The sequence below is a fragment of the Tranquillimonas alkanivorans genome, assembly GCF_900115595.1.
Classification (GTDB): Bacteria; Pseudomonadota; Alphaproteobacteria; order Rhodobacterales; family Rhodobacteraceae; genus Tranquillimonas; species Tranquillimonas alkanivorans.
In genome coordinates this window covers 1-112,783 of sequence record NZ_FOXA01000006.1, presented here as the reverse complement: position 1 = coordinate 112,783, position 112,783 = coordinate 1, and the positions used below count along the sequence as shown (strand labels likewise).

The following is a 112,783-nucleotide window of genomic DNA, read 5'->3' as shown; positions in this document are numbered from 1 at the left end:
CCCGCCTATACCTACGAGAAGGGCCTGCAGAGCTACGAGGACCTGCCGGAGTTTTCGGAGGAACTGGACCAGACGATCTATGGCATCGAGCCGGGCAACGAGGGCAACGCCTACCTCGTCGGCCTCATCGAAGAGGACGAGTACGGGCTCGGCGACTTCGAAGTGCGCGAAAGCTCTGAGCAGGGGATGCTGTCCGAGGTGCGCCGCGCCGTCGACCGCGACGAAGACATCGTCTTCCTCGGCTGGGCGCCGCACCCGATGAACGCCAACTTCGACATCGAGTACCTTCAGGGCGGCGAGGATTTCTTCGGCGGCGAAGGCTCGGTCTATACCGTAACGCGCGCAGGTTTTTCCGAAGAATGCCCGAACGCGGCGCAGCTTCTCGAGCAGATGGACTTCACGCTCGAGATGGAAAACCAGATCATGGGCATGATCCTGGACGACGGCATGGACCCGGCGGACGCGGTGCAGTCCTGGGTGCAGGACAACCCCGAGGTGCTCGACGGCTGGCTTGACGGCGTGACGACCGTCGAGGGTGAGCCGGGCCTCCCGGCCGTGCGCGAAGCGCTCGGCGTGTAAGCGCTGAAGGGCGGGAGCGGGCGCACGATCCGCCCGCCTCCGTCAGCCCGACAGCTCGCGCAGAAGCAGCATGGTGCCGGCCGCGATGATGGCGCTGGCCGGCACCGTCACCACCCAGGCCAGCAGGCCGATGACCGGGCCGGTTGTAATCCCGACGCTACTCGAACTCGGAAGCCATCGAATGCGTGGAACGCGGGACGCATCTGTGGAATGACTGCACGCGAGCTGCCAGAGAGGGAGGAACAACAGGATGACCGCGCCCACCAGAAGGTCCTTCGACATCGCGCATCTTGGCCATGTTGAGATGCTGACCGACCGATTTGAGGAGAGCCTCGACTTCTTCACTCGCGTGTACGGGCTGAAGCTGTCCGGGCAGGACGAGACCAGCGCCTACCTGCGGGCTTGGGACGACTACGAGTACCACTCGCTCAAGCTGACCCGCGCCGAAACCACCGGCGTCGCGCACATCGGCTACCGCGCCGCCAGCCCCGAGGCGCTGGAGCGTCGGGTCGCGGCCATCGAGGTATCCGGCTACACCACCCACGGCTGGGTCGAGGGCGACGCGGGCCACGGCCGGGCGTTCCGGTTCGAGGATCCGTTCGGCCACGTCTTCGAGATCTACTACGACACCCGGTGGTACGAGCCGCAGGACGACGCCGAACGTGCGGCGCTCAAGAACACGGCAAGCGCCTTTACCGGGTCAGCGCCCCGGCGGATCGACCATCTCAACCTCCTGGCAGAGGACGTGTCCGAGTTCCGCCGCTTCATGGAGACCTGCCTTGGCAGCCGCGTGACCGAGTACATCCAGCTCGACAACGGGCGGATCGGCGGCTGCTGGTTCACCGTGAACGACAAGACCTACGACCTCGCCTGTACCGAAGAGCATGGCGGCGGCATGGGCCGGCTGCACCACGTCACCTACGCCACCGACCAGCGTGAGGACATCCTGCGCGCCGCCGACATCTTCCTGCAGAACGGCGTGCACATCGAAACCGGGCCGCACAAGCACGCGATCCAAGGAACGTTCTTCCTGTACGTCTGGGAGCCCGCGGGCAACCGCGTGGAACTGGCGAATGCCGGCTCACGCCTGATCCTCGCCCCCGACTGGGAGCCGGTGCGCTGGACCGAGGCCGACCGGAAGAAGGGCCAGGCCTGGGGTCTCAAGACCATCGAAACCTTCCACACCCACGGCACCCCGCCAGTGGAGAAGACGTAGAGCGATCATGTAGTGCGCGGACTGTCGCGCGCGCCCACACAAGCCTTCTTGGGTCTTCGATCGGCCGGCCTCAGACGATCCCGCCGCCGCCGCCCGCGGCGGCCGGACGTTCTTCGGACACGCGCGCACGGTAACCCGAGGCGCGGAAAGCGCCGACGGGATCCACCGCCGCCCGCTTCTCGAGTCGCGCCATCGCCAAGATCGGCTCCACGTCGGTGCGGAAGGCGCGCTTGAGGGTGGTCGTGGCCATCAGTGCGTCGTTTTCCTTCTGGAAGCCCTCCAGGGCCGCCCGGTCCACCAGCAGCGCCTGCGCGTAGGCGCGCTGCACTTCCATGGCCGAGGACATCAGGCTCTCGATCGGGTCGGTGACGTTGTGGCTCTGGTCCAGCATGTGGGCGGGGTCGAAATCGGGCGCACCCTCGGCCTGCACGAGCTCGTTGAAGACGAGGAACAGGCGGTAGGGGTCGATGGAGCCAGTGTCGAGATCGTCGTCGCCGTACTTCGAGTCGTTGAAATGGAATCCGCCCAGCTTGCCGAACCGGATCAGGCGGGCGACGATCATCTCGATGTTCACATTCGGCGCGTGGTGGCCGAGATCGACGAGGCAGAAGGCGCGCGCGCCCAGCTCCTTTGCGATCAGGTAGTTGGTGCCCCAGTCCTGCACGACCGTCGAATAGAACGCCGGTTCGAACATCTTGTGCTCGGTGAAGAGCCGCCAGTCCTCGGGAAGCCCGGCATAGATGTCCTGCGCAGCGCCGAGGTAGCGGTCGAACTGCCTGGTCATGTTCGTCTGGCCGGGGAAGTTGGATCCGTCGCCGACCCAGACGGTGAGCGCCTTCGACCCAATCTTGCGGCCAAGCTCGATGCAGTAGAGGTTGTGTTCCACCGCCTGCTGGCGCACCGCAGGGTCGGTGTGGCTGAGCGAGCCGTACTTGTAGGAAAGCGGCTGCCCGCTGTCCTGAAAGGTATTGGAATTCATCGCGTCGAAGCGCAGGCCCGTCTCCTCGGCCTTCGCGTTCAGTTCGGCCGGGGCGGCGTCGTCCCACGGGATGTGGAGCGAAACGGACGGCGTGGCGCCGGTCAGCCGATGGATCACGCCACAATCGTCGAGCTTGTCGAAGACGTGGCGCGGCTCACCATTGCCGGGGAAGCGGGCGAAGCGGGTGCCGCCGGTGCCGACGCCCCAGGAGGGGATGGCGACGCCGTAGGCGGCGACCTTGTCCTTGATGGCGTCGATGTCGATGCCGCGGCGGTCGAGGTGCTCTCCGAGCGCCGCGTAATCCGCCCGCAGCGCGGCCTCGGCCACGGCGTTGGAGCGGTCGATGACGTCCTGATCGATCATGTTGTCCTCCCATTTTCCCTTCGCCCCACCGAGGGCGGCGGCCGCCCGTAGTGGGCGCGAACCGCCCGCTTTGCGGGGCGGGCGCTGCCCAAGCCGCTTCGCGCTTCGGGCCGGTTCCCGACGTTACCGCGTGAACGCCTGCACGTTGCCCGCGTCGACGTTGATGATGTTGCCGGTGGATTTCGCGCTGGTATCCGCGGCGAAGAAGTAACACGCCTCGGCGATGTCCTCGGGCAGGACCGACCGCTTGAGAAGCGATCGCTGGCGGTACATCTCTTCCAGGCCCTCCTTGTCGGTGCCGTAGGTGCTGGCGCGCTGGTCCAGCCAGTCGCCTTGCCAGATGCGCGAGCCGCGCAGCACCGCGTCGGGGTTCACCACATTCACGCGGATCCCCTCGGGCGCTCCTTCCAGCGCCAGACAGCGGGCGAGGTGGATCTCGGACGCCTTTGCCGTACAATAGGCCGAGGCGCCGGGCGAGGCGGCGAGCCCATTCTTCGAGGCCACGAAGACCATCGACCCGCCGATGCCCTGCGCCTTGAGCATCCTGAACGCCTCGCGCGCGACAAGGAAATACCCGGTCGACAGGATCGACATGTTCCTGTTCCACAGCTCGAGCGTCGTGTCCTCCACCGGCGCGGACGAGGCGATGCCGGCATTCGACACCACGATGTCCACGCCGCCGAACTCGACCGCCATGTCGGCGTAGGCGGCGGCGACGGCCTCTTCCGAGGTCACGTTCACCTCGACCGCGCGCACCACGTCCGGCCCGAACCGGCCGGCCAGATTCTCGCGTGTTGCCGAAAGCGCCTCGGCGTCGATGTCGGCCAGCACCACGCAGGCGCCTTCGCGCAGATACCGTTCGGCAGTGGCCGAGCCGATGCCGCCGGCGCCGCCCGTCACGATGGCCACCCGGCCGGCCAGGGACTTGGGTGCAGGCATGCGTTGCAGCTTGGCTTCCTCGAGGAGCCAGTATTCGATGTCGAAGGCCTCCTGCTCGGGCAGGCCGCGATACTCGCTGACGGCCGAGGCGCCGCGCATCACGTTGATGGCGTTGACGTAGAACTCGCCCGAGATGCGCGCCGTGGGCTTGTCCTTGGCGAAGGTGATCATGCCGACCCCGGGGACAAGGTAGACCACCGCGTTCGGGTCGCGCATGGCAGGGCTGTCGTCGTGCCGGCAGCGGTCGTAATAGGCAGCGTAGTCGACACGGTAGGACTCGACCATGCCCCTGAGGCGGTCGAGCGTGTCGGCGATGTCGGGGCTTGCCGGATCGAAATCGACGACGAGCGGCCGGATCTTGGTACGTAGAAAGTGGTCGGGGCAGGAGGTGCCGAGCGCGGCGAGCGCCTCCATCTGGTGCGAGCCGACGAATTCCAGAACCGCGTTCTGGTCGTCGAAATGGCCGACCTTGTGCTGGTCTTCCGAGATCATGCCGCGGATGGCAGGCATCAGCGCAGCGGCGATGCGGCGGCGCTCCTCGGGCGGCAGGGATGGGTGCTTTTCTCCGCCGAACGCGGCGGTGTCGGCTGTCTTCTCTTCGAACCATGCGATGGCGCGGTTGATGATGCGCAGCGTGGTCTCGTAACATACCTTGGCTTCGTCGGCCCAGGTGAACAGGCCGTGGCTTTCCAGCACGACGCCCTTCGCCTCGGGATTCTTGCGGCAGAACTTTTCGAGCCACAGGCCCAGTTCGTAGCCCGGGCGCTTCCACGGCAGCCAGCCGATCTCGTCGCCGAAGATCTCCTGCGTCAGTTCCTTCGAGTTGGCCGAGGCGGCGATGGCGATGATCGCGTCGGGGTGGACGTGGTCGACGTGGCGGCGGGGGACAAAGGCGTGCAGCGGCGTGTCGATCGAAGCGGCGCGTGTATTGAGGTTGAACGTGCAGTGGGGGAGGTAGCCCACCATCTCGTCCTCATGCTCCGGACCGCGGTAAAGGCCCTTCAGCGCCTCGAGCTTGTCCATGTAGAGCGTCGCGAAGCCGTCCATCCGGATGGTGCCGATGTCCCCGCCCGAGCCCTTGACCCACAGTACCTCGACCTCGTCGCCAGTCAGCGGATCGCGCTCGACCACCTTGGCCGAGGTGTTGCCGCCGCCGTAGTTCGTCACGCGCTTGTCCGAGCCCAGGAGGTTCGAGCGGTAGAGCAGCTTTTCGGGCTCGCTCATCCCGACCGCTTCGCTGTCGTCCCACAGGTTTTCAAGCCGCGAGACCGGTGATTTCTTCAGCATGATGTCCTCCCTAAAGGGCCCGTGGGCCCGCCGTGCGTCGCGGCAACCATTGCCGAAAGGATCGCACGGGTCAATCATTTCCGATCACAGTCGATCATGCTGCGCCTGCAAAGCGCTCAGGTTCGATCATTTTTGATTGACAGTGACGGTTGAGCCGGAGAATGCTGGCGGCGAGGGAGGACGAGGCATGCACGAGACCGAGCGCCACCGGATCATACTTTCAGCGGTTCAATCGAAGCCCGTGGTGACGGTGGCCGAGATGGTCGAGCTGACTGAGTCGTCCGAGGCGACGATCCGGCGCGACATCGCCACGCTTCACATGCAGAAAAAGCTTCGTCGCGTGCGGGGCGGGGCGGAATCGATCACGCCGCCGCAATTCGTGGGACTGGCCGGACGCCCGTTCTCGCTGAACCAGACGCTGCGCATCGCGCAGAAGCGCGCCATTGCCAAGGCGGCGGTGGACCTGTGCGAGGACGGGGATCCCATCATCATCAACGGCGGCACCACGACGTTCCAGATGGTGCACCCGCTGGCCAACCGGCGCTGCCAGGTGTTCACCAACTCGTTCCCGATCGCCGAGCACCTGCTGAAGAATTCGAAGAACACGGTGATGCTGTCGGGGGGCACGATCTACCGCGAGCAGAACATCGTGCTCAGCCCGTTCGACAACGACGTGACCCGCAACTTCTATGCCCGGCGCATGTTCATGGGCTGCCAGGCCATCGGGCGGCTCGGCGTGATGGAGCAGGACCCCCTGATCATCCAGGCCGAGGAGAAGCTGATCGGGCAGGCGGACGAGGTCGTGATCCTGGTGGACAGCTCGAAGTTCAAGAAGCGCTCGAGCCTTATCCTGTGTCCGCTGGACCGCATCACGACCGTCATTACGGACGAAGGGATCGAGGACGCCCATGCTGCGCTTCTGGAGGCGGCGGGTGTCTCGCTGATCGTGGCGCGATCGGGCGCCGCGGAAGAGGAGGAGCCGAAGGCCGGATAGGCCGGGCTGCTCAAGGTTCACTGGGAGGAGAACAGACATGAAGACATTGACGAAACTGGCCGCGGGACTGTCGCTGGGCGCGGCGCTTTTAGGGTCGACCGCAGCCATGGCTCAGGACGACGACGTGCGCATCGCGCTTGTGGTGAAGTCGCTGGGCAACGGCTTTTTCGAGGCCGCGAACCGCGGGGCCGAGGAAGCGGCCGAAGAGATCGGCAACGTCGAAATCATCTATACCGGCCCGACCGACACGACCGCCGAGGGCCAGATCGAGGTGATCAACTCGCTCATTGCGCAGCAGGTGGACGCCATTGCCGTGTCGGCCAACGACCCCGACGCACTGGTGCCGGCCCTGAAGAAGGCGATGCAGCGCGGCATCACCGTGATCTCGTGGGACAGCGGCGTCGCGCCCGAGGGCCGTGAGATGCACCTGTCGCCGTCCTCGCACGAGCTGATCGGCCAGACCATCATCAAGCTTGCCGCGGACGAGTTGCCTGAAGGCGGCGACGTGGCGGTGCTGTCCGCAACCTCGACCTCGACGAACCAGAACATCTGGATCGAGGAAATGAACAAGGTCATGGACCAGTATCCCGACATCAACGTCGTGGCGACGGTCTACGGCGACGATCTGGCCGACAAGTCCTACCGCGAGGCGCAAGGCCTCATGCAGACCTATCCCGATCTCGACGCCATCATCGCGCCCACCTCGGTCGGCATCGTCGCCGCCGCGCAGGCCGTGGCGGATGCCGGCAAGATCGGTGAGGTGAACGTCACAGGGCTGGGCCTGCCCTCGGAAATGGCCGGCGCCGTCGAGAGCGGGGCGTCCAAGTCGTTCGCCATCTGGAACCCGGTCGATCTGGGCTATGCGACGACGTATCTGGCCTACAACCTCGCCACCGACCAGGCCGAGGCCGAGCCAGGCGCCGAGGTCGGCATGGGCCGGATGGGCAGCGCCACGTTGGACGACAACAACGAGGCGGCGATGTCCGAGCCGTTCAAGTACGACGCCAGCAACATCGACGAGTTCAAGAGCGTCTTCTGATTCCCTGCGGCGGGGCTCCGGCTCCGCTGCACCCCATTCGGGACGACACCACATGGCACCGAAGGACTACAGCCCGCGCGCAGCGGCCGACACGGCGGCGCCGGTGCTCGAACTGCGCGGCATCTCGAAAAGCTTTCCCGGTGTGAAGGCGCTGTCGGACGTGGCGCTGGAGCTGCGGCCGGGCGAGGTGACGGCGCTGATCGGCGAGAACGGCGCGGGCAAGAGCACGCTGGTGAAGATCCTCACCGGCATCTATCAGCCCGACGAAGGCGAGATCCGGGTTGATGGCGAGCCGATGCGCTTTGCCACGGCCACCGCGGCGGCCGACGCTGGCGTAACCGCGATCCACCAGGAAACGGTGCTGTTCGACGAACTTTCGGTGGGCGAGAACATCTTCCTCGGCCACGCCCCGCACACGCGGCTGGGGCTGATGGACTGGGCGCGGATGAACCGCGAGGCGACGGCGATCCTCGACCGCGTCGGCGCACGGATCGACCCGACGATCCCGCTGCGCGAGCTGGGCATCGCCAACAAGCACCTCGTCGCCATCGCTCGCGCCCTGTCGGTCGAGGCGCGCGTGGTGGTGATGGACGAGCCGACGGCGGCGCTGTCGCAGAAAGAGATCGAGGAGCTTTACGAGCTGGTCGAGCGGCTGAAGGCCGAAGGAAAGGCGATCCTCTTCATCAGCCACAAGTTCGACGAGGTCTTCCGCATCGCCGATCGCTACACCGTCTTCCGCGACGGAGAGATGGTGGGCGCCGGGCGGCTGGACGAGACGAGCGAGGATCGGCTGGTGGAGCTGATGGTCGGCCGCTCGGTCGACCAGATCTTCCCCCAGCGCCACCCGGTTCTGGGCGGCGAGGTGCTCAAGGTCGTCGGCTACTCGCACCCGACCGAGTTCGCGGACATCAACTTCACGCTGCGCAAGGGCGAGATTCTGGGCTTCTACGGCCTCGTCGGCGCGGGCCGGTCCGAGTTCATGCAGGCGCTTTTCGGTGTGACGCGGCCTTCGAAAGGCGCGATCCGGATCGACGGCAAGGTGGCGGTGATCCGTTCCCCGACCGAGGCCATCGCGCAGGGCATCGTCTATGTGCCAGAGGATCGGGGCAAGCAGGGCGCGATCACCGCGCTGCCGATTTTTCAAAATGTGACGCTGCCGTCGCTCGACCGCACGTCGCGCAGCGGGTTTCTGCGGATGGCCGAGGAGTTTCGACTGGCGCGGGAGTACACGCAGCGGCTGGACCTGCGGGCGGCTTCGCTGGATCAGGACGTGGGCAACCTGTCGGGCGGCAACCAGCAGAAGGTGGTGATCGCCAAGTGGCTGGCCACCAAGCCCAAGGTCATCATCCTGGACGAGCCGACCAAGGGCATCGACGTCGGAAGCAAGGCGGCCGTGCACGAGTTCATGGCCGAGCTCGCCGCCGAGGGCCTGTCGGTCATCATGGTCAGCTCCGAAATTCCGGAAATCCTAGGCATGTCCGACCGCGTCATCGTGATGCGCGAGGGGCGCATGGCGGCGGAGTACGACCGGGCCGATCTGACGCCCGAGACGTTGGTGCGCGCCGCAGCGGGACTGGAGGAAGCCGCATGATCGCGAAGTTCCTGAAATCGCGCGAGGCGATCCTGCTCGCCGCCGTCATCGCGCTCATCCTGCTGGTGGAGACGCGGTTCGCAGGCTTCGCGGCCCCGTCGAATTTGGCGGGCGTGTTCAACGACACCTCCATCCTGATCATCCTGGCGCTGGGGCAGATGGCGGTGATCCTGACCAAGTGCATCGACCTCTCGCTCGCCTCGAACCTTGCGCTGACGGGCATGGTCGTGGCGATGATCAACGCCACCGCGCCCGGCGTGCCGGTGATCGCCCTGATCGCGCTGGCCATCGGCATGGGCGTGGTGATGGGGATGTTCAATGGCATCCTGGTCTGGAAGCTCGACATTCCGCCCATCGTGGTGACGCTGGGCACGCTGACGATTTATCGCGGGGTCATCTTCCTGATCTCGGATGGGGCCTGGATCAACGCGCACGAGATGAGCGGCGGCTTCAAGGCCTTCCCCCGCGCCGAATTCCTGGGCCTGCCCGTCCTGTCCTGGATCGCGCTTCTGATCGTCGGGCTGTTCGTGGTGCTGATCGGGCGGACGGGGCTAGGCCGCGCCTTCTATGCCGTGGGTGGCAACCCGCACGCGGCGGTCTATACCGGTATCTCGGTCGGCTTCACGCGCTTCATGGCTTTCACCATCGCAGGCGGGCTGGCCGGGCTGTGCGGGTATCTCTGGGTGTCCCGGTATGCCGTGGCCTATGTCGACGTGGCGGGTGGCTTCGAGCTCGACGTGGTCGCGGCCTGCGTGATCGGGGGCATCTCGATCGCGGGCGGCATCGGCACGGTGGGCGGAGCGGTCCTGGGGGCGCTGTTCCTGGGCGTTATCAAGAACGCGCTGCCCGTCGCCGGTATCTCGCCCTTCTGGCAACTCGCCATCTCGGGCGCGGCCATCATCATCGCGGTCGCCTTCAACGCGCGCGGCGAGCGCAGCAAGGGCCGCGTCATCCTCAAATCGGCGGAGCATGCGCAATGAGCCTGAGCGAAGGAACCCGCCCCCGCCACGTCCCCGACCGGCTGACCAGCCGCAGCCAGCGGGTGCTGCGCTCGTGGGAGGCGCTGCTGATCGGCGTGGCCGTCCTGATCTTCATCGCCAACACGCAGGCCAGCCCCTATTTTCTGAATCCCTGGAACCTGAGCGACGCGACCTTCAACTTCACCGAGAAGGCGATGATCGGCTTCGCGATGGCGCTCCTGATCATCTCGGGCGAGATCGACCTGAGCGTGGCGGGGATCATCGCGCTCGCCTCGACCGCGATGGGCTACGCGCTTCAGTTCGGCATCGGCACGCCGGGGCTAGTGGCAATCGGGCTGGGTGTCGGATTGCTCTGCGGCGCGTTCAACGGGGTGCTGGTGACGCGGCTGGGCCTGCCGTCGATCGTCGTCACCATCGGCACCATGAGCCTGTTCCGCGGGATCGCCTATATCGTCCTCGGCGACGAGGCTTATAACGGCTATCCCTCCAGCTTCGCGTATTTCGGGCAGGGCTATGTGTTCTGGGTGATCAGCTTCGAACTGGTCGTCTTCCTGATCCTTGCCTTGATCTACGGCATCCTGCTGCACGCGACCAACTTCGGACGGCGCATCTATGTCATCGGCAACAACCCGACGGCGGCCGTCTTCTCGGGCGTCCGGGTGCAGCGCATCAAGATGACGCTGTTCCTGCTGACCGGCCTGATGTCCGGGGTCGCTGCCATCTGCCTGACCTCGCGCCTGGGCTCCACCCGGCCCTCCATCGCCTATGCCTGGGAGCTGGAAATCGTGACGATGGTGGTGCTGGGCGGGGTGTCGATCCTTGGCGGGTCAGGCTCGATCCTGGGCGTCGTGATCGCGGCGCTGGTGATGGGGATGGTGACCTTCGGTCTGGGCCTGCTGAACGTGCCGGGCATCGTCATGTCGATCTTCATCGGTGCGCTTCTGATCGGAGTGATCGCCCTTCCCCGACTGATCGCGCTTCTGCGCGCGCGGAGGGCGTGATGGAGAAGTACGCGTTCAGGATGAAGCTCTTCCCGGGGCAGGAGGCCGAGTACAAGCGCCGCCACGACGAGATCTGGCCGGAGCTGTCGGAGCTTCTGCGCGAGGCCGGCGTGCGCGACTATTCCATCCATCTCGACCGCGAGACCTCGACCTTGTTCGCCGTGCTTTGGCGGCCCGAGGATCACGGGATGGACGCGCTGCCCGACCACCCGGTGATGCGGCGCTGGTGGGCGCACATGGCCGGCATCATGGAAACGCATCCGGACAACGAGCCGGTGGCGGTCCCGCTCGAGACCGTCTTCCATATGGAGTGACCATGTCCCGCGTTGCAGTCCTCGACATCGGCAAGACGAACGTGAAGGTCGCCGTCGTCGACACGGCCAGCGGCGCGGAGGTCGCGGTGCGCAAGATGCCCAACCGCGTTCGCCCGGGCCCGCCGTACCCACACTACGATACCGAGGCGCACTGGGCATTCCTGTTGCGCTCATTGCAGGAGCTGGGGGCGGAGCACGAACTTGGCGCCATTGCGGTCACGACCCACGGCGCCACCGGCGTGCTGATCGACGCGGACGGCGCACTTGCTTTGCCGGTGATCGATTACGAGCATGACGGCCCGGACCGGCTGGCCGCCGAGTATGACGCCCTGCGACCTTCGTTCGAGGAGACGGGCACGCCGCGCTTGCCGTGCGGCCTCAACCTCGGTGCGCAGCTCTTCTGGCAGATGCGGACGTTCCCCGAGGCCGAGAACGCGGCGACCTTCCTGACTTATCCGCAATACTGGTCGTGGCAGCTGACCGGCGTCGCGGCGGTCGAGGCGACATCGCTCGGTTGCCACACCGATCTGTGGGCACCGGATCGGGGGAGCTTCTCGTCGCTCGTGGACGGGATGAACTGGCGGCGTCTCATGCCCCCGGTGCGCAAGGCGACCGAGGTGCTGGGCCCGCTCCGCCCAGACCTGGTGCTGGAGCTGGGCCTGCCGGAGTTGCCGGTCCTCTGTGGCATCCACGACAGCAACGCCTCGCTCTACCCGCACCTGCTACGTCGCGAGCCTCCCTTCTCGGTCGTCTCGACCGGCACCTGGGTGGTCTGCATGGCCGTCGGCGGGCGGACGGTGCGGCTGGACCCGACGCGCGACACGCTGGTCAACGTCAATGCGCTGGGAGATCCAGTGCCGTCGGCGCGCTTCATGGGTGGGCGCGAGTATGAATTGGTCCGCCGCGGGCGCGAGCTGACCTGTTCCGAAGACGACGTTGCGCGCGTGCTCGAGGACGGCGTGATGCTGCTTCCGGCGGTCGAACCCGGCTCCGGCCCCTTCCGCGGGCGCCAGCGACGCTGGACGCGTGAGCCGGAGGACGAAGGGCAAGAGGCGGCGGCGCTCGGCTTTTACCTCGCGCTGATGACGGCCACCTGTCTGGTCACGATCGGCGCCGAGGGGCCGTGCGTCGTGGAGGGTCCCTTCGCGGCCAGCGGAGAATATCTGAAAATGCTGGCCGCTGCCACGGGGCGGCCAGTCATTCCTTCGTTCGGCATCACCGGCACCGCAGCGGGGGCCGCCCTCTTGTCCTCCAGTACCCCGAACCGAGTGGCGCAGGATGCGAACGAGGTTATGCCGTCAAAGGCTCTTGCGGCGTATGCCGACGCCTGGCTGACCGCGGTGGCACAAGGTTGTACGCTCTGACACAGCGGAACCGCTGCCGTCTGGCACGCTTCCCATTTTCTGAGCAGCCAGCTTCCTTCCGCGAGCGAGCCTGTGGTTCGGACGACATGCTAACGTGACGTGGAACGCATCCGAGCGTACCCGGAGAACGACTCGAGCTCGCAGCTTTGCCTAGGAGCAGGTCTGGGATCGGCCGGTCGCCGCGCGCTTTGCCATGGCAGACGCGGCCGCACGCGCCTGCCTCCAATCGCAGGAGCGTCGCGGACTTCAGCGTTCAGCCGTCGTAGTCCTCGTCCGAGACTTTCTCCATCCAGGTGACGGGGCTGCCGTCGATGCTTTCCTGAATGGCGATGTGGCTCATCGCCGTGTCGGGCGCCGCGCCGTGCCAGTGCTTTTCGCCGGCGGGGAACCAGACGACGTCGCCTTGCGAGATCTCCTCAACCGGGCCGCCCTCGCGCTGGACACGGCCCCGGCCGAAGGTGACGATCAGGGTCTGGCCGGCCGGGTGCGTGTGCCAGGCGGTGCGGGCGCCGGGCTCGAAGGTGACGTGGGCGCCCGAGGTGCGCCCCGGCTCTTCCGCCTGGAACAGCGGGTCGAGGCGAACGGTGCCGGTGAAGTACTCCTCGGGCCCGGGATTGGAGGGATTGGTGCCTGCGCGGGTGATCTTCATGATGGTCCTTTCCCTGCGCGATCAGCGCAGCTTGTCGAAACGATAGGTGAGGGCGGGTCCGCCGGGTTGGCCATAGGCCAGTTCCGCCGTGACCATGGCGAAGGGTTCGACGAAGCGGGCGGTGCGCAGCGGCCCGGCCTCCAGCGGGTCGAACCCGATGTCGCGGATGAGGCTTCCGGCTACGTCCTTCGCGCCGACGTCGTCGCCGCAGACCAGCAGGTGCGGGCGCGGCGTCTGGTCCTTGCGCGCGAAGACCGGGTCGAAGCTCTCCGACGGGCTGGTGTTGAAGCACGATACCCAACGGGCGTCCGGGCGCCTCGCGGCCAGTTGCTCGGCGCCCGAGATGGTCGTGCCGACGACGAGGTCGGTGTTGCTGTCGTCGAGCGGCACGCAGCAGTTCAGAACGACCTGGCCGGTCATGAGGCCTGCCTGCTGCAGCACGTCGTCCACCCGCGACCAGTGCACCGCGAGGAGGATCGCTTCCGCGTCCTCCACCGCCTCGGCCACGCTGCCATGCGTCGCGCCGCTGTCACGGGCGAGCCGCTCGAGCTTCCCGGTACTGCGGGAATAGGCGAAGGTCACGTCGTGACCGCAGGCGGCCCAGAGGCGGCCGAGCGTGCCGCCCATCAGGCCCGATCCGAGAATGGCGATCTTCATGGGCTCTCCTTGTGCGGGTCCGGCGGGGGAGGCCCCGCCGGGCCCGCCTTTACTCCGCGCGGCTCTGGAAGACCTCCTTGGCGACCGGCATCGCCGAGAAGACCTTGGGCCAGCCGGTGTAGAACGCCAGGTGCGAGAGCATCGCGCCCGCCTCGTCCTGCGTCAGGCCGTTGTCCATGGCGCGGTTGAGGTGGAAGGTCATCTGCTCGGCCTGGCCGGTGGCGATCAGCGAGGCGACGGTCACGAGGCTGCGGTCGCGCGGTTCGAGCGCCGGGCGCAGCCACAGGTCGCGGAAGAGAAGCGCCTCGGTGTTGTCCACGACGCCCTGGCTGACCTCGCCATAGGTGCTCTGCACCGTCTCCCGCCGCGCGGCTTCGGCCTCTTCGTCGAGCGGAAGAAGCTCGGGTTCGACCGCGGGCAATGCGTCGGCGGCGACGCCGCGCGCCTCGTAGATGGGGGCGACGGCCTCGGCGGCGGCGGTGGCGTTGCCCCAGCCCGAGTAGAAGGCGAGGTGGGTGATCGTCTCGGACAGCTCGGCCGGCTTGACGCCGGCGTCGAGCGCGAGCGCGGCGTGCTCGGACAGGTTGCCGGTCTCGTTGCGGGACATCAGCGCCGCGAAGGTGACGAGGGCGCGGTCGCGGGCGGAGAGCGTCTCGTCCTGCCAGACGTCGCCGAAGAGGGCATTCTCGGAGTAATTTTCCAGCGCGGGCGCAACTTGGCCCACGGCGTCGGGCAACGTGCTCGCGGCGTCCTGCGCGGTGGCGGCGGTGGCCACGAGGGCCATGGCCGAGGCGGCGAGATACGTCTTCATCGGAAACTCCTTTGGCGTGGGTAGCGGTTGCCCGACCAATGTGGAGCACGAGGCACGCGGCTTAATGCCCCGACGGGTCAAGCCACTCATGACGGCGCCTCATGAATGCTCAGCCCTTCTCGCGCAGCGCGTTCAGCACCACCTCGAAGGCCGAGGACGGGCGCTGCCGGCTGGGATAATAGAGGTGGAAGCCCGGAAAATAGGGCGAGTAGTCCTCAAGACAGGTGCGCAGCGCACCCGAGGCGAGAGGCTCGGCTGCCAGCCGTTCCGGAACCAGCGCCAGCCCGTGCCCGTCCGTCGCCGCCCGCAGCACCGGGTTGATGGTGTTAAAGCAAGTTTGGCCCTGCACCTTGACGCGGATCTCGTTGCCGTCCGGGTCCTCGAACTCCCACGCGTAAAGGGCGCCGTGGGTGGACAGGCGCAGGTTGACGCAGCGGTGATCCGTCAGGTCCTGCGGCGTCTCCGGGGTGCCGGCGTGGTCGAAGTATTCCGGCGCGCCGACACACACCATCCGCTCGTCCGGGCCGATCCGCATCGAGATCATCCCCTCGCTCACCTGCTCGCCATAGCGCACGCCGGCATCGCACTGGGAGTCGGCGAGGTCGGTGTAGCCGTAGTCCATGACGAACTCGACATTGACCGACGGATGCTCCTTGAGCACCGGCGAAAGCTTGGGCCAGAGCAGGCTCTCGATGGCGTATTCCACCGCGACGATGCGCACCGTGCCGCTGGGCTGGTCGCGCGCGTCGTTGAGCGCCTGGAGCCGCGCTTCGATCTTCTCGAAGCACGGGTTCAGCGTGGCCAGCAGGTCCTCACCTTCAAGCGTCGGCGCGACCGAGCGGGTCGTGCGCGTCAGGAGCCGCAGGCCCAGGCGCTGCTCGAGCGCCTTGATCGTGTGGCTCAGTGCCGACTGCGACACGTTCAGCCGAGCCGCCGCGCGCGTGAAGCTGCGCTCTTCGGCCACGGCGGCCAGCGCGATGAGGTCGTTGATGTTCTCGCGGAGCATGAGGGAGGCCCTGATCTGCCTGTCGAGGAGCATGGTTGTCCCTCAGCTTATATGCGCACGGCTCGTGCGATCCATGGATTATGCAGATCCGAGATACTAAGGCGCGATGCGCACGAACCTGTCGCGCGCGGCGCGAACACCGAAGAGCGGCGGTGTGCCCCGCCTGGCCCATCCACCGCTCATCACAAATCAATCCAGGTATTCCTCGTCGGTCACGTGCTGGCCCCAGAGGACGGCCTCGCCGTCGACGGCCTTCTGGATAGCGTAGTGCGTCACGGCCGTGGTGTCCGTCGCGCCGTGCCAGTGCTCGACGTCCGGTGGGCACCAGACGACGTCGCCGGCGCGCATGACCGTCTTCTCGCCGTCACGCTCCTGCGTCCAGCCGACGCCGTCGGTCACCACGAGCATCTGGCCGGCGGGGTGCGTGTGCCAGGCCGAGCGGGCGCCGGGCAGGAACGTCACTTCTCCCGCACTGACATCGGCCATCTCGGGCGGGAACACCGGGGCGATGTGGGCGGTGCCGGTGAAGGTCTCTGCGCTGCCAATCCGGCCGCCGAGCGCATCGGCGCGGGTGATGGTCTGGGACCGGGCGAAGGCCGCCGGGGCGACCAGCGCGAGGGCGAGGGTAAGTCCGAGGGTCCGTGTCATGTCGTCTCCTTGCATCCGAGAGGCGGCCGGACAGCCGACGGCGTCCGGTGCCGCTGTCATCGAGTTTAGCGCTGGCCCCCAGCCAGATAATGCCCATGAGCCGGGACGCATCCATGAGGAGCATTCATGGACGCGCGGGTCGCCAGATGCCGTTTTGACGGGATGCCGATTGATGAGCAGCACTCATGATTGGCAGAAACACGCGGGGGCTAATCCGCTGCGGGGCAGCGGTTAAATCACCGGCATGATCGCGACGACGAGACAAAGGATGCCGGGCTCGCCCGACGCACGTTCGGCTCTGGCCTTCGCGTTAACTCTCGCCGCAGCTCCGGCCGCGGCGGAACCACGGGAGACCGTCATGACGCAGATCCTGGTATCCGTCGGGGACGAGGTACTTTTCGCCACGCTCAACGACACGCCAGCGGGGCGGGATTTCGCCGCGCTGCTGCCGCTCGAGCTGACGCTGACCGACTACCACGGGATCGAGAAGGTCGCGGGCCTGCCGCGAGAACTCGATACGACGGGGGCGCCGGACAGCTACGCGCCGGCGGCGGGCGACATCACGCTCTACGCGCCGTGGGGCAACCTCGCGATCTTCTACAAGCCGTTCCAGACCTCTCGCGGGTTGGTCCGGCTCGGCGCATTCGACGGACCGATCGACGCGCTGGTCCGGGACGGCGACATTCCGGTTCGCATCGAAGCGGCCGACTGAAAATCAATCTTGACGCACAGGCGCGGGCGGTCACTCGGGCCGCACTGCCCTGCGCTCAACATCCAAGGAGAAAACCATGACCGATAACATCACCGGCAAAGTTATTGTCATCACCGGCGCCTCGAGCGGCATGGGCGAGGCGACCGCCCGTGACCTCGCCGCCAAGGGCGCGAAAGTCGCGCTTGGCGCCCGCCGCGTTGAGCGGCTGGAGGCCATCGTGTCCGACATCAAGGACGCAGGCGGTGAGGCCGTGGCCGTCGCGACCGACGTCACCAAGTGCGAGGATGTCCAGAAACTGGTCGATACCGCGAAAGAGGCGTTCGGCCGCGTCGACGTGATCTTCAACAACGCGGGCCTCATGCCGCTCTCGCCGATGGAGAGCCTGAAGATCGACGAGTGGGACCAGATGGTCGACGTCAACGTGAAGGGCACGCTCTATGGCATCGCCGCGGCCCTGCCGGTCTTCAAGGAGCAGAAATCCGGCCATGTCATCAACGTCTCGTCGGTCTACGGGCACAAGGCCGTCGCCACGGGCGCGGTCTATTGCGGCACGAAGTTCGCCGTCCGCGCCATCTCGGAGGGCCTGCGCCAGGAGGTGAAGGATTACAACGTGCGCGTCACGGTGATCTCGCCCGGCGCGGTGGACACCGAGCTGACGAGCCACATCTCCGAGCCCGAGCTGGGCGACCAGGTGCGCGGCTTCGTCAAGGACATCGCGGTGCCCGCCAGCACCATGGCCGACATGGTCGCCTTCGCCGTCTCGCAGCCCGAGAACGTGGACGTCAACGAGATTCTGTTCCGCCCAACCGTCCAGCCCGTCTGAGGAAGAATAGACCGAAGAGTCGTCCTGTAGATGCACCGCCTGCCGCAAGGACGCGGCAGGCGTTATTTTTCGAACTCGGGCTACGGCCGCGAGCACGGCGGCTTCGCCATGAAAGGGTTCGTCGACGCCAAGTCCATCTACCTGATGGACTGACGGATCTCCCGCTGGCGCCGCGGCGGCAGCCGCACTGCCGCGGCCGTGCGGGCGCGATCGGCTGAACGGCCGCGTCCCCGTCGGGCAAGTCGCCTGCGATCGAGAATGACGGCCTCGCGCTCTGCGGCCGTTCGATCTTCCAACGGGAATCGGCGGCTGCTCCCGGCGGACCCCACCGGCTTCATGCGATGCTCTATGAGGGTTCAAGGTATTCTCTTCCAACACTGATGATGCGACATGCAGCAGCGCCGGCGCGCCTTATATTGTCGCCGGGCCGTCAGAGCTGTGCCGCCGCGGGGACGTCCAGACCCATACTGTGCGCCTGATCCGCCAAGGCCCGGCGTACCTCGCTCAGAACCACCGAGCGGGACGACACCTGCCGCTGGACAAGCCCGATCCTTCGAATGATCGGTCCGTTCGCGAAAGGGCGCGTGATGATGGCATAGGATGCTTCTTCGGGTATCGCGCTCTTGGGCACGACCGAGGCACCGAGCCCCGCAAGCACGCACCCGATGACCGACGGCATCGTGTTCACGACTGCTACCTCCCGAGGCTCGATGCCGAGGCGTGCCAGTTCCACGTCGATCTGCCGAGCAAGTGGCACTTTCGTCTCGTAGCGTATGAACGGCAGCCGCGTGAGCAGCGTCTCCGGCGGTTCCGACTCCCATTCCTTCGGGGCTATGAGCAGAAGAGGCTCGGCCAGCAGAAGGTGCCACGAAAGCCCTGCCGGCAGTTCGACATGTTCTGCAACCACGGCCGCGTCCAGCCGCCCGGCTGCAACGTCCGAGAGGATCGCTTCGGACATGCCGACGGTCAGGTGAAACGACAGGTCGGGGTGTACGTGCCGGACCGCGGCAAAAGCGGCAGGCACCAAGCGCCTCGAAAGTGTGCGGATCGACCCGATCTTGAGCACTCCGCCGGTGCTGCCGCCTGAAACGGTCTGGCGCGCCTCCGTCATGATCTGAACGACCTGGCGGGCTGCCCGCACGACCTCTTCGCCCTTGGCATTCAGCAGCGGCGGCCGCCGCGTTCTGTCGAACAGCACCACGCCCAGTTCCGCTTCAAGGGCTTGAATTTGCTGACTAACCGCAGACGGCGTGAGGTTCACGATTTCTGCCGATGCCGCGAAGCTGCGAGTGTCTGCCACAGCGATCAACGTCTTGAGCTGACGGAGGTCCATGGGACATTTGTTAAGAATTCCTTAATCAAACCGCAAGGACTATTCGCTTTCTGCAGGGAAGCTTCGGTTCTAAGCCTGGATGCACAGAAAAAAGATCATCCAAAGGGAGCTACGCATGACCTTCGTCAAGACCATAGCCGCGGGCCTCGGACTCGCGGTCGCAACGGCAGCAGCGCAGCCTGTCCTGGCGCAGGACTATCCCGAACGTCCGGTGGAATTCATCGTGCCTTGGTCGCCGGGCGGAGGAAGCGACACGCTGATGCGGATCGTCTCGAACAACATCCCGGAGTACCTGGGGGTTGAGATGCCGATCATCAACATGCCGGGCGTCGGCGGCACGGTTGGATTGAAGGAAGCATCGCGGCGGGACGCAGACGGCTACACCGCCGCGCAGATCCACGAGGGCCTGCTGACGGCGTCCATCACCGGACTGACAGATCTGACATGGCAGGATTTCGAGCCGGTCGCGCTGATGACGGCGTCTCCCCAGTTCCTCGTGACGAATGCTGACCAACCCTATTCAACGATGGACGAGTTCGTGGAATACGCGCGGGAAAACCCGGGCGAGGTGACCATCGGCGTCACGCTGGGCGGGGTGCCGCATCTGCATGCTGCGATGATCGAGGATGCCTATGACCTTGAGCTGAAGTACGTGGGATACGAAGGCACGGGCGAACGCATCCGCGCTCTGGTGGGCGGCAACCTCGACGTGGCCATCGGGGACGTGTCCTCTGCAGGCCAGTTCGTCGAGAACGGCGATCTGACCTTCCTCGCCACCGGGGCGCCGGAGCGTCTCGCGCAAGCTCCCGACGTGCCAACCTTCAAGGAACTCGGGACCGACCTGGACCTGGCGGTCACGCGCGGAATCGTGATGCCCAAGGGGTCCCCCGACGAGGCGCAGGCCACCCTTGAAGAGGCACTGCGTCAGTTGTCCGAGGACGAAGCCTTCGTCGAGCAGGTCAACAACGCAGGCGCCGAAGTGCAATTCCGGGGGCAGGAGGAGTACACCGAGTACCTGCAGAACCTGTCCGAAACGGTCGACCGTCTGGCCGCGGTGCTCGCGCCGTGAGCCACGACGGACAGGCAGATCGGAAAACGGAGTCGGGCGAAATCGCCCGGCTTCTTTCCTACGCCGTACTTCTTGCCGTCTCGGTCGGGCTTTTCTGGGAGGCTTCCACCATCCCGACCTCGCGCTTCGAGGTGCTGGGCGCGGGGGCCTTCCCCATGCTCGTCCACGGCGTCCTCATCCTTCTTCTGCTGAGCGCCATCATCGGGTCGTTGCGACAGTTGCCGCGGCACGCCTATGCCCGTTTCGCGTCGGATTTCGGCGATTGGGCGAAGGCACGGCGTCTGGTGTTCGTGCTGTTCCTCTGCCTCGGCCTCTACCTCTCCGCACTTCCGATCGTCGGTTACCCGGCTGCCACCTTCGTCTTCCTCGCGGTGCTGCAGCTCTGGTTCGCTCCCAAGACGAAAACGGCGGCAATCATCGTGCTGTTTCTCGCGATCGTCTTCTCGCTCGGACTGAACTGGCTCTTCGCCGAGGTCTTCAACGTCTTCCTTCCCCGGGGTTCCTGACACATGGAGATGTTCCTTCAGGGAGCGGCCGAGGTGCTTTCGGCTCCCACGCTCCTTTACATGCTGATCGGGTCGATCGCCGGCATCATCGCGGCGGCGATCCCCGGCTTCACCGTCACCATGGCCATCGTGCTGACCCTGCCGCTGACGTTCGCCATGGAGCCGTTGCAGGGCATATCGGTGATGCTCTCGGTCTATGTCGGTGGCTACACCGGCGGCCTTATATCCGCCGCGCTGCTGGGCATCCCCGGCACGCCTTCGGCGGTGGCGACGACGTTCGATGCCTTTCCGATGTCCCGCAACGGCGAGCCCGGCCGCGCGCTTTCCATCGGCGTCTGGGCGTCCTTCTTCGGCACGATCATCTCCACCCTGGTCTTGATCGTGGCCGCGCCGCCGCTGGCGATCTTCGCCGTGCGCCTGGGCCCATGGGAGTATTTCTCGCTCATTGTCTTCGCGCTGAGCATCGTGGCGAGCCTCGTGGGCAATTCGCTTCAGCGTGGCCTGATTGCCGCACTCATCGGCCTGGCGATGTCCACTGTCGGCACCGATCCGATCCTGGGCCGCCCGCGATTCGATTTCGGGCTCGAAGTTCTAGCCGCAGGCCTGCCCTTCCTGGTGGTGCTCATCGGTATCTTCGCAATCTCGCAGCTCGCGTCCGAGGTTGAGGATGCGAGGGCAATCCAGAAGGGCGAAAAGCTCGTTCAGGGAGAGATCGATTTCAAGACGTGGCAGGTGATGCGCGAGGTCGTGATGCGGCCAGTGAACCTGATCCGCTCTTCCATCGTCGGCGTCCTCATCGGGGCGCTTCCCGGCGCCGGGGGTTCGATCGCCAACCTCGTGGCCTATGATCAGGCCAAGCGCGCGTCGAAGACGCCCGACGAGTTTGGCAAGGGCATCGCGGATGGCGTTGTGGCATCCGAGTCCGGCAACTCCGCGACGGCCGGCGGCGGCCTTATCCCTTTGATCGCGCTCGGCATCCCGGGCTCGGCGGTGGATGCCATCCTGATGGCATCGCTCATGGTGCATGGCATCTCGGTCGGCCCGCGCCTCATCATGGACAACGCCGACCTCGTGTACGGCATGTTCGTCGCGATGGCGGTGGCGAGTTGCATGATGCTCGTCGTTTGCATCGTGTCGATGCGTGCGTTCCTGCGCGTGGCGGAGGTGCCGAAGTGGGCCATGGTGCCGGTGGTGCTGGTGTGCTGCGTGGTCGGGGCCTTTGCTCTGAACAATCGCGTCACAGACCTCTACCTCCTCGGTGCGGTGGGCCTTCTGGGTTACGCGCTGCGGGCACTCGACTATCCTCTCGCGCCGCTGGTGCTGGGCGTGATCCTGGGCCCGATCGCCGAGACGAACTTGCGCCGCGCGCTGATGACCGACGCCGACTGGACGCTCTTCCTGACCCGTCCGGTCAGCCTCCTTTTCCTGATCGCAGGGCTGGCCTCCGTGGCCTGGGCGGTCCGCAGCCATCTGAAGGGGAGAACACAACGACAAGCACAGAAGGAGAAGACCCCATGACCTTTCGCCATGATGCGCTGTATGCTTCGCGGCGGTCGCCGGTTCTGGCGGACAATGTCGTCGCGACGTCGCAGCCGCTTGCGGCGCAGGCGGGGCTTTCGGTGTTGTCGCGTGGCGGCAACGCGGTAGACGCCGCGATTGCCGCGGCGGCGGTTCTGACGGTAGTGGAGCCGACTGGTAACGGGCTTGGATCCGACGCTTTCTGCATCCTGTGGGACGGTGAGCGCCTGCACGGGCTCAACGCCTCCGGCGCCTCGCCGGCGGCCTGGACGCCCGAGCGCTTCGCAGGCCGCGCGGCCATGCCGGCCGCCGGATGGGACAGTGTCACCGTGCCCGGGGCCGTCAGTGCCTGGCGCGCCCTGTCCGAACGCTTCGGGACGCTCGATCTGTCAGCCCTGCTCGCCCCAGCGGCTCGATATGCCGAAGAAGGGTTCGTCGTGTCGCCCGTCATCGCCGCGCTGTGGCAACGCGGCGCCGAGAAGCTCGGCGACCAGCCCGGCTTCGCCGAGGCTTTCCTGCCCGGCGGCCGCGCCCCGCGCGCCGGCGAAAGGTTTAGCAATCCTGCACAGGGCCGCAGTCTGCGGGCAATTGCCGAAACCGGTGGAAGGTCGTTCTACGAAGGCGAACTGGCCGAGAAGATGATTGCGCACGCGGCGTCGCACGGGGCCGCTCTGACGCTCGACGATCTGGCCGCCCATGAGCCCGAGTGGTGCGGCACGATCTCGAGCGGCTTCGACGGGAACGACCTGCACGAGATCCCGCCGAACGGGCAGGGGATCGCCGCGCTCATGGCGCTCGGCATGCTAGAGCATACGCCCATACGCGACCACGGGCCGGATGACGCGCTGGCGTTGCATCTGCAGATCGAGGCGATCAAGCTCGCCTTCGCGGACCTGCACGCTTACGTTGCGGATCAGCGCCATATGACCCAGGCCTCCGTCGAGGATCTGCTGAACCCGGATTACCTCAAGCGACGCGCCTCTCAAATCTCTTCGCATCACGCGCAGGAGCCGGGACCTGGCGCGCCGAAGGCCGGGGGTACGGTCTATCTCACCGTCGCCGACGCCTCGGGAATGATGGTCTCCTTCATCCAGTCGAATTACGCGGGCTTCGGCTCGGGTGTCGTCGTCCCCGGCACCGGCATCAGCTTGCAGAACCGGGGAGCCGGTTTCGCACTGCAGCCCGGTCATCCGAATGAGGTCGGACCGCGCAAACGCCCATTCCACACCATCATTCCGGGGTTTCTGATGAAGCACGGACAGCCGGAGATGAGCTTCGGCGTGATGGGCGGCCCCATGCAGGCGCAGGGACACGTGCAAATGGTCCTTCGCACGCAGCTCTGGGATCAGGATGTCCAGACGGCAGCGGACGCGCCACGCTGGCGCTTCGTCGAAGGGCGCAAAGTCGCCTGCGAAGAGGCGCTGCCGCACGCCACCCGTGAAGCGCTCTGCGATCTCGGCCATCGCATAACGGTGGAAGCTCCCGACAGCGCCTTCGGCTTCGGCGGCGCGCAGCTTGTGCGCCGCCTCCCCGGCGGCGGCTACATGGCGGGCTCCGATCCCAGAAAGGACGGGCTCGCGGTGGGCTTCTGACCGCTGCGGCTGGTTCAGGATCACGCGCCTGCCGCTGCGGAGCTGAGGCTTCGCGTCCGCCGGCAAGCCATAGGGCTGCCGGCGAGACAGGTGTGTAAGGATCAGAGCGTCGCCTCGAGAGTAACGAAGCAGGCGCGGCCGGGCTCGTTCGACGGGCAGAAGCCTGCGCCGACCGCAACGCCGGCTGCGCCGCCGCTTCCGGAGCCCCGCCAATCGAGGACAAGTCGACGCAGTCGCGCCACGCGCTTGCGCTAACACCCGGCGGCACGTCCTGTGGTTACACAAGCGGTGCGCGCGTCGGGCGCAGCCGAATGCGTTTCCTTTCAATGCCCTTCGGCAAAGTTGTCGCGGAAATTTACAGCGCCGGCGCAGACTTCGAAAATGCTTTTACAGAAAAGGGCAGCTGGGTAGGGGGGTTACGTATCTTTTTGCCCGTATTTTACGTATCACTTTCTCGCAGGGAAGCGCGGTCCGCCGGGTCGTGCTGCCGGTGTCGGACAGCTTCGGAGGAGAGCCGCCGCACCCCGGATCCTGGAGGAGGAGGTTCACCATGAACAGCGAAGCGAAGTTCGAAAACGCCGTCTCTCCACCGCCGCAGAACGTCGGGGGCGCAACCACCCCGATGCCGAGACTCCGGCGCGGAATTATCGCGACGGCGTTGCTGGCCTCGTGGGATTTCGCAGCCGGCAGATCATGCGCCGAAACCTGCCCGGGATCTCCAAGTACGACAAACGGAGCCACGGCGACGCCTCGCGGCCTGCGGACATGGCAGTGGGCGGCGTGCCGATCGACAACCTAATGAATGGGGAGTGACGCCGATGGACGGCAGAGGTTACGCACAGCAGGCCCCGGCCTTCATTCTTCTCGGACCGCCGGGGGCCGGCAAGGGCACCCAGGCGCGCAAGCTGCAGGAGAGCTTCGGACTGGTCCAGCTGTCCACCGGCGACCTGTTACGCGCCGCCGTGGCCGAGGGGACCAAGGCCGGGCGCACGGCAAAGGCTGTGATGGAGGCGGGAGAGCTGGTCTCGGACGAGATCGTCATCGCCATCCTCGACGACCGGCTCGACAAGCCGGACGTGGCGGCGGGAGTCATTCTCGACGGCTTCCCCCGCACCACGGCGCAGGCCGCCGCGCTCGACGAGTTGCTGGCGCGCCGGGGCCAGTCCGTTTCGGCCGTCGTCAGCCTCGAAGTCGACGACGCCGCGATGGTGGAGCGGATCTCGGGCCGCTACACCTGCGTCTCTTGCGGCGAAGGGTGGCACGACATCTTCAAGCGTCCGGCGGTCGATGGCACCTGCGACGCCTGCGGCGGAACCGAGTTCAGGCGCCGCGCCGACGACAGGGCCGAAACCGTGGCCTCGCGGCTTGCGGCCTATCACGCCGAGACCGCGCCGCTGATCGAGTATTACCGCGCCCGGGGCACGCTGATGAGCGTGCCGGCGATGGGCGCGATCAAAGATATCGCTCAGGCCCTGTCGGACATCGTCCGCCAGCACGAGAAAGCCTGAGCGAGACCCGGGCCGGCGGCCGGAGGACAAACGAGGGCCGCCGCGAACCACTAACCGATGGGAGGAGTCCGCGATGTCGGATCATACCACAGAACCGTCCCAGGCCGTGTCGAAGGAGGACACGGTCTACTGGTCCGCGAACGTGCGGATCATCACCATCTGTCTTGTCATCTGGGCTCTCGTGTCCTTCGGCTTCGGCATCTTCCTGCGGCCGCTGCTGTCGTGGATCGAGGTCGGCGGCACCGATCTGGGCTTCTGGTTCGCCCAGCAGGGGTCGATCCTGGTCTTCCTCGCGCTGATCTTTTTCTACGCCTGGCGGATGAACAAGCTCGACCGTCAATACGGCGTCGACGAGGAGTAAGCGCCATGGATCAGTTCACCCTCAACCTGATCTTCGTGGGCGCGTCTTTCGCGCTCTATATCGGGATCGCCGTCTGGGCCCGCGCGGGCTCGACCTCGGAATTCTATGCCGCGGGCCGGGGCATCCACCCGGTCACCAACGGCATGGCCACCGCGGCCGACTGGATGTCGGCGGCCTCGTTCATCTCGATGGCCGGCCTGATCGCCTTCACCGGCTACGACAACTCGACCTACCTGATGGGCTGGACCGGCGGCTACGTGCTGCTCGCGCTTCTGCTCGCGCCGTACCTGCGCAAGTTCGGCAAGTTCACCGTCCCCGAGTTCATCGGTGACCGTTTCTATTCGCCGACCGCGCGGCTCGTGGCCGTCGTCAGCCTGCTTGTCGCCTCGATCACCTACGTCATTGGCCAGATGACCGGCGTCGGCGTGGCCTTCGGTCGCTTCCTCGAGGTCGACAACACCACCGGTCTGCTGATCGGCGCGGTCGTTGTCTTCGCCTACGCCGTCTTCGGCGGCATGAAGGGAGTTACCTACACGCAGGTCGCGCAGTACTGCGTGCTGATCTCGGCCTACACGATCCCGGCCATCTTCATCTCGTTGCAACTGACCGGCAACCCGGTCCCGGCGCTGGGTTTGTTCAGTGATACCGCCTCCGGCGTGCCGCTGCTGGAGAAGCTCAACCAGATCGTCACCGACCTCGGCTTCAACGCCTATACCGAGCATCACGGCGACACGTTCAACATGGCGCTGTTCACGCTCAGCCTGATGATCGGTACCGCCGGGCTGCCGCACGTCATCATGCGGTTCTTCACCGTGCCGAAGGTGTCGGACGCGCGCTGGTCCGCTGGCTGGGCGCTGGTCTTCATCGCGCTGCTTTACCTAACGGCTCCTGCCGTGGGTGCGATGGCGCGGCTCAACATCACCGAGCAGTTCTGGCCCAACGGCACGGATGGCGAAGCGGTTGCGGTCGAGACGATCGCAGAGGACCCCGAGTACGACTGGATGGCAACGTGGCAGCAGACCGGCCTTCTGGGCTGGGAAGACAAGAACAACGACGGCCGGATCCAGTATTACAACGACAACGCCCCCGCGATGCAGGAGCGCGCCGCAGCCGCGGGCTGGGAAGGGAACGAACTGACGAACTTCAACAACGACATCCTCGTTCTCGCCAACCCGGAGATCGCCAACCTGCCGGGCTGGGTGATCGGCCTCGTGGCCGCCGGCGGTCTGGCCGCCGCGCTCTCTACGGCCGCCGGTCTTCTGCTCGCTATCTCCTCGGCCGTCAGCCACGACCTGGTGAAGGGCCGCATCGCGCCCTCCATCTCGGAGAAGGGCGAGCTGCTGACCGCCCGGATCGCAATGGCGGCGGCCATCGCCGTGGCCACCTACCTGGGCATCAACCCGCCGGGCTTCGCGGCGCAGACCGTGGCGCTTGCCTTCGGCCTGGCCGCCGCGTCGATCTTCCCGGCGCTGATGATGGGCATCTTCTCGAAGCGGGTGAACAACACCGGCGCCGTGGCGGGGATGCTCGTGGGCCTGATCGTTACGGTGATCTACATCTTCCTGCACAAGGGCTGGTTCTTCATCCCCGGCACCAACTCGTTCGACGACGCGGATCCGCTGCTCTTCACCATCAAGTCGACCTCGTTCGGCGCGGTGGGCGCGGCGCTCAACTTCGCCACCGCGATCCTGGTCAGCCGGTCGACGCAGGAACCGCCGCAGGAAATCCAGGACCTCGTCGAGAGCGTGCGCATCCCGCGCGGCTCGGCGGCCGCGACCGCGGCGCACTGATCCCGCACGGGGCGGGGCACCTCCCGCGCCGCCCCTTGCGACCTCCACGTCCCGCGCTCACCATGGGCGCGGGACGATCTTCTCCGGAGCCCCCGATGCCCCAGACCGTCGACGCCTTCCTCGTGCGCCAGCCCCCTTGGGACCGGCTGTCCGACGGGGTCCGCGCCCGGATCTCCGCCGGGGCCCGGCCGGTCGAGGCCTCCGCCGGCGAGACGCTTTCCGAGGTCGGCGCGCCGCAGCCCGGTCTTTTCGTCATCCGCTCGGGTGCCGTTACAACCACCGACGCGCGCGGCGACGTCGTCTCGCGTCTTGGGCCCGGCAACAGTTTCGGCGAGCGCGCTCTGCTACGCGACGGCATCGCCCTCGTCACGGCCCGCGCCGAAGAGCCGACCGAGCTGCTGCTCCTTCCGCCCGACCTCTTCGCGGACCTGATGCGCGACCACGCGCCCGTCCGCCGCTTCTTCGACCGCACGAATCCGCTGGGCCACCGGCCGCGCACCCGAGCCGAGGAACTGACCTCGACCCGCGTCGCCGACCTGATGGCGACCGACCCGGTGACATGTTCCCCCGACACGACGCTCATCGAGGCCGCGCGCCTGATGCGCGAGCGTCGCATATCGTCTCTCTGCGTGACCGAGGAGGGCGACCTGCGCGGCATCCTCACGCTGCGCGACATGGTGAACAAGGCGCTGGCCGAGGCCCTGCCGCCCGACATCCCCGTCATGCGTATAATGACCGAAGACCCAATCACGCTGCCCTCGGTCGCCATCGGCTCGGACGTGCTGCACCGAATGATGGAGCGCAACCTGGGCCACCTGCCGATCGTGGATGGCGGGCGGCTGGTGGGGATGGTCACGCAGACCGACCTGACCCGTTTCCTGGCCTCGACCTCCGCGGGCCTCATGGGCGACATGGCGCGCGCCGGGTCGTCCGACGAGCTGGCGCGGGTCACGGCGCAAATCCCCGAGTTGCTGGTCCAGCTCACCGCCGCCGGAAATCGGCACGAGGTCGTCACCCGGCTGATCACCGACATGGCCGACGGCGCGACGCGGCGCCTGATCCGCCTGTACGAGAAGGCGCACGGCACCGCACCCGCTCCCTTCGCCTGGGTCGCCTGCGGCAGCCAGGGCCGGCAGGAGCAGACGGGCATCTCGGACCAGGACAACGCGCTGATCGTCTCGGATGCCGCCACGGACGATGACATGGAGTGGTTCACGGGCCTTGCGCGCTTCGTCTCGCACGGGTTGGACGCCGGCGGCTACGTCTTTTGCCCGGGCGAGATGATGGCGACGAACCCGCGCTGGCGACAGCGCGCAGCGGCCTGGGCCGACTACTTCCGCGGATGGATCGCCCGTCCGTCGAAAGAGGCTCAAATGCTCGCCTCGGTCATGTTCGACCTGCGGGTGATCGCCGGCGACGAGCGCCTTTTCGTGCCGCTGCAGGAGGAGACGTTGCAGGCGGCGAGCGGGAACTCGATCTTCACGGCGCACATGGCCTCGAACGCGGTAGGGCACGTCCCGCCCCTGGGCCTGCTGCGCAGCTTCGCCACCCTGCGCTCGGGCGAGCATCGCAATCACATCGACCTCAAGATGAACGGGGTCGTCCCGGTCGTGGACCTCTCCCGGATGTACGCGCTTCAGGGCCGCCTGACACCGGTGAACACCCGCGCCCGGCTTCAGGCGGCGGGCGAGGCGGGCGTGATCAGCATTCACGGGGCGCGCGACCTGCTCGATGCCTATGACGTCATCGCCCAGACACGGATCGAGCATCAGGCCCGCCAGATCCGGCGCGGCGAAAAGCCCGACAACTTCATGGAGCCGACAGAACTGTCGGATTTCGAACGCTCGCACCTGCGCGACGCCTTCGTGGTCGTGAAGACCATGCAGGCCGCGCTGATGCAGGGGCGGGGCATGCTGCGATAGCCCGCGCGGGGAGGCGCGGGCAGGGGAGGAAAGAGGATGTTCCTGGAACTTCTCGGCGTGATCTTTGCGGGCGCCAGCGGTGCGCTCGTGGTCTTCGCCGCGAACCGCGCCACGGGCGGGCGCCTGCCGCGCTGGCTGATGCCGGCCGTGGCGGGGCTGGCAATGATCGCCGCCACGATCAGTCTGGAATACACGTGGTACAGCCGCACCGTCGCCGCGCTGCCCGAGGGACTCGTCATAGCCGACACCGTCGAGGAGCGGGCGATCTATCGCCCCTGGACCTACCTCGCACCCTATACCGATCGCTTCGTCGCGCTCGACCGGACCAGCGTGCAAACCAACCCCGACCGGCCCGGCGAGCGCATCGCGAACCTCTACTTCTTCGGCCGCTGGGCACCGCTGCGGCAGGTCCCGGTCGCGTTCGACTGCACCCGAAACCGCCGCGCGCCGCTGGTCGAGGGCGCGGGCATCGCCCCCGACGGCCATATCGAGGGTGCCGGCTGGATGCAGGCGCCCGCCGACGACCCGCTGCTTGCCGCCGCCTGCACGGGGGTCTGACATGCGGCGGCCGGGTCTTCGCCAGCGCGTCGCGTTCTTCTTCGCCCTCGCCGCCGCCGGCGGCTTGGCCGCGCTCGCCGCGGGTTTGTTCCTCGGCTATCGCCAGGCCGCGTCGGCCGACGTTTCGCCGTTCATCACCGCCGGGGTGGTGGCGGGCCTTGGCCTGCTCGGCGTTCTCGTGGCGATCTGGCTGCTCTTCGACGAGAACGTGGCCAAGCCGGTCATCCGCCTCGCCGCGCAGCTTCGCGCTCGCGCCCACGGCGGAGCAGACACGCCTGTCGATCTCGGAAACGCGCATTGGCTGGACGACCTCGCCCCCGCCGCCGCCGCCGTGGCCGACAGGCTCGGCCGCTCGACCTTCGACGCGGCCGAGACGCTGGCCGAGCGGACCGCGGAGCTTGCCGCCGAGAAGGACCGCCTGGCCGCCGTCCTGACCGGAACGCCCGTCGCCGTCAGCATCGTGGGGCCCACCCATAAGCTCGTGCTCTACGACGGGCAGTCGGCCGACCTGCTGGGGCAGGAGGGGCCGGTCAGGCTCAACGCCTCGATCTTCGAGTATCTGCGGCCCGGCCCCATCGAGTCCACGCTTGCCGATCTGCGGCGCGAGGGGCTTCGCCGCGCGCCGCTCGTGGCCGAGACGGTGTCGGGCCGCGTCTGCACCGGACACATCCGCCTGATGGGCGAGGCGGCGGGTTACATGCTGATGCTCGAGCCGCTCGCGCCCGAGGCCGAACGCCCCCTCACCTACGACTTCGCCCTGCTGGAGGGGCGCGACGGCGCCGCCTCAAGAGACACGCCGCTGCGCGACCTCAGCTTCGTGGTGTTCGATACCGAGACGACGGGCCTCGACCCGGACACGGACGCCATCGTGCAGATCGGCGCCGTCCGCGTCCTCGGCGGCCGCATCGTGCCGGGCGAGGTCTTCGAGACGCTGGTCGACCCCGGCCGCCAGATCCCGGCTGCGTCGTCCCGCGTGCACGGCATCACCGACGCCGCGGTCTCAGGTTCTCCCGGCCCGGCAGAGGCGGCGCAGGCCTTCCGCCGTTTCGCCGACGGCTCGGTCCCCGTGGCCCACAATGCGCCGTTCGACATGGCCATGCTGCGCCGCGCCGGTGCGGCGCCCGAGCCGCCCGTCCTCGACACGGTGCTGATCTCGGCCGCCGTCTTCGGCGGCCACGAAGCGCACACGCTCGACGCCCTCGCCGAGCGGCTTGGCGTCACGCTGCCCGAGGCGGAGCGCCACACCGCGCTCGGCGACGCCCGCGCCACCGCCCAGGTCCTGATCCGCCTGCTCGCCGTCTGCGACGGGCGCGGCCTGAACACGCTCGGCGCCCTGATCGACGAGATGACCCGCCACGAGCGCATCGTGGAAGCGCTGGTGGGGGAGGGGTAACATTGGTCGGCACGGCGCACCGACGCCGGAAGAATGCCGCGTCCGGTCCAGGCGCAGCGCCTGTCGGTCGCCCTTGGACGAGGGTCATGGGGCCGCGCATGCTTGGAAAGACGCTGATTGCCGGGACGAGCCTGACCGGCCAAGGCGGGCCTTTCTGCCCGGCAAGAGCCGGTGCGGTACGCCGGCTGCTTTCTGGCGCACTCGCGATGCGTGCGCTGTATCTTCCGACACGCCGGCCCGTAGGCTCTTGTTCCGGCATCGTCGAAAGGCCCGTGTTCATCGCCCCGATGCGGCGGTAGAGAACCGGGGTGAGCATCGGCAAGTGTTGGTGAAAGTGGAAACTTCGCCCGGCAGAACCCCCTCGGCCATCGAGGTCACGTCCCGCCCTGACGGAACGCATGTCGCCGTGTCCGGCGAGCTGGGCTTGCGGGACCTGTCGGAGGTGGAGGCGCGGTTGTCGGCGCTGACGGGGCCGGTGACGTTCGACCTGTCGGGCGCAAGGCGCATCGACACCAGCATCGCCTGGGCGGTGGTTGACAGCTGTCAACGCCTCGAACGCTCAGGGGCGCGGGCGGGCGTGACGGGCGCGCAGGGTGCGGTCGCGCGGCTCCTCGACACGGTGCGGCAGGGCATGCCGCCGCCCGCGACGCCGCTGGCCGGGCCGCGCGGGCCGCGCGCGTGGCTCACCCAGCTTGGCGAAGCCGTGGCCGGCAGCGGCGCGGCGTTCGTCGAGTTCACGGGCGTCCTCGGCCTGTTCGTCGCGCGGCTGGCGCAGACCTTCCTGCGCCCACGCGAGTTCCGGCTGACCGCGCTCGTCCACCATTGCCAGGCAGTGGGGCTTCAGGCGGTGCCCATCGTGGCGCTGCTGTCGTTCCTGATCGGAGTCGTGCTGGCCTTCCAGGGCGCGGCGCAGCTTCGCCAGTTCGGGGCCGAGGTCTTCGTGGTCGAGCTGATCGCGATCTCGATCCTGCGCGAGCTGGGTATCCTCTTGACCGCGATCATCGTGGCGGGGCGCACGGCGTCGGCCTTCACCGCCGCCATCGGCTCGATGAAGATGCGCGAGGAGATCGACGCGATGCGCACGCTGGGCATCGATCCGGGGCACGCGCTGATCGTGCCGCGGGTGCTGGCGCTGGTCCTCATGCTGCCTATCCTGGGGCTGATCGCGAACGTCGCCGGTCTGTTCGGCGGGGCGCTCATGTCGTGGACGCAACTGGGCATCTCTCCGGCCATGTTCATGTCGCGGCTGGCCGAGGGGACCGAGGTCGCGCACGTCTTCGTCGGGCTGGTGAAGGCGCCGGTCTTCGCGGTGCTCATCGGCGTGATCGGCTGCCGGGCGGGACTGGCAGTGGGCAGCACGGCGGAGTCTCTGGGGCGCATGACATCCTCGGCGGTCGTGGCAGCGATCTTCGCGGTGATCCTTGCCGACGCGCTGTTCTCGATCTTCTTCGAGCAGATCGGGGTCTGATGATGGCCGAGACGGTGATCGAGGTGCGGAACCTGCGCAACCAGTTCGGGCGCCACGTGGTGCATGACGGGCTGGATCTGGACGTCTATCGTGGCGAGATCCTGGGCGTCGTCGGCGGCTCTGGCACCGGCAAGTCCGTGCTCCTGCGCTCGATCGCGGGGCTGCTGACGCCCAAGGCCGGCACGGTGAGGATGCTGGGAACCGAGGTGCGAGGGGCGAGCGAGGCCGAGCTCGACCGCCTGTCGCATCGGATTGGCGTGATGTTTCAGGACGGGGCGCTGTTTTCATCGCTCACGGTGCGCGAAAACGTCGAGGTGCCGCTGCGCCGGGTCGCGGGGCTGACGCCGGAGACGCGCGCCGGGCTGGCGCGCCTGAAGATCGCGCTGTCCGGCCTGTCGGTCGAGGCGGGCGAGAAGTATCCGGCCGAGCTGTCGGGCGGCATGCGCAAACGTGCGGGGCTGGCGCGGGCGCTCGCGCTCGACCCCGAGATCCTGTTCCTGGACGAGCCGACTGCGGGGCTGGACCCCATCGGCGCGGCGGCGTTCGACGACCTGATCCGCGATCTGTCGCAGTCGCTCGGGCTGACCGTGTTCCTGGTGACCCACGACCTCGACACCCTTTATGCGGTCTGCGACCGTGTGGCCGTGCTTGCCGAGAAGCGGGTGCTGGTCGCCGGGCCGCTCGAGGACATGGTAGACGTCGATCATCCGTGGGTGCGGGAGTATTTCCTGGGCCCCCGAGCGCGCGCGGCCCGTGGTGCGCGGCGCAGGGACGAGGAGTAGGACAGGGCGATGGAGACCCGGGCGAACTATCTGCTGATCGGCGCCTTCACGCTGGCGGGGTTCCTGGGCCTGCTCGGCTTTTTCCTGTGGTTCGCGCGGGTCGAGCTGGACCGCCAGTTCGCGTACTATGACGTCATGTTCAACTCGGTCGCCGGTCTGTCGGATTCCGCCGCCGTCCGTTTCAGCGGCCTGCCGGTGGGGCAGGTGGTCGACGTGCGGCTGGACCCCGAATTGAGCGGACAGGTGCTCGTTCGGGTCGAGGTCGAGGCCGACACGCCGGTTCGCACGTCGAGCGTCGCGACCATCGAGTCGCTCGGCGTCACGGGCGTGTCCTACGTCTCGATCTCGTCGGGTGATTCTGAGGATCCGCTGCTGGCGGCGGTGTCGGACGACCCGATCCCTGTGGTCCCGTCGCGCCCCTCGGCGCTTCAGTCGGTGACCGAGGGCGCTCCCGAGATACTGGACGAGGTTCTGCAGATCTCGCGCAGCGTGTCCGATATCCTCGGCCCCGAGAACCAGCAGAGGGTGACGGCGATCCTTGCGAACATCGAGTCGTCGTCCGCCAACCTTCAGGGCGCGCTCGACGATATCTCGGCGGTGACCGAGACGCTGGCGACCGCCACGGGCGATATCGGCCGGTTCACGGCGCAGCTCGAGGATATCTCGTCAGCCGCGACCGACACGCTGAGGACCGCCGACGCCACGCTGACCGAGGTGCGCGGCCTGGCAGAGCGGGCGCGGACGACGCTGGATACCGGCGACGCCACGCTTGAAAGCGGGCGGCGGGCGCTCGACGCGGCGAACGTCCTGCTGTCGGACGAGCTGCCCGCCGTCGTCGACGATCTGGACCGAACGCTCGTCACCCTGCGCACGCAGATCGACCGGGTCGGCGGCGACGCGAGCGAAGTGCTGGCCGAGTTCCGCCAGACCGGATCCGTCGCGACCGACAGGTTGCGGCAGGCCGAAGCCGTCGTCGCCTCGGCCGACCGGGTACTGTCGGAGGCCGCGGGCGCCGTGGAGTCCGTCGACGCGGCGGCACGTGACCTCGACGCGCTGATCACGGGCGAGGGCACGGCCCTCGTCGGCGATGCGCGCGCGTTCCTGTCGGACGCCAACGCGCTCGTTGCCTCGGCCCGCGCGGTGGCGGAGACGGATCTGCCCGCCATCCTGGCCGACGTCCGCGCCGCCACCGCGACGGCGGCGGGCGTGGTGGAGCGCGTGGGGCAGGATCTGTCGTCGGCGGCCGACCGGGTCGACGCGATCTCGGCGCAGGCGGGTGAGACGCTGGGCACGGTGACGCGGTCCTTCGAGACCGCCAACGGCACTCTCGCGCGGCTGAACGCTGCGCTCGAAACCGGAGAGGCCGCGCTGAGCGCCGCCGAGTCCGCCTTCACCTCGGCCGATCGCGTGCTGGACGAGGACGTGGAACGGATGGTGGCGACGCTTGAAACCACGCTCGCCGGACTCGACGCCGCCGTCGCCGCGGTGGCCGAGGATGTCCCGGCGATTACCGAGGAGTTGCGCCAGACGGCGGCCCATGCCAACGCCGCCTTCGCCCAGGTCCAAAGCGCGGCGGGGGCGGTGGCGCCCGCGTTGCGCACCTTCGGCGACGAGGGGCTGCCGCAGTATTCCCGCCTGGCGCGGGAGGCGCGCGAGCTGGTGGGCAACCTTCAGCAGCTCGTCCGCCAGATCCAGCGCGACCCCGCACGCTATTTCCTCGGCCGCGAAGAACCGGCCTTCAGACGATGAGAGGTGCCATGGCCCGCCTGTTCCTTCTCGTCCTCGCCGCCGCCGCCCTCTCGGGCTGCGCCGCCATCTCGGCGCTCGACCGCGCGGCGGAGCCGCAGGATGTCTTCGAGATCCGCGCACCGGACGTGGCCCCGGCCGGGCGCCGCGACATCGACTTCGTGGTCGAGATCCCGGCGGCGAGCGGCGCCATAGACACGGACGGCATCCTGATCAGGCCGACGCCGCTCCAGGTCGCCTACCTGCCCGAGGCGCGCTGGAGCGAGCCGGCGCCGGTGATGCTTCAGACCGCGATGGTCGAAGGCTTCCTGCGCGCCGACGCCTTCAGGTACGTGGGCCGCACGCCGCTGGGCGTGTCGGGCGACGTGGCTTTGGTGACGAACCTGGTGGATTTCGGCGCGCAAGCGCGCCTGGACGAGGACCGCACGGTCGTCGAGATGACGCTGGTCGCGCGGCTCGTGAACGAGGAGGACGCCGCCATCGTCGCCACCCGCACCTTCACCCATGCGGTCACCGTTCCCGGCACCTCGGCACCGGCCGTCCTTGCCGGGTTCGAGGCGGTGTCGGAGACCGTGCTGTCCGACTTGATCCGCTGGGCCGTGGCGGCGACGGCGGGCGCGGCATAAGGCGATTGCGGCGTTGCAGCCCTGCGGCTTGCGGATCGGCGGCGCCTGACCGACAGAGTGTCGCGACGATCTGACGCCGGGGAAAGATTTTGTGCAGCTTGTGACGACGATCTGGCCGATCTTCGCGCTGATCGGCCTGGGATACCTGTTGAGGCGCGCGAGCGTGCCGGAGCGCGGCTTTTGGCCCGCGGCCGAGCGCATCAATTACGTCCTGCTCTTCCCGGCGCTACTGGTCGTGAACCTGGCGAACGCCCCGCTGGATGACCCGTCGATCCTGCGCATGGGCGGGGCGGCCGTCGTCACCATCTGCCTTGCCGCCGCGGCGCTGGTTCTTCTGCGCCGGGCGCGGCCCGCGCCGGCATCGCGGTTCGGGCCTGTGCTGCAGGGCGTGGTGCGCTTCAACACGTATCTCGGGCTGGCCGTCACCGCCAGCCTGCTGGGGGCCGAGGGGACGCGGCGCGCGGCGGTCCTGCTGGCCGTGGCCGTGCCCGTGGTCAACGTCCTGTCGGTGCTGGCGCTGACCGAGGCGCAGCCGCGCGGCGGGATAGGGCGGCTTCTGCGGCTCATCGTGACCAACCCGCTGATCCTGGCCTGCGTGTTGGGCATTTTCATCGCGCTGGCCGGGGCCGGGCTGCCGTTCGGCATCGGGCGCATCCTCGAGCTGCTGGCGCAGGCCAGCCTGCCGCTGGGGCTGTTATGCGTCGGCGCGGCGCTTCGCCTGCGCGCTCTGGGGCGGGAGACTCCTGCGCTCATCGGCATCTCGGCCCTGCGCCTGCTGGCCATGCCCGCGCTGGCCCTTGGCGTGAGCCTGTCCTTCGGCCTCGACGCGCCGGCCACGCTGGTGCTGGTGATCTTCGCGGCGATTCCCACGGCGCCGACCGCGTACGTCCTGACGCGCCAGATGAACGGCGACGGGTCGCTGATGGCGGGGCTGGTGACGGCGCAGACGGTCGCGGCGGTCGTGACGCTTCCGGTCGTGCTTGCGGCGGTGCGGCAGCTCTAAGCCTGCGGCGGCGCGCTACTCCGCCGCCGCTACACCGGCGCTGCTGCGCCCGAGCACGGGGGCAAGGGCGGCGATCAGCAGCGCGAAGGCGCCGATGAGCATGAAGGCGATACGAAGCGAACTGGCGTCGGCGATCAGGCCGATGACGGGCGGGCCCATCAGCATCGCGCCGTAGCCCAGCGTCGCCACCGAGGCGATGGCCTGGCCCGGTGGCACCTCCGGGTCGGCCGCCGCGCGGCTGAAGGCCAGTGGTATCAGCGCGGCATAACCGATGCCCATGAAGACGAAGCCCGCCAGCGCAGCCGGAAGCACCGCCGGCCCCGTCACCAGCGCGATGCCGAGCGCGGCGGACAGCCCGCTCAGGCGCGCGACCCGCACCGAACCCAGGCGGATCACCAGCCGGTCCACGCAGAGCCGCATCGCCACCATGGTGACCGAGAAGACCGCGAAGCCCAGCGTCGCCTGCGCCTCGCCGGACCCTACGACTTCGCGCAAAAAGATCGCGCTCCAGTCGACCATCGCACCTTCGCCGAGGCCCGAGGACAGCGCGATCAGGCCGACGAGCACGAGCACCCCGCGCGGCAGCGCGAAGACCGCCGCCTCCGGGTCGCGTGGACGGGTGGACGAGGTCCAGCAGACGGCCATGAACGGGCCGAGTAGCCCTGCGGCCGCCAGCGACACGAGGAGGAATTGCACAGTGACTGGCAGGCCCAGGCTCGCCGCGACGAAGCCGGTGCCGGCGCCGAGGCCGGCGCCGAGGCTCCACATCGCGTGGAACGAGGACATGACCGGCCGGCCCAGGACGGTTTCCACCTCGGCGGCCCAGCTGTTCATCGTCACGTCCATGGCGCCGTGCCCCACGCCGAACAGGAACAGCGCGAGGCCGAGCAGCACCGGCGTCGGCGCGAGCGGCAACAGGACGAGGGTGACGAGATAGAATGCCGCGATCCAGCGCGTCAGGCGCACGGCCCCCAGCCCGTCGGCGAGCCGCCCCGCGACCGGGAACGACACCAGCGCGCCGAGACCCATGACGAAGAGAAGGACGCCGAGGGTGCCTTCGCTCAGCCCGTGCCGCTCGACGAAGGCCGGGATGCGCGAGGCCCAGGCACCCAGCAGGAACCCGTTTAAGACGAAGGCGGCAGAGACGCCCCGCCGAGGCGTGCGAAGGTCCGGCATAACTGGCTCCGTTCCGGCTGGTGTCGTCCGGCGGTTAATACCGCCTGTCCACCGGGGCAAGGGCGGTGGGACCTCTGACGGAACACGCCGTTTCATCAGCGGGAGTGTGCGCGCCTTACCGGTCGGGTCGCCGCTGGGGCTGGCCGCCTGCGGGACCTCGCGGCGCCGCGCATCGGCAGGCCGTGTTCCGGATGCCGACACAGGCGAGCGGGACATCGATTAGGCGGATTCGCGACGGGCCAAGCACCCTGGTCCCATCTTCTCACGGCCTGCGCCCGAGCGTGTCGGCCATCTCGGCCTTGCGCCGCCCCATGGGCCTGACGCGGCCGCGTGTCGTGTCCCTGCGGGACTGGTGTTCCATCTCGGCGTTCAGCAGCGCCCCCAGCAGTACGACGAACGCGGTCAGCCAGATGTAGAGCAGCAGGATCACCACACCTGCTATGGCACCGTAGGTGGGCTGGTAGCTGCCGAAGTTCCGCACGAAGAGCGAGAAGAGCAGCGAGCCCCCGAGCCACAGCAGTGTTGCGACGACCGCGCCGGGGGTGACCCAGCTCCAGCGGGGCGGCCTGCGGGCGGGCGCGTAGCGGTAGATCAGGCCGAGCGCGGTCATCGACAGCAGTGCCAGCAGAGGCCAGCGGCCCACCATGACGATGGTATCGGTCCAATCCGACAGCCCCAGCGCCTTGGCCGCCGGGGGTACGGCCACCGCGAGCGCCAGTGACGCGAGCGCCAAGCCTGTGAGCACTGCGGTCAGCCAAAGCGAGACCATGTTTCGCAGGATGATGTTGCGCGTCTCGGCCTCGGCATGGGCCATGTTGATGCCGCTGATCAGGTTGTCGATCCCGCGTGAGGCCCAGAACAGCGACAGCGCGACACTGACCAGCGCCGTCACCGTCGCCCGGCCTGGTGCCTGCCCTGCGAGCGCGACGGCCTGGTCACGGACCACGGCGAGCGATTCCGCCGGCGCGAGGCCCTCCAGCACGTCGATCTGGCGGACGACGAGGTCGGGGGCCAGGAACAGGCCGCCCACCGAGGCCAAGGTGGCGATGGCGGGAAAGAGCGCGAGCATCCCGAAGAAGGCGACGCCCGCGGCGACCAGTGGGAAGAGGTCCGGTCCGACCCTCCGTCCGGCGCGGAGCGCGATGTCGCGCCAGCCGGCCTGCTCGATCCCCCAGGGTTGCCACGCGTCGCGGCCCCGGCCGGTTTCCTCCGCCGCCTGTTCCGGGGGCGCCGGCGCGGCGGGATGCGCGCCTTGCGGGTGCGGCTCGGTTCCTTCGCCGGGACCGGGGCCTTCGCCGGGTCGGTCCTGCATGTGCGTCGTCTCCTCCGGGGCGATAACCACTCTGGGCGGAACGCCGCGCTCCGGTCGCAGGTCCCGTCGCGGTTACAGGGCCCGGGCTTCGGCCGGTTGGGCGGAACCCGCCGCCAAAGCAGGGCCCCGCTTGGCGGCGTAGGCGACACTTGCGGTGCGTGGGACCACGTTGGCGCAAACATTTTCCGCAACCGTCATTGGATATTGACGCGGCGTCACATGTTCTGCCTATACGAACGTGTAGCTCGGGTGGAGCAGAATCGTTCCGCCCCACAACTCATTTCCAGGAGACAGGAAGATGCCCGAGCGTCTCGGACCGTTCCAGATCGCCGTCCTGCGCGCCTATCCCGGCGGCGCGAGGTTGCTGAATGCCGCGTCCGGCGCGCAACTGACCGGAGGCGTGCAGGCGCTTTGCCGGGACGACCAGCGGCTGCGCGTTGCGCTCGACGCCGTTGGTCCCTGGGTCGCATCGGCCGATGCGCCCGCCGCGATCCTGACGGGCATGGCCGACGACCTCGAGGCGAGCCTGGACCGCGACCCGCAGCAGCCCGAGCTGTCTCACGCGCTGCGCTGGCTCAGGACGGCGTCGCTGCTTGTGTGGGAGTACGATAACGTGCCGGCGCGACGCTCGGCCTGACATCGCCGCAGGCTCCTGCCGGTCCACCCAGCTCGGGGACCCGCGATTAGCACCCGTGGATGGAGGACGCGTCTCCGCATGTGGCGGTGACGCGCTCCTCTGCCATCTGCCGGAGTCAGGCGGCGGGGCCGCCCGCCTCCCCCACGTCCCAGAACACGCCGGCCATGACGCGCAGGGCGTCGCGGCAGACGGGCTTGAGCACGTGCTCGTTCGGCGCGTGCTGCGAGCAGCCGCGATAGGAATGCGGCACCCAGATCGTCGGCAGGCCCAGGATGTCGGTGAAGCTGTCGTTGGGCAGCGAGCCGGCGAGGTTGGGCAGGACGTGCAGCGGCCCGCCGCTGGTTTCGCGGATCGAGTTGCCCACGAAGTCCACCCACGGGTGGTCGGGGTCCAGCCGCGTCGCGGCAAAGAAGCCGCGGTCGTGCGGCTCGATGCGCACCTCCTCGAAGCCGTGGGCGTCGAGGTGGCGGCGCAGCGCGGGGACGATGTCCTCGGGCTCGGTGCCGACGACGTAGCGCAGCTGGCAGGTCGCCCGCGCCCGCCCGGCGATGGCGTTGACCGGCGCTTCCGGCACGCCTGCGGTCATTGCGAGAATGGCGAAGCTGTTCCAGCCGAAGACGCGCTCGGCCGGGGTCAGTCCCTCCTCGCCCCAGTCCTCGTTCACCTCGGGGCCCTCGCCGCCAGTCACCGGCAGGTCCTTGAGCGCCGCGCGCACCTTGTCGGTCAGGCTGTCGGGGCGCCACTCGGGCACCTTGATCTGACCGCGCGCATCGGTGATCGAGGCCAGCGCGTGAGACAGGATCGTCGCCGGGTCAGCCAGCAGCCCGCCCCAGTTGCCCGAGTGATGCGCGCCCTCGCGCCGCTCGACGATCAGGTCGAAGGTGGTTCCCCCGCGCGAGCCCATGAACATCGTCGGTACCTCGGGCTGGAGGCGCGGGCCATCGCTGGCAATCAGCACGTCCGCGGTCAGCCGGTCCTTGTGGGTGCGGAACACCTCGGGCAGGCCGCACGACCCAACCTCTTCGCTCATCTCGATCACGATGCGCAGGTTGAAGCCCAGCTTGCCGCGCTCGGCCAGAACCGCCTCGAGCGCGGCGATGTTGATCAGGTGCTGGCCCTTGTTGTCGGCGGTGCCCCGGCCGTACAGCCGCTCGCCTTCTTCATACAGCACCCAAGGCTCGAGCCCTTCGCGCCACATGCCCTCCTGCCCGCGCACGGTGTCGCCGTGGCCATAGGTCAGGACCGTGGTCAGGTCGTCGCCCTCGCGCCGCTCGCCGATCAGCAGCGGGCCGCCGCGCGGGTCGGGGTTGTCGACGATCTCGCAGGTGATGCCCATCGCCTCGAGCCGGGGGCGCATCGCCTCGTCGAGGTAACGGCGCATCTCGCGGCCGGCCTCGGGGTTCTGGCTTTCGCTCTCGTAGGTGACGAGGTGGGCAAGCTCACTCTGGAAGGTGCCGGTGTCGAAATAGTCGGTGACGTGCGCGATGGCGGCCTTGCGGGACATGGTGCTTCCTTATCGGTCTTCTGAAACGGCATCGCCCCAGGGCGACATGATCTCGGTGCAGCCGGCGTTGCGGCCGTCTTCGCGCAACACGCCCGCCGGACAGGCGAAGGCATAGGGCAAGACGGTGCGGCGGGTGGTCTTCACCGGCCCCTCGGCGGCCAGCCGGTCCAGCACGTCGGCCGGCAGCGCCTCGTCCGCGATGACGGCGGGGCCGCCCGAGACGTCGATGCGCGGATGGTGGAACGCCTCGTCCAACGTCATCCCGTGATCGGCCACGAAGGACGACAGCTGCGCCACGGCTGAGACGATCTTGCGCCCGCCGCTTGCCCCGAAGGCGAAGCGGCGCGGGCCCGTCTCGCCCACCACCGGGCAGACGTTCATCAGGCAGGCCTTGTTCGACGCCAGCGAATTCGGACGCCCCTGCACTGGGTCGAACCACATGATCCCGTTGTTCATCAGCAAGCCGGTCGAGGGCGACACGACCCGGCTGCCGAAGATCGACAGCAGCGTCTGGGTATGCGCCACCATGTTGCCGTCACGGTCCACGACCGAGAAATGCGTGGTGCAGCCCGGCGCCTCAGGCACCTCGCCGGTGTCGCCCATCGTGCCCAGCCGCTCGCGATAGGCGGTGCGCAGCGCCTCGGCATAGGCGGAAAAGGCGTCGGGCGGGGACGCAAGGTCGGCGCGCTCCAGCACCTCCATGGTCCGCGCGAAGGTCGGCCCGGCGGTCAGGCCGGGCATCACGTGGAAGGCTGCGTCTCGGTACGCCACCCGCCGCGCGGCGCCCATCCAGGCGCGGTACCCGGCCAGGTCGTCGGTCGAAAGATAGCCGCCCTTGTCCTGCACGTCGCGCGCCATGGTGGCGGCCAGATCGCCGTCATAGAACGACCGCGCCCCGCCCTGCGCCAGCGCGTCCAGGCTGTCGGCCATCCGCGACTGGTCCAGCCGCTTCTCGGCCAGCGCCGTCCAGCCCGAGATGGTCGGCCACCGGCCGTCCTCCAGAAACAGCGCGGCGGCGTCGGGGTCCTTGGCCAGCTCGCGCGTGGTCGAGGCGATGATCAGCGCGGCGTACCAGTCGACAAGCAGCCCGCGGCGCGCGTGCTCGACCGCCGGCGCCAGCAGCTCGGCCCACGGCATCCGGCCCCAGCGTTCATGCGCCCGGCCCAGCCCGTCGACGGTGCCCGGCACCGCGATGGCCTTGGCGCCCTGCACGTTGCGGTCCTCGACCACCCGCTCCCACGGGAACAGGTCGCCCGCGACGCCCTCGCCCGAGAGCGGGAAATCCTCGACCCGCAGCCCCTTGGGCGATCGCATGCCGAAATTGATCGCCGTCGCCTCTCCGGTATCGGCGCGCCAGTGGACGGCCGCGCCGCCGCCGGCCGGGCCGCTCATCCACGGCTCCAGCACGCCGACCACGAAGGAACAGGCGACCGCCGCGTCCACGGCGTCGCCGCCCGCCTTCAGCACCTCGGCCCCCGCCTCCGCGGCCAGCCGGTGCTGCGAGGCGACGACGCCGTGCGGCGTTTCGACCACCACCTTGCGGGTGACCTGCGTGCGGGACAGCGATGACGTCATGGTCTCTCCTCAGGCGGCGGCTTTGGCGTAGATGGGGCTTTCGGGGTCGTGCAAATGGCACTCCACCCGTCCGTCCGCTGTCGCCAGCGGCCGCGGCGCGACGGCCTTGCAATGCTCGGTCGCCATGGGGCAGCGGGGGTGGAACGCGCAGCCCGAGGGCGGATCGATCGGGTTGGGATAGGCCGTGCCGAGCGACGTCTCGGGCACGCCGAGCCCCGGTTCGGGCGTCAGCACCGAGCTCAGCAGCGCCTTGGTGTAGGGATGCTTGGGAGCCTCGAACAGCTCGGCCACCGGCGCTTCCTCGACGATCCGGCCCAGGTACATCACCGCCACCCGCGTGGCGAGGTGTTCGACAACCGCCAGGTCGTGGCTGATGAACAGGTAGGTCAAGCCGAACTCGCGGCGCAGCTCGCCCAGCAGGTTCAGGATCTGGCTCTGCACCGACACGTCCAGCGCCGAGGTCGGCTCGTCGCAGATCACGATCTCGGGCTTCATCACCAGCGCGCGGGCGATGGCCACCCGCTGGCGCTGGCCGCCCGACATCTGGCTGGGATAGGTGTTCATCACCCGCTGCGGCAGGCCCACCACGTCGAGGATCTCCTTCACCGCCTTCTCCTGGCTGCGCGCGTCGCCGATGCTGTGGACGCGAAGCGGCAACGAGACGATGTCGTAGATCGACTTGCGCGGGTTGAGCGACGAGTACGGGTCCTGGAAGATCGGCTGCAGCCGGCTGGCCAGCGCGCGCCGGTCCAGCGCGTCCATCGACTCGCCCTCGACCAGCACCTGGCCCGAGGTCGGATGTTCGAGCCCCAGCAGCAGCTTGGCCAGCGTGGACTTGCCGCAGCCGGATTCGCCCACCAGGCCCAGCACCTCGCCCTTGCCCAGCGACAGCGACACGTCGTTGACGGCGGTCAGGGGCTTGCGCTTGCCGAACAGGCCCTGCTTGACGGTATAGGTCTTGCGGACGCGGTCGAGCTCGAGAACGGCTTCGGTCATGCGATTTCCCTCTCTGCCGAAATTGCGCCGTCTGGGTGGACGCAGCGGTATCCGTGAACGTCGTCGCCCCGCATCGGGATGGCCGCGCGGCAGCCGGGGACGGCATGGGGACAGCGGGTACGGAACGCGCAGCCCGACACCTCGCCGATCAGCGACGGCACGATGCCGGGGATGGTGCCCAGCGGCGCGCCGCGCTCGGTCTTGCCGGGCTGCGGGATGCAGCGCAGCAGACCGCGGGTATAGGGATGGCTCGGCGCCTCGAAGACCGACGCGGCCGGGCCCGTTTCGACCAGTTCGCCCGCGTACATGACCGCCACCTTGTCGGCCACGCGCGCCACCACGCCCAGGTCGTGGGTGATCAGGATCATCGCCATGTTCATCTCGCGCGTGAGGTCCACCAGCAGGCGCAGGATCTGCGCCTGGATGGTGACGTCGAGCGCGGTGGTCGGCTCGTCCGCGATCACCAGGTCGGGTTCGCACATCAGCGCCATGGCGATCACCACCCGCTGGCGCAGACCGCCCGAAAGCTGGTGCGGGTACTGGCCCAGCCGGCTTTCGGCGGCGGTGATGCCGACCTTCTCCAGAAGCTCGACGGCGCGGGCGCGGGCGGTCTCCCGGCCCACGCTGCGGTGCAGCAGCAGCGCCTCGATCAGCTGGTCGCCGATGGTGTAGGCCGGGTTGAGCGAGGTCATCGGCTCCTGGAAGATCATCGCCATCCGGTCGCCGCGCAGCGCGCGCATCTTGCGCTTCGAGGCCCGCAGAAGGTCGGTGCCCTCGAACGTCATCTCGTCCGCGCTGCGCTTGATGCCCTTGCCCAGCAGGCCCATCACCGCCAGCGAGGTCAGCGACTTGCCCGAGCCGCTTTCGCCCACGATGGACAGCGTCTCGCCCCGCTTGAGGTCGAAGTCGATGCCGCGCACCGCGCGCAGGGTGCCGCCGCCGACGGGTATGTCGAGCGTCAGGTTGCGCACCTTGAGAAGCGTGTCGTCCGTCATGGTCTCAACTCCGGTTCTCGGGGGCGGTGACGTCGCGCAGCCCGTCGCCCATCAGGTTGATCGCCAGCACCAGCAGGAACAGCACGATGCCGGGGATGAGGACGAGCCAAGGCTCGAACAGCATCATGTTCTTGCCTTCGCTTACCATCAGGCCCCAGGATGGCGTCGGCGGCTGCACACCCAAGCCCAGGAACGACAGCGCCGCCTCGAGCAGGATTGCGTGCGCCATTTCGAGCGTCACGATGACGATCAGGTTGTTGACGATGTTCGGCATGATCTCGGTCAGCAGGATGCGCGGGGTCGAGGCCCCGATCGAGCGCGCCGCCGCGACGTAGTCGCGCCGCGCCACCTGCAGTGTCGAGGCGCGCATGACCACCGCGAAGCGGTCCCACAGAAGCAGCCCCAGCACCCCGATCACCACCGTCAGCGACCCGCCCAGGATCGCCACCACCGCCAGCGCCACCAGCACCACCGGCATGGCGAGCCGGACGTTGATCAGGAACGTGACGACGGCATCCACCTTGCCGCCGAAATAGCCGGCGGCGACACCCATCGCCGTGCCGATGACGCCCGAGATCAGCGCCGCCACCGCGCCGATCAGCAGCGACACACGCGCGCCGTAGATCAGGCGCGACAGGTAATCGCGGCCCAGGTGGTCGGTGCCCAGCGGATGCTCCCAGTCGCCGCCCAGGAACACCGGCGGCTCCATGCGGGTCATCAGGCTTTGCGCATAGGGATCGTGCGGGGCGAGCAGCGGCGCGAAGATCGCCACCAGCACCAGCAGCCCCACGATGCCGACGCCGGTCAGAAGGCCAAGGTGGCCCTTCACCCGGCGCTTGAGCAGGTCGCGGGGGCTCGGCCCCTGCACGTCCTGCATGAGGGGATCGGTCATGTCGGTCATCTCAGGAGCTCCGCATGCGGGGATCGAGCCAGGCGTTCAGCACGTCCGCCAGGAAGGTGAACACGATGTAGAACATCGAGAAGACGAGGATCAGCGCCTGCACCGTCGGCAGGTCGTTGCGCGCGATGCTTTCCCAGGCCAGGTATCCCGCCCCGTGCAGCGCGAAGACCGACTCGACCACGATCGAGCCGCCCAGCATGAAGCCCATCTGCACCGCCGCCAGGCTGACGACCGGGATGATCGCATTGCGCAGCGCGTGCTTGAACATCACGCGCCCCTCGCCCGCGCCCTTGGCGCGCGCGGTGCGGATAAAGTCCGAGTTCAGGACCTCCAGCATCCCGGCCCGCGTCAGGCGCATGATCGCCGGCATCGCGTAATAACCCAGCACGATCGTCGGCAGGATGAAGTGCCGCCAGCTGTCCGCGCCCGAGGGCGGCAGCCAGCCCAGCTGGATCGCGAAGACCACGATCAGGATCAGGCCGAACCAGAAGCTCGGCATCGCCTGCCCCGCCACCGACAGGAACAGCGCCACGCGGTCGATGATCGAGTTCGGGCGAACGGCCGCGGCCACGCCAAGCGGCACCGCCGTCAGCAGCGCGAACGAGATGCCGCAGACGCCCAGCGTCATCGTCACCTGCAAGCGCTCGGCGATCAGCCCGGCGACCGGCAGCTTGAAGTAGTAGCTTTCGCCGAAATCGCCCCGCACGGCCGCGAACAGCCATTCCAGGTACTGCACGATCATCGGTCGGTCGAAGCCGTAGAGGCGGCGGATCGCCTCGATATCCTCGCCGCTGGCCGTCTCGCCGGCCAGCGCGGCGGCGGGATCGCCGGACAGGAACAGAAGCGAGAAGCTGATGAAGCTGACGGTGAAGGCCACCAGAAGGGCCAGCCCCAGCCGTTTCAGAATGAAGGGAAGCATCGGTTACACCTCGGCCGGGGCGGGGCCGGCCGGCCCCGCCTGATGCGCGTGGGAAGTGGGGAGAGACGCGATCGGGCCGGGGGCGCGGCGTGGCGCCCGCCCCCGGCCGGGCCGGATCAGTTCCAGCTCATGTCCGTGAAGCGCAGCACCTCGTCCGGGGTCGGCTCGTACGCGACCTCGTCGGTGAAGACGTAGTTCGTGTTATAGCTGAACATCGGCGCCCAGAACGCTTCTTCGGTGATCCGCTCGATCGCTTTGGTGTAGTACTCGATCCGCTCCTGCGGGTCGGTCGAGCTGTCGGCCACGTCCAGCCACTCCAGCACCTGGTCGTCGCGGGTGTTGTCCAGCGAGCCGTGCTTGAAGAACTGGCTGACCATCGCCGAGGCGTCGTTGATCGAGTAGCTGCCCCAGGTCTGGAACGAGATCGGCACTTCGCCGTCCATGTTCAGCTCGCGCAAGGCCGAGTATTGCAGCATCTTGAAGTCGGTATCGATGCCTACGGCATTGAGGTAGCTGACGATCGCCTCTGCGTACTGGCGGTCGCGATAGGCATAGAACGGGGTCGAGAACCCGTCGGGATAGCCGGCCTCGGCCAGCAGCTCCTTGGCCTTCTCGGGATCGTACTCATAGGTGGTCGCCGCGTCCTCCTCGCAGCCGAACTGGCTGGGGAAGCAGGGGGTATAGATCTCGCGGCTCTTGCCCTTCAGCAGCGCGTCGACGAGCTCCTGGCGGTTGATGGCATAGTTGACGGCTTCGCGCACCTTCTTGTCGGTGAACGGGTTCTCGCCCGAGCGGCCGGCGGCATCCATCTGCAGGTAACCCACGCGCATCGTGGATTCGTTGGCGACGGTGAACTGGTCCATCGTCGCCAGCTTCTCGGCCTGGTCGGCCGGCACCTGCCAGATCAGGTCCAGGGAGCCGGAGAACAGCTCGGCCATCTGCGTGTTCACGTCCGGGATCGTGCGGATGTCGATGTTCTCGATCTCGGGCTGGCCCTTGGGGCTGTCGTGGTAGTTCTCGTTCTTTTCGAGCACGAAATGCTGGCCTGGCGTCACGTCGGTGACCTTGTAGGGGCCGGTGCCCACTGGCTTTAGGCCCATGCCCGAGGGGCCGGCCTCGGCATAGTATTCGTTGGGGTACATCGACACGGGGCCGGACAGGAATTCGATGGCCGCCGGGAACTTGTCCTTCAGGTGGATGCGGACGGTGTAGTCGTCGATCTTCTCGGCCGACTCCATCCAGTTCACGTTGCGCTGGGTCTTCACGCCGTTCTGCTCGTCCGCGACGAAGTTGACGGTATAGACCACGTCGTCGGCGTTGAACGGCTCACCGTTGTGGAAGGTCACGCCCTCGCGCAGCTTGAACTCGAGGGTGGTGTCGTCGATCCACTCCCAGCTTTCGGCAAGGTTGCCGACATACTCGTTGGTCTCGGGATCGCGATAGATCAGGCCGTCCCAGACCGCCCGTTGCAGCACCACGCCTTCGCGCGAGGAGTTGAAGTAGCTGTCGACGTTCTCGAGCTCTTTGGTGAACGCCACGTTCAGCGTGTTCGACGCCTTGTCGGCGAAGGCCGGCGCTGCGGCGGCCGCGGCCACCGCGACAAGTGCGGTCGTCTTGAGGAGCGGATTGATCATCATGCTTTCCCTGTCACTTCCATTCTCTGGCGGCGCCTCGTCCGGGCGCTTGCGTCACGTTTTCTTTGCGTCACGCCGCGGAGTATCGTATTATGATACATGCTACCGTGATATGATCAGTGTAAGCTGAGGCCACACCGCCGCGTCAAGGCCGCAGAAGCAGAAAAATGAATACAGGAGCCTCCTCCGTGTCCGATCGCCCCGCAAAGAAGCAGAACACCCTTTTCGTCGGCGCACTGGCAAAAGGGCTCAAGCTGTTGCGCGCGTTCGACGAAACCCACACCGACCTCTCGCTTGGCGACCTCGCGTCACGCACCGGGCTGGACAAGAGCGCGGTGCAGCGGCTGGCCAACACGCTGCACGTCGAAGGCATGCTGGTGAAGGATCCGGCGACGCGCCGCTACCGCCCGTCGCACCAGTGGCTGGAAATGGCCTATGCCTATTACTGGTCCGACCCGCTGATCGGGCGGGCCATGCCGAAGCTGATCGAACTCAGCCGCGACATCGGCGAAACCGTGAACCTGGCCGAGCTGTCGGGCGAGCACATCATCTACGCGCTGCGCCTGCCCACCCAGCGCACCCACTTCGCCGCCACCATCGCCGGCCGCCGTCTGCCCGCGCTGTCGACCTCGGCCGGCCGCGCCATGCTGGCCACCTGGCGGCCAGAGGATCGCGAAGCCGCCGTGCGGGACTGGCCGATCGCGTCTTTCACCCCCGCCACGACCCGCGACCGCGGCACCATTCGCGACCTGATCGAGGACGCCGCCGTGCGCGGCTACGCCATCTCGCGCAGCGAGGTGATCCTGAACGAGGTTGGCGTGGCCGCGCCCATCGTCGCGCCCGACGGGCGGGCGGCGGCGGCGATCCACGTCTCGGTCTCGGGCCATTCCTACGACCTGGACCGCATCAACCGCGACATCGCCCCGGCGATCCAGGACGCCGCGAACACCATCTTGGCGTGAAGTTCCGAGCGGCGCCGCTGTTCCGGTTGCGGACCGACTTAGCGGTCCTTGACCTGGCGCCCATGCCATTTTCGGCAAAGAAGCAGGATCGTTTCGATGACGAAGCGCGTCCGCATGCCCCGGACGTGGCGGTCCTGCAATTGGCCGTGCATCGCAACGGACGGAAGGGCAGGGCCAGCAGGAGCGCGAGGAGACCGGAGCTTGACCGACCTCTGCGTAACGAGGAGCGGGCTTTCGCTCCTCGTCATGCGGATCGCCGTCCGATTATGCGGCGCTCAAGTCGACCTCATGCCGCGGAGGCGAGGGCAGGGGCATGGCGCTCGGTCCAGGTCCCGCGCAGGTAGCGTCGTCCGAGGCGGCCCTCGTCATCGATCGCCGTCAGCGTCAGCCACCCGTTGTCGAACAGTGCACGGACGTCCGGCCGGCGTGCGAGGACCTGGGAGATCATCTGCTCGGGTGCCTCGACGGCCACGACGAGCCGGCTGGGGACATGTCGCGGAGCCTCCCCGTCATGCACCGACTGCCAAGGAAGTCCGGCGCGTAGGGCGCCGCCGTTGCCTTCAAGGACGCCGATGCCGCCGACGACGTTGTGCAACAGCTTGTTGCCGGCCCCGAAGGTTCCGGGCGCGACGGCCGAGCCGTGGTATTGCAGGGCGATCCAGCTCGCGACCACGACCGGAGCAGTCAGGATCGTCTCGAGCGTCGCGGCGCCGTCGTCCTGCCGCCAGTCGTAATCGTGCAGGAAAACGCTGCCGTCGAGGCGAAGCCCGGCGCTGCGCGGCCGCGGTGCGGCGATGAAGCCCCTGCACCCTGCCAGCCCCCATTCGGGCCGCAGCTCGGACCAGTCCTTGCCGCGCGCGGCGAGGCTGCCGGCGGTGCCTCGCGGGAGCGTCGCCGCGCGCTCGGTCCGCGCGAGCGATGCAGCGCGGGTCAGGGTCGCCCGCAATCTCTCGATGTCCTGGGCGTGGCTGCCGGGCAGGCCGTCTTCGAAGAGCGACACCTCGTCAGAGACGGTGTCATGCAGCCCGGCGACAAAGCGCGTGTCGGCGGGGATGGCGATGCCTTTCGCCGCGACGCCCTCTCGCACCTGTGGATCATTCAGCAGCCCCGCCAGAAGGCGGGCGTTGACGTCGCCGGCATGGCCGCCGCAGGCGCCGCATTGCAGCGCGCTGGCGTGCGGGGCGTTCGTGACACCGGCGCCGTGCCCGCAGATCAGCACGAGCCGGGCGAAGCCCCGGGTCAGAGACATGGTGCGCAGGATGCCCGCCGCCGCCTCGATCCGGCTCTCGAGCGGAAGGTCGAGGTGCGGCACTGGCTCAGCGGCCGAGGCTGCGCCCAACCCAAGCCCGTCGCGCAACAGCTTGCCGACGTAGAGCGGTCCCGCGGCCTCGACGAAGGCGAAGGCCGACACGGCGGCACGCTTGAACCGGCCCCAGGCGCGCACTGTCCGGAGGCGCACCCGGTCGGCGGTATCCTCGTCCTCGGTCCGGGCCTCGAGCGCGGGAGGCAGCAGGATCGGCGCGCGCGCTTCGTCCAGGTCCGAGGCATGACCGCGGTGCCGAACGGCCAGGCCAAAGAAGCCGGCAAAGCCGATGGTCCGCAGGCCGGGATCGCTCGCTTCCAGCGCCCGGCGCAGGACCTCGGACCGCACGTCGATGCAGAACGCCGCCTGAAGCGCCGGCCGCTCTTGTTCGCTCCGAGGCGTCCCGCCGGTCAGGGTCTCGGCCAGCCGGCGTTCCGCGCTGCGGTCGACGGCCTCCTGCAGGGCCGCGTCGAGGTGCGTGTCGGCGTCCGGAGCTACCGGCGCAGCGCATGCGGTTCGGGCAGCCTCCCATGCAGCGGCCCTGGCTGGGCCGCCGGCCTCGAGCAGGGCGGCTTCCCAGTTCAGGCGGATTGTCAGCAACTCGAACGGCGTGTCGTCCCGGCCTGCGTCTCGCTCGGTGGTCCAGTCGAGGTGACGCGCGTATTGCGCCCAGCCCGAAAGCGTCACCAGCAAGCGGTGGAAATACATCGGAGCCTCGTCCGCCGTCAGGCCGAGCTCGGCGCAGGCGACGGCGAAGGCCGCGCGCGCGTCGGTCGGGGCAGCGGCGGCACGGGCCGCGATCCCCCGAAGGCCGGCCAGCCCAGGCGTCAGGTCGCGACAGGCGAACTCGCGCCACGAGCGCCAGGCCCTGACGCTCGGCGCCGGCCAAAACGCCTGCCCCCGGTCGAAATGCGCCGCGGCCCAAAGGCCGACGCGCTCCTCGATGAACTCCGACCAGTCGACGCCGCGCTCCGCAGTAGCCAGATCCGCAACGGTGGCGAGCGGAGTCCCCTCTGGCGTGGCTTCGTGCGCCGCACGCGCAAGTTGCTCGGGCTCCAGCCCGTGATGTGCGGCGGCAGCGGCGAGGTCATGCGCTGTCACCTCGCCCGCTTCGATCATGGCGGCGACACTTTCGCGCGGCAGGAATATCCGCCCGCCGCCGACGCGGGCGAGCCGTGCGGCGGCGAGGGTGCGGTGATCACCAGCTTGCCCCAGCCAGGGATTGACGGCGACCGTCGCGTCGAGCGGGAAGGCCGGCGGCACCTGCCGGATGGCGGTTTCGGCGGCGGCGAACAGTTCGAGCGTCGTGCCGGGCCAGGTCACGTGGGCGTTCATTGCGTCGCTCCTTTCCGGGAGGTCCAGCGGCCGGAGAGACGATCCGTCACCGCGTTCAGGTAGAGGCCGTTCATCAGGTGCACCCGCAGTCCCGCCGCCGCCGGATGCCCGGCCCAGAGGGGGAACGTGGTCTGAGCGACCGCCGCGACGCCGAAGCTGACAACAGCCAGAACGATGGTAGCCCACATCAGGCCGTCCGGCGCGGGCGGTTGCGGCAGGGTGCCGGCCGAGGTCCAGGTCGCGACCTGCTGGAGGGCGAAGTACGCGACTGCCGCGGCGACAGACAGCGCCACTGTCCGCCAAGCGAGCGCGCGGGGCGCACGATCTGCGAGACCCTGCGCGATCAGGTAGACGACGCCGAAGATCAGGATCGCGCCGAGGGCGACGGTCTGCGGGGGCTTGGAGGCGATCCCGAAGGCCAGTCCGACCAGGAGGTAGAGCACGAGGGCGAGGCCGAAGGCGCGGGCCACGGCACTCAGACCGGGCACGGCGACGGGACCGGGGCGCCGGATCGATGTGACCTCGCGCACGGCACCGCCGGAGGCCAGGAAGGCGTGCGCCTTGTAGAGCGAGTGCGCGACGATATGCAGGAGCGCCAGCGGGAAAAGCGCCAGGCCGCACTGCAGCACCATGAAGCCCATCTGCGCGCAGGTCGACCATGCGAGCGCGGTCTTCACCGCCGGCTGCGTGAGCGCCACGGCAGCGGCGACCAGTGCGCTGAAGCCGCCGACGAGGGCCAGCACCGCCAGCACGCCCGGCGTCGCAAGCAGCACGTCGGCGAAGCGGATCAGCAGAAACCCGCCGGCGTTTACCACGCCCGCGTGCAGAAGCGCGGAAACTGGTGTGGGCGCTTCCATGACCTCGGTCAGCCAGCCGTGCGTGGGCACCAGCGCCGACTTGAAGACTGCCGCGATCGCCAGCAGCAGGGCCGCAAGCCAGAGCAGGTCGGGGCGCTGACCGGCCAGCGCTGCCGCGTTGATCGCGGCGATGTCGGTCGTGCCGAAGCCGACCGCCAGCAGTCCCACGGCGGCGAGCAGCGCCGCGCTCGCGATGCCGCCGCTCATGGCCTTCTTCAGCGCCACGCGGCGGGCCCGCGGCCGGTCCGGGTAGAACAGCAGCAGATTGTGCAACGCCGCGCCGGTCGCGACCCAGCCCACTGCGAGCTGGACGAGGTTTCCGGCGCTGACCAGCAGCAGCACGCAGGCGACCGTCGCCGATATCCAGGCCATGAAGGCCGGCTGCCGGGCCTCGCCGTCCAGCGCCACGCGCGAAAAGCGAAGAACCACCCAGCCCACGAAGGCCACGGTCAGGGTCATCGCGACGCTCACGATGTCGAGGCGCGCCGAAAATCCGATGCCCGTGGCGCCGAACAGCGCGCCCGTCGACGGACCGGACATCGTCAGTTCGGCTGCCGCCAGCACGCCCGAGGCCAGGGCGGCAAGCGCGGCGATCTCGGGCAGGTGCAGGCGCCCGTCCGCCCGGCGGGGCGGGAAGAGCGTCGTCGCCAGGGCGGCCATCGCCAAGGCGAGGGGACCGAGCAGGAGGAGATTGCTCATGGGAACCTCTGTCAATGGAACTGCGAGCGGACTTAGAGGTCCTCTCGGGAAACAAAAAATACATTGTTCTCGAGTTTTCGTTCTGTAAAATGGAACGGTGAGGCTCAACTATCATCACCTTCGCTACTTCCGCGAGGTTGCGCTCGAGGGGAACCTGACCCGCGCCGCCGGGCGGCTGAACCTGTCGCAATCCGCGCTGTCCACCCAGATCCGGCAGCTCGAGGAACGCTTGGGCCATGCTCTCTTCGAGCGCCGCGGGCGGAAGCTGGTACTTACCGAGGCGGGGCGTATTGCGCTCGATCACGCGGAGCGGATCTTCGAGGTCGGCGACGATCTGGTGGCTGCCTTGGGCGAGGGCGGGGGGAGGGCCGCGCCGCTTCGCGTGGGTGCCCTGTCGACCCTGTCCCGCAATTTCCAGCTCCGGTTCCTGCAGCCTGTGCTGGCCGAAAAGAGCACCGAACTGATCCTGTCGTCAGGCAGCAGCCAGACGCTCCTCAGGTCGCTTGGGAACCTCGCGCTCGATGTCGTTCTGCTGACGGAGCCTCCGCCGCGCGACCAGTACCCGAACCTCGTTGCGCACCGCATCGCAGAGCAGGCCGTGGCGATCCACGGCACGACACGCCGTCTGCGGCACGACACGCTCTCGGATCTCCTGAGCTGCGAGCCCGTCATCCTGCCCACCGAAAGCTCGATCCGGACCGGGTTCGACAGCCTTGTCGCCCGGCTCGGCATCACCCCCCGGATCGCCGCGATCGTGGACGACATGGCCATGGTCCGCCTTCTGGCAAGGGACGACGTGGGCCTGGCCATCACGCCGGGCGTCGTTCTGGCCGATGAGCTGGCTCAGGGCCTGTTGTCGCGCGCGCCGTTCTCGCTCGACATCGTCGAAAGTTTCTACGCCGTGACGGCGCAACGCTCTTTCGCCCATCCGTTTCTCGGCACGCTGCTCCCGGCCGATGCCATCGGCTGAGCGCACCGGAACGTGGTGCTTGCTGGTGGCCCTTTTGGCATGCGCAGGGTCAGCCTGATGAGCGTGGCCCCGGGCGTCGTGGGGGCGACCTCGGTGACTGTCGGCGCGGTTACAGTGTCGGCGGCCATCCTGCCATGACCGGATAATTCCCGCCGTTTGGTGTAGGAGGCCGCTTGCGGCAGCTCGAGGAGCTATCCTCTTCGGCCGCACGGATCGATGACCGACGCGCGCATGGAGCAGCGCGTTGTCACGGCTTCTACGGGGCCAGCAGCATGGAGCGTCTGCCGGACGAGGGGGCGCTGATTGCGCGTTGACGGGGCAGGGCCGCGCGCGCTTTCATGCCGCCGTACCGGATCAGGGGCGTGAACGAGGAGAGCAGACAATGCTGACCGTCAAGCGACTGGACGCGGCCGACGCGCGGTTCGTCATCGATGCCGCCGCGACCAAGGCGCGCGAGATCGGCGTGCCCATGTGCATCGCCGTGACCGACGAGGGAGGCAACCTGATCGCGTTCGAGCGGATGGACGGCGGCAAGGTCACCTCGATCACCATCGCCATCGACAAGAGCTACACCGCCTCGGCCGCGAAGAAGGCGACGCACGAGTACGGAGAGATCAGCCAGCCCGGCGCCCCCGCCTACGGAATCGGCAGCGCCATCGGCGGCCGGCTGATGGTGGTCGGCGGCGGCCTTCCCATCACGGTGGACGGCGAGGTCGTCGGCGGCATCGGCGTCTCCTCCGGCACGCCGGCACAGGACCGCGAGGTGGCGCAAGCGGGCGTGGACGCCGTTACGTCGGGGAGCTGAAAATCCTATGGGAGTGGCCAAGTTCGGCTCGATGCCGATCGCGTCGGACCTGCGCGGCGCAACCGCTCGCGCGGAAATGCCGACGCGATCTCTCCTTGCTCTTAACGAGCCCGATCAGCGCCCTTCCGTCGTCTGTCGTTTCCTCAGTTCAAGATCCTGCAACTCGAACATCACGAAGACAGGCGCCGGCCTCCAGCGCCACGCCGGAGGCCCCGCGCTGCGCCACGCCGGAGGCTCCGCGCGCGGCCTTCGACACCAGCGACGAGACACTACCCACCACCGTCTCCCAATGCCGCGGCTCGCACCAAGCTCCTTGCACCGTCTTTCCCTTCGTCTCCGGCCCAGGCGACGAAGTTGTCCGGCCGCACGAGGACGTGCCTTGCCTCGTACGGGCCCGTCGCGCTCTGGGAGATGAGGTCAAGGGGGAGGTTTTGCCGCTCGGCCTCGGCCCGGATCTCCTCGGCATCCGCATCGCACCCTCCGAAGGTGAGAAGCGTGAAGCCTTGCCCGAGGCATTCGTAGACGTTGGTGCCGCTTTCGAGCGTCGCGGGCGACAGATGGTGTCCCGCCCGCGCCTTGTGGAGGTGCGTGCCCCGTGCGCTGCACACGCCACCCGCAGGACCGCTCACAATGGGCGAGCATTCGTAGTTCGGCTCGAACGCCGCCACCTCGTCCGCGCCTTCGTTGCGCCTGAACCAGTGCCGCTCGAATTCCTCCCGGTCCTTCTCGGGCGAGTACGTCGCAAGGAACGCGCGGTCCTCCTCGATGAAGCGCGCGATGAAGTCGTCGGCGGTAGAGGCGAAGACCGGCCGCCGTTCGAGGTCGTAGCTGTCGAGCAGCGCCTCGCCTCCCCAGCCTTGCAGCCGCGCGGCGAGCTTCCAGCCCAGGTTCCGCGCGTCCTCGAACCCCGTGTTGATGCCGTAGCCGCCGTAGGGCGGATGGGAATGCGCGGCGTCGCCGGCCACGAAGACCCGCCCGTTGCGGTACCGCTCGGCGATGGCGAAGCGCAGGTCCCAAAAGCCGATATACTCGAACTCGACCTCGAACTCCTGTCCGACCACGGCGTGCAGCATGCCTGCGAAGTCGAAGTTGTCCTTCGTGGTGCCGGGCGGAACCGGGGCGTGGAAGAACCACGTGGTGCCCTGGTCCACGCGGCCGAAGAATTGCCAGTATCCCTCGAGCTCGGGATTGAGGACGTTGAAGAACGCCTTGCCGGGATAGCGCTCGAGCAGATCGTGAAGCTCGGTCGACCGGAAGACGAGCAGCGCCATCAGGCGGTCGTGGTCCGACAAGGTCTGCGTAATGCCCGCCGCCTCGCGCAGGGTCGAGCGGCTGCCGTCGCAGCCCACGGCGTAGCGTCCGCGCACCGTGTCCGACGCCGATTCGTCGCGGGTTGCGGCGTGCACGGTCACGCCGTCTTCGTCCTGCTCGGCCCCCGTGCAGGTCCAGCCATAGCGGATGTCGATGGCGGCAATCTCACCCGCGCGTTTGCGAAGCACCGCCTCGGTCGCGTACTGCGGCAGGCGTTCGTTAGCGGTGTAGTAATAGTCCCGGACGAGCGCACGGTTCAGCCAGTCATAGTGGTACTCCGTCAGCAGCTTGCCGTAGCAGGTCATGCCGCCGATGCCGGCATCGCGCGGGGTGGGGCGCGCAGCGCGCAGCTCCGCTTCGCAGTTCCAGAAGAAGAAATGCTCGGTCGTTCGCTGGGTCAGGTTCTGACCCTTCGGGATCGGCTGCGGTTCTGGATACCGCTCGATCACGCAGACCGAGACGTTCCGCTGGCCCAGCTCGATGGCAAGTCCCATGCCGACCGGGCCGCCGCCCACGATGACAACGTCGTACACGCTCACCTCGCCTTTCGTTCCGTCGGTCCGCTCAGACATCGAGGCCCAGCAGCTTCGCGGCGTTGTCCTGATAGATCTTGCGGCGCACTTCCTCGGACACATCGAGCTCGTCGAGGATGCGTATCGTTTCGCGAATGTACATCGGACCCTTCTCGGGGTCGAAGGGCGCGTCCGAGGCAAACATGACGTGATCCTCGCCGAAGAACTCGATGGCGTGCTCGATGGCCTTGCGCGACCCGAACGAGGCCGTGTCGGCGTAGAAGTCCTTGAAATACTCCAGGTGCGGCCGCTTCAGCGCCTTGCGTACGGCGGCAAGATCGCGGTCGGTCGTGCGCGCGCCCATCTGGTCCCAGCCGGGCCCGACGCGGCCTTCGAAGAACGGGATCATGCCGCCGGCGTGGTGGGTGACGACGCGAAGGCCCGGATGCCGGTCGAAGAGGCCCGAGAACACCATCCGTGCCATCGCGGCGGAGGTTTCGTAGGGCCAGCCGAGCGTCCACCAGATCTCGTATTCCGACCGGTCCTCGGTCAGGTAGTCGGGGAAGTTCGCGCCGCGCGCCGGGTGCATCCAGACGGCCTTGCCCGACCTGCCCATGTAGTCGAAGAACGGCTCGAACTCGGGCAGGTCCAGCGGCTTGCCCGAGACGTTGGTGAAGATCTGCATGCCGCAGGCGCCGAGGTCCTCGATGTTGCGGCGCGCCTCTTCCACCATCGCGTCGGGGTTCGACAGGACCGCCGTCCCGATGAAGCCGGGGAAGCGGTCCGGGTACTGCTGGCAGAGTTCGGCCATGCTGTCGGACGCGATCTGCGCCAACTCCAATGCCTTGTCAGGCTCGGCGTACTTTTCGAACGGCGGCGAGGCGAGCGAGAGGATCTGCTGATAATCGGGACCGAACATGTCCATCACCTCGAAGCGGCGGTCGAGGTCGGTCATCATCGGCACCGCTTCCGAACGGCGGGTGATGTCGGTCGTTTCGCCCACATGCGCGATCAGGGCCTCGTGGAACGGCTTGGGCCAGATGTGGTTGAAGACGTCGATCTTTTTCATTCTTTCACTCCTTCCGCGCCCTCAGGCGCTCGTTTCCATGGCTCGTGGCGCGCCGCGCTCGGCAAGCTGTTCGCTCAGGCGTTCCCCGGCGCGCCAGACGGCGCGCGCGATGTCGGGGCGCCGATCCGGCGTTGCCACGTCCTCGGCAAGCGTCAGGCACAGGGCCGCCACGGGCGAATGGCCGGCGTCGAAGACTGGGGCAGCGATGCCGACGACTCCGGGCGTCACCTCTCCGTGCGCGATGGCGGCTCCCGCGCGGCGCACCTTGCGGAACGTGTCGGCGACCGCCTCGGGCGTGTCGCCCAGGCCGAGCGCCGAAAGTTCGCCCAAGTTCTCGGCGATCTTCTGCTGCATCTGCCGGCGCGGCAGGTAGGCCAGGATCGCCCGGCTGATCGCGCCCCGCGCCAGAGGCATGGGACGGCCGCGCGGGTAGCTCGACTTGGGGTTTTCGGCCGAGCACTCGGAGGCGACGCAGAGCAGCCGGTTGCCGTACCAGCGCACCAGAAGCGCCGTGCAAGGCCACGCCTCGGACAGGTCCCGCAGCAAGGGCTCGCCCGCCTCGATCAGCGGGTCGGACCGGCGCATGAGGAAATCCAGCTCCACCACGCGGGGTCCGAGCGTGTAGGTCGCGCCCGAGAGCGACGCGACCAGCCCCGCCTCTTTTAGGGCCTTGAGATAGCGATACAGCGTCGGACGCGCATACCCCGTCTCGGCCATCATCTCGTCCGGCGTCCATTCCGGCCGCGCCTCCGAGAACAGGCCCAGCAGCGCCAGGATGCGTTCACCGCTGCCCGCGCCGCTCATGCCTGCGCCTCCGCCGTGGGCTTGCGCATCAGTTCCACCGCCATCAGGCCCGCCCCGCCCAGCACGCCGATCACGTCGCTGATCACGGCCCCGGGGAACATGCCAGCCGGCATCAGGGCGGCGAGGCCGAAGGCGATGAACAGGCCCCGCATCACCGGGGTCAGCCGGTTCGAGAAGAACCCGGCCAGCCCCGCCGAGACGAGCCAGACGCCCATCCCCGCCGTAACGATGGCAAGCCCGATCTCGAACGGCTCTCCGATCAGGATCAGCGTGGGCGAGAACACGAAGAGAACCGGGATGACGTAGGCCGACCACCCGAAGCGCATCGCCGCCCAGCCCGTCGCCATGGCGGGCGAACGTGCGATGGACGCCGCCGCGAAGGCGGCAAGCGCGATGGGCGGGGTGATCATCGACATCATGCCGAAGTAAAGGACGTAGAGGTGTGCTGCGAGCGGCTCGATCCCGACCTCGATCAGCGCGGGCGCAACCAGCGCGGCGAGCAGGACGTAGACGCCCAGCGTCGGCAGTCCCATCCCAAGGATGATGCAGACGAGCGCCGACAGCGCCAGCAGCACGATGGCGCTGCCCCCGCCGATCTGCACCAGTGCGTAGGTCAGGTTGAAGCTCAGGCCGGTGACGTTGAGCACGCCGATCACGATGCCCGAGGCGGCCGAGATTAGGATGATCTCGAGCACCGCGTGCCCGGTCCCCGCCAGCGCGCCGAAGAGCTTGCGCAGACCCGGTCGTTCGCCCTGATAGCCCAGGATCAGCGACGTCGTGATCAGCACCAGCGTCGCGGCCAGCGCGGCTTTTTCCGGCTGCCAGCTTTTCCAGAACAGAAGGTAGATCAGCGCCGCGAAGGCCAGGATGAAGTGCAGACCCTTCGCCACGGTGCGCCCCGCCGGTATCTCGGACTTCGGGACCGCCCGGATGCCCAGCTTCGCCGCCTCCAGGTCCGCCTGGATGAACAGCGCGACGTAGTACAGCACCGCCGGAAGCAGCGCGGCCATCACGACCGAGGAGTAGGGGACCGACAGGAACTCGGCCATCAGGAAGGCGGCGGCGCCCATCACGGGCGGCATCAACTGACCACCGGTCGAGGCGACGGCCTCGATCGCGCCGGCCTTGTGGCCCGGGTAGCCGTCGCGCTTGATCATCGGGATCGTCACCACGCCGGTGCCCACGACGTTGGCCACCGCCGAACCGCTGATCGAGCCGAAAAGCCCCGAGGCCAGCACAGCGATCTTCATCGCGCCGCCCCGGAACCGGCCCATCGCCAGCATCGCGGCGTCGGTGAAAAAGCGCGAGCCGCCGGTGATGCCCAGCAGCGTGCCGAAGAAGATGAACGCGACGACGACGGTGGCCGCGACCGAGATCGGAAGGCCCAGAATGCCATTCGAGTCGAAGGCCATGTAGCCCGACAGAAGCTGCCAGTTCTGCGGCCGGCCCTGCAGGCGGCCGGGGATAAGGTCACCGAACAGCGCGTAGAGGATGAAGGCGGCAATGATGATGACCAGCGCCCAGCCGGTCGCCCGGCGCAGCGCCTCGAGCGTCAGGAGGATGACGATCAGACCGGGCACCCAGACGGCCGCCGGCCGCGCGAAGATCATAAGGACGAGTTGCGGGTAGCGCAGCGCGATGTACCCGACAGCTACGGCCGACATGACCGCCAGCGCCACGTCGTACCACGGCACGGTCTCCCGATGCTCGAGCCGCCTGGCCGGCATCGTCAGGTACGCCGCCGGAAGCGTGAACATCAGGATCGCCGCGAAGAACTGCTGCGGGTAAAGCCCCAGTCCCAACTGCCGCTGAAGCGAAAACGCCCAGGCCGCCGCCGTGACCGGGATCATCAGCGCCAGCAGGTCGGCGACGGGCTTCCAGACGGAGCGGGGAAGGCCGGAAACGGCCTTCCCCTGCGCGCGGTCGTTCACGATGCGCCCCTCACTCGAGCCCGACTTCGTCGTAGAACTTCAGCGCGCCGGGATGGAATTCGGCCACGCCGGGATCACCCTTCATCTCGTCCGGGCTGAAGGCGTTGAACGGCGGGAAGGTGTCGGCCATGACCTGCGCGTTCTCGTACATCGCCTTGGCCATCTGATAGACGACGTCGTCCGGCACGTCGGCATGGGTGAAGACCACCTGCGGGAAGGCGATGTACGTCGCGTCCTCGGTCACGCCGGGCATCGAGCCGGCCTTGAACTCCTTGAACGACGCCGTGGGCCAGTGCTCGCGCGCCGCCTCGAGCGCCGCATCGTCCGACGAACCTACCGGCAGGGCATAGAGGCCGCCCACGGCTGCGTCGGCTTCCCGCACCTTGCCGGCGCCGTGGGCGAAGATGAAGGCGTCGGCCTCGCCTGCCATGAAGGCATCGGCGCCGCCCACGACCGAAGGCACGCTCACGTGCTCGAACTGGTCGGCGGTCAGGCCGGCGGTGGCGAAGATGGCATCGTACTGCGGCAGGATCGTATTCTGCGCGGTGTAGCCATAGGTGATCGGGTGGCCCACGAGGTCCTCGAGCGATCCGATATCGCTGTCGGCGCGCACGAAGATCGCCTCGACCAGCGGCATCAGCATCCCGACGACGCGGATGTTCGGGTTCTGCACCCCGTTCCACCACGCGTCGCCGGTGACGCCGTAGTTGACTTCCTGCAGGTTCGCGACGCCGAACTCGATCCCGCCCGAGTTCACGAAGGGCAGGTACTGGTTCGGACTGGTGGCGGGCTGGATCGTGGTGTTCAGCCCGCCCTCGTTCGCCGCGTTGGCGACGGCGGTGCCGATGTTGTGGAACAGCGATCCCGGGTTCGACGTGGCGATGCCGACGTTCTGCGCCGAGGCCGCCGACGCGGCGACCCCAAGCCCGAGCGCCGCGGCTGCGATGACGTTCCGCATTGTTTTCCTCCCGTTTATGGACGGCCGGCCCCTCCCTGGGCCGGCCAAAAATCCCACATCGTGAGATTCGCGTTCAATCGTGCATGCAGTTGACGTAGAAGCAAGTACAAAGTGTCGCAGGTCGAGGGAGGGTTTCGGACATGAGCGACGTCATCAGGCACCCGGAGAACGGGGCGGAGTCTGTGCTGCTGGGGCTGAAGCGAGCGGGCGTCGAGTGGCTCTTCGCCAATGCAGGGACCGACTTCCCCCCGATCATCGAGGCGCTCTGCACGCTTCCCGCCGAAGAGATGCCGAAGCCGGTGACAATCCCGCACGAGACGGCGGCGGTCGGCATGGCACACGGCTACTACCTGGCGTCCGGCAGACCGCAGGCGGTGATGGTGCACGTGAACGTCGGGCTGGCGAACGTGGTGATGGGGACGATCAACGCGGCCTCGGACAACGTCCCGGTGCTGGTGATGTCCGGCCGCACGCCGCTGACGGAAACCGGACGGCCCGGGGGCCGCATGACGCCCATCCAGTACGGTCAGGAAATGTACGACCAGTCGTCGTTGGTCTCGGACACGGTCAAGCACCACTATGAAATGCGGTATCCCGAACAGGGCGAGCCGCTGGTCTCCCGTGCGCTCGCGCTTGCCATGAGCGAGCCGCGCGGGCCGGTCTATCTGAGCCTTCCACGGGAGCCGCTGACCGCCGGGATCACTGGTGACGAGCGTCAGCCGGTCGCCCGCCGTCCCGCCGCCACGCCCGCCGCGCCCGACCCGGCGGCGGTCGAGACGCTGGCGGGCTGGCTGCGTGAGGCTCGGGCGCCGGTGATCCTGTGCCAGCGGGGCGATCCGCAGGGCCGGCTGGCGGCGGCGCTGTCGTCCCTCGCCGGCCGGCTGGGCATCGGCGTGGCCGAGCCGTACTCGGTGCGAAACGTCCTGGCCTCGGGCGATCCGTCGCTCCTGGGCTACGATGCCGGAGCGGCGCTTGAGGGTGCAGACCTGGTGATCGCGCTCGACGCGGACATCCCGTGGATCGAAAGGCTGCACGGTCCTGGCGAGGACGTGCGCATCGCCCATCTGGGCCCCGACCCGCACTTCACGCGGATGCCGGTGCGCGGCTACCGGACCGACCTGGCCATCGCCTGCGACCCGGTTTCCGGGATTCAGGCGCTCGACGCGGCTCTCGCGAAGGAGGCGATGCCGGACCGCGCCCGCAAGCTCGCCGCCCGCGCCAGCGCACGCCGGGAAGCGGCCCGCGAGACCGCCGAGGCGGGATGCACGGATCCGATGGCCTCGGAATGGCTGAGCCTGTGCCTGTCGCGCGTGCTGGGCGAGGACGGTATGGTGTTCTCCGAATTGGGCGCCTTGCCTGGCATGATGGACCTCTCCGGGCCGAACCGGCTGTTCAACAACCCGCATTCGGGCGGCCTCGGATGGGCGCTGCCTGCGGCACTCGGCGCACAGCTGGCCCGGCCTGGGAAGCTGACGGTCGCCTGCATGGGCGACGGATCATATATCTTCGCCAATTCCGTCGCCTGCCACCAGATCGCCGAGGCGCTTTCGCTGCCCGTGCTGACGATCATAAAGAACAACGGCCTGTGGAACGCCGTCCGCCGCTCGGTGAGCAACGGCTATCCAGGCGGCGCGGCGACGCGGGCAAACGAGATGCCGCTGACCTCGCTCGAACCGCAACCCGACTTCTGCCAGATCGCGGGGGCGAGCAGGGCGCATGTCGAGCGCGTCAGCGACGGAGCAGCGCTGCCGGACGCGCTCGAACGCGCGGTCCGGGTCGTGCAGGAGGAGAAACGTCAGGCGGTGCTGGACGTTAGGGTGGCCCTGTCAGACCAGCACTGAAGCGCGCCTCTTCTTGCCCCGGCTTTCGGCGGCGCCCCTTGGGGCTGCACCGTTCGCGGCGAGACCCGGGGTGCGGCTGCTCGGTCGTCATGACACGTAAGCGGGACTGGAAGAGCCTGATGGTGACGTAGTCGCAGGCGGGCCTCGGCGACGTACATGGGCTGGGATTGGCCCCTTCACGTCCGGGGGGCTTACTTGCGCAGGACATAAAGGGGACTTGAATCTCGCGCCTTCCATCTCAGCCGCAGGTGGCGCGCGAGCATCTGCTCTTTGGTTGCGCTCGGCGCCGCATCTGTCTTGTGAGGCCGGCCGTTCGGTGATCCAAGAGCGTCAGGTGGTGCCGCACAACAGGAGGACCTCATGCAGACGGACGTGGCGCGTGCGCCTACGAAATCGCTGACTGGCGTCCTGCTGATGTGCGTCGGCGTCGCCTGCCTGAGCGTGAACGACGCGATCGCGAAGGAGTTGACCGCCGGGTACTCGGCGATCCAGATTCTGTTCCTGCGCAACCTGATCGCCTTGCCCGTAGCCGTCGTGATCGCCCTCAGGATGGGCGGGCGGTCCGCTCTGCGCTCCTATCGGCCGACCGCGCACCTGGTGCGGGGGGTCTTCTGGCTTTGCGCCGCCACGCTGTTCTTCACGGGGCTACGCTTCCTTGGCCTTGCCGAGGCGACGACTTTGGTCTTCGCGGCACCGCTTTTCATCACGGCGCTGTCGGTCGTGCTTCTGAAAGAGCACGTAGGCTGGCGGCGTTGGAGCGCGGTGCTGGCGGGCTTTCTGGGCGTCCTCGTCGTGGTCCGGCCCGGCAGCGCAGCGTTCCAGCCGGCGTCGCTGTTCCCGTTGGCGACGGCGTTGTTCTATGCCGTGCTGATGATCAGCGCGCGCTGGGTCGACCCGCGCGAAAGCGTGTGGACGATGATGCTTTACCTCGTGGGGGCGGGGGCGCTTCTGAGCGGTCTGGTCAGCCCGTTCGTGTGGACGGCGGTGCAGGGGGAGGACCTGTGGCTCTTCGCCGGGATCGCGTTCTTCGGGACCGCCGGCATGACCATGATGACTCAGGCCTTTCGCTTCGCGCCCGCAGCCGTCGTCGCGCCGTTCGACTATACCGCGTTGCTTTGGGCGACGCTCATGGGCTGGGCGATCTGGTCGGAGGTCCCGGACGCCGCCACCTATTTCGGCGCGGCGATCATCGTCATGAGCGGGCTTTTCATCGTCTTCCGCGAGCGGGAGCTCGAGGGGTAGAGGAGCAGGGGGCCTTTTGGGCGCCGGCTGGTAAGGGGCAGGGACGCCGCCTTGGACGTCGTCATCATCACCGCGATCATCGCGTCGTTGTTCCTGGCGCTCGGCGTGGCCGAGCCGCTGGCCGCGCGCCTGCGGCTGCCCTACAGCGTGCTGCTGGCCGGGCTCGGGATCGGCATCGGCCTGGTGGCGGGGTTCCTGCTGCGCACCGAGCTGACGGATGCCTTCAACCCCGTGGCCGAGGCGATCCTGAACCTGCCGATCCGGTCGAATGTCTTCCTGTATCTGTTTCTGCCCACGCTTCTTTTCCAGGTGACGCTGGGCATGAACGTGCGCCGGATGATCGACGACTGGGTGCCAATCCTGTCGCTGGCCGTGGTCGCGGTGATCTTTTCGACCTTCGTGATAGGCCACGCGCTTTACTGGATTTCGGACTTCTCGTTGGTCGCCTGCCTTCTGGTCGGCGCCATCGTGTCGACCACCGATCCCTCGGCCGTCGTCGGCATCTTCCGCTCCATCGCCGCGCCGCGCAGGCTGACGCGCATCATCGAGGGCGAGAGCCTGCTGAACGACGCCGCCGCCATCGCGCTGTTCGGGGTGCTCATGGGCTTCGTGATGCGGGGCGTCCCGAACCCCGACCTGGTCGAGGCGACGGGGCGCTTTCCCTACCTGATCCTCGGCGGCGCGCTGACGGGCTGGCTGTTCGGCCGACTGGCCGTGTGGATCATGGCGGGCTTCTCGCGGCACCTGCTGGCGCAGCTTTCGGTATCGGTGGCGTTGCCCTACCTGTCATACATCGTCGCGGCGAACCTGCTGGGCGCGTCGGGCGTCATTGCCGTCGTCGTCGCCGGGCTGACCGTGAACCTGACCGCGCCGGCGTCGCTTGCCCCGGCGGCGTGGACGGCGCTCAAGGAGGTCTGGGAGCTTCTGGCGCACTGGGCCGGGGCGCTGATCTTCGTGCTTGCGGCCCTGCTGATCCCGCGGCTGCTTGAGGGAATTACGCTGTGGGATGTGGGGCTGACGCTGGTGGTCGTGGCGGCGGCGCTTCTGGCCCGCGCGGTGATCCTCTATGGCCTGTTGCCGCTTCTGTCCGTCTCGGGCCTGTCGCCGGAGATGGGGCGCCCTTACCGGGCGGCGATCCTCTGGGGCGGCCTGCGGGGGGCGGTGACGCTGGCGCTGGCGCTTGCGGTGACCGAAAGCCTGCGCGTGCCGCCCGACGTGAGGCGGATGGTGGGCGTGCTCGCCACCGGGTACACGCTGTTCACCCTCGTCGTGCAGGGCGGGACCTTGCGCTGGGTGATCTCGTGGCTGGGGCTCGACAAGCTGTCGCCGCTCGACGCCGCGCTGTCGAACCAGGTGATTGCCGTGGCGCTGCAAACCGTCCGGGAGGACGTGCAGCGCGCCACCGAGGATTACGAGCTGTCCCGTGACATCGTCAGGTCCGAGGCCAAGCAGTTCGCCGAGCGGCTCGACGGCGCGGTCCGGCGGGCGGAGGACAGCCGCGAGATCCTCGACCGCGACCGGGTGACACTTGGGCTGATTGCCGTGGCGGGCGCGGAACGCAACCTCGTCCTGGAGCGCATCCGCGAACACGGCGTGTCCGAGCGGCTGACCGATCGGCTTCTGTCGGACGCCGATCACTTGATCGAGGCGACGCGGCAAGACGGTCGCCTGGGCTATCGCCGTGCTTCCCGCCGGGCCGTCGGCTTCACGCGGCAGTTCCGGACGGCGGTGGCGCTCTACAACCGCTTCGGGATCGCCGGGCCGTTGGCACACCGGACGGCGGACCGCTTCGAGATCCTGATCTTCCAGCGCCTGATCCTGCGCGAGCTTGATGCCTTCATCGACATGCGCATCCGTCGCATCCACGGACGCCGCGTGGCCGAGCTGCTGCACGACCTGCTCGGCCGGCGACAGGAGATGGTCGAGCAGGCGCTCGACGGGCTGAAGCTTCAGTACCCGGGCTATGCCGACGAGCTTGAGCGGCGCTTCATCCGCCGGACCGCCCTGAGGCTGGAGCGGCGGGAGTACGACCTGCTGCACGAGGAGGGCCTGATCGGCGACGAGCTTTACACCGACCTGTTGCAAAGGATCGACGTGCGGCTGGCCGAGGAAAGCCGAAGACCCGGGCTCGACATCGCGGTGGCGCGGACGGACTTGGCGCGGCAGGTGCCGCTGTTTTCGGAGCTTGACGAGGACAGCCTTCGGCTTCTGGGCAGGAGCCTGCGCACGCGCTACCACGCGCCGGGCGACCTGATCGTCAGCCGCCGGACGACCGCCGATACCGTGCACTTCATCTCGTCGGGGGCGGTGGAGCTTCGGCGGGCCGGGCAGACCTATCGGCTGGGCCGCGGCGAGTTCTTCGGCCAGCTCGCGCTTCTGCACAAGAGGGCGCTTCCCTCGGAGGTCGAGGCCATCGCGCCGACGACCCTGCTGACGCTCGACGACAAACGCTTCATGCGACTTCTCGAGAAAAGCCCGGCGATCCGGGAGGCCGTCCGCAAGTCGGCGGAGGAACGCGGCATCCCGCTGGGCGCCCTGTCCTCCGCCGTGCGTCCGCGCAGGTCCGGGTGAGGGTTGAGAGGCCTGGCACGCTGCATTACCCGTCGCAGCGGTTGCGGTGAAGGGGAATGACGATGGATTTGAAGCCGGGATTTCACGCTGTTCCGGAGGGACACCTTGCCTCGGTCGTGACGCATCTCGAGATGCTGGCGCCGGCGGCGCCGCGTCCGGAACATGGGGCGGAGACGCTGCGGCTCGACCTCGTGCGCTCTCCGTCCGTCGACTGGTACCGGGCGCTCTTCAGGACAGTGGGTGCGGACTGGCTTTGGTTCTCGCGCCTTGATCTCGCGGAAGAAGAGCTGGAAGCGGTCCTCTCCGACCTCCTGGTCGAAGTTCACGTTCTGCGCGACGGGTCTGCGGAGGCGGGACTTCTGGAGCTGGATTTCCGCCAGCCGGGGCAGTGCGAGCTGGCCTATTTCGGGCTCGCCCCGGCCCTCGTCGGCACGGGGGCGGGCCGCTTCCTGATGAACCGCGCCCTGGAACTTGCGTGGCGCGGCGATGTCAGGCGCTTCCATGTCCATACCTGCACGCTCGATCACCCCGGCGCACTGCCGTTCTACCTCCGGTCCGGGTTCAGCGCTTATCGCCGGGAGGTCGAGGTCGCGCCCGACCCGCGCCTGCAAGGCGTCCTGCCGCGTGACGCCGCCCGGCACGTTCCATTGATCTGCGAGCGAACCGTCAGCGGCGCCTCCGGCGACGGCTGAAACAGGAGCGCCCGTCCGCCACACCGTTGGTTGCCGCCATGAGGGAGAGAGGGTCAGGCTGCTGTTGGGCCACTCGTGCGGTAGCCCGGCAGCATCTTCACCAGCCCCTCGGTTGCAGGCATTCCGCCCGGCTATTGGTTTCCCTCCTTACGACCGGATGCGGTATCCGGTGCGAAAGATCCACCAGATCGTGGCGAGGCAAATGGCGGTGAAGGCCAGGATGGCCAGAAGGCTCCAGCCCAGCCCGACATCGGACATCCCGAAGAAGGACCAGCGGAAGCCCGAAACCAGGTAGACGACCGGGTTGAACAGGGTGATCGTCTGCCACACCGGCGGCAGCATCGAGATCGAGTAGAACGACCCGCCCAGGAAGACGAGCGGCGTGACGACGAGAAGCGGGACGAGCTGGAGCTGCTCGAAATTCTGCGCCCAGATCCCGATGATGAAGCCGAACAGGCTGAACGACAGGCACGTGAGAACCAGGAAGGACACCATCCAGAGCGGGTGCTCTATCCGCAGGTCAACGAAGAAAAACGCGGTCAGCAGGATGATCACGCCGATCATCAGAGACTTCGTCGCCGCCGCCAGCACGTAGCCCGCCGTGATCTCGAGAAACGAGGCCGGGGCCGAAAGAAGCTCGTAGATGGTTCCGATGAACTTGGGAAAGTAGATCCCGAACGACGCGTTCGTCACCGACTGGACAAGGACGCTGAGCATGATCAGGCCGGGCACGATGAATGCGCCGTAGCTCACCCCCTCGACCTGGTCTATGCGGCTTCCGATCGCCGCGCCGAAGACAACGAAATAGAGCGAGGTCGAGATCACCGGCGACACGATGGACTGCCAGATCGTCCGGAAGGTGCGCGACATTTCAAAGAGGTATATCGCGCGCACAGCTTCGAGGTTCATCCGCGTTCCTCCTCCTGCACGAGGCCGACGAAGATCTCCTCGAGCGACGACTGCCGCGTCTGCACGTCCCGCAACTGAAGTCCCGCCGCCTGTATCTCGTTCAGGAGCCGCGTGATGCCCGTCCGCTCCCGCTGCGTGTCATAGGTGTAGATCAGCGTGTCCGCATCCGGTCCCGTCTCGAGCGCATGATGCGCCAGCGCCTCGGGCACGGCGTCGATGGGTGCCTGTAACTCGATCACCATCTGCTTGCGGCCCAACCTGCGCATCAGCGCAGCCTTCTCCTCGACCAGAAGGATGTCGCCCTTCGAGATCACCGCGATGCGGTCCGCGATGGCCTCGGCCTCCTCGATGTAGTGCGTGGTCAGGATTATGGTGACTCCCTCGGCCTTGAGCCGGCGGACGGTCTCCCACAGGTCCTTGCGCAGCTCGACGTCCACGCCCGCCGTGGGTTCGTCCAGGAACAGGACGCGGGGCTCGTGGCTGAGGGCCTTCGCGATAAGGACCCGGCGCTTCATGCCGCCGGACAGCTCGATGACCTTCGCATCCTTCTTGTCCCAAAGCGACAACTGCCGCAGCACTCGTTCGAGGTGCGCATCGTCGCGCGGCTTCCCGAACAGCCCGCGCGAGAAGCGGACGGTATTCAGCACCTTCTCGAACGGCTCGAGGTTGATCTCCTGCGGGACCAACCCGATCAACTTGCGGGCGGCACGGTAGTCGCGGATCGTGTCATGTCCTCCCACGCTGACGCGCCCCGCGCTCGGCGTGGTAATGCCGCAGATGGTCGAGATCAGCGTCGTCTTGCCCGCGCCGTTCGGACCGAGGAGCGCGAGGATCTCGCCTTCCTCGATGTTCAGCGAGACGTCGTTCAGGGCGACGAAGCCGCTGGCATAGGTCTTGACCAGACCAGTGACGGAGACGACGGGTGCCATGTACGGCCTTTCTGAAGGTCACGGGGACCTTAGCGGCACGTGATGCATCGGCAAGTCCGGAGGTCTTGGCGTCGCACAGGACGGCCGGAGAAAACGACGCCGCAGGACGGTGAAAGCGACCACGGACGCCGACGCCGCCGCGCGACATCCCGATGATGACGGGCGCGGTCATAGACCTGCAGGTCGAGCAGAATAACGTCGTCCTGCCGGGCAATGGTGGTATGGCGGAGGTTCTTGGTCCCGTGCTTCACTGCGGAGGTGGACGCCCCGGCGAACAGCCACTCTGTTCGCTTGGCGTAGCCGTCTCGGTGGAGATCAGCCGAAGGCGCGGGTCAGCAGTGCGAAACAGGCTGCCGAGAGCAGCGCGGCTGCCGGCACCGTGATTACCCATGCCGCCACAACCGTCATGAAATGCGAGCGGCGCACAAACTTGCGGCGCTGCCTTTCCTCTCGCGCGAGGCGACGCGCGGGCGGCCTGCTGTTGTTGGCGGCGCGGACGCGACGCTCGGCGTGCCATTCCCGGAAGAAGCCGACGCCGAAGACGCCACCGACCGCGATATGTGTCGAGCTGACCGGCAGACCCAGCCACGACGCCAGGATCACCGTGATCGCGGCAGAGAGAGACACGCAGTAGGCCCGCATTGGGTTGAGCTTCGTGATCTGGCTGCCCACCATCCGGATCAGCTTGGGGCCGAAGAGGATCAGCCCGAAAGAGATGCCGAAGGCCCCGATCACCATGACCCAGACCGGGATCGCCACTTCTCCGGCAAAGCCGCCGAATTGCTGAGCATGGACGATGGCGGCCAGCGGCCCCACCGCGTTGGCCACGTCGTTGGCTCCGTGCGCGAACGACAGAAGCGCCGCGGAGATCACCAGCGGAATGCCGAACAGGATCTTGAGTGACCTGTTACGGTTTTCCATTCCTTTCGCCTGCCGGCGGATCAGCGGGATGGAAATCAGCCAGCTCGCAACGCCGATCGCTGCCCCGATCAGCAATGCAGTTCCGATCTCGATCGAGATGACCCTCTTCAGGCCTTTCAGAGCCAGGTATGCGGCAAAGGCTCCGGCCATGATGCCGATCAACACGGGCACCCAGACCCGCGCAGCTGCGATCTTGTCCTCGACGTAGATGATGCGCCACTTGATGAAGGCGAGGAACGCGGCCGCCACCACGCCACCCAGCAGGGGCGAAATCACCCAACTTGCCGCGATGGCGCCCATCGTGGGCCAATTGACCGCGGCGAAACCTGCCGCGGCAATGCCGGCGCCCATCACGCCGCCGACGACGGAATGGGTGGTCGAGACCGGGGCGCCGATCCAGGTGGCGAGGTTGACCCAGGCCGCCGCAGAAAGCAGCGCCGCCATCATCGCCCAGGTGAAGGTCCGCCCGCTGGCCACGCTCGCCGGGTCGATGATACCCTTAGAGATGGTCGAGACGACGTCGCCCCCCGCGATCAGAGCTCCTGCGCTTTCGAACACCGCCGCGATGCCGATTGCCCCCACAAGCGAAAGCGCCTTCGCGCCCACCGCGGGACCCATGTTGTTCGCGACGTCGTTGGCGCCGATGTTGAGCGCCATGTACGCCCCCAGAGCGGCGGCGGTGAGCACGAAGACAATCCCCGACGACTGTCCGAAGACAAGACCGGCGGCCAGTGTCGCCAGGACGACGAAGGCAAGCGAGACACCGATTCCCACGAGTGGCCGCGAGACGTAGAGCGTCGCGTACTCAACCCGGCTGATCCGATTTAGGTCCTTGTCCAGCGTCTTCCACTGGTATTCGTTCGTCTGGTCGGTCACGCGTCCCGTCCTCGTCCGCTCGGATGGCATTCGGTGGGCGTGCTTATCCGCGATCGGATCACGCAACAACGCTCAGTGCACACCTGACGGACGAAACGCTGCGAGAAGATCGCGCAGTTCCGGTTCTTTGACCATGCGTGCCGCCTCTGTCGGAGCCACCCAGCGCCGTTCGCGCTCGTCCTTCTGCGGAAAGTCCTCCTCGAGGTGCTCGACCTCAATCGGGAAAACGAGCGTTCTGGTGGTCACGGGCACGCCACCACGCAGCTTTTTCCGGTAGCGGTAGCTGCCAATGGGCTCCTGGCCTACTGTTCGTGGCCGTACCCCCGCCTCCTCCCACGCTTCGATAGTTGCGGCGCCGACAGCGTCTTGGCCGCGCATCGGCCAGCCTTTTGGCAGGACCCAGCGCCCGGTGTCACGGGAAGTGATCAGCAGGATTTCGGGGCCCGCCGTGCCGGAACGGTGGCACAGGGCCGCGACCTGAAGCCCGGACGGACGAAGGAAGATCGGACGGATGTACTCGAAGAACATCCTCTTGAAGAATGAAGTCATGGATCTGCTCGCGATGATTGCCCGAACACTAACGCCAAGTTCACGCCGCGAGCAAACCGATGTCTCCGGCTGCTTCTTCACAACGCGTGAAGCCTTCATCGCCGGCAGCCGACGTCCGCTCGTTCCCATCGCCTCGGATGCCCCGGTTTGGCTGCGAAGGCGAGCGTTCGGTCAGCACCGCTTGACCGCGCACTTTGCCAGCTTCGATCACGCCACCTGTGGCCTCAACTTCGCTGCGGCGGAATTGGGTCGGGAAGGTCAGCATCTGCAGGCTCTTCAACCAGGCGCGAGGCCAACAAGTGCCCTTCCCGCGCCAGGATCGGGTAGGCCAGCGACGCCACCTGGCTGTTGATGTCCTTGAGCGCCTTGAGGGCCTCAAGGTGGATGTCGCTGGAGACGATCGAGCTTGCACGGCCCTTGGTCAGCCGCTTCAGATGACTCTTGGAGCTTTTGCGCTCGAGCTTTGCCACCTCCGCCTTGCCGTTAATCAGGAGCCGCGCGGTATCGACATCGTCGGCGATCAGCAGAGTCGAAGCCAGCGCGATGTTGGCCAGGATCGCCTCGTGGATCTCGCGCAGCTCCGCGTATCCCTCGTTGGAGAGACGGATATTCTCCTCCTCCATCTGGTCGGCCCGCGGCACCAGGCGCTGGACGATGATGTCGCCGGCGGCTTCGAGGCCTATCGCGTATTGCGCCAGTTCCCGCGCCCGCTTGCGCTCGTCCTTGGGCAGGTCGTCCTTCGACATCTGCGCGACGAAGCTGCGGACCGCGTCCATCGCGTCGTTGATGTGGCGGTCGCGCTTGATCAACTTGGCGCTGGCCTCGGCAGTGGTGGAGCGCATCATGTCGATGACCGGCAGGCACTGTGCCTCGACGATTTGCAGCATGCGCAGGACCTCGCGTCTGAGACAGGCCTGCGCCATTCCGGGGTGCGGGAGCGAGGCCAGATCGAGCGCCGAGCGTCGCAAAAGGACGTCCTCCCGCTCGAGTTCGGCGTCGGACAGAAGCCGCGCCGCCAGCGGCTCCAGCCGCGCCGTGAACGGCACGACGAGCAGAAGCGCCGCGTTAAAGGAAATGTGCAGTCCGATCAGCAGGGCGGTCGGCGCGGCGCCCGGCATCAGCGCCTCCAGCGATACCCGGGCCAGCAGGAAGGCGGCGACCACGGCCCAGGTTCCCCGCAGCACGAGGTTGGCCAGCGGCACCCGGCGCGCCGGTGCGTCCATATCCCGCGACAGCCAGACCGGCACCAGCGCCGAACCGAAATTGGCTCCGAGGACCAACGGGATCCCCGCCGCCAGCGGCAGCGCGCCGGTGGAGACCAGCGCCACGCACATTAGGATCGCGGCGACACTGGAGTGCATGACAAAGGCCAGCACCGCTCCGGTGATGAAGCCAGTGACGACATCCACGGCCAGATACCCCGCGACCGCGGGCAAGAAGGCGCTGTCGCGCACTGGCTCGACCGCACCGCGTAGGAACTCCAGCGCGATCAGTATCACGCCTACGCCCAGCAGAACCGAGCCGAGGTTCTTCAGTCGTTCCCGGCCGCTCTTGAGGTGCAGAACGCCCCCCAGCACCAGGATCAACGGCAGGATGGCCTCGCCGGAGAAACTGAGTGCGCCCACAAGGAAGGCCGAGCCCAAATCGGCGCCCAACACCACCGCCAATGCCGCGGCGAAGGTGACGATGCCGGTACTGACGAAGCTCGAGGCCAGCAGGGATACCGCGGCCGAACTCTGCAGCAGGATCGCAAGCGCGAAGCCTGTGCTTGTCGTCCGCAGGGGCAGACCGCTTTGGGACAGCAGGCGCCGAAACCGGTTGCCGTAGGCGCGCTCGATGCCGCCCTGCACCATCCGCACACCGAACAGCAGAAACAGGGTCGCCGCCGTGATCTGCAGGAGAAACTCGAGTATAACCATGCCGTTGCCTTCGTGCTTCGCTCATAATCCTACGGGATCTTGGGAGTCTCCGACAATTCAGTTGTGGAATCCGTTTCTTCATCTACCGACAGAAGGGGGGGATGCGGCACGAACAGCGACCGGACGACGCCGTTCTTCGATCAAACTGCGACCCGCAGCGGAGGTGACGCGCGCTCATCCCGCCAGGCTCGGTCGATCCTTCACGTCCCTGACAGCATCCGCCGACTGACGTCCCCGCGGCAGGCTCAGTATGGGGTTCTGCCTTAGTCTTCGGCGCGTGGCGTGCAAAACCACCGTAAGATACCTGAGACACGGCCACACTTGCTGCGCGCCCGAGTTATTTGGCCCGAAAGGTTCGCGACTGGATCGCGGCTTTGGGTGTCCAGGCCGCCTGTATCGAGCCCGGATTGCCTTGGGAAATGGCTACCGCGAGAGCTTCAACGCGCGCTTCCGCAACGAGCTGCTCGACGCCGAGAGGAGGGGCACCTGCCAAGCAACTTGATCCGATCTCGTCGATTGGCGGGCGTCCGGGCTCGTCAGGCCGACCTGCTCTTGTCGCACCACCTGACGGTGTGGGTGCGGAGAGGTGGGGGCGTGAGGCACATCGGCGCGCGAAATAGTACCAGCTCGTGGAATAGGGGTCGCCCTTTGAGTGCCGGACACCATTGTCGGCGAGGCATCATCCCTTGCGGCCATCGGCTCGCGAGGTATTGCCGTGAGTGAACGCGGCCACGACATCCCCGAATGAAAGTTCAGGCAGCGGGCAGGGGCCGTGGCGTGGTCGGGCGGCGGCGGGTTTCCCAGTCGTTCCGGCCATAAGTTGCGTCCACTCAGGCCGCGCCCGGAGATGAAGCGTGGCAAGACGGCCTTTCGCCGGCTTAGTCGAACAGGGCGGGAAGGCTCAGCGACACGGCAGGGACGTATGTCGTCAGCAGAAGCGCCACGAGCACGGCGAAGTAGAACGGCCAGATCGTGCGGAGGACCGTCTCGATCTTCACCTTCGCGATGGAACAGCCGACAAAGAGGCAAGCGCCGACGGGAGGCGTGGTCAGGCCGAGGCCGAGATTCATCATCAGCAGCATGCCGAACTGCACCGGGTCCATGCCGATCTGGCGCACGACGGGCAGGAAGATCGGCGTGCAGATCAGGATCAGCGCGCCCATGTCCATGAAGGCCCCGAGCACCAGCAACGCGATGTTGATCAGCAGAAGAAGGACGATCTTGCTCTCGGTGATGTTGAGCAGCAGGTCGAGGATCGCGGCCGGCACCTGGTAGAGCGCCAGGAAATACGCGAAGGACGTGGCGGTGCCAATCAGCACCATGACCATCGCGGTCGTCCGTATTGACTGGAGGACGCTGCGCCAGAAATCGTGCAGGCTGAGCGAGCGATAGACGAAGACCGTCACCAGCAGGGCATAAATGACGCCGATGGCAGCGGACTCGGTCACGGTGAAGATGCCCGAGACCACGCCCCCGATGATCACCACCGCAGTCAGGAATCCCGGCAGCGCGACGATGCCGGTTATCAGAGCCGGCCCGATGCCGGGGAAGGGCTCGGCCGGGTAGTCGCGACGTATGGCCACCACGTAAGACGCGATACCCAGGCACAGGCACATGATGATGCCGGGCACGACCCCCGCCAGGAACAGCGACGAGATCGAGATGCCGCCGCCCGCGGCGAGCGCGTAAAGGATCATGTTGTGGCTCGGCGGCACCATGACCCCGGCGATGGAGGACGTGACCGTGACGTTCACGGCGTAGTCGTCGTCGTAGCCCTTCTCCCGCATCATGGGGATAAGGACCGACCCGAGCGCCGACGTATCCGCCACGGCCGATCCAGATATTCCGCCGAAGAGCATCGACGACAGCACGTTGACCAGCCCCAATCCGCCGCGCATCTGCCCGACGACGGCCTGCGCGAAGCGCACTAGCCGCATCGCGATCCCGCCGCGCATCATCAGTTCGCCGGCGAAGATGAAGAAGGGAATGGCCAGCAGCGAGAACACGTTCATCCCGGCGATCATGCGCTGGAACACGATGAGTTCGGGCAGGCCCTCGTAGAAGGCCGCGGCCAGCGCCGCGATACCAAGCGCGAAGGCGATGGGCAGCCCGATGACGATCCCCACCACGAATCCGCCGAGCAGAAAGGCAAGCCCCATCAAATCGTCTCCTCGGTGCGTTCGAGCCATTCGGCAGGGTGGCGAAGCAGAAACCACATCCGCTCGGCCATGAAGATCACGATGAGGCCGCCGGTGATGACGAGCGGCAGGTACTGCACGCCCTGCGGTACGCCCAGCAGCGGGATGGCGCGGTTCCAGGTGCCGACGACCAATTCGTAGGAATAGACGGACATCGCCACACCGAAGGCGCCCAGCAGCAGCGTCCTGAGTAGCTCGAACCCGTACTGCGCTCGTCTCGGCAGCATCTCGACGATGTAGCTGATGCCCAGGTGGATGTTCTCACGCAGTCCGACCGCGGACAGGGGAAGCGCAACGATCAGGATCAGAAGCAGCGACAATCTTTCCGCCCAGGTGGGCGTATCGTTCAGTACGTAGCGCCCATAGACCTGCCAGCCGGTGATCGCCACCAGAAGGACCAGCGCGCCGCCGCTGACGGCCACCACCAGGGTGACGAGGTAGTCCAGCACCTTGAACCGCATGTCTCTATGCTCCGATATCGGATCTCGGCCGCCCCCCGCAGAACGCGGAAGGCGGCCGTTTTGAGGAGGCGGATTACTCGGTGGCCTGAATGCGGTTCAGCAGATCACGCAGGTTCTCGTCGGTGACGAACTGGTCGTAGACTGGGTTCATCGCCTCGATGAAGGCGCTCTTGTCCTCGAGTTCTACGATGGTCGCCCCGGCATCGCGCACGATCTGCTCGGACTGCTCCTCGCGCTCGGCCCAGAGCTCGCGCTGCAGTTCGGCGGACTCCTTCGCCGCCTGGCGCACGATCTCCTGGTCCTCGGCGCTCCAGGAGTCCCAAGTGTCTTTGTTTATGACGAAGACCTCGGGAACGATCGTGTGCTCGTCGAGGATGTAGTGCGGCGCCACCTCGTAATGGCCGGTGGATTCGTAAGACGGCCAGTTGTTCTCGGCGCCGTCGACGACGCCGGTCTGGATCGAGGAATAGACTTCGCCGAAGGGGATCGGCGTCGCGTTCGCGCCGAGCGCCTCGACCATGGCAACGTTCACATCCGAGTTCTGGACGCGGATCTTCAGCCCCTCCAGATCCTCGACCGAATTCAGCGGCGTGTTGGCATAGAACGACCGCGCGCCGCTGTCGTACCAGGCGAGGCCGACCATGTTCGCAGGCTCCATAGCGGCGGCGAGCTCCTCGCCGATCGGGCCGTCGACGACGCGGTGCATGTGATCGACCGAGCGGAAGGCATAGGGCAGGGTGGTGACCTGCGTCTCGGGGACGATGTTGTTCAGCGGAACGAGGTTGAACACCGCGAAGTCGATGCCGCCGAACTGCATCTGCTCGATCGCCTGGTCCTGCTCGCCCAGCTGTGCCGAGTGATAGGTGTTCGGTTCGATCCGGCCCTCGGTGCGCTCCGCAACCATCTCGCCGAAGTGGTCCATCGCGACCGAGACGGGATAATCCGGAGCGTGAGTATTCCAGCCGCGGATCTCTTCGGCGGCGGCCGGAGCGGCTGCCGCGATCGCCGCGACGGCGGCGGCAACGGGCGAAATCCTGTTCAATTTCATGGGTGTCTCCTCCTCGTTTGGCGCTGCGGTCAGCTCCTCGACGACTCCCGCAGCCTGATAGATTGGTATCTACTCGTATGACAAGCTGTCAATGCTCGTATTGTGATCGCCGAAGCCGTAACTATCATGCGGGCGGATACTGAAAGAGGAGCATCGGGCAATGGCGGGCAAACCGGCCACGGCGCAGGGAGCGGGCGAGCGGCGAAGCCTCGTCCAGAGTCTAGCGAGCCAACTGCGCGCATCGATCCTGTCCGGGGAGGTGCCGGTCGGCGTAAAGCTGCCCAGCGAGGCGATGCTGACCGCGCAGCACGGCGTGTCGCGCACAGTCGTGCGCGAGGCGATTTCAGCCTTGCGTTCGGAAGGGCTGGTCGAGGCCCGGCAGGGGGCCGGCGTATTTGTCATCGCCAATACGCTGTCGGGCGGCTCGGCGTTCGACGCCGTGGATTTGCAAAAGCTATCCAACCTTTTGGAAATGATGGAGTTTCGCATTGCCATCGAGGTGGAGGCCGCGGGTCTGGCGGCCGCACGGAGGTCGCCTGCGCAAGAGGCGACCATAATCGAAACCCTGGAGGCGTTGGACAAGGTCGCGGCGGCCGGCGGCGAGACGGGGCCGTTGGATTTCGACTTTCACCTAGCAGTTGCGCGAGCCACCAATAATCCCCGTTTCGAGCAGTTTCTGGAGTCTTTGGGGGGGCGTGCGATTCCGAGGGCGCGGCTTGGTGGGGGCGCCGCCGCGGTGGTCAGCGGTCAATACTATGCTCAGCTGCGGACCGAGCATCACAGCATCGCGGATGCGATTTCCGCCGGAGACGAGGATGGGGCGCGGCAGGCCATGCGGCGTCATCTGACGAACGGGCTGCGCCGATATCGCGCGCTGCGCCGCAAGGCGGCAATGAGCGAGCACTGACTCGTTGACGCTTGTATGATGAATGTGTAGTCCTGTGGGGCATCTTGCACGGAGAGAGTTTCATGGACCCCCAAGAGATCAAGGCGGCGCTCGGTGCCGGATTGCTGTCTTTCCCGGTGACCCCGTTCGGCGCCGACGGCGCGTTCAATCCCGACGTCTACCGCAAGCACGTGGGGTGGTTGTCCGAGTTTCCCGCGACTGCGTTGTTCGCGGCGGGTGGAACCGGCGAGTTCTTTTCCCTCGCGCCGGCCGAGATCCCCGAGATCGTGCGCACCGCCAAGGAAGCGTCGGGCGACGTTCCGATCGTGTCGGGCTGTGGATACGGTACGCCGATGGCCGTCGAGATTGCCAAATCCGCCGAGGCCGCCGGCGCCGACGGGATCCTGCTGCTGCCGCACTACCTGATCGATGCACCTCAGGACGGCCTTTATGCACATGTAAAGGCGGTCTGCGATTCGGTCGCGATCGGCGTGATGGTCTACAATCGCGACAACGCCATCCTGCAGGCCGACACGCTGGAAAAGCTGTGCGAGGCCTGCCCGAACCTGGTCGGCTTCAAGGACGGCTCGGGCGACATCGGGCTGGTACGCCAGATCACCGCGCGCATGGGCGACCGGCTGACGTATCTGGGCGGCATGCCCACCGCTGAGCTCTTCGCGGACGCCTATCTGGGCGCGGGTTTCACCACCTACTCATCTGCCGTGTTCAACTTTGTACCCGCGTTGGCGATCGACTTCTACTCAGCCCTGCGGGCCGGCAACCGGGCCCGAACCGAGCAGATTTTGAACGACTTTTTCTATCCGTTCATGGAGATCCGCAGTCGCCGCAAAGGCTATGCCGTCTCGGCGATCAAGGCGGGTGTGCGGCTTTCCGGGTACGACGTGGGGCCGGTACGCTCGCCGCTGTCGGATCTGACCGAGGAAGAGGTGGGGATGCTTTCGGACCTCGTCGCCCGCGCCGGAAAGCCGTGAGCCGCCCATGAAGATTGCAGCTGTTCACACTCACATTCTGGACCACCCGCTCGACACTGCCTTCGAAAGCGCCTCGATGCGTTTTACCCGCCGCCAGCACGTGCTGGTCGAGATCGTCTGCGCGGACGGCACGACGGGGTGGGGCGAATGCCTCGGCCCCGCGCGGCCCAACGCCGCGGTGGTCGAGGCATACGCGCCACGCCTGATCGGCCGCGACCCGCGCGATACCGAGATACTGTGGCAGGAGCTTTACAACCTGTTCCGTGACCAGGGGCAGCGCGGTCTGACGGTCACGGCGCTGTCGGGGATCGATGTCGCGCTCTGGGACATCAAGGGTAAGCATTTCGGGGTCCCCGTCTCGGTGCTTCTGGGGGGTCGGGTGCGTGAGAAGGTCCGCGCCTACGCGACTGGCTCGTTCCGCCGCGACGGCGTGGACCGGGTCGCCGACAACGCCGCCGAGTGCGCGGCTCATGCCGAAGCCGGGTTCCATGCCGTGAAGATCAAGATCGGCTTCGGCGTCCCCGAGGACCTGGCCGTCATCCGCGCGGTGCGCGACGCCATCGGGCCCGAGACCCGGCTGATGATCGACGCCAATCACGGCTACACCGTGCGCGAGGCGATCGAGTTGGGACAGAAGGCAGCGGACTACGACATCGACTGGTTCGAGGAGCCGGTGATCCCTGAACAGTTGGAAGCCTACCGAGAAGTCCGGGCGAGCCAGCCCATCCCCGTCGCGGGGGGCGAGACATGGCACGGGCGTTTCGGCTTCCGCGAGCCGCTCGAATCCGGCTGCATCGACATCGCCCAGCCCGATCTGTGCGGCACGGGCGGCTTCACCGAGATGCGGCGCGTCGCCGACATGGCGGCCCTGCGCGGCGTGCGGCTGGTGCCGCATGTGTGGGGCACGGCAGTGCAGATCGCGGCCAGCCTGCAATGGGTGGCGGCCCAGTTGCCGGACCCGCCCCGGCGCGACCCGGTAGAGCCGATCCTCGAGTTTGACCGAACGCCAAACCCGTTCCGCCAGGCGATCGTCACCCGCCCGATCGAGCACGAGAACGGCATCGTCGTCATCCCCGCGGGTCCCGGCCTGGGGATCGAGATCAACCGCGACGCGCTGGCCGAGTTCGCTCCGAAGGCGTCGTGATGGTCGACCGGACCTACACCGGTGCAAAGCCCCGGACGACTCTTCCGCCCGGCGCGGTGGACACGCAGTTGCACCTCTACCTTCCCGGCTTTCCTTGCCGGCCGGGCGGCCCGGCGCTTCCGGAGGGGCTGCCAGGACCGGCAGAGTACCGCAAGGTGATGGACTGGCTGGGCGTCGACCGGCTGGTGGTCACGCAAGGCAACGCCCATCAGCGCAATAATGCGAACCTCCTCGCCGCGCTCGACGCCATGGGGGACATCGCGCGGGGCGTGGCGGTCATCGACGCAGGAACCTCCGACACCGAGCTTTCGGAGATGCACGCCCGAGGGGTGCGTGGCGCTCGGATCATGGACCTGCCGGGCGGTGCGGTCGGCTTGGACGCCTTGGAGGCGGTCGACGCGCGGGCCGCTTCGGCTGGCTGGATGATGGCGATTCAGTTCGACGGCTCGAACATCGAGGATCATTTCCCGCGGCTGTCGAGGCTGCGCTCGCGCTGGGTGCTCGATCATCATGGCAAGTTCTTCCGCGGGGCCGCGCCCGACGGCCCCGAGGTCGACCTGGTCAAGCGCCTGATCGACGGAGGCAATAGCTGGTTCAAGTTTGCCGGCTGCTACGAATCCTCGCGGGCCGGAGCACCCGACTTCGACGATGTCGCCGCCGTGGCACGAGTCCTGGCCTGCCACGCCCCCGAACGCATCGTCTGGGGCACGAATTTCCCGCACAATCTTGCGCAGAGCACCGGCGAATATCCAGACGACGCGGCTCTGCTCGACACCAGCCTGAGCTGGTTCCCGGACGAGCGAGGGCGGCACCTCGCGCTCGTCGAGAACCCCGAGGCTCTATTCGATTTCCCATCCTTCTCCCGGTCGGCCGCGATCTGATCAGGGGCGTGGCGCCCCGTTCGGTGCTTCCATGGCACGCGATCAGTTCAGCAGGTCCGGCAGGAACATCACGATCCCGGGGACCGCGATGACGAGCGCGACGATCAGCAGGTCGGCCAGGATGAAGGGCAGGACGCCTGCGAACACCTGCATGACCGAGACGTATCGCCCCGCGACGTTCTTGATGACGAACACGTTCATGCCCACCGGCGGGGTAATCATCCCGATCTCAAGCAGCTTGACCACCAGGACGCCGAACCAGACCAGGCTGATCGCCTCTTGCCGCAGGATGGGCAGGAAGATCGGCAGCGTGATCAGCATGGCGCCGAACGGCTCCATGAAAGTGCCGAGGAGGAGGTAGATCAGCACGATGATCAGCATCAGCTCGGCATAGGACAGGCCCGATCCCGCGACCGCCGACGAGATGAAGCCGGACAGGCCGCTGATCCCGAGAAAACGCGTGAACATCGCCGCGCCGACGCCGATGATGAAGAGCGAACCGCTGGTCGTCACCGTTTCCAGCAGCGACTGGCGGATGGCGTGACCGGACAGGCGACCCGTCGCGGCAGCCAGCGCGATGGTGCCGAGCGCGCCGACAGCGCCGGCCTCGGTTGCGGTGAAGAAGCCCGAGAACAGGCCGCTGAAGACCAGAACCACGAGCGCGATGATAGGAAGCACCGCCAGCACCGCCTCGCGCCCGCCGGCTTGTTCGGCGGCCACCGTGGTGGGCGGGATGATGTCGGGGCGAAAGCGGGCCAGGAGGAGGACGCACAGGCAATAGGCCAGTGCGGTGACGATGCCGATGCCGATGCCGCCGACGAAGACCTGCGTGACCGACGTCTCGGCGAAGACACCGTAGACGATCATCAGGATCGACGGCGGAATTAATGCGCCGATGGTGCCGCCCGCGGCGATCGAGCCCGCCGCGATCGAGGGGCGGTAGCCGGCCGAGACCATCTCGGGGATGGCGATGCGCCCCATCGCGGCGGCGCAGGCGAGCGACGAGCCGGAGACCGCCGCAAAGCCCGAGCAGGCGAAGATCGACGAGATGGCGAGCCCGCCGGGCAGCCGCCGCAGCACGACCTTCGCCGCCTCGAACAGCCCGCCGGTCAGGCCGCTGTGGAAGGCGACGAAGCCCATCAGCAGGAACATTGGCACCGCCGAAAGCGTCCAGCTGGCCACGAAGCTGTAGGGGGTGTTCGAAAGGATGCCGACGGCCGGGGTCACGCCCAGCAGCCAGGCGATGCCGCCGAAGGACACCGCGACCAGCGCCATCGCGACCGGCACCCGCAGGATCAGCAAGAGCGCGAGGATCGCGATGCCGGTGAAGCCCGTCTCGACGCTCATGCCCTGCGCTTCCCGGGCAGGACCAGGTCTGCGGCCTTGATCAGCGTGGCGAGCGCGGCGAGCGTGAAGCCCACCGGCGGGATGAAGTAGCTGTGCCAGACCGGAAGCTGGATGTTCACCAGTTCGACGAAGGTCCCCGAGCGGAGGTTCGAGAACGCCGTGGGCCAGGTGGACCAGGCGAGCACGACGTAGAGGCCCGAGACGATCAGCGCCACCAGCGTGTCCGACACCCGCATGAGCGGGCGGGGGAAGGCCGCGTCCAGCAGCTCGACCGACACCATCTCGTCCCGCAGTTCCAGATAGCCCAGCGGCAGGAAGGCGATGGCCGTCATGTAGTAGCGCGAGACGAGGTCGACGGTGACGTTCATCGAGACGTTGAAGAGGTTGCGCACAACCACGTCGGCGCAGATGTGCAGCATCATCACGACGACCGCCGCCGCGCCGACGAAGGCGAGGGCGCGGCTGATCGAGGTGGCCAACGCGGAAAGCGCGGTCATAACGTCACCATCGGACAGGCAAGGGGGAGTGGCCCCGGCCGTGCGGCCGGGGTGCGTGGCTCAAAGGCCGTAGGTGGACCAGTCGACCTTGTCCCAGATCTCGGTCTGGGCGCGCTCGGCCAGCGCCTCGGGGTCCTCGCCGACCTCCTCGACAATGGCGGTCCACTTCTCGACAAGGTCGCGGAACTGTGCCGCCTCGGCGCCCGACTCCTCGACCTGTGCCTCGGCGTCCTGCTGGGCGAACGCCTCGGACGCCTCGAGGAAGGCCGGGTCCGGCTCGATCACCTGGATGTCCGAGCCCTCGAGCGCCTCGCGCGCCGCCGCCGGAAGCTGGAAGGCCCAGCGGTCGGTCAGATCGAGGTTGGCGCGCGCGGCGGCGCGGCCGACCTGCTCGCGCTGCTCGGGCGTCAGCCCCTCCCACGTCGGCACCGGCACCGTGAAGTTCGAGGTGACGTGATAGGTGCCGATCGGGACCATGGTGACACTGTCGGCGATGTCGATCAGCCGGAACGACAGCAGGTCGACGATCGAGGCCATGGTGCCGTCGATCGTGCCCTGCGACATCGCCTCGAACTGGTCACCCACGGCGATGTTCACGGGCGTCGCGCCGAAGTGCTCGGCCCAGCGGGAATAGGGCGCCCCGCCCGACCGCAGTCGCAGGCCCTGCAGGTCCTCGGCCGTCTCGACCGGCTGGTTGGTGATCAGGGCGTAGACATCCGACGACCCGGCGCCGAGCGACACGATGCCGAACTCGTTGAGTTCTTCCTGGCAGGGTTCGCAGGTGACCAGGAACTCGGTCATCGCCAGCCCCATGGCGTGCGGGCTGCGGCCGATCAGCGCCAGGTCGCCGGCGACGCCGGTCTGCGGCATGTCGGCGGGGAAGTAGAGGGGCAGGAAGTTGCCCACGTCCACCAGCCCGCTTTGCAGCGCGTCCTTCATCTGCGGCAGCTTCACGACCTCGAAGCCGAGCGTCGTGCTGTCGATCCCGCCGCCTGACTCCTCTTCCAGGTACTCGGCGAACTTCTCGTACATGTAGGTGGCCGGGTGCGCGGCCGGCGCGGCCGACGCGATCCTCAGGTTCTGCGCGGGGGCCGCCGAGGCCGCCGCGATCAGGCCCGCCGCGGCGAGGCCCGTGAGGGTCAATCGCTTGTTCATTCTCTCCTCCCTTGAATGAAACTCAGAGCGCCAGAAGACGGCGCGCATTCTCCTTCAGGATCAGCGGCCTCACTTCCTCCCGGATCTCGGTCTTCTCAAAATCCGACAGCCACCGGTCCGGCGTGATCGCGGGCCAGTCCGACCCGAACAGCATCTTGTGCTTGAGAAGCGTGTTCGCGTACTGCACCAGGATCGGCGGGAAGTACTTCGGCGACCAGCCAGACATGTCGATGTAGACGTTGGGCTTGTGTGTCGCGACCGACAGCGCCTCTTCCTGCCACGGGAACGATGGGTGCGCGGCGATGATCTTCATGTCTGGGAAGTCCGCCGCCACGTCGTCCAGGTACATCGGGTTCGAATACTTCAGCCGCATGTTCATGCCGCCGCGCATGCCGGCTCCGACGCCGGTCTGGCCGGTGTGGAAAAGCGTGATCGCGCCCTCCTCCTCGATCGCTTCGTAAAGCGGATAGGCGGCGCGGTCGTTGGGATAGAAGCCCTGCAGCGTGGGGTGGAACTTGAAGCCCCGCACGCCGAATTCGCGCACCAGCCGCCGCGCCTCGCGCGCGCCGGCGCGGCCCTTGGCCGGGTCGATCGAGGCGAATGGCAGCATGATGTCGCTGTTCTCGGCGGCGATGCGCGCCACCTCTTCGTTCGAGTAGCGGCGGAAGCCTGTCTCGCGCTCGGAATCGACGGGGAAGATCACGCAGCCGATGCGCCGTTCGCGGAAGTAGTTGGCGGTGTCCTGCACCGTGGGCAGCATGCCCTCCGCGCCGGCGGGGTTCTTGAAGTACTTGGCCATCCCGGCCTGGAACTCGTCGTAGCCGTCGTCGCGGGGGCCGCAGCAGGGCTCTTCCGCGTGGGTGTGGATATCGAGGGCGATGAGATCGTCGAGGTTCATTCCGTATCCCTGAAGCTCGTGCCACTATATTTCAGAAGAAGCCGCGCCAGTTCGCGCGATTCCTCGGGGGTGAGGTCGTCACCGTGGTAATCGTCCGCGCCGAGGAAATCGTCGCGCCGCGCCTCGACGAAGGCACGGCCCGCCTCGCTGAGGTCCAGCCGGACCGAGCGGCGATCGCCTTCGGGGATCGTGCGCACCAGCTTGCCCTGCTCCTCGAGCCGGCGGATCACCTTGGTCATCTGCGCGGGCTTGATCGACAGCGTCTGCGCCAGCAGGCCCTGCCGGATGCCGGGGTTGAGCTGGATCACCCACAGGACCGAGAACTCGCCCGGCCGCAAGTCCATCCCTTCGAACCGGGCATAGAAGCGTTCGTAGTTGCGCACCTGCGCGATCCTCAGCAGGAAGCCCAGCGAATGGGCCAGCCCGCCCAGCCGGACCTCGGCCGCGGTCTCGGCGACCACCGGTTCGGGTGCGAGGGTCATCTGCCGCCGCCCGGCGCCGCGACCTTGGCCGCGCGTTTCTCGAGAAAGGCGTTAAGCCGCTCCTCGGCCTCGGGGCTCGTCGCGGTGAAGGACGAGATGAAGCTCTCCACGAACAGTCCGTCGTCGCGCGCCATGGCGTCGATCCGGGGCAGGGCGTTGATGACGGCGTAATTCGACAGCTCGGCGTTCGTCGCCGCCGCCTTCGCGAACTCCAGCGCCTTCGCCTTCGCCTCGCCCTTCGGTACGACGTACTGCACCAGGTTCCAGCGCTCGCCCTCTTCGGCGGTGACGGCGCGGCCGGTCAGCATCATGTCTGTCATGCGCGCCACGCCCATCAGGCGCGCGGCCCGTACCGAGCCGCCACCGCCCACGAAAATGCCGCGCTGGCCTTCGGGGAGGGCGAAGAACGTTGTTTCGTCTGCGACCCGCACATGTGTCGACGACGCCAGTTCCAGCCCGCCGCCCACGGTTGCGCCGTGCAGGGCGCAGAACCATGGGATTGGCCCGAACTCGATCCGGCCAAACACCTCGTGCCAGCGGCGCGAGCCGTGCACGCCCTCGATCGGCGTCTTGCGGACATGCTCGGCCAGGTCCAGCCCGGCGCAGAAGTGGTTCCCGTGCCCGTAAAGGACGGCTGCTTTCGCATCTTTCCGCGCGCGTTCGACCTGGTCGGCGATCTCCTCCACGAAAGCGTCGCTGATGGCGTTGCGCTTCTCGGGCCGGTTCAGCCCCAGCAGCGCCACGTCGCCTTCCGTCTCATAGGTCACGAAGCCCGTCATGCGCGCCCTTTCCGATCCGTTCGAGAAAATTCTATACGCAAAGAAAGTTTCCATGTAAACAGTATCTGGAGGAATAAACGGGAGGGACACCATGCCGGACGCTCCAATGCGCCCCGTCCACGTCTGGAAGCCGCGCTTGGCGTGGGAGACGCGCGAGGACGGCACCACACTTGTGTGGCAGGAGGACCCGCTGCCCGAACATCCGCTGCGCCTGTCGGACCGCATCCTGCACTGGGCGCGCGAGGCCCCCGGCCGCACCTGGATGGCCGAACGGCAGGGCGACGGCTGGCGCGAGGTGAGTTATGCCGAGCTGGCCGACCTGATGGCGCGGGTGGGAGCCGCGCTTCTTGGTCTCGGCCTGTCGGAGGATCGTCCGCTTCTGATCCTGTCGGGGAACTCCATCGATCATGCCGTCGTGGCGCTTTCGGCGCAGCACGTGGGCATCCCCTCGGCCGCCGTCGCGGTGGCGTACTCCCTCGTCTCCACCGACTACGCCAAGCTGCGGGACATAGCCGCGCAGGTGACACCCGGGGCCGTTTTCGTGGACCGCGCCGCGCCCTTCTCCGCCGCCATCGAGGCGGCAATTCCGCCCGAGGTGCCGGTCATCGCGGGCGAGGGCGATCTGCCCGGCCGCCGCGTTCTGAGCTGGGCCGACGTCCGCGCCACCGACCCGGGCGATGCGGCACGGTCGGCGTACGAGGCGACGGGCCCGGACACGGTGGCGAAGTTCCTCTTCACCTCGGGCACCACCGGTTCGCCCAAGGCGGTAATCCAGACGCAGCGCATGCTGACCTCGAACATGGCGATGGTCACGGACTGCTACCGATACCTCGAAGACGAGCCGCCGGTCTTCGTGGACTGGGCGCCTTGGAACCACGTTGCCTCGGGCAACAAGGTGACGAACATGGCGCTTTGGAACGGCGGCACGTTCTACATTGACGCGGGCAAACCCACGCCCCGCGACATGGGCGAGACGATCCGCAACCTGCGCGAGGTCTCTCCCACCTGGTACTTCAACGTCCCCGCCGGCTACGAGATGCTGGTCGAAGCGATGGAGCAGGACCCGGCGCTGGCCGAGACCTTCTTTGCCCGGGTGAAGATGCTGGTCTACGCCGGCGCTGGCATGGCGAAGCACACCTGGGACCGGCTCGAGGCGCTGTCGGTCAAGGCGACGGGCCAGCGGACGCTGATTTCCGCCGGCCTCGGCTCGACCGAGACCGCGCCGTTCGCGCTCTTCTGCACTGACGAGCAGGACGGGCCGGGCAACATCGGCATCCCGGCGCGCGGCATCACCGTCAAGCTGGTGCCCACGGGCGGCAAGCTCGAGCTGCGGCTGAAGGGCCCGAACGTCACGCCGGGTTACTGGCGCGCACCCGAGCTGACGGCCGAGTCGTTCGATGACGAAGGCTTCTACAACATGGGCGACGCCGTGCGGCCCGCCGATCCGGCCGATCCTGCGAAGGGCTACCTCTTCGACGGGCGCACGGCCGAGAATTTCAAGCTGCGCACCGGCACCTGGGTCGCGGTGGGCGCGCTGCGAGCGGGGCTGATCGACGCGATGGACGGGCTCGTGCGCGACGCCGTCGTCGCGGGCGAAGATCGCGAGGAACTTGGCGCGCTGCTGATTCCGTTCCGCCCGGCGATGGAGCGGCTGGTCGAGGGCGGAGAGGCCCTGGAGGACGCGGCGCTCTACGATCACCCGAAGGCGCGCGAGCGTCTGGCCGAGCTGCTTTCGGCCCACGCGGCGAAGGCGACGGGCAGCAGCACGCGCATCGCCCGCGCGCTGGTGCTGACCGAGCCGCTGCACATGGACCGGGGCGAGGTGACCGACAAGGGCTCGGTCAACCAGCGCGCCGTCCTGCGCAACCGGGGCGACGCGGTGGAGCGGCTTTACGCGGACGGCCCGGAGGTGATCCGAGCCACGCGCACCACGGCGAAGGAGGCAAGCTGACATGCGGATCGACGGACAAAGCGCGCTGGTCACTGGCGGCGGCTCGGGACTCGGGGAAGCCGTGGCGCGGGCGCTGGCGGGGCAGGGTGCCCGGGTCGCGGTGCTGGACCTGAACGCCGAGGGGGCGCAGCGCGTCGCGGACGAGATCGCAGGCCTTGCCTGCATCGGCGATGTGGCATCCGAGCAGGACGTTTCGGCGGCGCTCGAGGGGGTGGCCGGGGCGCACGGCCCGGCGCGGCTGGTGGTCAGCTGCGCGGGCATCGGCACGGCGGGCCGAACGCTGGGCCGCGACGGGCCGATGCCGCTCACGGACTTCGAGCGCGTGCTACGGGTGAACCTTGTGGGTACGTTCAACGTCCTGCGGCTGGCCGCTGAACGCATGGCGGCGCTGGACCCGGAAGAAGACGGCGCGCGCGGCGCCATCGTCAACACGGCATCCGTCGCTGCCTTCGACGGGCAGATCGGGCAGGCGGCCTATGCGGCGTCGAAAGGCGGCATCGTGTCCATGGCGCTGCCCATCGCGCGCGAATTCGCCCGCTTCGGCATCCGCGTGAACACCATCGCGCCAGGTATTTTCCTGACCCCGCTGCTACAGGGGCTGCCGGAAGAGGCGCAGCAATCGCTCGCCGCCGGAATTCCGTTCCCGTCGCGCCTGGGCGACCCGGCCGAGTTCGCCGACGCCGTGCTGTTCTGCCTGCGCAACGATTACCTGAACGGCGAGGTCATCCGCCTCGACGGAGCAACGCGGCTGACCCCAAAATGAGCGCGCAGGACCAGCTCGACCGCACGCTCGCGATGCTCGCGGCGACCCCCGGCTGGCATCGCCTGCAAGAGCTCCGGCAGGACCTCGATGATGAACTCGCCACGGCCGTCCTGGACGGGGCGCGGCGGCTGTCGGACGAGGTCTTGGCGCCGCTGGACGACGCGGTCGACCGCGAGGGGTGCCGCGTTGAGAACGGGCGCGTGAAGGTGCCGGCGGGCTACCACGCCGCGTGGCGCGCCTTCGCCGAGGGCGGGTGGATCGGGCTGGACACCGACTCGCGCTTCGGCGGCGCGGGCCTGCCGCTGGTGGTGCAGGCGGCGGCGACGCAGCTGTTCGACCGCGCCTGCCCGGCCTTCAACATGGGCGCCGGCGCCACGCGCTCGGCGGCCGTGCTTCTTGCCGAACGGGCATCGCCCGAACTGGCCCAGGACTGGGTGCCAGCGCTTGTCGCCGGTGAGCGCGCAGCGACGATCTGCATCTCCGAGCCCGGGGCTGGCTCCGACGTCGGCCGCATACGAACGCGGGCTGTGCGAGATGGCGACCGCTGGAAGATCAGCGGCCAGAAGATCTGGATCTCCTTCGGTGATCACGACCTGACCCCGCGCATCTGCCATTGCCTGCTGGCCCGGAGTTCGGACGCGCCCGGCACGCGCGGGCTGAGCCTGTTCCTCGTTCCGAACGCGGCGGAGGACGGGCGGGCCAACGGCGTCTCGGTCCAGCGGATCGAGAAGAAGATGGGCTTGCACGGCTCGCCCACCTGCGTGCTGGAGTTCGAGGACGCCGAGGGCGAGCTGATCGGCGACGAAGGGCGCGGCCTGTCGCAGCTTTTCACCATGATTGAGCTCATGCGCCTCCAGGTCGGCTGCCAGGGCCTCGGCATCGCCAGCCGCGCCTGCGCCGTGGCCGAGAGCTATGCGTCAGAGCGGCTCCAGGGCGGCGATCCGTCGGAAACGCCGGTGCCCATCGCGACGCATCCGGACGTGCGGCGGCAGCTCGCCGCGATGCGCGGGCGTACGGAGTTGCTGCGGGCGGCCGTGCTGGAGCTTGCCGTCACGCTCGACCTCGCCCGGGCGGGCGAAGAGGACGCGGCCGCGCGGGCCGCGTGGATTTTGCCGCTGGTCAAGACCTTCGGGGCCGAGACTGGCTTCGGCGTGGCCGATGCCGGGATCCAGGTGCTTGGCGGGGCCGGGTATACCAAGGAATGGCCCTTGGAACGGGCGCTCCGCGACGCGCGTGTCATGGCGATCTACGAGGGCACGACCGGCATGCAGGGGATCGACTTCCTTGAGCGGCGACTGGTCCGCGACCGCGCCGGCTTCAATGCCTTCCTTACCGCCGCCCGAGCGGCGCAGCCGCAGGGCGACCCAAGGTCGCGCACGGCGGAAGAGGTTATCGACCGACTGGAGCGGCTGGCGGAGCGACTTCGGGCCTGCCCGGACGCACAGGCCCGCCTCGGCGCGGCGGATGCTTGGCTCCGGGCCGGCTGGATCGGCGTCGCCGCCTGGCTCTGGCCCCGGCTCGGCGACGACGCGGCGCCGGTCCTTCTGGCGTTGCCCGAGCGGTTGGCCGTTCTGGAGGCCGAAATCGCCGGGGGCCTCGAGACTGCGGAAACGGAAGCGGACGAACGGCTCGCGACTTCGGCGTGAGCGAGTGATCAGCCGAGCAAATTCACCCCAAGGGAGGAACAGAGTTCGAAACATCATCGACTTCTGGCGGGCGCCCTGCCCTTGATCATGGCCGCGCCGCTCTCCGCCCAGCATGCACCCGATTGCGCTGCCGCGGCGGGGCTCGCCGCTGACGGCGTTACGATCACCGAAACGGAGGCCGCGCCCGTGCCCCATTGCGTGCTCCGCGGCGTAACGGACCAGCGGACCGGGGCGGGCGGGTATCCCTATGCCATCAGCACGACGGGCGAATACTGTCGAACATCGAACATGAGGATGCGCCGCAGCGGGGCTGTCCGGAGGCCACCCGGCGTTTCCGAAGGCAAGACCGGCCAAGCATCACTGCCGTGCCGGAAGGCGCTCAAGCTCCTCCAGGCCCGCGTTCATGTAGATGCGGACTCGTTCCTCATCGTCCGATTGCAGGATGGTAAGCGCGTCGAGCGCGACGGCGACGCGCTTCTCCTCCAGCCCGAGCACGTCCCCGACGTCGATCAACACCTCGTCGATCCGGCCCTGGTCATCCATCAGCAGTCGCTCGATCTGGCCGACCTCTTCGTCCTGCGGATCGAACACCGTCGCCCCATCCAGATCGGTGACGGTGATGGCGGAGAGATCGACGGTTCGGTAACCCTCGCGTTCGACAGCCGGCGGTGCGCCCGGCCCGCTTGGCGCCTGACCGGCCATGGGCTCCCCTGCCTCCGTGCTCGGGCTCTCGTCCGGCAGGTCGACCGCTCCCGCGGATTTCTCCGCCCGCTCACGCGTCGCGGCCATGTCTTCGGCGGGTTCCGCCTCTCGTGTACCCGGAGGTCCTCCGTTTGCCGCGGCGTCTTGGGCTGGCCGCTCGAAGGCGGGCGCCGCGTCGACTTCGTCGGCCGAGGCGGCGATAACCAGTTGCAGCTCCTCCGGGCTGTCTCGGTCCCGCCGAACGGTCACGTCCCGAAGGGCGACGGCGATGTCGCGATCGCCGAGCCCGAGGACGCCCCCGACACTGACGATCAGCGCCCGCACTTCGCCATCCGGCGACAGCATCACGTCGCTCACTTCTCCGACCCGCTCCAACTCTGCCTCGGACGATCGTGCTTCACCCGGCTCGAGTCTCGGCGGAACCGCGAAGAGCATGGTCCCGATCATCTCGGATGCGAAGAGCACCGGCTGGCCGTCCGGTCGGAGGTCGAGGAACGGCCCGGACCGTTCGTCCTGCGCAAGTGCAGGAAAAGACAGGACCAGCGTCGCCGCCGCCGCAATCGTGAGATACTTCATGCCCTGTGTCCTCTCCTGAAAGCTCGTGGGAATAGTGGCGAGCCCGCGTGGAGCGCCCGCAGTAGGTGTTGCGGCACTCATGCCCGCCGCTCCTCCGTCCGGGGCGGGAGATCCGTCACCCGGTCCACCACGAAGCTCGTGGCACCGTGGATGACGGCCGAGGCGAAGACGGTGAAGGCGACCAGCGCCCAGATCTGTGCCTCGTTGATGAACTCGATCTGCCCCGCCGCGTAGCCGACGTAATAGACCGACCCGATGCCGCGCACGCCGAAGAACGACACGGTGAGCCGCTCGGCCGGGTTCAGCGCCGTGCCGGTCAGCGACAGCCACGCGACGAGCGGGCGGATGACCAGCAAGAGGCCGAAACCGATCAGCGTGTGCCGCCAGTCCAGCACCGGCCAGAGCAGCGGTAACGTGCTGCCCAGCAGGACGAGCAACAGGGCGGTGAGCGAATGCTCGACGGCCTCGCTGAAGACGTGAAGGCGCCTGTGGAACTCGTGCCGCTCCTGCACGCGGCGGCAGACGAAGCCGGCCATGAACGCGCCGATGAAGCCGTAGCCCTCGGCCAGTTCGACGAGCCCGTAGCACAAAAGGACCGCAGCCAGCGCGATCACGCCCGGCCCGGTCTGCGCCAGCGAGTGCCAGCCCGGCGCCGAGAACAGACTCCGCCCCAGCACCCAACCCACCGCCGCACCCAGAAGCACCCCGACCGCCACGCGGTAGAGAAGGTCCCACAGGACCCAGCGCATGATCCAGTCCGACGGGTCCGAGCCCTCGACCGCGATCAGGAGCCCGAGATAGACGAAGGGGAAAGCCAGCCCGTCGTTCAACCCCGCCTCGGCCGTGAGGGTAAAGCGCACCGGGTGCTCACCGCCCTCCATCGGCGGTCCCACCTGCACATCCCCCGCCAGGACGGGGTCGGTCGGCGCCAGCGCCGCCCCGAGCAGCACCGCGCCGGCCACGGTCATGCCGGCCACGGCCCAGCCCAGGAGCGCCACGGCGCAGATCGTGAGCGGCATGGCGATCGCGAGGAGCCGGAACGCCGGCTGCCAGTTCCTCAGCGTGCCGATGCTGTCGATCTTGAGCCCGGTCGCGAACAGCACGACGATGAGCACGACCTCCGAGATCGCCTCCCACACGCGCGGGCCCTGCGTCGGGTCGAGCGCCGAGGGCATGTTCGGCACGTAGACGTAGGCCAGCATGCCCAGAAGCATCAGGAAGGCGGCCGAGGACGCGTCGCGCCGGAACAGGAGCCGCGGCAGCCAGTGGGCGAGGAAGATCGCCGCGCCTACCGCCGCAAAAAGGACGTGGTACGGGGAAAACTCGAAGTAGCCCGTCATCGCGGCGCCTCCCTTCTTCTGCGGCGGTGCGCTGACTGCCGGAACGGCCTGCTGCTCGCTCCCTGCACACCCGCCGCACTGCGGCCCCGGGCCGTCCGACACGACGCTGTTTGGTCGTACCTCACGGAATGGTATCGCATCGGCGCGTCAGCGGTTGTCCGTGCGCGACCCTCTGCGGTCGCGCACGAACCTTGGCAGCCTCCGCAGTTCCTCCTCGCTCAGGTGCGTCACGATCCGGTGCGCCCCGGCGGCATAGATTTTGTCCAATCCGGCTCCGACCGTGCTTGCCCTGGTTTCTCCTTCGAGGTACCCCGGCGCGGCGACGACCCGCAGGTCATTCGCGTCGATGAGCACCGAGCGGAGCGACACGTCGAGGAGCCCTTCGAGCGCAACGACCGCGCCGACGACGGCGCCATTGGAATCGAGCACGAAGTCCTTCACCTCCCCCACCACCTTTCGATCCTGACGCAGACCATTGAATTCCATCGCCTTCCCAAGCGGAGCGGTGAAGGATGCTTGCCCGCCGTCACCCGCGATGCTGATCAGCTCACTGCCGACGATGTCATCCACCTTAACTTTTGCCTCCTCGGCGCTCGCGCCCGAAGACAGCAGGAAAAACAGCAAGAACGTGAGGCGCAGCATGAGCTTCTCCGCGTGCCGCATATGCGCCAGAAGCCCCGCAGATGAAGATGGTTCCCTTCGGCCCCGAGCGGAAGCGCGTCCCGGCGAAGCGCCGCCCATTCCGGATCGCACAGGACGGCCGGAAAGCAGAACGCAGCGTCGGAACATGCCGCGTGCTATTTGCTCCGGTACGGGATTAGTCTGTACATGATGCTCCGGCCGTCGGAGGTCGAAGCCGCGGGGGAGGGGCCCAGGTGCAAGCGTTGCTGGAATACGCATCCTACATGCCGCACGGCTACTGCCTGTTCTGGCAGCCATGGCTGGTGATCCTCTATGCGGGCTCGGACTTCCTGATCTTCCTTTCCTACTCCGCCATCCCGATCGCCCTGCTCATGTTCCTGCGGCGACGGCCGGACCTGCGCTACCGCGGCCTCGTCGCGCTCTTCGCCGCCTTCATCCTCCTTTGCGGCCTGACGCACCTTGTCTCGATCCTGACGCTCTGGGTCCCCGTCTACCCGCTGCACGGTCTGGTCAAGCTCCTGACGGGGATGGTGTCGGGCATCACGGCCGTCGTGCTGTTCACGCTCATCCCCCGGCTCGTGGCGATCCCGAGCCCGCGACAGCTCGAAGAGGCGAACGCCCGCCTGAGAGCCGAAGTCGCCGCCCACGAGGAGACGCTGGAGAAGCTGCGCGAGGCGCAGCGCGACCTGGAACACAGGGTGGAGCGGCGGACGGCCGAGCTTTCAGAGGCCAACGCGCGGCTTGGGATCGTGACACGGGAAACCGTGCACCGGGGCCGCAACCTTCTGACGATCGTCAGCTCGCTGGCGCGGCAGACGGCGCGGGGCGCGACCGACATCGACGCCTTTCTCCGCACCCTCATGGGTCGGCTCGAGGCGCTTTCGACCGCGACGGCGGCCGTGATCCGCGACCCCTCCAACACCTCGGCGCCGCTCTACAAGATCGTCGCCGAGCAGCTTTCCCCCGTTCTCATGACCTACGGCGAGCGCGTGTCGATCGAGGGCCCGCCGCTCGATATGGCAACGGAGGCGGCGCAGCAGCTCGGCCTCGTCATCCACGAACTCGCTACCAATGCGCAGAAATTCGGCGCGCTGGCGTCGGACGAAGGCCTCGTCCGTATTTCTTGGAGCATCGACGAGCCGGCAAGGCCGGAAAACCTCGTATTCTGCTGGCGGGAATCCGGGGTCAGATCCGAGAAGCGCCCCCCTGTGCAGGCGTCGGGTGGCGGCTTTGGAACGACGCTCCTGCTTCAGGCGGTCCCCGCGATGCTGAGCGGTTTCGCACGAAGGGCAGCCACGCCCGACGGCCTGCTTTACGAGTTGACGATCCCGCTGTCGACCGTGACGCCGAAGGTGCATGTCTCCGATGAATCTACCGGGCCTGCGGACATTGCCTTCGAGTCCCACGGCGGTCCGGCCGTCGCATGAAGGCGATCTCCGGAAACGCCTCCACAACCCTCGCTTCGAGACATCCTGCCTGTAGCTGCACCCACGCGGAGCCGCCGCCGGGCGGGCGCGAACAGCATCCTGCCCTTGGTTGGTGATCCCACCTGAAGTGCAATGCCGAAGGTCCATCAACTCGTGCGTGATATGTCCCGGCCGCTCCAGGTGTGCTCCGCATCCCACTGACCTCGGAGCGCAGGGGACTGTTCGCAATCGCAGCGCTCGCGAGTCCCGCGCTGCAATTCCCGGTGTCCGTAATCAACGTCCACGCTTTTGCGGGTCTGTCTGCTCCGACCATGAACAAGCCTTTCTGGAACAATATCTCAGGTTCTACTTTGGCCGGGCAACACGTATCGTTTCCACGGACCGACTGAAAACGGCGACGTTCGACAGCATCGGCGCCGCGCAGCGGCTCGGCACAGGGCGCATGGCCGGAGGAAGATGTGATGGAGCGAGTTTCTGTGATTGACGCGGCACGGCGCGGCCTCGTGCTGTCGGGCGTCTGGCTGATCCTGACATCGGCCGATCCGGGCGCGTACGCCGTGGGCGCGGTCACCGTCGCCGCGGCCACGTGGCTCAGCTTCAGACTGCGTTCGCCGCGCGCGTCGCCGGTCAACCTGCTGCGGGCGGCATCCCTCCTGCCCGGGTTCCTGTGGCAGTCTCTTCTGGGCGGGGTCGACGTCGCGCGGCGTGCGCTCGATCCGCGACTGCCGCTGGCGCCCGGCTGGTTCGTTCTTCCGGCGCGTCTTCGCGAAGGCAGCCCGCGCGTCGTTCTCGGCGGCGAGTTCAGCTTGTTGCCGGGAACACTCGTCGCTGGCACGCGAAAGGACCGTTTCCTCGTCCACGTGCTGGACCGCACCCGGCCGGTCGAGCGCGAGTTCGAGGCGGGCCAAGAGGAGATGCGCGAGGTCTTCCGAGAGGTGGGTTCATGAGCGAGTGGCTGATCGGCATCGGCTCTCTCCTGCTCGTCGTCACCGCGGCGTCGCTGTGGCGCGTCGCTCGGGGGCCAGAGGCCGCCGACCGCATGATGGGCGGTCAACTGGTGGGAACGACAGGTGTCGCCGTCGTGGTGCTGATTGCCGCGGCCGACGCGGCGTGGGCGGCTCTGGACGTTGCCTTGGTCCTGTCGCTTCTCGCCACCTTCGCGTCGGTGGCCTTCGTCAAGACGGCAAGTCGCGACGGCCTGGGGGATCCGGAGGAAGATCAGTGAGCGCGGCCGACCTCCCCACGGTCGTGCTGACGGGGGCCGGGCTCGTGTTCTTCTGCGCGGGCGCCGCTGGCATGGTTCGGTTCCCCGACACCCACAGCCGACTGCACGCCTTGACCAAGGCCGACAACCTTGGCCTCGGCCTTGTCGTGCTTGGCGTGATGTTTCAGGCGGACGGGGTCGTCCCGGTCCTCAAGCTGACGCTGATATGGATCCTCGCCATCGTCGGATCGGCCATCGCCGCGCAGATCATCGCCCGGGCCACGCTGCCTGCCGACCTGCACGAGGACGATGATTGAGTCGGTATTCGATATCCTTCTTTGCGCGCTCATCGTCGGCGTGGCACTGGCGGCGGTTCTCGGGCCGCGCCTGTTCAGCTCTGTCGTGTTCTTCATCGTCTACGGGCTCTTCCTCTCCGTCGCCTGGACGCACTTGGGTGCCTTCGACGTTGCGCTCGCCGAAGCGGCAATCGGGGCGGGGCTGACGGGCGTGCTGCTGGTGGCCGCGGTGTCCCGGCTGGACCGGCTGGGCGTGAAGGAGCCCGCGCCGGCGCCGCCGGTCGCGCGCGTGACATCCGCCCTGGCCGCCGGCGGGTTGAGCGGCGCGCTCGTGCTGGCCCTGTGGAGCCTCGACCCGGACGGCACCGGGCTTGCGCCGGTGGTCGAGGCCAATCTGCACGCCTCGGGCGTGCGGAACCCCGTCACCGCCGTGCTGCTAAATTTCCGCGCCTACGACACGCTGATCGAAAGCGTCGTCCTGCTTGTCGCGCTGGTCGGGGTGTGGTCGATCGCCGACGAACGGCATTGGGGCGGTGAGCCGGGACTGCGCCAGCATGCCCGGCCCGACGGCGTACTGGCGACCTTCGGGCGGCTGTTGCCGCCCCTGGGCCTTCTCGTCGGCGTCTACATCGTCTGGACCGGCACCGACGATCCGGGCGGGGCCTTCCAGGGCGGCACCATCCTGGCCGCCGTGTGGCTGCTGCTGGCCATGGCGGGGCTGAGCGACGCGCCCGCGATCACACGCCGCCGCCTGCGGCTCGCCGTCATCGCCGGGCCGGGCGTATTCCTTGCCGTCGCCGCGGCCGGTGCGGTCGGCGGAGGGTTCCTCGTCCTGCCAACGGAGTACGCCAAGCCGCTGATCCAAGAGATCGAGGCGGGGTTGGCCCTGTCGATCGCGGCGACGCTCGCTCTTCTCGTCCTGGGGCCGCCGCAACGGGGACCGCGATGAGCGGCGTGGACACGGGGACGATCTTCGCGCTCACTGGCGCCGTGCTGATCGGCATCGGGGTCTACGGCCTTCTGGTGCGCGGGCACATGCTTCGACGGCTGATCGCGTTCAACGTGATGAGTTCTGGGATCTTCCTCATGTTCGGCGCGACCGGAGCGCGCGGTCCCGCCGCCGCGCCCGATCCCGTTCCGCAGGCGCTGATCATCACGGGGCTGGTCGTCGCGCTTGCGGCCACCGCGCTCGTCGTGGCGCTTCTTCTGCGCTACGCCCAGATCACGGGGCGGGCGGCGCTGTCGGAGGATATGCCGGGCGAGGACGACCCTGCGTGATCGCCATGGCCCCGGTCTTCTGCATCATCGTGCCGCTCGCGGCAGCCTTCGCGTCCGTCGTGCGGCCATTGCCGCGACCGCTGGTGGGCTTGGCGATCCTCGTGGTGCTGGGGCTGACCGGCATGACCGTGGCCGAGGTCTGGCAGCAGGGCGCGCACCGCATTCCGGTCGGCGGATGGCAGGCGCCCCTGGGCATCGCGCTCGTGGTCGACGGGCTTTCGGGGGCCCTGCTCGCCACGACCGCGCTGGTCATGACGGCGGTGCTGCTGGCCGCCCTTCCGGAATTCGCCGACCGGGACCGCGAGACGCGGAAGGGCTGGGCCTTCTGGCCGCTGGCCTTCCTGGTCTGGGCGGCGCTGAACGCGGCGTTCCTGTCCGGCGATCTCTTCAACATCTACGTGTCGCTGGAATTCCTGACGCTCGCGACGCTGGCCCTCGTCTCTCTCGAGGAGACGGCCGAGGCGCTTGAGGCGGCGATGCGCTACGCGCTCTTCGCCCTGTTCGGGTCGCTCGCCTACCTCCTCGGGGTCGTACTCCTCTACGCCGCGCACGGAACGCTTGATATCGCCCTACTGTCGCAGGCCGACCTGCAGGGCACCAACAGCATCGTCGCGGCGGCTCTAATTACCACCGGGCTTGCGGCGAAGACCGCGCTCTTCCCGTTCCACGCTTGGCTGCCCCCGGCCCATGCGGGCGCGCCGGCACCGGCGAGCGCCATGCTTTCGGGACTGGTCCCCAAGGCGCCGTTCTTCGTCCTGATCCGCTTCTGGTTCGACGTGGCGCCGGACCTGCCGGGCGAGGCGGCGCTCCAGTTCATCGGCACTCTCGGCGCAGCGGCGATCGTCTACGGGTCGGTGCTGGCGATGCGCCAGACACAACTCAAGCGGCTCGTGGCGTATTCCACGGTTGCGCAGCTCGGATACCTCTTCCTCATCTTCCCGCTGGCGGGCGGAGACGGGCTATCGCAGGTCTGGTCGGCAGGTGCCTGGACGGGCGCGACCTTCCACGCCGTCTCGCACGCGCTGGCCAAGGCTGCGATGTTCCTGGCGGCGGGGCTCGTCGTGCATGCGGCGGGACATGACAGGGTCTCGGCGATGAACGGTCTGACGCAGAGCATGCCGATGACGGCCTTCGCCTTCGGGCTGGCCTCGGTCACGATCATGGGCCTGCCGCCGAGCGGCGGGTTCGTCGCTAAGTACCTGCTGCTGACCGCCGCATTCTCCAGCGGGCAGTTCATTTGGGCCGCGGTCATCGTCGCGGGCGGTGTTCTCGCCGCCGGATACGTGTTCCGACCGCTCTCCCGCACATTCTTCCACGGCCACGTACAGACGGTCGCGGTTCCCCGGCGCCAGCAGGCCGTGCCGCTGACGCTCGCCGCGCTGGCGCTGTTGTTGGGGATCGTGTCGTCGGCGCCGTACGCGTTCCTGCAGACCGGACGGCCGATCGCGGCCGAGGAGGGGCTGGAATGACGCCGTTCCTGCCGGCCCTCATCCTGGGCAGCGCCCTGGTGCCGGGGATCATCACCTTCTTCCTGCCGGAAGAGAGGGTCCGGCTGCGCAACGCGCTGAACCTCGGCGGCGCGCTCGTGAAGCTCGGCCTCGTCGTCTTCCTGGTCGCCGAGGTCAACCGCGGCCGGATCTACGAAACCTCGTTCGACCTCGTTCCCGGCCTGCCGATGGTCCTGCGGCTCGACGCGCTTGGGTTGCTGTTCGTCACGCTTTCCACGGTGCTGTGGCTGCTGACCACCGTCTACGCCATCGGGTACTTCGGGCGCCGCCGCAACCTGAGCCGCTTTTTCGGCTTCTTTAGCCTGTGCGTGTTCTCGACCACCGGCATCGCCTTCTCGGGCACGCTCGTCACGCTGTTCTTCTTCTACGAGCTCCTCACGCTGGCGACCTGGCCCCTGGTGGTCCACTGGGGCGACGCGGCCTCGATCCGGGCGGGCCGGCGGTACCTCGTCTACACCATGTCGGGCAGCGCAGTGCTCCTGTTCGCCATCGTCTGGCTGGAAAGCACGGTCGGCCCCGTCGAGTTCACCGTGCCGGCCGAGATGGCGGCGATGCAGGACTGGACGGCGCGCGGCATCCTCGTCCTCCTGGTCGCGGGGCTTGGCGTGAAGGCCGCGCTTGTCGGGCTGCACCGGTGGCTTCCGGCGGCCATGGTGGCCCCGGCCCCTGTGAGCGCGCTTTTACACGCGGTCGCCGTGGTCAAGGCGGGGGCCTTCGGGATCGTACGGATCGTCTATGACGTCTACGGCATCGAGTTGGTCCACGAGCTAAGCATGACCCTGCCCCTCGCGCTGGCGGCGTCGGCGACGATCCTCTTCGGGTCGCTCATGGCACTTGGGCAGCGGCAACTTAAGCCGTTGCTGGCCTACTCCACGGTTAGCCAAGTGTCCTACATCCTGCTCGGCGCGGCGCTCTTCAGCCCCTACGCGACCATCGGGGGGCTCGTCCACCTGGTGCATCAGGGGCTGATGAAGATCACGCTGTTCTTCTGCGCCGGCGTCTTCGACGAGCGCGCCGGCATTCACGACATCGACGAGCTCGACGGCATCGGCGCGCGCATGCCTTGGACGTCGGTGGCCTTCACCATCGGCGCGCTCGGAATGATCGGCCTGCCGCCCATCGCGGGCTTCGTCAGCAAGTGGTACCTGGGGCTAGGGGGCGTGGGTGCAGGACACGAGTGGGTGGTCGCGGTGCTCGCGGCCTCGTCGCTTCTGAACTGCGCCTACTTCCTGCCGGTTCTGACGCGCATCTGGTTTCGCGCACCCGGACCGCACGCCGCCGCCGCCAAGCGCGAAGTGCCGGCCGCGCTCGTGGTGCCGCCCGCAATCACGGCGGCCGCGGCGCTGGCCGCGGGTCTTTTTGCCGCATTCGCCTACAGTCCGCTCGGCTGGGCCACCCTCATTGTCGGGCGGGAGTATACACCGTGATGCTTCCCGGCCCGCTGCTTCCGCTTGCTGTCTTGGCCGTGCCGCTGGGGATGGGTCTGCTGGCCGTCCTGCCGAGGATGCGGGCGCACGCCCTGCTGATGTTGCCGGTCGCGCCCTTGCCCGCCCTCGCCCTCGCGGTTTTCGGCGCACGCGGCGAGGCGGACGCCGCCGACATCCTCCTCGGGATGCGGCTGGGCCTCGACGACAGGTCGGCGCTGTTTCTTGCAGCGTCCGCGTTCCTGTGGATGCTGGCGGGGCTTTTCGCCACCGCCTACATGCGCGACACCGGCAAGCGCGAGGTCTTCACCGGCTTCTGGTGCCTGACGCTCGCGGGGAACCTCGGCGTGTTCCTGGCGCAAGACGCGATCACCTTCTACGCCAGCTTCACGGCGGTGTCGCTGCCGGCCTATATCCTCATCGTGCACGAGGCGACCCGCGCCGCGCTGCGGGCCGGGCGGATCTACATGATCCTCGCCCTGATCGGCGAGACGAGCTTCCTTGCCGGGCTGATCCTCGCGGGCGTCCAGGCGGAAAGCCCGATGATCCCGGAGGTCAGCGCGGCCATCTCGACCGCGCCGCAGGGCGACCTGATCCTCGGGCTCCTCCTTGTCGGTCTTGGGATCAAGGCGGGCCTCGTTCCGCTCCACGTCTGGCTTCCTCTGGCCCATCCCGAGGCGCCGACGCCGGCCTCGGCGGTGCTCAGCGGCGCCATCGTCAAGGCCGGGCTGTTCGGCATGATCCAGTTCTTCCCGACCGGCACAGGCATGGAGGGCTGGAGCACGCTGCTGGTCTGGGCGGGGCTCATCGGCGCCTATTTCGGCATCTTCGCGGGGCTGACGCAGACAAAGGTGAAGGCGGTGCTCGCCTATTCCACGGTCAGCCAGATGGGCCTGATGATCGCGGCGGTCGGCGTGGCACTGGCCGCCAACGACCCGCCGCACGTCTTCAACCTGGTCGCGCTCTATGCCGCGCACCACGGGCTGGCGAAGGGTGCGCTTTTCCTTTCGACGGGGGTGGCACACCGGACACCACGCAAGCGGCTGTGGCCGCTGCTGGCCGTCGTCGCTGTCGTTTCGCTTTCGGTGGCGGGCTTTCCCTTCACGGGTGGCGGGGCGACGAAGACCGCGCTGAAAAGCGCGTTCCATGGCCCGGAAGCGACGCTTGTCGCGGCATCGGCCGCGGGGACCGGGCTGCTTCTGCTGCGGTTTTGGTATCTGCTTCGCTTCCAGGCCGCCGACGCGCCCGGAGCGCGTGCCGGCCTTGCGCTGTCCGCCCCCCTTTACGCCGCGATCGCTGCGGCGTTGCTCCTTCCCTGGGTCCTGCTCGGCTTCGCCGGGCTCGAGACGGCGTACATCCTGAAGCCATCGAACCTGCTGAGCGGTATCTGGCCGCTCGTCGCCGGCGCGGTGATCGGGGGCGCCGCCTGGGCGCTCCGGCCGCCCCGCCCTCCGGTTCCCCCCGGCGACCTCGTGGTGCCGGTCGAGCGTGCCGTCAGGCGGGCTGCGCACCGGCACCTGAGGTTCGCATTCCCGCGGCCGCAGATCCGCCCGGCCCTTCGCCCCGAGCGGCTGGAGCGTCTGCTGACGAGATGGGACACGGCTGGCCTGCTCCTGCTGGCCTTCGCGCTTGGCCTTACCCCGCTGTTGCTTCTGTGACGCTGGCCCCGGCAGCCCGCCGCGATCAGGCGGTCTGCCCGCGCAGTGCAGGAAGTCCGATGCCCGTCGAGCCGAAGCCGCCGTCGGAGGCGACGGTCTGGCCCGTGACATAGCTCGCGCGGCCGGAGCAGAGGAAGACGATTACCTCCGCAATCTCCTGTTCGCTGCCATAGCGGTTCAGCGGGATGGCGTCGTGATAGGCAGCCCGGATCTCGGGCGAGTGCACGGCGAGGGCGAGCTTCGTGTCCACGGGCCCCGGCGCGACGCAGTTGGCGCGGATGCCCCACTCGCCCAGTTCCGCCGCCTGCTGCTTGGTCAGGTGGATCACCGCCGCCTTGGACGTGCCGTAGGCGACGCGCAGCGTGCTGGCCCGCAGGCCCGAGATCGAGGCTATGTTGACGATGGCGCCGCGCGTCTCGCGCAGGTGCGGGACCAGCGCCTGCGACATCAGGAACACACCGTCGAGGTTCGTCTCCATCACGCGCCGCCAGCGGGTGAAGTCGTGCTCCTGGATTGGCCCGAAATCGGCGACGCCGGCGTTGTTCACCAGGGCGTCGACCCGGTCGAACGCGCCCGCGACCTCCGCCGCCATCGCGTCGACCTGATCGGGGTGCGAGACGTCGCAGACCACCGGGTGCACGTCCTGCAACTGCCCCGCCGCATCGTGCAGCGCGTCGGCGTCGCGGTCGATCATGGCGACGGCATAGCCGTCGGCCAGGAACAGCTTCGTCGTGGCGAGCCCGATGCCACGGGCCGCGCCGGTGACCACGGCGACTTTGCGCGTCATGTCCACTCCTCCCTGAATCTCATTTGATGAAGGCAACCAGCGCCAGCGACAGGCCGGGCAGCGCCGCGATCACTGCCAAGCCGATGATGCTGGTGAGCAGAAACGGCAGCGCGCCCCGCGCGATGCGCTCGATGGAAAGCCGCGTGACGTTGGCGGCGACGTAGAGATTGATCCCGACGGGCGGTGTGATCAGCCCGATGGCGAGGTTCACCATCACCATCACGCCGAACCATACCGGGTCCCACCCCAGTTCTCGCGTCACCGGCAGGAAGATCGGCAGAGAGATGAACATCACCGTCACCGGGTCCATGAACATCCCGGCAATCAGCAGGATCACCATGATGACCATGAGGATCACCCACTCGTTCCCGCTGATCCCCAGCAGCGCGGTCGAGTAGGTGCCGATCAGGTCGTCCACCGTCACCACCCAGCCGAACAGGCTGGCATATGCGACCACCAGCATCACGACGGCCGAGGACGCGGCCGCGTCGCTCAGCGCGTCGTAGAGCCCCCGGAAGGTGAGCGTGCGATAGGCCAGCGCGCCGACGCCCAGGGCATAGACGGTGGCCACCAGCGCCGCTTCGGTCGGGGTGAAGACGCCCGAGTAGATGCCGCCCAGGATCACAACCGGCGTCATCAGGCCCCAGAACGACTCCCGGAAGGCGGTCCAGAGGCGGCGGCCATAGGGCTGGCCCCCGTAGGGCGCGGGATCCAGCGCCTCAAGGCTCGGCGCGCCGCCATGACCGGGCTTCTTGGCGAAGGGCAGGGTGGCCAGCATCGTCAGGCCCATGAACAGGCCCGGCACGATGGCGGCGATGAAGAGTTGGGAGATCGACGTCTCGGCGATCACGCCGAAGATGACGAGCCCGATGGACGGCGGGATGACGATGGACAGGGCCGCGCCGGTGCAGACGAGGCCCGAGGCATAGGCGCGGGAGTATCCGTCCTCCTCCATCCCCTTGATGATCATCGGGCCGATCGCCGCCACGGATGCGGGGCCCGAGCCGCTGACCGCGCCCCAGAACAGGCAGACCACGGTACCCACGACGCCCATGCCGCCGGGGGTGGAGCCGATGAGCACGCGGAAGAACCGGATCATCCGCTCGGCGATCCCGAGCGAGCCCATCAGCGTGCCGGCGAGGATGAAGAAGGGGATCGCCAGCAGCGAGAACTTGGTGATGCCGGTCGCGATCAGATCGCCGGCCAGTTCCAAGCCGAAGCCGATCAGCCACATCGCGTACATCGCGGAAAGGCCGAGCGCGAAGGCCACGGGCACACGCAGGGCCATCAACACGAAGAAGGCGATGATCATCTGCGAGCCGGCCGAGATGTCGGGCAGGAACTCAGACATCGGGATAGGCCTGCGGCTCAGGCGCCCGGGCGCCGACGGTCTCGTGAACGTGCTGGAGATAGCGCACGATGATCAGCGCGAAGCCGAAGGGCACGGCCGCCTGGTAATACCAAGCGGGCAGGCCGAGCGCGTACGAGCGCATGCCGTTGTCCACGAGGTTCATCAGCACCTGCCACGAGAAGTAGGCCGACATGGCCAGCAGGAGGACCGACAGCGCGGCCGCCAGCAGGAACACCGCGACGCGCAGGGGGCGGGGCAGGAGGTCGTGGACGAGCGTCACTGCCAGATGCTCGCCCCGCCGCGCGGCGATGGCCGAGCCGAAGATGGTCAGCAGCAGGAACCCGTTTGTCAGAAGCTCTTCGGTCGCGGCGAGCGAGAAGTTGGTGCCGTATCTGACCACCACGTTGGCGAAGCCCAGGAGGGTCATCGCCAGGAAGATGATCGCGCACACGATCTTCTCGGCTTCGCGCAGGATGAAGGCCAGCACCGCTCTCGTCCTCGGGGAAAATCAGGGGGTGGCGCGGGCCCGGCTTGCGGGCCCGCGCGTGTCCGTCACTCGGTCGCCGCGATGGCGTCCTGGAAGGCGGACACGATCTCGGGGCCGACGCGCTCGGCCCACTGGTCGAAGGCGGGCTGCGTCGCTTCGCGGAACGCCTGAAGCTCGGCGTCCGACGGTTCATAGACCTCCATGCCCTGCTCGCGCAGGAAATCGACGCCCTTGGCCGTGCCTTCGCGGGTGATCTCGCGCTGGTAGGCCATCGCCTCTTCGGCAGCGGCACGGATCTGTTCCTGCGTCTCGGCGTCGTAGCTGTCCCACTTCTCTTTCGAGATGCCGAGGAAGATCGGGTCGTAGGAATAGTGCCAGGTGGTGATGTAGTCCTGCACCTCGTAGACCTGCTGCGGAATGATCACCGCGCCGATCGGGTTCTCCTGCCCGTCGACCACGCCCTGCTGCAGGGCGGTCAGCGTCTCGCCCCACTGCATCTGCTGGGGGTTGGCGCCGAGCGCGTTCATCACGTCGATGTACATCGGGCCCGCGACGCGCATGTTCAGGCCTTCCATGTCCGCCGGCGACTTGATCGGGCGGACGTTGTTGGTCACCTCGCGGAAGCCGTTTTCGCCCCACGCCAGGACCTCGATGCCCTTGTCGCGCAGGATGTCCTCGAGCAGGTCTGCCGGCGCGCCCTGGGTCGTCGCGTCCACCTGGTCGTAGTTGGCGTAGAGGTAGGGCAGCGAGAAGACGGCCATCTCGGGCACCAGCGGCGTCACGTTGATCGCCGAGGTCACCACGAGGTCGAGCGCACCGCGGCCCACCATCTCGGCCTGGCGCATCTGGTCGCCGCCCGAAAGCTGGGCGTTGGGGAAGACACGCGCGTCGATCTCGCCGCCGGTCTTCTCGGACAGAAGCTCGGCGAAGCGCTCGGCGCCCTGATGCCAGGTCGTGGTGTCGCCGGTGTTGTGCGACAGGCGCAGCGTCTCGGCCGAGGCGGCGGTGACGGCGAGCACGGCGGCCAGGGCGGTCGTCGCGCCGAGTTTGGCGAATGTCATGGTTACTCCTCCACTTTCCCTCTTTGCGGCGGGTCCTTCGGGGTCGCCCGGCCCGCAGTGTTCACAATATGGATCAAAGAATGCTGCCGGAGACAAGCCGAACTTGCAATTTTCGGCTAGCAAACTCACAATCTCATGGAATTTATCGCTCAGACGGTATCGGAAGCAAGAAGGTGGTCCACATCGTGAACCAGCAGGTGCCCCCCAGTCCGCCCGGCGGGACGCAGAGCGTGGACCGCGCATTGGCGCTGCTCAGCCTGATCGGCCGGCAGCCCGAGAGGGGTGTGTCGCTGACCGCGCTTGTGGCGGAATCGGGGCTGAACAAGCCGACGGCCAGACGGCTGGTGCTGGCGCTGATGCGGGCGGGCCTGGTCGAGCAGAACCCCGACTCGCGCCTCTACCGGCTGGGCGAGGAGGCGTATGTCCTTGGCACTCTGGCGGCCCGGCGGCACGGGCTTCTCGAGATGGCCGGAGAGGCCCTGCGTCGCCTGGCGCGAGAGACCGGCGACACCGCTTTCGTCTCGGTCCGCCGCGACACGGCCTCGGTGTGCCTGCACCGCGAGGAAGGGACCTATCCGATCCGGACCCATGCGCTGATGCCCGGCAACCACCATCCGCTTGGGGTCGGGGCGGGATCGCTGGCGATGCTGGCCGCGTTGCCGGAGGAAGAGGCCGAGGCGGTGCTTGGGGCGAATGCCGGCGTGCTGGCCTCGGACTACCCGGGCCTCGCAACAGAGATGCTGCGCGACCACGTGGCGCGCACCCGCGCAGCCGGGTACGCCACCAACCCTGGCCTGATCTTCCCCGACTCCTGGGGCATCGGCGTTGCGCTGCGCCGCCCCGACGGAACGGTGGCCGGGGCCGTGTCGCTCGCCGCGATAGAGAGCCGAATGCAGACCCCCCGACGTGAAGAGCTCGCCCGCCTGCTTCAGGCCGAGGCCGAGCAGATCGAAAAGCGACTCGCGCAGGTCTATGCCGCGCGGTCGGCCAATGGAGGAGACCCCGCACGATGACACGGGCACAGATCGTGGGCTGGGCCCACACCCAGTTCGGCAAGTCCGAGCTTCCCGACACCGAGGCGCTGATGGCCGCCGCTGTCGATCCCGCGCTCGAGCATGCGGGCACCACGCCCGAGGACGTTGACGGCATCTTCGTCGGCGTGTTCAACAACGGCTTCTCGAAGCAGGACTTCCAGGGCGCGCTGGTCGCGATGGGGGACGAGCGCTTCGCCCACACCCCGGCCACCCGCTACGAGAACGCTTGCGCCACCGGTTCGGCCGCGCTGCACGGCGCGATGGACTTCATCGAGGCCGGGCGCGGCCGCATCGCGCTTGTCGTGGGCGCCGAGAAGATGACCGCCACGCCCACGGCCGAGGTCGGGGACATCCTGCTCGGAGCGAGCTATCGCAAGGAGGAGGCGGACATCGACGCGGGCTTTGCCGGGCTCTTCGGCCAGATCGCCAACGGTTATTTCCAGCGCTACGGCGACCGCTCGGAAGAGCTGGCGATGATCGCGGCGAAGAACCACGCCAACGGCATGGCCAACCCGTTCGCGCACATGCGCAAGGACTTCGGCGTGGCCTTCTGCAACGCGGTCTCCGATAAGAACCCCCAGGTCGCCGGGCCGCTTCGGCGCACCGACTGCTCGCTCATCTCGGACGGCGCGGCGGCGCTGGTGCTGGCCAATGCCGAAACGGCTGCCGAGATGAAGCGCGCCATCGCCTTCCGCGCCCGGGTGCAGGCCAACGACATCATGGCGCTGTCCCGCCGCGACGTGACCCAGTTCGCCGGTGCCCGCCGCGCCTGGGCCGCCGCGCTCGAACAGGCGGGCCTGACGCTCGACGACCTGTCGCTGGTCGAGACCCACGACTGCTTCACCATCGCGGAATTGCTGGAATACGAGGCGATGGGCCTGGCCGAGCCGGGGCAGGGCCACCGCGTGATCCGCGAGGGCGTGACGCAGAAGGACGGCCGGCTGCCGGTGAACGCCTCGGGAGGCCTGAAGTCGAAGGGCCACCCCATCGGGGCCACGGGCGTGTCGATGCACGTGATGGCCGCGATGCAACTGGCGGAAGAAGCGGGCGACATGCAGATCCCCGGCGCCGAGCGCGCTGGCGTGTTCAACATGGGCGGCGCGGCGGTGGCCAACTACGTCTCGATCCTGGAGCGCGTCTCTTGAGCATCGACCTGTCCGGCGGCAACGCGCCCGTCTCGACCCGCGTGATGAACCTGTCGCACTTCCTCACCGAAAGCGCCCGGAGATTGGGCGACGCCACCGGCTTCGTCTGGGGCGAGCGCACCTGGAGCTGGGCCGAGATGGAGGCCCGCGCCGCCGCCTTCGCCCGCGCCCTGCGCGAGGAGTACGGCGTACGGAAGGGCGATCGCGTGCTGGTGCAGTCGGCCAACTGCAACCAGATGTTCGAGTCGATGTTCGCCTGCTGGCGCATCGGCGCGATCTGGGTGCCCGCAAACTATCGCCAGTCGGCCGAAGAGGTCGCATGGCTCGCGCAGTCCTCTCGGGCGTGCGGCCTGATCTGCGGCGGGGCGTTCGCGGGTCACGCCGAAGCTTGCGCGCCGCACGTGGAGTTCACCGTCTCGATCGGCGAGTCCGGCTTCGGCGAGGACTTCGACGCGCTCGTCGCGCGCCACGCCGGCCAGCCGCTCGCGCCAGTGGCGGTGGACCGCGACGACCCGGCGTGGTTCTTCTTCACCTCGGGCACCACGGGCCGCCCCAAGGCCGCGGTGCTCACACATGGGCAGATGGCCTTCGTCGTCACCAACCACCTGTGCGACTTGATGCCGGACACGGGCCCCGACGACGCCTCGGTCGTGGTCGCACCGCTGTCGCACGGCGCGGGCATCCACCAGCTTGCGCAGGTGGCCCACGGGGTGAAGACCGTGCTGCCCGCGGGCGAGAAGTTCGACCCGGTCGAGATATGGTCGCTGGTCGAGCGGTGGAAGGTCAGCAACCTCTTCACCGTGCCGACCATCGTGAAGCTGCTCGTCGAGCATCCGTCGGTGGACGTCCACGACCGCTCCAGCCTGCGCTACATGATCTATGCCGGCGCGCCGATGTACCGCGCCGACCAGGTGCGCGCCCTGGACAAGCTGGGACCGGTGCTGGTGCAGTATTTCGGGCTGGGCGAGGTGACGGGAAATATCACCGTCCTGCCGCCCACGCATCATCACGCCGATGATCGGCACATGCGGATCGGTACCTGCGGCTTCGCCCGCACCGGCATGCAGGTTCAGGTGCAGGACGCCGAGGGGCGGGACTTGCCGCCGGGCGAGACGGGCGAGATCGCCGTGATCGGACCCGCCGTCTTCGCCGGCTACTTCGACAACCCCGAGGCCAACGCCAAGAGTTTCCGCGACGGCTGGTTCCTGACCGGCGACCTGGGCCACATGGACGAGCAGGGCTTCCTCTACCTCACCGGCCGGCAGTCCGACATGTACATCTCGGGCGGGTCGAACGTGTATCCGCGCGAGATCGAGGAGAAGATACTGGAGCATCCGGACATCTCGGAGGTGGCGGTTCTGGGCGTGCCGGACCCGAAATGGGGGGAGGTCGGCGTGGCAGTCTGCGTGGCCCGCGCGGATGCCGAACCCGACGCCGACGCTCTTCTGTCGTGGCTCGACGGCAGGGTCGCGCGCTACAAGATGCCCCGCTTCGTCGTCTTCTGGAGCGAGATGCCGAAATCCGCCTATGGCAAAATTACCAAGAAGATGATCCGCGCCGAGCTGGAAGCGCGGGGACACCTGCCGGCGCCGGTGGAATGACGGCCGGTCCCGGCGCGCGCATCCGTCACCCGGGGCCGGTGCAGGCGGACCGTCACTCGGCCGTCCCGTGCCGGTTGCATCCGCTGTCGCTGACGCTTCCGGCGCACGCCCCGTTGCACGACGCGCTGGTGCAGGCGGTCGGGGCAGCGGGTTACCGCGCCGCCTATCTACGGCTCTCGGATGTCGAGGTCGAAGCCCTCGACTACGTCATCCCCGCGCCCGCACCGGGCGACGGCCGCGCCGCGTGGTACAGCGACACGAGGCACATAGAGAAAGCCTGCATCCACTTCGCGGGCCTGCACCTGGGCGAAAAGGCGGGGGAACCTTTCGCCCATTGCCACGGGATCTGGAGCGGCGCCGACGGCCGCCGCGCGATGGGCCATCTGTTGCCCGAGGGCCGCACGCTGACACGGCAGGTCAAGGTCGAAGGGTGGGGCATCTCAGGCGCGATCCTGCGGGTGCAGGACGATGCCGAGACCGGCTTCTCTCTTTTTGCGCCGGTTGCGAGCGGCGCGCCATCGGCCGGCGGAGCGCAGGGGCTGCTCTACACCCTGCGGCCCAACAGCGACGTCACCGAGGCGGTGGAGCAAGTTGCTCGGGCGCACCGAATGAGGGATTGCGCGGTCGAGGGTCTTGGCAGTCTGGTAGGCACCACGTTCGTCGGAGGCGCGGGCAACAACAGTTACGCCACCGAGGTGCTAGTCACGGAGGGGGCGGTGTCCAACGGTAAAGCCGCGATCACCGCCGCCTCGGTCGGGTTCGACGGCAGCTTCCGGAAAGGCGTTCTTCGGCGCGGCGTCAACAATGTCTGCGTGACCGCCGAAATGCTGTTCCGCATGTGCTGACGGAGATTTGCTGACATCCGTCAGCCGGTTCATCAGATGCGTGGTGCTGCGGTCGTTGTTGCGGAAGAGGACGGCGAAGCGGGTTTTGCGTTCTATAAGCGAGGCGACGTTCGCGTTGCCGTGGGCGCGCTCGAAGATCATCAAATCGCCCTCCCAGTCGCCGAACGTCTCGCGCGACGAGACGTGTTCCGGGCGCTCATGAATGGATCGGTCTGGCGGACATGCTTGGTCGCGCGGTCTGCGGGAATATCTCGCCTGGCGCTTCTTGCGACGGCTGGGCAGATAGTGCGCCAGCTCAGCGGATCGGCCATCGGAGCCGTAAATGCAGGCATAGATCGTCTCGTGGCTGACACGGACAGGAAGGCCTTCATGGAGCAGGCGACCGGCAATCGGTGCTGGCGATCAGCCTTCTTTCGGTTGCGCGACCACCGCCTCGCGGAGCTCTTCCAGGCGTACCTGGAGTGCCCCCGCTGGAGTGGTCCGCCCCCAGGGATAAAATGATCCCGTTATGGAGAGGACCAGAGAATGGCTGGGAAGCGAGAGAAGCC

102 protein-coding genes and 2 pseudogenes (1 of these 104 cut by a window edge) are annotated in these 112,783 nt (G+C 67.8%); 56 read left to right on the top strand and 48 right to left on the bottom strand.

The window, feature by feature from the left end:
* On the top strand, nucleotides 1-579 hold the 3' portion of the coding sequence (gene choX / locus BM162_RS09440) for a choline ABC transporter substrate-binding protein (protein WP_093420890.1). 351 nt of this gene lie to the left of the window's left edge; the window shows 579 of its 930 coding nt (coding positions 352-930); its start codon lies off the left edge, out of view; it ends in the stop codon at nucleotides 577-579.
* A 42-nt stretch (nucleotides 580-621) separates the two neighbouring features.
* Here choX and BM162_RS09435 read toward each other — a convergent pair whose 3' ends face one another.
* Nucleotides 622-861 carry a hypothetical protein gene (locus tag BM162_RS09435; protein WP_143096132.1) on the bottom strand — a complete coding sequence of 80 codons (240 nt, stop codon included), beginning with the start codon at nucleotides 859-861 and terminating at the stop codon, nucleotides 622-624.
* Between BM162_RS09435 and BM162_RS09430 the strand changes: the two genes are divergently transcribed.
* Nucleotides 830-1,795, top strand: coding sequence for a VOC family protein (locus tag BM162_RS09430; RefSeq protein ID WP_093420884.1), 966 nt, complete (start codon nucleotides 830-832; stop codon nucleotides 1,793-1,795). The two genes, BM162_RS09435 and BM162_RS09430, sit on opposite strands and share 32 nt — an antisense overlap.
* 70 nt (nucleotides 1,796-1,865) lie before the next feature.
* Here the strand turns inward: BM162_RS09430 and rhaI are convergent, their stop codons facing one another.
* Entirely contained in the window at nucleotides 1,866-3,137 is a 1,272-nt protein-coding gene (rhaI, locus tag BM162_RS09425) for an L-rhamnose catabolism isomerase (protein ID WP_093420882.1), read from the bottom strand.
* A 123-nt stretch (nucleotides 3,138-3,260) separates the two neighbouring features.
* Nucleotides 3,261-5,363, bottom strand: coding sequence for a bifunctional rhamnulose-1-phosphate aldolase/short-chain dehydrogenase (locus BM162_RS09420; RefSeq protein WP_093420879.1), 2,103 nt, complete (start codon nucleotides 5,361-5,363; stop codon nucleotides 3,261-3,263).
* A 187-nt stretch (nucleotides 5,364-5,550) separates the two neighbouring features.
* Between BM162_RS09420 and BM162_RS09415 the strand changes: the two genes are divergently transcribed.
* Genes BM162_RS09415 through BM162_RS09385 form a run of 7 tightly spaced genes read left to right on the top strand, consistent with a single transcriptional unit; the run spans nucleotide 5,551 to nucleotide 12,646 of the window.
* Nucleotides 5,551-6,357 carry a DeoR/GlpR family DNA-binding transcription regulator gene (locus tag BM162_RS09415; RefSeq protein ID WP_093420877.1) on the top strand — a complete coding sequence of 269 codons (807 nt, stop codon included), beginning with the start codon at nucleotides 5,551-5,553 and terminating at the stop codon, nucleotides 6,355-6,357.
* A gap of 37 nt (nucleotides 6,358-6,394) precedes the next feature.
* On the top strand, nucleotides 6,395-7,396 hold the full coding sequence (gene rhaS, locus BM162_RS09410) for a rhamnose ABC transporter substrate-binding protein (RefSeq protein WP_093420874.1): 1,002 nt from the start codon (nucleotides 6,395-6,397) through the stop codon (nucleotides 7,394-7,396).
* Between the two features lie 52 nt (nucleotides 7,397-7,448).
* Nucleotides 7,449-8,987 (top strand): sugar ABC transporter ATP-binding protein, encoded by a 1,539-nt coding sequence (locus tag BM162_RS09405; RefSeq protein WP_093420872.1) that lies wholly within the window; start codon nucleotides 7,449-7,451, stop codon nucleotides 8,985-8,987.
* A complete protein-coding gene (locus tag BM162_RS09400; protein WP_093420870.1) occupies nucleotides 8,984-9,967 on the top strand; it encodes an ABC transporter permease in 984 nt (327 codons plus the stop codon). Before BM162_RS09405 ends, BM162_RS09400 begins: the two co-directional genes overlap by 4 nt.
* The gene (locus BM162_RS09395) at nucleotides 9,964-10,968 is read left to right on the top strand and encodes an ABC transporter permease (RefSeq protein ID WP_093420867.1); all 1,005 of its coding nucleotides are present in this window, start codon (nucleotides 9,964-9,966) and stop codon (nucleotides 10,966-10,968) included. The genes BM162_RS09400 and BM162_RS09395 overlap by 4 nt, the downstream gene beginning before the upstream one ends.
* Entirely contained in the window at nucleotides 10,968-11,282 is a 315-nt protein-coding gene (gene rhaM, locus BM162_RS09390) for an L-rhamnose mutarotase (protein ID WP_177215111.1), read from the top strand. The genes BM162_RS09395 and rhaM overlap by 1 nt, the downstream gene beginning before the upstream one ends.
* Before the next feature lie 2 nt (nucleotides 11,283-11,284).
* Complete coding sequence (locus tag BM162_RS09385) at nucleotides 11,285-12,646, top strand: FGGY-family carbohydrate kinase (protein ID WP_093420862.1); 1,362 nt, start codon at nucleotides 11,285-11,287, stop codon at nucleotides 12,644-12,646.
* A 253-nt stretch (nucleotides 12,647-12,899) separates the two neighbouring features.
* Here the strand turns inward: BM162_RS09385 and BM162_RS09380 are convergent, their stop codons facing one another.
* From BM162_RS09380 to BM162_RS09360, 5 genes are all read right to left on the bottom strand, one after another.
* Entirely contained in the window at nucleotides 12,900-13,295 is a 396-nt protein-coding gene (locus BM162_RS09380; RefSeq protein WP_093420860.1) for a (R)-mandelonitrile lyase, read from the bottom strand.
* Nucleotides 13,296-13,316: 21 nt separating this feature from the next.
* Nucleotides 13,317-13,952: an NADPH-dependent F420 reductase gene (locus tag BM162_RS09375; protein ID WP_093420857.1), complete on the bottom strand. Its 636-nt coding sequence runs from the start codon at nucleotides 13,950-13,952 to the stop codon at nucleotides 13,317-13,319.
* Between the two features lie 49 nt (nucleotides 13,953-14,001).
* A complete protein-coding gene (locus tag BM162_RS09370; RefSeq protein WP_093420855.1) occupies nucleotides 14,002-14,763 on the bottom strand; it encodes a carboxymuconolactone decarboxylase family protein in 762 nt (253 codons plus the stop codon).
* Nucleotides 14,764-14,872: 109 nt separating this feature from the next.
* Entirely contained in the window at nucleotides 14,873-15,802 is a 930-nt protein-coding gene (locus tag BM162_RS09365; protein ID WP_245759220.1) for a LysR family transcriptional regulator, read from the bottom strand.
* Nucleotides 15,803-15,958: 156 nt separating this feature from the next.
* Nucleotides 15,959-16,417, bottom strand: coding sequence for a (R)-mandelonitrile lyase (locus BM162_RS09360; RefSeq protein WP_093420852.1), 459 nt, complete (start codon nucleotides 16,415-16,417; stop codon nucleotides 15,959-15,961).
* A gap of 358 nt (nucleotides 16,418-16,775) precedes the next feature.
* Here BM162_RS09360 and BM162_RS09355 point away from each other — a divergent pair, with 358 nt between their 5' ends.
* From BM162_RS09355 to BM162_RS23470, 3 genes are all read left to right on the top strand, one after another.
* Nucleotides 16,776-17,129: a cyclophilin-like fold protein gene (locus BM162_RS09355; protein ID WP_093420848.1), complete on the top strand. Its 354-nt coding sequence runs from the start codon at nucleotides 16,776-16,778 to the stop codon at nucleotides 17,127-17,129.
* 76 nt (nucleotides 17,130-17,205) lie between these two features.
* Nucleotides 17,206-17,952: an SDR family oxidoreductase gene (locus BM162_RS09350; RefSeq protein WP_093420846.1), complete on the top strand. Its 747-nt coding sequence runs from the start codon at nucleotides 17,206-17,208 to the stop codon at nucleotides 17,950-17,952.
* Nucleotides 17,953-17,982: 30 nt separating this feature from the next.
* A complete protein-coding gene (locus tag BM162_RS23470; RefSeq protein WP_281243779.1) occupies nucleotides 17,983-18,105 on the top strand; it encodes a hypothetical protein in 123 nt (40 codons plus the stop codon).
* 277 nt (nucleotides 18,106-18,382) lie between these two features.
* Here BM162_RS23470 and BM162_RS09345 read toward each other — a convergent pair whose 3' ends face one another.
* A complete protein-coding gene (locus BM162_RS09345; RefSeq protein WP_093420843.1) occupies nucleotides 18,383-19,285 on the bottom strand; it encodes a LysR family transcriptional regulator in 903 nt (300 codons plus the stop codon).
* Between the two features lie 115 nt (nucleotides 19,286-19,400).
* Between BM162_RS09345 and BM162_RS09340 the strand changes: the two genes are divergently transcribed.
* The 15 genes from BM162_RS09340 to BM162_RS09270 all read left to right on the top strand — a co-directional run bounded on the left by BM162_RS09340 (nucleotide 19,401) and on the right by BM162_RS09270 (nucleotide 37,127).
* Nucleotides 19,401-20,354: a Bug family tripartite tricarboxylate transporter substrate binding protein gene (locus BM162_RS09340; protein WP_093420840.1), complete on the top strand. Its 954-nt coding sequence runs from the start codon at nucleotides 19,401-19,403 to the stop codon at nucleotides 20,352-20,354.
* Nucleotides 20,351-20,860 (top strand): tripartite tricarboxylate transporter TctB family protein, encoded by a 510-nt coding sequence (locus BM162_RS09335; RefSeq protein ID WP_093420838.1) that lies wholly within the window; start codon nucleotides 20,351-20,353, stop codon nucleotides 20,858-20,860. Before BM162_RS09340 ends, BM162_RS09335 begins: the two co-directional genes overlap by 4 nt.
* A gap of 9 nt (nucleotides 20,861-20,869) precedes the next feature.
* Nucleotides 20,870-22,378 carry a tripartite tricarboxylate transporter permease gene (locus tag BM162_RS09330; protein WP_245759219.1) on the top strand — a complete coding sequence of 503 codons (1,509 nt, stop codon included), beginning with the start codon at nucleotides 20,870-20,872 and terminating at the stop codon, nucleotides 22,376-22,378.
* Nucleotides 22,375-23,970: a gamma-glutamyltransferase family protein gene (locus BM162_RS09325; RefSeq protein ID WP_093420833.1), complete on the top strand. Its 1,596-nt coding sequence runs from the start codon at nucleotides 22,375-22,377 to the stop codon at nucleotides 23,968-23,970. Before BM162_RS09330 ends, BM162_RS09325 begins: the two co-directional genes overlap by 4 nt.
* Before the next feature lie 818 nt (nucleotides 23,971-24,788).
* Nucleotides 24,789-25,478 carry an adenylate kinase gene (locus BM162_RS09320; protein ID WP_093420830.1) on the top strand — a complete coding sequence of 230 codons (690 nt, stop codon included), beginning with the start codon at nucleotides 24,789-24,791 and terminating at the stop codon, nucleotides 25,476-25,478.
* A gap of 73 nt (nucleotides 25,479-25,551) precedes the next feature.
* Nucleotides 25,552-25,839 carry a DUF4212 domain-containing protein gene (locus BM162_RS09315; RefSeq protein ID WP_093420828.1) on the top strand — a complete coding sequence of 96 codons (288 nt, stop codon included), beginning with the start codon at nucleotides 25,552-25,554 and terminating at the stop codon, nucleotides 25,837-25,839.
* 5 nt (nucleotides 25,840-25,844) lie between these two features.
* Nucleotides 25,845-27,629, top strand: coding sequence for a sodium:solute symporter family protein (locus BM162_RS09310; protein ID WP_093420825.1), 1,785 nt, complete (start codon nucleotides 25,845-25,847; stop codon nucleotides 27,627-27,629).
* Nucleotides 27,630-27,724: 95 nt separating this feature from the next.
* The gene (locus tag BM162_RS09305; RefSeq protein WP_093420823.1) at nucleotides 27,725-29,551 is read left to right on the top strand and encodes a putative nucleotidyltransferase substrate binding domain-containing protein; all 1,827 of its coding nucleotides are present in this window, start codon (nucleotides 27,725-27,727) and stop codon (nucleotides 29,549-29,551) included.
* Nucleotides 29,552-29,587: 36 nt separating this feature from the next.
* Entirely contained in the window at nucleotides 29,588-30,109 is a 522-nt protein-coding gene (locus tag BM162_RS09300; RefSeq protein ID WP_093420820.1) for a hypothetical protein, read from the top strand.
* Between the two features lies 1 nt (nucleotide 30,110).
* The gene (locus BM162_RS09295; protein ID WP_093420816.1) at nucleotides 30,111-31,502 is read left to right on the top strand and encodes a 3'-5' exonuclease; all 1,392 of its coding nucleotides are present in this window, start codon (nucleotides 30,111-30,113) and stop codon (nucleotides 31,500-31,502) included.
* Between the two features lie 334 nt (nucleotides 31,503-31,836).
* Nucleotides 31,837-32,970 carry an MlaE family lipid ABC transporter permease subunit gene (locus tag BM162_RS09290; protein ID WP_281243781.1) on the top strand — a complete coding sequence of 378 codons (1,134 nt, stop codon included), beginning with the start codon at nucleotides 31,837-31,839 and terminating at the stop codon, nucleotides 32,968-32,970.
* On the top strand, nucleotides 32,970-33,752 hold the full coding sequence (locus BM162_RS09285; protein WP_093420811.1) for an ABC transporter ATP-binding protein: 783 nt from the start codon (nucleotides 32,970-32,972) through the stop codon (nucleotides 33,750-33,752). Before BM162_RS09290 ends, BM162_RS09285 begins: the two co-directional genes overlap by 1 nt.
* A gap of 9 nt (nucleotides 33,753-33,761) precedes the next feature.
* Nucleotides 33,762-35,501, top strand: a complete 1,740-nt coding sequence (locus BM162_RS09280) for an MlaD family protein (protein WP_093420809.1) — start codon at nucleotides 33,762-33,764, stop codon at nucleotides 35,499-35,501.
* An 8-nt stretch (nucleotides 35,502-35,509) separates the two neighbouring features.
* Entirely contained in the window at nucleotides 35,510-36,124 is a 615-nt protein-coding gene (locus tag BM162_RS09275; RefSeq protein WP_177215110.1) for an ABC-type transport auxiliary lipoprotein family protein, read from the top strand.
* A gap of 91 nt (nucleotides 36,125-36,215) precedes the next feature.
* On the top strand, nucleotides 36,216-37,127 hold the full coding sequence (locus BM162_RS09270; RefSeq protein WP_093420804.1) for an AEC family transporter: 912 nt from the start codon (nucleotides 36,216-36,218) through the stop codon (nucleotides 37,125-37,127).
* Nucleotides 37,128-37,142: 15 nt separating this feature from the next.
* Here the strand turns inward: BM162_RS09270 and BM162_RS09265 are convergent, their stop codons facing one another.
* Nucleotides 37,143-38,399 (bottom strand): MFS transporter, encoded by a 1,257-nt coding sequence (locus BM162_RS09265; protein ID WP_093420801.1) that lies wholly within the window; start codon nucleotides 38,397-38,399, stop codon nucleotides 37,143-37,145.
* Between the two features lie 166 nt (nucleotides 38,400-38,565).
* Nucleotides 38,566-39,615: a YihY/virulence factor BrkB family protein gene (locus BM162_RS09260; RefSeq protein WP_093420799.1), complete on the bottom strand. Its 1,050-nt coding sequence runs from the start codon at nucleotides 39,613-39,615 to the stop codon at nucleotides 38,566-38,568.
* A gap of 298 nt (nucleotides 39,616-39,913) precedes the next feature.
* Here BM162_RS09260 and BM162_RS09255 point away from each other — a divergent pair, with 298 nt between their 5' ends.
* The gene (locus tag BM162_RS09255) at nucleotides 39,914-40,252 is read left to right on the top strand and encodes a hypothetical protein (protein WP_093420796.1); all 339 of its coding nucleotides are present in this window, start codon (nucleotides 39,914-39,916) and stop codon (nucleotides 40,250-40,252) included.
* A 115-nt stretch (nucleotides 40,253-40,367) separates the two neighbouring features.
* Here the strand turns inward: BM162_RS09255 and BM162_RS09250 are convergent, their stop codons facing one another.
* The 7 genes from BM162_RS09250 to BM162_RS09220 all read right to left on the bottom strand — a co-directional run bounded on the left by BM162_RS09250 (nucleotide 40,368) and on the right by BM162_RS09220 (nucleotide 48,776).
* Nucleotides 40,368-41,756 (bottom strand): M20 family metallopeptidase, encoded by a 1,389-nt coding sequence (locus BM162_RS09250; RefSeq protein WP_093420794.1) that lies wholly within the window; start codon nucleotides 41,754-41,756, stop codon nucleotides 40,368-40,370.
* 9 nt (nucleotides 41,757-41,765) lie between these two features.
* A complete protein-coding gene (locus tag BM162_RS09245) occupies nucleotides 41,766-43,331 on the bottom strand; it encodes a gamma-glutamyltransferase family protein (RefSeq protein WP_093420791.1) in 1,566 nt (521 codons plus the stop codon).
* Between the two features lie 9 nt (nucleotides 43,332-43,340).
* Complete coding sequence (locus tag BM162_RS09240; RefSeq protein WP_093420789.1) at nucleotides 43,341-44,327, bottom strand: ABC transporter ATP-binding protein; 987 nt, start codon at nucleotides 44,325-44,327, stop codon at nucleotides 43,341-43,343.
* Nucleotides 44,324-45,322 (bottom strand): ABC transporter ATP-binding protein, encoded by a 999-nt coding sequence (locus BM162_RS09235; RefSeq protein ID WP_093420786.1) that lies wholly within the window; start codon nucleotides 45,320-45,322, stop codon nucleotides 44,324-44,326. Before BM162_RS09235 ends, BM162_RS09240 begins: the two co-directional genes overlap by 4 nt.
* Nucleotides 45,323-45,326: 4 nt before the next feature.
* Nucleotides 45,327-46,223 carry an ABC transporter permease gene (locus BM162_RS09230; RefSeq protein ID WP_093420784.1) on the bottom strand — a complete coding sequence of 299 codons (897 nt, stop codon included), beginning with the start codon at nucleotides 46,221-46,223 and terminating at the stop codon, nucleotides 45,327-45,329.
* A 1-nt stretch (nucleotide 46,224) separates the two neighbouring features.
* Nucleotides 46,225-47,142 carry an ABC transporter permease gene (locus BM162_RS09225; protein WP_093420781.1) on the bottom strand — a complete coding sequence of 306 codons (918 nt, stop codon included), beginning with the start codon at nucleotides 47,140-47,142 and terminating at the stop codon, nucleotides 46,225-46,227.
* Nucleotides 47,143-47,258: 116 nt separating this feature from the next.
* Nucleotides 47,259-48,776 (bottom strand): ABC transporter substrate-binding protein, encoded by a 1,518-nt coding sequence (locus BM162_RS09220; protein WP_093421126.1) that lies wholly within the window; start codon nucleotides 48,774-48,776, stop codon nucleotides 47,259-47,261.
* 188 nt (nucleotides 48,777-48,964) lie between these two features.
* Between BM162_RS09220 and BM162_RS09215 the strand changes: the two genes are divergently transcribed.
* Nucleotides 48,965-49,738, top strand: coding sequence for an IclR family transcriptional regulator (locus BM162_RS09215; protein WP_245759218.1), 774 nt, complete (start codon nucleotides 48,965-48,967; stop codon nucleotides 49,736-49,738).
* Nucleotides 49,739-50,024: 286 nt separating this feature from the next.
* Here the strand turns inward: BM162_RS09215 and BM162_RS09205 are convergent, their stop codons facing one another.
* Complete coding sequence (locus BM162_RS09205) at nucleotides 50,025-52,376, bottom strand: YbcC family protein (protein WP_093420774.1); 2,352 nt, start codon at nucleotides 52,374-52,376, stop codon at nucleotides 50,025-50,027.
* Entirely contained in the window at nucleotides 52,373-53,932 is a 1,560-nt protein-coding gene (locus BM162_RS09200) for a proton-conducting transporter transmembrane domain-containing protein (RefSeq protein ID WP_093420771.1), read from the bottom strand. Before BM162_RS09200 ends, BM162_RS09205 begins: the two co-directional genes overlap by 4 nt.
* A gap of 97 nt (nucleotides 53,933-54,029) precedes the next feature.
* Between BM162_RS09200 and BM162_RS09195 the strand changes: the two genes are divergently transcribed.
* Together BM162_RS09195 and BM162_RS09190 are read left to right on the top strand one after the other, a co-directional pair.
* Nucleotides 54,030-54,902 (top strand): LysR family transcriptional regulator, encoded by an 873-nt coding sequence (locus BM162_RS09195; protein WP_093420769.1) that lies wholly within the window; start codon nucleotides 54,030-54,032, stop codon nucleotides 54,900-54,902.
* Between the two features lie 382 nt (nucleotides 54,903-55,284).
* Entirely contained in the window at nucleotides 55,285-55,707 is a 423-nt protein-coding gene (locus BM162_RS09190) for a GlcG/HbpS family heme-binding protein (RefSeq protein ID WP_093420766.1), read from the top strand.
* A 269-nt stretch (nucleotides 55,708-55,976) separates the two neighbouring features.
* Here BM162_RS09190 and BM162_RS09185 read toward each other — a convergent pair whose 3' ends face one another.
* The 5 genes from BM162_RS09185 to BM162_RS09165 are packed head-to-tail and all read right to left on the bottom strand — an operon-like array spanning nucleotide 55,977 to nucleotide 62,292.
* Nucleotides 55,977-57,551, bottom strand: a complete 1,575-nt coding sequence (locus BM162_RS09185) for an FAD-dependent monooxygenase (protein WP_245759217.1) — start codon at nucleotides 57,549-57,551, stop codon at nucleotides 55,977-55,979.
* A gap of 31 nt (nucleotides 57,552-57,582) precedes the next feature.
* A complete protein-coding gene (locus BM162_RS09180; protein WP_093420761.1) occupies nucleotides 57,583-58,599 on the bottom strand; it encodes an amidohydrolase family protein in 1,017 nt (338 codons plus the stop codon).
* 21 nt (nucleotides 58,600-58,620) lie between these two features.
* Nucleotides 58,621-59,403, bottom strand: coding sequence for an IclR family transcriptional regulator (locus BM162_RS09175; RefSeq protein ID WP_093420758.1), 783 nt, complete (start codon nucleotides 59,401-59,403; stop codon nucleotides 58,621-58,623).
* Entirely contained in the window at nucleotides 59,400-61,334 is a 1,935-nt protein-coding gene (locus BM162_RS09170; RefSeq protein WP_245759216.1) for a TRAP transporter permease, read from the bottom strand. Before BM162_RS09170 ends, BM162_RS09175 begins: the two co-directional genes overlap by 4 nt.
* 10 nt (nucleotides 61,335-61,344) lie before the next feature.
* Nucleotides 61,345-62,292 (bottom strand): TAXI family TRAP transporter solute-binding subunit, encoded by a 948-nt coding sequence (locus tag BM162_RS09165; RefSeq protein ID WP_093420755.1) that lies wholly within the window; start codon nucleotides 62,290-62,292, stop codon nucleotides 61,345-61,347.
* A 140-nt stretch (nucleotides 62,293-62,432) separates the two neighbouring features.
* Between BM162_RS09165 and BM162_RS09160 the strand changes: the two genes are divergently transcribed.
* From BM162_RS09160 to BM162_RS09145, 4 genes are all read left to right on the top strand, one after another.
* Nucleotides 62,433-64,133, top strand: a complete 1,701-nt coding sequence (locus BM162_RS09160) for a thiamine pyrophosphate-requiring protein (protein ID WP_093420754.1) — start codon at nucleotides 62,433-62,435, stop codon at nucleotides 64,131-64,133.
* A 360-nt stretch (nucleotides 64,134-64,493) separates the two neighbouring features.
* Nucleotides 64,494-65,375, top strand: a complete 882-nt coding sequence (locus BM162_RS09155; protein WP_093420751.1) for a DMT family transporter — start codon at nucleotides 64,494-64,496, stop codon at nucleotides 65,373-65,375.
* 51 nt (nucleotides 65,376-65,426) lie between these two features.
* Nucleotides 65,427-67,946 carry a cation:proton antiporter gene (locus BM162_RS09150; protein ID WP_093420749.1) on the top strand — a complete coding sequence of 840 codons (2,520 nt, stop codon included), beginning with the start codon at nucleotides 65,427-65,429 and terminating at the stop codon, nucleotides 67,944-67,946.
* A gap of 56 nt (nucleotides 67,947-68,002) precedes the next feature.
* Nucleotides 68,003-68,638, top strand: coding sequence for a GNAT family N-acetyltransferase (locus tag BM162_RS09145; protein ID WP_245759215.1), 636 nt, complete (start codon nucleotides 68,003-68,005; stop codon nucleotides 68,636-68,638).
* 147 nt (nucleotides 68,639-68,785) lie between these two features.
* On the opposite strand, the gene BM162_RS09140 is transcribed toward BM162_RS09145, so the two are convergent.
* From BM162_RS09140 to BM162_RS09120, 6 genes are all read right to left on the bottom strand, one after another.
* Nucleotides 68,786-69,547 carry an ABC transporter permease gene (locus BM162_RS09140; RefSeq protein ID WP_093420743.1) on the bottom strand — a complete coding sequence of 254 codons (762 nt, stop codon included), beginning with the start codon at nucleotides 69,545-69,547 and terminating at the stop codon, nucleotides 68,786-68,788.
* Nucleotides 69,544-70,476 (bottom strand): ABC transporter ATP-binding protein, encoded by a 933-nt coding sequence (locus BM162_RS09135; RefSeq protein ID WP_093420741.1) that lies wholly within the window; start codon nucleotides 70,474-70,476, stop codon nucleotides 69,544-69,546. The genes BM162_RS09140 and BM162_RS09135 overlap by 4 nt, the downstream gene beginning before the upstream one ends.
* 315 nt (nucleotides 70,477-70,791) lie before the next feature.
* Nucleotides 70,792-72,273 carry an inorganic phosphate transporter gene (locus BM162_RS09130; RefSeq protein ID WP_439332827.1) on the bottom strand — a complete coding sequence of 494 codons (1,482 nt, stop codon included), beginning with the start codon at nucleotides 72,271-72,273 and terminating at the stop codon, nucleotides 70,792-70,794.
* A 72-nt stretch (nucleotides 72,274-72,345) separates the two neighbouring features.
* On the bottom strand, nucleotides 72,346-72,822 hold the full coding sequence (locus BM162_RS09125; RefSeq protein WP_093420736.1) for an NUDIX hydrolase: 477 nt from the start codon (nucleotides 72,820-72,822) through the stop codon (nucleotides 72,346-72,348).
* Between the two features lie 40 nt (nucleotides 72,823-72,862).
* Entirely contained in the window at nucleotides 72,863-73,087 is a 225-nt protein-coding gene (locus BM162_RS22365) for a hypothetical protein (RefSeq protein ID WP_143096131.1), read from the bottom strand.
* Complete coding sequence (locus tag BM162_RS09120; protein ID WP_093420733.1) at nucleotides 73,047-74,741, bottom strand: Na/Pi cotransporter family protein; 1,695 nt, start codon at nucleotides 74,739-74,741, stop codon at nucleotides 73,047-73,049. The genes BM162_RS22365 and BM162_RS09120 overlap by 41 nt, the downstream gene beginning before the upstream one ends.
* A gap of 344 nt (nucleotides 74,742-75,085) precedes the next feature.
* Here BM162_RS09120 and BM162_RS23230 point away from each other — a divergent pair.
* Nucleotides 75,086-75,216 (top strand): annotated as a pseudogene (locus BM162_RS23230) (integrase core domain-containing protein); the annotation flags it as partial.
* Between the two features lie 403 nt (nucleotides 75,217-75,619).
* Here the strand turns inward: BM162_RS23230 and BM162_RS09115 are convergent.
* The 3 genes from BM162_RS09115 to BM162_RS09105 all read right to left on the bottom strand — a co-directional run bounded on the left by BM162_RS09115 (nucleotide 75,620) and on the right by BM162_RS09105 (nucleotide 78,448).
* Nucleotides 75,620-76,900 (bottom strand): TRAP transporter large permease, encoded by a 1,281-nt coding sequence (locus tag BM162_RS09115; RefSeq protein ID WP_093420731.1) that lies wholly within the window; start codon nucleotides 76,898-76,900, stop codon nucleotides 75,620-75,622.
* Complete coding sequence (locus BM162_RS09110) at nucleotides 76,900-77,400, bottom strand: TRAP transporter small permease (RefSeq protein WP_093420728.1); 501 nt, start codon at nucleotides 77,398-77,400, stop codon at nucleotides 76,900-76,902. Before BM162_RS09110 ends, BM162_RS09115 begins: the two co-directional genes overlap by 1 nt.
* A gap of 73 nt (nucleotides 77,401-77,473) precedes the next feature.
* Nucleotides 77,474-78,448, bottom strand: a complete 975-nt coding sequence (locus BM162_RS09105) for a TRAP transporter substrate-binding protein (protein WP_093420725.1) — start codon at nucleotides 78,446-78,448, stop codon at nucleotides 77,474-77,476.
* A gap of 160 nt (nucleotides 78,449-78,608) precedes the next feature.
* On the opposite strand from BM162_RS09105, the gene BM162_RS09100 reads away from it, so the two are divergent.
* From BM162_RS09100 to BM162_RS09085, 4 genes are all read left to right on the top strand, one after another.
* Nucleotides 78,609-79,355 (top strand): FadR/GntR family transcriptional regulator, encoded by a 747-nt coding sequence (locus BM162_RS09100; RefSeq protein WP_093420723.1) that lies wholly within the window; start codon nucleotides 78,609-78,611, stop codon nucleotides 79,353-79,355.
* 62 nt (nucleotides 79,356-79,417) lie between these two features.
* Complete coding sequence (gene kdgD, locus BM162_RS09095; protein ID WP_093420720.1) at nucleotides 79,418-80,326, top strand: 5-dehydro-4-deoxyglucarate dehydratase; 909 nt, start codon at nucleotides 79,418-79,420, stop codon at nucleotides 80,324-80,326.
* Nucleotides 80,327-80,333: 7 nt separating this feature from the next.
* Complete coding sequence (locus tag BM162_RS09090) at nucleotides 80,334-81,470, top strand: mandelate racemase/muconate lactonizing enzyme family protein (protein ID WP_093420718.1); 1,137 nt, start codon at nucleotides 80,334-80,336, stop codon at nucleotides 81,468-81,470.
* On the top strand, nucleotides 81,470-82,351 hold the full coding sequence (locus BM162_RS09085) for an amidohydrolase family protein (protein ID WP_093420716.1): 882 nt from the start codon (nucleotides 81,470-81,472) through the stop codon (nucleotides 82,349-82,351). The genes BM162_RS09090 and BM162_RS09085 overlap by 1 nt, the downstream gene beginning before the upstream one ends.
* A 42-nt stretch (nucleotides 82,352-82,393) precedes the next feature.
* On the opposite strand, the gene BM162_RS09080 is transcribed toward BM162_RS09085, so the two are convergent.
* The 6 genes from BM162_RS09080 to BM162_RS09055 are packed head-to-tail and all read right to left on the bottom strand — an operon-like array spanning nucleotide 82,394 to nucleotide 87,509.
* A complete protein-coding gene (locus tag BM162_RS09080) occupies nucleotides 82,394-83,698 on the bottom strand; it encodes a TRAP transporter large permease (RefSeq protein ID WP_093420713.1) in 1,305 nt (434 codons plus the stop codon).
* Nucleotides 83,695-84,195, bottom strand: coding sequence for a TRAP transporter small permease (locus BM162_RS09075; RefSeq protein ID WP_093420711.1), 501 nt, complete (start codon nucleotides 84,193-84,195; stop codon nucleotides 83,695-83,697). The genes BM162_RS09080 and BM162_RS09075 overlap by 4 nt, the downstream gene beginning before the upstream one ends.
* Nucleotides 84,196-84,255: 60 nt before the next feature.
* Nucleotides 84,256-85,350 carry a C4-dicarboxylate TRAP transporter substrate-binding protein gene (locus BM162_RS09070; protein WP_093420708.1) on the bottom strand — a complete coding sequence of 365 codons (1,095 nt, stop codon included), beginning with the start codon at nucleotides 85,348-85,350 and terminating at the stop codon, nucleotides 84,256-84,258.
* A gap of 22 nt (nucleotides 85,351-85,372) precedes the next feature.
* The gene (locus tag BM162_RS09065; RefSeq protein ID WP_093420706.1) at nucleotides 85,373-86,248 is read right to left on the bottom strand and encodes an amidohydrolase family protein; all 876 of its coding nucleotides are present in this window, start codon (nucleotides 86,246-86,248) and stop codon (nucleotides 85,373-85,375) included.
* A complete protein-coding gene (locus BM162_RS09060; protein ID WP_093420703.1) occupies nucleotides 86,245-86,730 on the bottom strand; it encodes a MarR family winged helix-turn-helix transcriptional regulator in 486 nt (161 codons plus the stop codon). Before BM162_RS09060 ends, BM162_RS09065 begins: the two co-directional genes overlap by 4 nt.
* Nucleotides 86,727-87,509 (bottom strand): crotonase/enoyl-CoA hydratase family protein, encoded by a 783-nt coding sequence (locus tag BM162_RS09055; RefSeq protein ID WP_177215108.1) that lies wholly within the window; start codon nucleotides 87,507-87,509, stop codon nucleotides 86,727-86,729. The genes BM162_RS09060 and BM162_RS09055 overlap by 4 nt, the downstream gene beginning before the upstream one ends.
* 91 nt (nucleotides 87,510-87,600) lie before the next feature.
* Here BM162_RS09055 and BM162_RS09050 point away from each other — a divergent pair, with 91 nt between their 5' ends.
* Genes BM162_RS09050 through BM162_RS09040 form a run of 3 tightly spaced genes read left to right on the top strand, consistent with a single transcriptional unit; the run spans nucleotide 87,601 to nucleotide 91,869 of the window.
* A complete protein-coding gene (locus tag BM162_RS09050) occupies nucleotides 87,601-89,460 on the top strand; it encodes a feruloyl-CoA synthase (RefSeq protein WP_093420698.1) in 1,860 nt (619 codons plus the stop codon).
* Nucleotide 89,461: 1 nt separating this feature from the next.
* Entirely contained in the window at nucleotides 89,462-90,223 is a 762-nt protein-coding gene (locus BM162_RS09045; RefSeq protein WP_093420695.1) for an SDR family NAD(P)-dependent oxidoreductase, read from the top strand.
* Nucleotides 90,220-91,869, top strand: coding sequence for an acyl-CoA dehydrogenase family protein (locus tag BM162_RS09040; protein ID WP_093420693.1), 1,650 nt, complete (start codon nucleotides 90,220-90,222; stop codon nucleotides 91,867-91,869). The genes BM162_RS09045 and BM162_RS09040 overlap by 4 nt, the downstream gene beginning before the upstream one ends.
* 357 nt (nucleotides 91,870-92,226) lie before the next feature.
* Here BM162_RS09040 and BM162_RS09035 read toward each other — a convergent pair whose 3' ends face one another.
* The 3 genes from BM162_RS09035 to BM162_RS09025 form a co-directional block, all read right to left on the bottom strand.
* Nucleotides 92,227-93,147 carry a PRC-barrel domain-containing protein gene (locus BM162_RS09035; protein ID WP_177215107.1) on the bottom strand — a complete coding sequence of 307 codons (921 nt, stop codon included), beginning with the start codon at nucleotides 93,145-93,147 and terminating at the stop codon, nucleotides 92,227-92,229.
* A gap of 77 nt (nucleotides 93,148-93,224) precedes the next feature.
* Nucleotides 93,225-94,487, bottom strand: a complete 1,263-nt coding sequence (locus BM162_RS09030) for a cation:proton antiporter (RefSeq protein WP_093420688.1) — start codon at nucleotides 94,485-94,487, stop codon at nucleotides 93,225-93,227.
* A 147-nt stretch (nucleotides 94,488-94,634) separates the two neighbouring features.
* The gene (locus BM162_RS09025; protein WP_143096130.1) at nucleotides 94,635-95,129 is read right to left on the bottom strand and encodes a hypothetical protein; all 495 of its coding nucleotides are present in this window, start codon (nucleotides 95,127-95,129) and stop codon (nucleotides 94,635-94,637) included.
* A gap of 233 nt (nucleotides 95,130-95,362) precedes the next feature.
* On the opposite strand from BM162_RS09025, the gene BM162_RS09020 reads away from it, so the two are divergent.
* The 9 genes from BM162_RS09020 to BM162_RS08980 all read left to right on the top strand — a co-directional run bounded on the left by BM162_RS09020 (nucleotide 95,363) and on the right by BM162_RS08980 (nucleotide 103,924).
* The gene (locus tag BM162_RS09020; RefSeq protein WP_143096129.1) at nucleotides 95,363-96,556 is read left to right on the top strand and encodes a sensor histidine kinase; all 1,194 of its coding nucleotides are present in this window, start codon (nucleotides 95,363-95,365) and stop codon (nucleotides 96,554-96,556) included.
* Nucleotides 96,557-97,017: 461 nt separating this feature from the next.
* The gene (locus BM162_RS09015; RefSeq protein ID WP_093420680.1) at nucleotides 97,018-97,503 is read left to right on the top strand and encodes a Na+/H+ antiporter subunit E; all 486 of its coding nucleotides are present in this window, start codon (nucleotides 97,018-97,020) and stop codon (nucleotides 97,501-97,503) included.
* Nucleotides 97,500-97,781, top strand: coding sequence for an MrpF/PhaF family protein (locus BM162_RS09010; protein ID WP_093420678.1), 282 nt, complete (start codon nucleotides 97,500-97,502; stop codon nucleotides 97,779-97,781). The genes BM162_RS09015 and BM162_RS09010 overlap by 4 nt, the downstream gene beginning before the upstream one ends.
* Nucleotides 97,778-98,077 (top strand): monovalent cation/H(+) antiporter subunit G, encoded by a 300-nt coding sequence (locus BM162_RS09005; protein WP_218153082.1) that lies wholly within the window; start codon nucleotides 97,778-97,780, stop codon nucleotides 98,075-98,077. Before BM162_RS09010 ends, BM162_RS09005 begins: the two co-directional genes overlap by 4 nt.
* Nucleotides 98,070-99,005 (top strand): hydrogenase subunit MbhD domain-containing protein, encoded by a 936-nt coding sequence (locus BM162_RS09000; protein ID WP_093420675.1) that lies wholly within the window; start codon nucleotides 98,070-98,072, stop codon nucleotides 99,003-99,005. The genes BM162_RS09005 and BM162_RS09000 overlap by 8 nt, the downstream gene beginning before the upstream one ends.
* The gene (locus tag BM162_RS08995) at nucleotides 99,002-99,334 is read left to right on the top strand and encodes an NADH-quinone oxidoreductase subunit K (protein WP_093420673.1); all 333 of its coding nucleotides are present in this window, start codon (nucleotides 99,002-99,004) and stop codon (nucleotides 99,332-99,334) included. The genes BM162_RS09000 and BM162_RS08995 overlap by 4 nt, the downstream gene beginning before the upstream one ends.
* A gap of 5 nt (nucleotides 99,335-99,339) precedes the next feature.
* Nucleotides 99,340-100,803 carry a complex I subunit 5 family protein gene (locus BM162_RS08990; RefSeq protein ID WP_245759228.1) on the top strand — a complete coding sequence of 488 codons (1,464 nt, stop codon included), beginning with the start codon at nucleotides 99,340-99,342 and terminating at the stop codon, nucleotides 100,801-100,803.
* Entirely contained in the window at nucleotides 100,800-102,269 is a 1,470-nt protein-coding gene (locus BM162_RS08985) for a complex I subunit 5 family protein (protein ID WP_093420668.1), read from the top strand. The genes BM162_RS08990 and BM162_RS08985 overlap by 4 nt, the downstream gene beginning before the upstream one ends.
* On the top strand, nucleotides 102,269-103,924 hold the full coding sequence (locus BM162_RS08980; protein ID WP_093420665.1) for a complex I subunit 5 family protein: 1,656 nt from the start codon (nucleotides 102,269-102,271) through the stop codon (nucleotides 103,922-103,924). Before BM162_RS08985 ends, BM162_RS08980 begins: the two co-directional genes overlap by 1 nt.
* A 25-nt stretch (nucleotides 103,925-103,949) precedes the next feature.
* On the opposite strand, the gene BM162_RS08975 is transcribed toward BM162_RS08980, so the two are convergent.
* The 4 genes from BM162_RS08975 to BM162_RS08960 all read right to left on the bottom strand — a co-directional run bounded on the left by BM162_RS08975 (nucleotide 103,950) and on the right by BM162_RS08960 (nucleotide 107,610).
* Nucleotides 103,950-104,711, bottom strand: a complete 762-nt coding sequence (locus tag BM162_RS08975; RefSeq protein WP_093420662.1) for an SDR family NAD(P)-dependent oxidoreductase — start codon at nucleotides 104,709-104,711, stop codon at nucleotides 103,950-103,952.
* Nucleotides 104,712-104,730: 19 nt separating this feature from the next.
* Nucleotides 104,731-106,062: a TRAP transporter large permease gene (locus tag BM162_RS08970; protein ID WP_093420660.1), complete on the bottom strand. Its 1,332-nt coding sequence runs from the start codon at nucleotides 106,060-106,062 to the stop codon at nucleotides 104,731-104,733.
* Nucleotides 106,055-106,549: a TRAP transporter small permease gene (locus BM162_RS08965; RefSeq protein WP_245759214.1), complete on the bottom strand. Its 495-nt coding sequence runs from the start codon at nucleotides 106,547-106,549 to the stop codon at nucleotides 106,055-106,057. Before BM162_RS08965 ends, BM162_RS08970 begins: the two co-directional genes overlap by 8 nt.
* 65 nt (nucleotides 106,550-106,614) lie before the next feature.
* Nucleotides 106,615-107,610: a DctP family TRAP transporter solute-binding subunit gene (locus BM162_RS08960; RefSeq protein ID WP_093420657.1), complete on the bottom strand. Its 996-nt coding sequence runs from the start codon at nucleotides 107,608-107,610 to the stop codon at nucleotides 106,615-106,617.
* Nucleotides 107,611-107,783: 173 nt separating this feature from the next.
* Between BM162_RS08960 and BM162_RS08955 the strand changes: the two genes are divergently transcribed.
* The 4 genes from BM162_RS08955 to BM162_RS22360 are packed head-to-tail and all read left to right on the top strand — an operon-like array spanning nucleotide 107,784 to nucleotide 112,235.
* Nucleotides 107,784-108,623 (top strand): IclR family transcriptional regulator, encoded by an 840-nt coding sequence (locus BM162_RS08955; RefSeq protein ID WP_245759213.1) that lies wholly within the window; start codon nucleotides 107,784-107,786, stop codon nucleotides 108,621-108,623.
* Entirely contained in the window at nucleotides 108,620-109,789 is a 1,170-nt protein-coding gene (locus BM162_RS08950; RefSeq protein ID WP_093420651.1) for an acetyl-CoA acetyltransferase, read from the top strand. Before BM162_RS08955 ends, BM162_RS08950 begins: the two co-directional genes overlap by 4 nt.
* Nucleotides 109,790-109,791: 2 nt before the next feature.
* Nucleotides 109,792-111,390: an acyl-CoA synthetase gene (locus BM162_RS08945; protein ID WP_093421116.1), complete on the top strand. Its 1,599-nt coding sequence runs from the start codon at nucleotides 109,792-109,794 to the stop codon at nucleotides 111,388-111,390.
* Nucleotides 111,387-112,235 (top strand): PPC domain-containing DNA-binding protein, encoded by an 849-nt coding sequence (locus BM162_RS22360; protein WP_143096127.1) that lies wholly within the window; start codon nucleotides 111,387-111,389, stop codon nucleotides 112,233-112,235. Before BM162_RS08945 ends, BM162_RS22360 begins: the two co-directional genes overlap by 4 nt.
* 12 nt (nucleotides 112,236-112,247) lie before the next feature.
* On the opposite strand, the pseudogene BM162_RS23225 reads toward BM162_RS22360, so the two are convergent.
* Nucleotides 112,248-112,691, bottom strand: a pseudogene (locus tag BM162_RS23225) (IS30 family transposase); the annotation flags it as partial.
* Between the last annotated feature and the right edge of the window lie 92 nt (nucleotides 112,692-112,783).

Bases quoted from the DNA above. Each gene is read 5' to 3' on its own strand.
- BM162_RS09430 (WP_093420884.1), top strand. From the start codon at position 830: ATGACCGCGCCCACCAGAAGGTCCTTCGACATCGCGCATCTTGGCCAT.
- BM162_RS09435 (WP_143096132.1), bottom strand. From the start codon at position 861: ATGTCGAAGGACCTTCTGGTGGGCGCGGTCATCCTGTTGTTCCTCCCT.
- rhaI (WP_093420882.1), bottom strand. From the start codon at position 3,137: ATGATCGATCAGGACGTCATCGACCGCTCCAACGCCGTGGCCGAGGCC.
- BM162_RS09420 (WP_093420879.1), bottom strand. From the start codon at position 5,363: ATGCTGAAGAAATCACCGGTCTCGCGGCTTGAAAACCTGTGGGACGAC.
- BM162_RS09415 (WP_093420877.1), top strand. From the start codon at position 5,551: ATGCACGAGACCGAGCGCCACCGGATCATACTTTCAGCGGTTCAATCG.
- rhaS (WP_093420874.1), top strand. From the start codon at position 6,395: ATGAAGACATTGACGAAACTGGCCGCGGGACTGTCGCTGGGCGCGGCG.
- BM162_RS09405 (WP_093420872.1), top strand. From the start codon at position 7,449: ATGGCACCGAAGGACTACAGCCCGCGCGCAGCGGCCGACACGGCGGCG.
- BM162_RS09400 (WP_093420870.1), top strand. From the start codon at position 8,984: ATGATCGCGAAGTTCCTGAAATCGCGCGAGGCGATCCTGCTCGCCGCC.
- BM162_RS09395 (WP_093420867.1), top strand. From the start codon at position 9,964: ATGAGCCTGAGCGAAGGAACCCGCCCCCGCCACGTCCCCGACCGGCTG.
- rhaM (WP_177215111.1), top strand. From the start codon at position 10,968: ATGGAGAAGTACGCGTTCAGGATGAAGCTCTTCCCGGGGCAGGAGGCC.
- BM162_RS09385 (WP_093420862.1), top strand. From the start codon at position 11,285: ATGTCCCGCGTTGCAGTCCTCGACATCGGCAAGACGAACGTGAAGGTC.
- BM162_RS09380 (WP_093420860.1), bottom strand. From the start codon at position 13,295: ATGAAGATCACCCGCGCAGGCACCAATCCCTCCAATCCCGGGCCCGAG.
- BM162_RS09375 (WP_093420857.1), bottom strand. From the start codon at position 13,952: ATGAAGATCGCCATTCTCGGATCGGGCCTGATGGGCGGCACGCTCGGC.
- BM162_RS09370 (WP_093420855.1), bottom strand. From the start codon at position 14,763: ATGAAGACGTATCTCGCCGCCTCGGCCATGGCCCTCGTGGCCACCGCC.
- BM162_RS09365 (WP_245759220.1), bottom strand. From the start codon at position 15,802: ATGCTCCTCGACAGGCAGATCAGGGCCTCCCTCATGCTCCGCGAGAAC.
- BM162_RS09360 (WP_093420852.1), bottom strand. From the start codon at position 16,417: ATGACACGGACCCTCGGACTTACCCTCGCCCTCGCGCTGGTCGCCCCG.
- BM162_RS09355 (WP_093420848.1), top strand. From the start codon at position 16,776: ATGACGCAGATCCTGGTATCCGTCGGGGACGAGGTACTTTTCGCCACG.
- BM162_RS09350 (WP_093420846.1), top strand. From the start codon at position 17,206: ATGACCGATAACATCACCGGCAAAGTTATTGTCATCACCGGCGCCTCG.
- BM162_RS23470 (WP_281243779.1), top strand. From the start codon at position 17,983: ATGCACCGCCTGCCGCAAGGACGCGGCAGGCGTTATTTTTCGAACTCG.
- BM162_RS09345 (WP_093420843.1), bottom strand. From the start codon at position 19,285: ATGGACCTCCGTCAGCTCAAGACGTTGATCGCTGTGGCAGACACTCGC.
- BM162_RS09340 (WP_093420840.1), top strand. From the start codon at position 19,401: ATGACCTTCGTCAAGACCATAGCCGCGGGCCTCGGACTCGCGGTCGCA.
- BM162_RS09330 (WP_245759219.1), top strand. From the start codon at position 20,870: ATGTTCCTTCAGGGAGCGGCCGAGGTGCTTTCGGCTCCCACGCTCCTT.
- BM162_RS09325 (WP_093420833.1), top strand. From the start codon at position 22,375: ATGACCTTTCGCCATGATGCGCTGTATGCTTCGCGGCGGTCGCCGGTT.
- BM162_RS09320 (WP_093420830.1), top strand. From the start codon at position 24,789: ATGGACGGCAGAGGTTACGCACAGCAGGCCCCGGCCTTCATTCTTCTC.
- BM162_RS09315 (WP_093420828.1), top strand. From the start codon at position 25,552: ATGTCGGATCATACCACAGAACCGTCCCAGGCCGTGTCGAAGGAGGAC.
- BM162_RS09310 (WP_093420825.1), top strand. From the start codon at position 25,845: ATGGATCAGTTCACCCTCAACCTGATCTTCGTGGGCGCGTCTTTCGCG.
- BM162_RS09305 (WP_093420823.1), top strand. From the start codon at position 27,725: ATGCCCCAGACCGTCGACGCCTTCCTCGTGCGCCAGCCCCCTTGGGAC.
- BM162_RS09300 (WP_093420820.1), top strand. From the start codon at position 29,588: ATGTTCCTGGAACTTCTCGGCGTGATCTTTGCGGGCGCCAGCGGTGCG.
- BM162_RS09295 (WP_093420816.1), top strand. From the start codon at position 30,111: ATGCGGCGGCCGGGTCTTCGCCAGCGCGTCGCGTTCTTCTTCGCCCTC.
- BM162_RS09285 (WP_093420811.1), top strand. From the start codon at position 32,970: ATGATGGCCGAGACGGTGATCGAGGTGCGGAACCTGCGCAACCAGTTC.
- BM162_RS09280 (WP_093420809.1), top strand. From the start codon at position 33,762: ATGGAGACCCGGGCGAACTATCTGCTGATCGGCGCCTTCACGCTGGCG.
- BM162_RS09275 (WP_177215110.1), top strand. From the start codon at position 35,510: ATGGCCCGCCTGTTCCTTCTCGTCCTCGCCGCCGCCGCCCTCTCGGGC.
- BM162_RS09265 (WP_093420801.1), bottom strand. From the start codon at position 38,399: ATGAAACGGCGTGTTCCGTCAGAGGTCCCACCGCCCTTGCCCCGGTGG.
- BM162_RS09260 (WP_093420799.1), bottom strand. From the start codon at position 39,615: ATGCAGGACCGACCCGGCGAAGGCCCCGGTCCCGGCGAAGGAACCGAG.
- BM162_RS09255 (WP_093420796.1), top strand. From the start codon at position 39,914: ATGCCCGAGCGTCTCGGACCGTTCCAGATCGCCGTCCTGCGCGCCTAT.
- BM162_RS09250 (WP_093420794.1), bottom strand. From the start codon at position 41,756: ATGTCCCGCAAGGCCGCCATCGCGCACGTCACCGACTATTTCGACACC.
- BM162_RS09245 (WP_093420791.1), bottom strand. From the start codon at position 43,331: ATGACGTCATCGCTGTCCCGCACGCAGGTCACCCGCAAGGTGGTGGTC.
- BM162_RS09240 (WP_093420789.1), bottom strand. From the start codon at position 44,327: ATGACCGAAGCCGTTCTCGAGCTCGACCGCGTCCGCAAGACCTATACC.
- BM162_RS09235 (WP_093420786.1), bottom strand. From the start codon at position 45,322: ATGACGGACGACACGCTTCTCAAGGTGCGCAACCTGACGCTCGACATA.
- BM162_RS09230 (WP_093420784.1), bottom strand. From the start codon at position 46,223: ATGACCGACATGACCGATCCCCTCATGCAGGACGTGCAGGGGCCGAGC.
- BM162_RS09225 (WP_093420781.1), bottom strand. From the start codon at position 47,142: ATGCTTCCCTTCATTCTGAAACGGCTGGGGCTGGCCCTTCTGGTGGCC.
- BM162_RS09220 (WP_093421126.1), bottom strand. From the start codon at position 48,776: ATGATCAATCCGCTCCTCAAGACGACCGCACTTGTCGCGGTGGCCGCG.
- BM162_RS09205 (WP_093420774.1), bottom strand. From the start codon at position 52,376: ATGAACGCCCACGTGACCTGGCCCGGCACGACGCTCGAACTGTTCGCC.
- BM162_RS09200 (WP_093420771.1), bottom strand. From the start codon at position 53,932: ATGAGCAATCTCCTCCTGCTCGGTCCCCTCGCCTTGGCGATGGCCGCC.
- BM162_RS09190 (WP_093420766.1), top strand. From the start codon at position 55,285: ATGCTGACCGTCAAGCGACTGGACGCGGCCGACGCGCGGTTCGTCATC.
- BM162_RS09180 (WP_093420761.1), bottom strand. From the start codon at position 58,599: ATGAAAAAGATCGACGTCTTCAACCACATCTGGCCCAAGCCGTTCCAC.
- BM162_RS09175 (WP_093420758.1), bottom strand. From the start codon at position 59,403: ATGAGCGGCGCGGGCAGCGGTGAACGCATCCTGGCGCTGCTGGGCCTG.
- BM162_RS09165 (WP_093420755.1), bottom strand. From the start codon at position 62,292: ATGCGGAACGTCATCGCAGCCGCGGCGCTCGGGCTTGGGGTCGCCGCG.
- BM162_RS09160 (WP_093420754.1), top strand. From the start codon at position 62,433: ATGAGCGACGTCATCAGGCACCCGGAGAACGGGGCGGAGTCTGTGCTG.
- BM162_RS09155 (WP_093420751.1), top strand. From the start codon at position 64,494: ATGCAGACGGACGTGGCGCGTGCGCCTACGAAATCGCTGACTGGCGTC.
- BM162_RS09145 (WP_245759215.1), top strand. From the start codon at position 68,003: ATGACGATGGATTTGAAGCCGGGATTTCACGCTGTTCCGGAGGGACAC.
- BM162_RS09140 (WP_093420743.1), bottom strand. From the start codon at position 69,547: ATGAACCTCGAAGCTGTGCGCGCGATATACCTCTTTGAAATGTCGCGC.
- BM162_RS09135 (WP_093420741.1), bottom strand. From the start codon at position 70,476: ATGGCACCCGTCGTCTCCGTCACTGGTCTGGTCAAGACCTATGCCAGC.
- BM162_RS09125 (WP_093420736.1), bottom strand. From the start codon at position 72,822: ATGACTTCATTCTTCAAGAGGATGTTCTTCGAGTACATCCGTCCGATC.
- BM162_RS22365 (WP_143096131.1), bottom strand. From the start codon at position 73,087: ATGCTGACCTTCCCGACCCAATTCCGCCGCAGCGAAGTTGAGGCCACA.
- BM162_RS09120 (WP_093420733.1), bottom strand. From the start codon at position 74,741: ATGGTTATACTCGAGTTTCTCCTGCAGATCACGGCGGCGACCCTGTTT.
- BM162_RS09115 (WP_093420731.1), bottom strand. From the start codon at position 76,900: ATGGGGCTTGCCTTTCTGCTCGGCGGATTCGTGGTGGGGATCGTCATC.
- BM162_RS09110 (WP_093420728.1), bottom strand. From the start codon at position 77,400: ATGCGGTTCAAGGTGCTGGACTACCTCGTCACCCTGGTGGTGGCCGTC.
- BM162_RS09105 (WP_093420725.1), bottom strand. From the start codon at position 78,448: ATGAAATTGAACAGGATTTCGCCCGTTGCCGCCGCCGTCGCGGCGATC.
- BM162_RS09100 (WP_093420723.1), top strand. From the start codon at position 78,609: ATGGCGGGCAAACCGGCCACGGCGCAGGGAGCGGGCGAGCGGCGAAGC.
- kdgD (WP_093420720.1), top strand. From the start codon at position 79,418: ATGGACCCCCAAGAGATCAAGGCGGCGCTCGGTGCCGGATTGCTGTCT.
- BM162_RS09090 (WP_093420718.1), top strand. From the start codon at position 80,334: ATGAAGATTGCAGCTGTTCACACTCACATTCTGGACCACCCGCTCGAC.
- BM162_RS09085 (WP_093420716.1), top strand. From the start codon at position 81,470: ATGGTCGACCGGACCTACACCGGTGCAAAGCCCCGGACGACTCTTCCG.
- BM162_RS09080 (WP_093420713.1), bottom strand. From the start codon at position 83,698: ATGAGCGTCGAGACGGGCTTCACCGGCATCGCGATCCTCGCGCTCTTG.
- BM162_RS09075 (WP_093420711.1), bottom strand. From the start codon at position 84,195: ATGACCGCGCTTTCCGCGTTGGCCACCTCGATCAGCCGCGCCCTCGCC.
- BM162_RS09070 (WP_093420708.1), bottom strand. From the start codon at position 85,350: ATGAACAAGCGATTGACCCTCACGGGCCTCGCCGCGGCGGGCCTGATC.
- BM162_RS09065 (WP_093420706.1), bottom strand. From the start codon at position 86,248: ATGAACCTCGACGATCTCATCGCCCTCGATATCCACACCCACGCGGAA.
- BM162_RS09060 (WP_093420703.1), bottom strand. From the start codon at position 86,730: ATGACCCTCGCACCCGAACCGGTGGTCGCCGAGACCGCGGCCGAGGTC.
- BM162_RS09055 (WP_177215108.1), bottom strand. From the start codon at position 87,509: ATGACGGGCTTCGTGACCTATGAGACGGAAGGCGACGTGGCGCTGCTG.
- BM162_RS09050 (WP_093420698.1), top strand. From the start codon at position 87,601: ATGCCGGACGCTCCAATGCGCCCCGTCCACGTCTGGAAGCCGCGCTTG.
- BM162_RS09045 (WP_093420695.1), top strand. From the start codon at position 89,462: ATGCGGATCGACGGACAAAGCGCGCTGGTCACTGGCGGCGGCTCGGGA.
- BM162_RS09040 (WP_093420693.1), top strand. From the start codon at position 90,220: ATGAGCGCGCAGGACCAGCTCGACCGCACGCTCGCGATGCTCGCGGCG.
- BM162_RS09035 (WP_177215107.1), bottom strand. From the start codon at position 93,147: ATGAAGTATCTCACGATTGCGGCGGCGGCGACGCTGGTCCTGTCTTTT.
- BM162_RS09030 (WP_093420688.1), bottom strand. From the start codon at position 94,487: ATGACGGGCTACTTCGAGTTTTCCCCGTACCACGTCCTTTTTGCGGCG.
- BM162_RS09025 (WP_143096130.1), bottom strand. From the start codon at position 95,129: ATGCTGCGCCTCACGTTCTTGCTGTTTTTCCTGCTGTCTTCGGGCGCG.
- BM162_RS09015 (WP_093420680.1), top strand. From the start codon at position 97,018: ATGGAGCGAGTTTCTGTGATTGACGCGGCACGGCGCGGCCTCGTGCTG.
- BM162_RS09010 (WP_093420678.1), top strand. From the start codon at position 97,500: ATGAGCGAGTGGCTGATCGGCATCGGCTCTCTCCTGCTCGTCGTCACC.
- BM162_RS09000 (WP_093420675.1), top strand. From the start codon at position 98,070: ATGATTGAGTCGGTATTCGATATCCTTCTTTGCGCGCTCATCGTCGGC.
- BM162_RS08995 (WP_093420673.1), top strand. From the start codon at position 99,002: ATGAGCGGCGTGGACACGGGGACGATCTTCGCGCTCACTGGCGCCGTG.
- BM162_RS08990 (WP_245759228.1), top strand. From the start codon at position 99,340: ATGGCCCCGGTCTTCTGCATCATCGTGCCGCTCGCGGCAGCCTTCGCG.
- BM162_RS08985 (WP_093420668.1), top strand. From the start codon at position 100,800: ATGACGCCGTTCCTGCCGGCCCTCATCCTGGGCAGCGCCCTGGTGCCG.
- BM162_RS08980 (WP_093420665.1), top strand. From the start codon at position 102,269: ATGCTTCCCGGCCCGCTGCTTCCGCTTGCTGTCTTGGCCGTGCCGCTG.
- BM162_RS08975 (WP_093420662.1), bottom strand. From the start codon at position 104,711: ATGACGCGCAAAGTCGCCGTGGTCACCGGCGCGGCCCGTGGCATCGGG.
- BM162_RS08970 (WP_093420660.1), bottom strand. From the start codon at position 106,062: ATGTCTGAGTTCCTGCCCGACATCTCGGCCGGCTCGCAGATGATCATC.
- BM162_RS08960 (WP_093420657.1), bottom strand. From the start codon at position 107,610: ATGACATTCGCCAAACTCGGCGCGACGACCGCCCTGGCCGCCGTGCTC.
- BM162_RS08950 (WP_093420651.1), top strand. From the start codon at position 108,620: ATGACACGGGCACAGATCGTGGGCTGGGCCCACACCCAGTTCGGCAAG.
- BM162_RS22360 (WP_143096127.1), top strand. From the start codon at position 111,387: ATGACGGCCGGTCCCGGCGCGCGCATCCGTCACCCGGGGCCGGTGCAG.